The sequence below is a fragment of the Methylotuvimicrobium sp. KM2 genome (genome assembly GCF_038051925.1).
Lineage (GTDB): Bacteria > Pseudomonadota > Gammaproteobacteria > Methylococcales > Methylomonadaceae > Methylotuvimicrobium.
Genome location: NZ_CP150634.1, coordinates 4,497,713 through 4,613,055 on the forward strand (window position 1 = coordinate 4,497,713; position 115,343 = coordinate 4,613,055).

Annotated in this window: 112 protein-coding genes and 1 pseudogene (2 of these 113 running past the window's edge); 45 read left to right on the forward strand and 68 right to left on the reverse strand. The window is 49.3% G+C overall.

All coding sequences use genetic code 11. From position 1 onward, the window contains the following. The 10 genes from WJM45_RS18940 to WJM45_RS18985 all read right to left on the reverse strand — a co-directional run. On the reverse strand, nt 1-617 hold the start of the coding sequence (locus WJM45_RS18940) for an aromatic amino acid ammonia-lyase (RefSeq protein ID WP_341326577.1). It extends 913 nt beyond the left edge of the window; 617 of the gene's 1,530 nt are visible here — the first part of the coding sequence; it begins with the start codon at nt 615-617; its stop codon lies off the left edge, out of view. After that, entirely contained in the window at nt 617-1,219 is a 603-nt protein-coding gene (locus WJM45_RS18945; RefSeq protein ID WP_341326578.1) for a Uma2 family endonuclease, read from the reverse strand. The genes WJM45_RS18940 and WJM45_RS18945 overlap by 1 nt, the downstream gene beginning before the upstream one ends. 70 nt (nt 1,220-1,289) lie before the next feature. Beyond that, nucleotides 1,290-2,213, reverse strand: a complete 924-nt coding sequence (locus tag WJM45_RS18950; RefSeq protein ID WP_341326579.1) for a hypothetical protein — start codon at nt 2,211-2,213, stop codon at nt 1,290-1,292. Continuing rightward, a complete protein-coding gene (locus WJM45_RS18955) occupies nt 2,210-2,944 on the reverse strand; it encodes a glycosyltransferase family 2 protein (protein ID WP_341326580.1) in 735 nt (244 codons plus the stop codon). The genes WJM45_RS18950 and WJM45_RS18955 overlap by 4 nt, the downstream gene beginning before the upstream one ends. Next, nucleotides 2,941-4,635, reverse strand: coding sequence for an AMP-binding protein (locus tag WJM45_RS18960; RefSeq protein WP_341326581.1), 1,695 nt, complete (start codon nt 4,633-4,635; stop codon nt 2,941-2,943). Before WJM45_RS18960 ends, WJM45_RS18955 begins: the two co-directional genes overlap by 4 nt. Further along, the gene (locus WJM45_RS18965; protein WP_341326582.1) at nt 4,625-5,176 is read right to left on the reverse strand and encodes a hypothetical protein; all 552 of its coding nucleotides are present in this window, start codon (nt 5,174-5,176) and stop codon (nt 4,625-4,627) included. The genes WJM45_RS18960 and WJM45_RS18965 overlap by 11 nt, the downstream gene beginning before the upstream one ends. After that, nucleotides 5,176-5,424 (reverse strand): acyl carrier protein, encoded by a 249-nt coding sequence (locus tag WJM45_RS18970; protein WP_341326583.1) that lies wholly within the window; start codon nt 5,422-5,424, stop codon nt 5,176-5,178. Before WJM45_RS18970 ends, WJM45_RS18965 begins: the two co-directional genes overlap by 1 nt. Continuing rightward, the gene (locus WJM45_RS18975) at nt 5,421-5,684 is read right to left on the reverse strand and encodes a phosphopantetheine-binding protein (protein ID WP_341326584.1); all 264 of its coding nucleotides are present in this window, start codon (nt 5,682-5,684) and stop codon (nt 5,421-5,423) included. Before WJM45_RS18975 ends, WJM45_RS18970 begins: the two co-directional genes overlap by 4 nt. A 54-nt stretch (nt 5,685-5,738) precedes the next feature. Next, nucleotides 5,739-6,431, reverse strand: a complete 693-nt coding sequence (locus WJM45_RS18980) for a beta-ketoacyl synthase chain length factor (protein WP_341326585.1) — start codon at nt 6,429-6,431, stop codon at nt 5,739-5,741. 17 nt (nt 6,432-6,448) lie between these two features. Continuing rightward, nucleotides 6,449-7,306 (reverse strand): YicC/YloC family endoribonuclease, encoded by an 858-nt coding sequence (locus WJM45_RS18985; protein ID WP_341326586.1) that lies wholly within the window; start codon nt 7,304-7,306, stop codon nt 6,449-6,451. Between the two features lie 54 nt (nt 7,307-7,360). Between WJM45_RS18985 and WJM45_RS18990 the strand changes: the two genes are divergently transcribed. From WJM45_RS18990 to rdgB, 3 genes are all read left to right on the forward strand, one after another. Continuing rightward, nucleotides 7,361-8,260 carry a serine/threonine-protein kinase gene (locus WJM45_RS18990; RefSeq protein WP_341326587.1) on the forward strand — a complete coding sequence of 300 codons (900 nt, stop codon included), beginning with the start codon at nt 7,361-7,363 and terminating at the stop codon, nt 8,258-8,260. A 70-nt stretch (nt 8,261-8,330) separates the two neighbouring features. Next, nucleotides 8,331-9,050 carry a ribonuclease PH gene (rph, locus tag WJM45_RS18995; RefSeq protein WP_341326588.1) on the forward strand — a complete coding sequence of 240 codons (720 nt, stop codon included), beginning with the start codon at nt 8,331-8,333 and terminating at the stop codon, nt 9,048-9,050. Beyond that, nucleotides 9,051-9,644 carry an RdgB/HAM1 family non-canonical purine NTP pyrophosphatase gene (gene rdgB, locus WJM45_RS19000; protein WP_341326589.1) on the forward strand — a complete coding sequence of 198 codons (594 nt, stop codon included), beginning with the start codon at nt 9,051-9,053 and terminating at the stop codon, nt 9,642-9,644. Between the two features lie 213 nt (nt 9,645-9,857). On the opposite strand, the gene WJM45_RS19005 is transcribed toward rdgB, so the two are convergent. Continuing rightward, complete coding sequence (locus WJM45_RS19005; RefSeq protein ID WP_341326590.1) at nt 9,858-11,162, reverse strand: hypothetical protein; 1,305 nt, start codon at nt 11,160-11,162, stop codon at nt 9,858-9,860. 417 nt (nt 11,163-11,579) lie between these two features. Between WJM45_RS19005 and WJM45_RS19010 the strand changes: the two genes are divergently transcribed. From WJM45_RS19010 to WJM45_RS19025, 4 genes are all read left to right on the forward strand, one after another. Beyond that, a complete protein-coding gene (locus WJM45_RS19010) occupies nt 11,580-12,359 on the forward strand; it encodes a pentapeptide repeat-containing protein (RefSeq protein WP_341326591.1) in 780 nt (259 codons plus the stop codon). A 185-nt stretch (nt 12,360-12,544) separates the two neighbouring features. Further along, entirely contained in the window at nt 12,545-13,624 is a 1,080-nt protein-coding gene (gene hemH, locus WJM45_RS19015) for a ferrochelatase (RefSeq protein ID WP_341326592.1), read from the forward strand. Nucleotides 13,625-13,876: 252 nt separating this feature from the next. Then, complete coding sequence (locus WJM45_RS19020; RefSeq protein WP_341326593.1) at nt 13,877-16,075, forward strand: TonB-dependent siderophore receptor; 2,199 nt, start codon at nt 13,877-13,879, stop codon at nt 16,073-16,075. 294 nt (nt 16,076-16,369) lie between these two features. Beyond that, nucleotides 16,370-16,858, forward strand: a complete 489-nt coding sequence (locus tag WJM45_RS19025; RefSeq protein WP_341326594.1) for a PepSY domain-containing protein — start codon at nt 16,370-16,372, stop codon at nt 16,856-16,858. A 446-nt stretch (nt 16,859-17,304) separates the two neighbouring features. Here the strand turns inward: WJM45_RS19025 and WJM45_RS19030 are convergent, their stop codons facing one another. After that, nucleotides 17,305-18,675 (reverse strand): cation:proton antiporter, encoded by a 1,371-nt coding sequence (locus WJM45_RS19030; RefSeq protein WP_341326595.1) that lies wholly within the window; start codon nt 18,673-18,675, stop codon nt 17,305-17,307. Nucleotides 18,676-19,545: 870 nt separating this feature from the next. Here WJM45_RS19030 and WJM45_RS19035 point away from each other — a divergent pair. Then, complete coding sequence (locus WJM45_RS19035; RefSeq protein WP_341326596.1) at nt 19,546-20,364, forward strand: VacJ family lipoprotein; 819 nt, start codon at nt 19,546-19,548, stop codon at nt 20,362-20,364. Between the two features lie 355 nt (nt 20,365-20,719). On the opposite strand, the gene WJM45_RS19040 is transcribed toward WJM45_RS19035, so the two are convergent. The 16 genes and pseudogenes from WJM45_RS19040 to WJM45_RS19115 form a co-directional block, all read right to left on the reverse strand. Then, nucleotides 20,720-23,071 (reverse strand): type I restriction endonuclease subunit R, encoded by a 2,352-nt coding sequence (locus tag WJM45_RS19040; RefSeq protein WP_341328978.1) that lies wholly within the window; start codon nt 23,069-23,071, stop codon nt 20,720-20,722. Further along, nucleotides 23,029-23,910, reverse strand: coding sequence for a type I restriction endonuclease (locus WJM45_RS19045; RefSeq protein WP_341328979.1), 882 nt, complete (start codon nt 23,908-23,910; stop codon nt 23,029-23,031). The genes WJM45_RS19040 and WJM45_RS19045 overlap by 43 nt, the downstream gene beginning before the upstream one ends. Next, complete coding sequence (locus WJM45_RS19050; protein ID WP_341326597.1) at nt 23,793-24,371, reverse strand: putative toxin-antitoxin system toxin component, PIN family; 579 nt, start codon at nt 24,369-24,371, stop codon at nt 23,793-23,795. The genes WJM45_RS19045 and WJM45_RS19050 overlap by 118 nt, the downstream gene beginning before the upstream one ends. Beyond that, on the reverse strand, nt 24,353-24,565 hold the full coding sequence (locus WJM45_RS19055) for a hypothetical protein (protein WP_341326598.1): 213 nt from the start codon (nt 24,563-24,565) through the stop codon (nt 24,353-24,355). Before WJM45_RS19055 ends, WJM45_RS19050 begins: the two co-directional genes overlap by 19 nt. A gap of 116 nt (nt 24,566-24,681) precedes the next feature. After that, nucleotides 24,682-25,680, reverse strand: coding sequence for a virulence protein RhuM/Fic/DOC family protein (locus tag WJM45_RS19060; protein ID WP_341326599.1), 999 nt, complete (start codon nt 25,678-25,680; stop codon nt 24,682-24,684). Nucleotides 25,681-25,690: 10 nt separating this feature from the next. Then, on the reverse strand, nt 25,691-26,059 hold the full coding sequence (locus WJM45_RS19065; RefSeq protein ID WP_341326600.1) for a VapC toxin family PIN domain ribonuclease: 369 nt from the start codon (nt 26,057-26,059) through the stop codon (nt 25,691-25,693). A 2-nt stretch (nt 26,060-26,061) separates the two neighbouring features. Next, nucleotides 26,062-26,256 (reverse strand): type II toxin-antitoxin system VapB family antitoxin, encoded by a 195-nt coding sequence (locus tag WJM45_RS19070; protein WP_341326601.1) that lies wholly within the window; start codon nt 26,254-26,256, stop codon nt 26,062-26,064. Nucleotides 26,257-26,361: 105 nt separating this feature from the next. Then, nucleotides 26,362-26,604, reverse strand: coding sequence for a DUF2442 domain-containing protein (locus tag WJM45_RS19075; RefSeq protein ID WP_341326602.1), 243 nt, complete (start codon nt 26,602-26,604; stop codon nt 26,362-26,364). After that, nucleotides 26,604-26,819 (reverse strand): annotated as a pseudogene (locus WJM45_RS19080) (DUF4160 domain-containing protein). Before WJM45_RS19080 ends, WJM45_RS19075 begins: the two are co-directional and overlap by 1 nt. A gap of 77 nt (nt 26,820-26,896) precedes the next feature. Beyond that, nucleotides 26,897-28,126: a restriction endonuclease subunit S gene (locus WJM45_RS19085; protein ID WP_341326603.1), complete on the reverse strand. Its 1,230-nt coding sequence runs from the start codon at nt 28,124-28,126 to the stop codon at nt 26,897-26,899. Beyond that, nucleotides 28,123-29,055, reverse strand: a complete 933-nt coding sequence (locus WJM45_RS19090; protein ID WP_341326604.1) for an ORF6N domain-containing protein — start codon at nt 29,053-29,055, stop codon at nt 28,123-28,125. The genes WJM45_RS19085 and WJM45_RS19090 overlap by 4 nt, the downstream gene beginning before the upstream one ends. Beyond that, nucleotides 29,052-30,590, reverse strand: coding sequence for a class I SAM-dependent DNA methyltransferase (locus tag WJM45_RS19095; protein ID WP_341326605.1), 1,539 nt, complete (start codon nt 30,588-30,590; stop codon nt 29,052-29,054). The genes WJM45_RS19090 and WJM45_RS19095 overlap by 4 nt, the downstream gene beginning before the upstream one ends. A gap of 222 nt (nt 30,591-30,812) precedes the next feature. Next, nucleotides 30,813-31,070 (reverse strand): ribbon-helix-helix domain-containing protein, encoded by a 258-nt coding sequence (locus tag WJM45_RS19100; protein WP_341326606.1) that lies wholly within the window; start codon nt 31,068-31,070, stop codon nt 30,813-30,815. Between the two features lie 78 nt (nt 31,071-31,148). Then, complete coding sequence (locus WJM45_RS19105; protein ID WP_341326607.1) at nt 31,149-31,373, reverse strand: WGR domain-containing protein; 225 nt, start codon at nt 31,371-31,373, stop codon at nt 31,149-31,151. Between the two features lie 31 nt (nt 31,374-31,404). Beyond that, nucleotides 31,405-31,857: a hypothetical protein gene (locus WJM45_RS19110; protein WP_341326608.1), complete on the reverse strand. Its 453-nt coding sequence runs from the start codon at nt 31,855-31,857 to the stop codon at nt 31,405-31,407. 9 nt (nt 31,858-31,866) lie between these two features. Continuing rightward, nucleotides 31,867-32,799, reverse strand: a complete 933-nt coding sequence (locus tag WJM45_RS19115; RefSeq protein ID WP_341326609.1) for a tyrosine-type recombinase/integrase — start codon at nt 32,797-32,799, stop codon at nt 31,867-31,869. 375 nt (nt 32,800-33,174) lie between these two features. Here WJM45_RS19115 and WJM45_RS19120 point away from each other — a divergent pair, with 375 nt between their 5' ends. The 4 genes from WJM45_RS19120 (at nt 33,175) to WJM45_RS19135 (ending at nt 34,179) form a co-directional block, all read left to right on the forward strand. After that, nucleotides 33,175-33,456, forward strand: coding sequence for a hypothetical protein (locus WJM45_RS19120; protein WP_341326610.1), 282 nt, complete (start codon nt 33,175-33,177; stop codon nt 33,454-33,456). Continuing rightward, entirely contained in the window at nt 33,443-33,607 is a 165-nt protein-coding gene (locus WJM45_RS19125) for a hypothetical protein (protein WP_341326611.1), read from the forward strand. The genes WJM45_RS19120 and WJM45_RS19125 overlap by 14 nt, the downstream gene beginning before the upstream one ends. Before the next feature lie 3 nt (nt 33,608-33,610). Continuing rightward, entirely contained in the window at nt 33,611-33,949 is a 339-nt protein-coding gene (locus WJM45_RS19130; RefSeq protein ID WP_341326612.1) for a hypothetical protein, read from the forward strand. An 83-nt stretch (nt 33,950-34,032) separates the two neighbouring features. After that, nucleotides 34,033-34,179, forward strand: a complete 147-nt coding sequence (locus WJM45_RS19135) for a hypothetical protein (protein WP_341326613.1) — start codon at nt 34,033-34,035, stop codon at nt 34,177-34,179. Nucleotides 34,180-34,261: 82 nt separating this feature from the next. On the opposite strand, the gene zwf is transcribed toward WJM45_RS19135, so the two are convergent. Beyond that, complete coding sequence (gene zwf, locus WJM45_RS19140; protein WP_341326614.1) at nt 34,262-35,752, reverse strand: glucose-6-phosphate dehydrogenase; 1,491 nt, start codon at nt 35,750-35,752, stop codon at nt 34,262-34,264. A 27-nt stretch (nt 35,753-35,779) separates the two neighbouring features. Then, the gene (gene gnd / locus WJM45_RS19145; protein ID WP_341326615.1) at nt 35,780-37,225 is read right to left on the reverse strand and encodes a decarboxylating NADP(+)-dependent phosphogluconate dehydrogenase; all 1,446 of its coding nucleotides are present in this window, start codon (nt 37,223-37,225) and stop codon (nt 35,780-35,782) included. A gap of 503 nt (nt 37,226-37,728) precedes the next feature. Here gnd and WJM45_RS19150 point away from each other — a divergent pair. The 5 genes from WJM45_RS19150 to WJM45_RS19170 all read left to right on the forward strand — a co-directional run bounded on the left by WJM45_RS19150 (nt 37,729) and on the right by WJM45_RS19170 (nt 42,986). Next, a complete protein-coding gene (locus WJM45_RS19150) occupies nt 37,729-38,364 on the forward strand; it encodes a hypothetical protein (protein ID WP_341326616.1) in 636 nt (211 codons plus the stop codon). A 127-nt stretch (nt 38,365-38,491) separates the two neighbouring features. Next, the gene (locus WJM45_RS19155; RefSeq protein ID WP_341326617.1) at nt 38,492-39,856 is read left to right on the forward strand and encodes a hypothetical protein; all 1,365 of its coding nucleotides are present in this window, start codon (nt 38,492-38,494) and stop codon (nt 39,854-39,856) included. 269 nt (nt 39,857-40,125) lie between these two features. Continuing rightward, nucleotides 40,126-41,112, forward strand: coding sequence for a Tim44-like domain-containing protein (locus tag WJM45_RS19160; protein ID WP_341326618.1), 987 nt, complete (start codon nt 40,126-40,128; stop codon nt 41,110-41,112). A gap of 62 nt (nt 41,113-41,174) precedes the next feature. After that, a complete protein-coding gene (locus WJM45_RS19165) occupies nt 41,175-41,903 on the forward strand; it encodes a response regulator transcription factor (protein ID WP_341326619.1) in 729 nt (242 codons plus the stop codon). A 303-nt stretch (nt 41,904-42,206) separates the two neighbouring features. Continuing rightward, nucleotides 42,207-42,986: a methyltransferase domain-containing protein gene (locus WJM45_RS19170; RefSeq protein WP_341326620.1), complete on the forward strand. Its 780-nt coding sequence runs from the start codon at nt 42,207-42,209 to the stop codon at nt 42,984-42,986. On the opposite strand, the gene WJM45_RS19175 is transcribed toward WJM45_RS19170, so the two are convergent. Continuing rightward, entirely contained in the window at nt 42,983-44,227 is a 1,245-nt protein-coding gene (locus tag WJM45_RS19175; RefSeq protein WP_341326621.1) for a mechanosensitive ion channel family protein, read from the reverse strand. The two genes, WJM45_RS19170 and WJM45_RS19175, sit on opposite strands and share 4 nt — an antisense overlap. 849 nt (nt 44,228-45,076) lie before the next feature. Here WJM45_RS19175 and WJM45_RS19180 point away from each other — a divergent pair. Further along, nucleotides 45,077-46,171 (forward strand): hypothetical protein, encoded by a 1,095-nt coding sequence (locus WJM45_RS19180; RefSeq protein WP_341326622.1) that lies wholly within the window; start codon nt 45,077-45,079, stop codon nt 46,169-46,171. A gap of 836 nt (nt 46,172-47,007) precedes the next feature. Further along, a complete protein-coding gene (locus WJM45_RS19185; RefSeq protein WP_341326623.1) occupies nt 47,008-48,468 on the forward strand; it encodes a hypothetical protein in 1,461 nt (486 codons plus the stop codon). A gap of 215 nt (nt 48,469-48,683) precedes the next feature. On the opposite strand, the gene WJM45_RS19190 is transcribed toward WJM45_RS19185, so the two are convergent. Together WJM45_RS19190 and WJM45_RS19195 are read right to left on the reverse strand one after the other, a co-directional pair. Then, the gene (locus WJM45_RS19190; RefSeq protein ID WP_341326624.1) at nt 48,684-49,238 is read right to left on the reverse strand and encodes a chalcone isomerase family protein; all 555 of its coding nucleotides are present in this window, start codon (nt 49,236-49,238) and stop codon (nt 48,684-48,686) included. Further along, nucleotides 49,211-49,759: a nuclear transport factor 2 family protein gene (locus WJM45_RS19195; RefSeq protein WP_341326625.1), complete on the reverse strand. Its 549-nt coding sequence runs from the start codon at nt 49,757-49,759 to the stop codon at nt 49,211-49,213. The genes WJM45_RS19190 and WJM45_RS19195 overlap by 28 nt, the downstream gene beginning before the upstream one ends. Before the next feature lie 160 nt (nt 49,760-49,919). Here WJM45_RS19195 and WJM45_RS19200 point away from each other — a divergent pair, with 160 nt between their 5' ends. From WJM45_RS19200 to WJM45_RS19240, 9 genes are all read left to right on the forward strand, one after another. After that, on the forward strand, nt 49,920-50,858 hold the full coding sequence (locus tag WJM45_RS19200; protein ID WP_341326626.1) for an acyl-CoA desaturase: 939 nt from the start codon (nt 49,920-49,922) through the stop codon (nt 50,856-50,858). Next, nucleotides 50,855-52,096 (forward strand): FAD-dependent oxidoreductase, encoded by a 1,242-nt coding sequence (locus WJM45_RS19205; protein ID WP_341326627.1) that lies wholly within the window; start codon nt 50,855-50,857, stop codon nt 52,094-52,096. The genes WJM45_RS19200 and WJM45_RS19205 overlap by 4 nt, the downstream gene beginning before the upstream one ends. After that, nucleotides 52,093-52,860: a DUF1365 domain-containing protein gene (locus tag WJM45_RS19210; RefSeq protein WP_341326628.1), complete on the forward strand. Its 768-nt coding sequence runs from the start codon at nt 52,093-52,095 to the stop codon at nt 52,858-52,860. Before WJM45_RS19205 ends, WJM45_RS19210 begins: the two co-directional genes overlap by 4 nt. 16 nt (nt 52,861-52,876) lie before the next feature. Then, nucleotides 52,877-54,142: a cyclopropane-fatty-acyl-phospholipid synthase family protein gene (locus tag WJM45_RS19215; protein ID WP_341326629.1), complete on the forward strand. Its 1,266-nt coding sequence runs from the start codon at nt 52,877-52,879 to the stop codon at nt 54,140-54,142. After that, a complete protein-coding gene (locus tag WJM45_RS19220) occupies nt 54,129-54,674 on the forward strand; it encodes a DUF2878 domain-containing protein (RefSeq protein WP_341326630.1) in 546 nt (181 codons plus the stop codon). Before WJM45_RS19215 ends, WJM45_RS19220 begins: the two co-directional genes overlap by 14 nt. Next, nucleotides 54,667-56,496, forward strand: coding sequence for a DUF1295 domain-containing protein (locus tag WJM45_RS19225; RefSeq protein ID WP_341326631.1), 1,830 nt, complete (start codon nt 54,667-54,669; stop codon nt 56,494-56,496). The genes WJM45_RS19220 and WJM45_RS19225 overlap by 8 nt, the downstream gene beginning before the upstream one ends. Continuing rightward, nucleotides 56,493-57,800: a HAMP domain-containing sensor histidine kinase gene (locus WJM45_RS19230; RefSeq protein WP_341326632.1), complete on the forward strand. Its 1,308-nt coding sequence runs from the start codon at nt 56,493-56,495 to the stop codon at nt 57,798-57,800. The genes WJM45_RS19225 and WJM45_RS19230 overlap by 4 nt, the downstream gene beginning before the upstream one ends. Nucleotides 57,801-58,229: 429 nt before the next feature. Beyond that, a complete protein-coding gene (locus WJM45_RS19235) occupies nt 58,230-58,397 on the forward strand; it encodes a hypothetical protein (protein WP_341326633.1) in 168 nt (55 codons plus the stop codon). A gap of 283 nt (nt 58,398-58,680) precedes the next feature. Beyond that, nucleotides 58,681-60,252 carry an FAD-binding protein gene (locus WJM45_RS19240; protein ID WP_341326634.1) on the forward strand — a complete coding sequence of 524 codons (1,572 nt, stop codon included), beginning with the start codon at nt 58,681-58,683 and terminating at the stop codon, nt 60,250-60,252. A gap of 463 nt (nt 60,253-60,715) precedes the next feature. Here the strand turns inward: WJM45_RS19240 and WJM45_RS19245 are convergent, their stop codons facing one another. The 10 genes from WJM45_RS19245 to WJM45_RS19290 all read right to left on the reverse strand — a co-directional run bounded on the left by WJM45_RS19245 (nt 60,716) and on the right by WJM45_RS19290 (nt 68,207). Next, a complete protein-coding gene (locus WJM45_RS19245; RefSeq protein WP_341326635.1) occupies nt 60,716-61,444 on the reverse strand; it encodes a TIGR00730 family Rossman fold protein in 729 nt (242 codons plus the stop codon). 4 nt (nt 61,445-61,448) lie between these two features. Next, the gene (locus tag WJM45_RS19250; RefSeq protein WP_341326636.1) at nt 61,449-61,751 is read right to left on the reverse strand and encodes a cytochrome c; all 303 of its coding nucleotides are present in this window, start codon (nt 61,749-61,751) and stop codon (nt 61,449-61,451) included. Next, nucleotides 61,744-63,033: a dihydroorotase gene (locus WJM45_RS19255; RefSeq protein ID WP_341326637.1), complete on the reverse strand. Its 1,290-nt coding sequence runs from the start codon at nt 63,031-63,033 to the stop codon at nt 61,744-61,746. The genes WJM45_RS19250 and WJM45_RS19255 overlap by 8 nt, the downstream gene beginning before the upstream one ends. Continuing rightward, on the reverse strand, nt 63,033-63,998 hold the full coding sequence (locus WJM45_RS19260) for an aspartate carbamoyltransferase catalytic subunit (RefSeq protein WP_341326638.1): 966 nt from the start codon (nt 63,996-63,998) through the stop codon (nt 63,033-63,035). Before WJM45_RS19260 ends, WJM45_RS19255 begins: the two co-directional genes overlap by 1 nt. 3 nt (nt 63,999-64,001) lie before the next feature. Then, complete coding sequence (pyrR, locus tag WJM45_RS19265) at nt 64,002-64,520, reverse strand: bifunctional pyr operon transcriptional regulator/uracil phosphoribosyltransferase PyrR (protein WP_341326639.1); 519 nt, start codon at nt 64,518-64,520, stop codon at nt 64,002-64,004. A gap of 9 nt (nt 64,521-64,529) precedes the next feature. Continuing rightward, nucleotides 64,530-64,976, reverse strand: coding sequence for a Holliday junction resolvase RuvX (gene ruvX / locus WJM45_RS19270; RefSeq protein ID WP_341326640.1), 447 nt, complete (start codon nt 64,974-64,976; stop codon nt 64,530-64,532). Beyond that, on the reverse strand, nt 64,969-65,532 hold the full coding sequence (locus tag WJM45_RS19275; RefSeq protein ID WP_341328980.1) for a YqgE/AlgH family protein: 564 nt from the start codon (nt 65,530-65,532) through the stop codon (nt 64,969-64,971). Before WJM45_RS19275 ends, ruvX begins: the two co-directional genes overlap by 8 nt. Before the next feature lie 166 nt (nt 65,533-65,698). Then, nucleotides 65,699-66,580 carry a TonB family protein gene (locus tag WJM45_RS19280; protein ID WP_341326641.1) on the reverse strand — a complete coding sequence of 294 codons (882 nt, stop codon included), beginning with the start codon at nt 66,578-66,580 and terminating at the stop codon, nt 65,699-65,701. Nucleotides 66,581-66,981: 401 nt separating this feature from the next. Then, on the reverse strand, nt 66,982-67,929 hold the full coding sequence (gene gshB, locus WJM45_RS19285; protein WP_341326642.1) for a glutathione synthase: 948 nt from the start codon (nt 67,927-67,929) through the stop codon (nt 66,982-66,984). 143 nt (nt 67,930-68,072) lie between these two features. Next, entirely contained in the window at nt 68,073-68,207 is a 135-nt protein-coding gene (locus WJM45_RS19290; protein ID WP_341326643.1) for a hypothetical protein, read from the reverse strand. A gap of 703 nt (nt 68,208-68,910) precedes the next feature. Between WJM45_RS19290 and rpmB the strand changes: the two genes are divergently transcribed. After that, the gene (gene rpmB, locus WJM45_RS19295; protein ID WP_014150285.1) at nt 68,911-69,147 is read left to right on the forward strand and encodes a 50S ribosomal protein L28; all 237 of its coding nucleotides are present in this window, start codon (nt 68,911-68,913) and stop codon (nt 69,145-69,147) included. Between the two features lie 11 nt (nt 69,148-69,158). Then, nucleotides 69,159-69,314 (forward strand): 50S ribosomal protein L33, encoded by a 156-nt coding sequence (rpmG, locus tag WJM45_RS19300; protein ID WP_014150284.1) that lies wholly within the window; start codon nt 69,159-69,161, stop codon nt 69,312-69,314. An 80-nt stretch (nt 69,315-69,394) separates the two neighbouring features. Here the strand turns inward: rpmG and WJM45_RS19305 are convergent, their stop codons facing one another. Next, nucleotides 69,395-70,762: a cyclic nucleotide-binding domain-containing protein gene (locus WJM45_RS19305; RefSeq protein WP_341326644.1), complete on the reverse strand. Its 1,368-nt coding sequence runs from the start codon at nt 70,760-70,762 to the stop codon at nt 69,395-69,397. Nucleotides 70,763-71,029: 267 nt separating this feature from the next. Between WJM45_RS19305 and WJM45_RS19310 the strand changes: the two genes are divergently transcribed. The 5 genes from WJM45_RS19310 to WJM45_RS19330 all read left to right on the forward strand — a co-directional run bounded on the left by WJM45_RS19310 (nt 71,030) and on the right by WJM45_RS19330 (nt 78,977). Then, nucleotides 71,030-72,385, forward strand: coding sequence for a DegQ family serine endoprotease (locus tag WJM45_RS19310; RefSeq protein WP_341326645.1), 1,356 nt, complete (start codon nt 71,030-71,032; stop codon nt 72,383-72,385). Nucleotides 72,386-72,505: 120 nt separating this feature from the next. Beyond that, complete coding sequence (gene moaB, locus WJM45_RS19315; protein ID WP_341326646.1) at nt 72,506-73,024, forward strand: molybdenum cofactor biosynthesis protein B; 519 nt, start codon at nt 72,506-72,508, stop codon at nt 73,022-73,024. Nucleotide 73,025: 1 nt separating this feature from the next. Next, nucleotides 73,026-73,403, forward strand: a complete 378-nt coding sequence (locus tag WJM45_RS19320) for a DUF423 domain-containing protein (protein WP_341326647.1) — start codon at nt 73,026-73,028, stop codon at nt 73,401-73,403. 142 nt (nt 73,404-73,545) lie between these two features. Then, the gene (gene pepN, locus WJM45_RS19325; RefSeq protein ID WP_341326648.1) at nt 73,546-76,194 is read left to right on the forward strand and encodes an aminopeptidase N; all 2,649 of its coding nucleotides are present in this window, start codon (nt 73,546-73,548) and stop codon (nt 76,192-76,194) included. A 131-nt stretch (nt 76,195-76,325) separates the two neighbouring features. Further along, nucleotides 76,326-78,977, forward strand: coding sequence for a UPF0182 family protein (locus tag WJM45_RS19330; protein WP_341326649.1), 2,652 nt, complete (start codon nt 76,326-76,328; stop codon nt 78,975-78,977). A gap of 214 nt (nt 78,978-79,191) precedes the next feature. Here WJM45_RS19330 and WJM45_RS19335 read toward each other — a convergent pair whose 3' ends face one another. Then, nucleotides 79,192-79,638: a sigma D regulator gene (locus WJM45_RS19335; protein WP_341326650.1), complete on the reverse strand. Its 447-nt coding sequence runs from the start codon at nt 79,636-79,638 to the stop codon at nt 79,192-79,194. 117 nt (nt 79,639-79,755) lie between these two features. Here WJM45_RS19335 and WJM45_RS19340 point away from each other — a divergent pair, with 117 nt between their 5' ends. From WJM45_RS19340 to WJM45_RS19350, 3 genes are all read left to right on the forward strand, one after another. Next, nucleotides 79,756-80,610, forward strand: a complete 855-nt coding sequence (locus WJM45_RS19340) for a hypothetical protein (protein WP_341326651.1) — start codon at nt 79,756-79,758, stop codon at nt 80,608-80,610. Nucleotides 80,611-80,778: 168 nt separating this feature from the next. Then, nucleotides 80,779-81,519, forward strand: coding sequence for a methyltransferase domain-containing protein (locus WJM45_RS19345; protein WP_341326652.1), 741 nt, complete (start codon nt 80,779-80,781; stop codon nt 81,517-81,519). A 418-nt stretch (nt 81,520-81,937) separates the two neighbouring features. Then, nucleotides 81,938-83,011: an alpha/beta hydrolase gene (locus WJM45_RS19350; protein WP_341326653.1), complete on the forward strand. Its 1,074-nt coding sequence runs from the start codon at nt 81,938-81,940 to the stop codon at nt 83,009-83,011. Here WJM45_RS19350 and WJM45_RS19355 read toward each other — a convergent pair. Next, nucleotides 82,900-84,099 carry an ABC transporter permease gene (locus WJM45_RS19355; protein ID WP_341326654.1) on the reverse strand — a complete coding sequence of 400 codons (1,200 nt, stop codon included), beginning with the start codon at nt 84,097-84,099 and terminating at the stop codon, nt 82,900-82,902. The genes WJM45_RS19350 and WJM45_RS19355 overlap by 112 nt on opposite strands. A 7-nt stretch (nt 84,100-84,106) precedes the next feature. Then, a complete protein-coding gene (locus WJM45_RS19360) occupies nt 84,107-85,318 on the reverse strand; it encodes an ABC transporter permease (RefSeq protein WP_341326655.1) in 1,212 nt (403 codons plus the stop codon). Nucleotides 85,319-86,846: 1,528 nt separating this feature from the next. On the opposite strand from WJM45_RS19360, the gene WJM45_RS19365 reads away from it, so the two are divergent. Continuing rightward, a complete protein-coding gene (locus tag WJM45_RS19365) occupies nt 86,847-87,653 on the forward strand; it encodes a heme-binding protein (RefSeq protein WP_341326656.1) in 807 nt (268 codons plus the stop codon). Between the two features lie 38 nt (nt 87,654-87,691). On the opposite strand, the gene WJM45_RS19370 is transcribed toward WJM45_RS19365, so the two are convergent. Further along, complete coding sequence (locus WJM45_RS19370) at nt 87,692-87,817, reverse strand: hypothetical protein (protein WP_341326657.1); 126 nt, start codon at nt 87,815-87,817, stop codon at nt 87,692-87,694. A 93-nt stretch (nt 87,818-87,910) separates the two neighbouring features. On the opposite strand from WJM45_RS19370, the gene WJM45_RS19375 reads away from it, so the two are divergent. Further along, the gene (locus tag WJM45_RS19375; protein ID WP_341326658.1) at nt 87,911-88,564 is read left to right on the forward strand and encodes a HEAT repeat domain-containing protein; all 654 of its coding nucleotides are present in this window, start codon (nt 87,911-87,913) and stop codon (nt 88,562-88,564) included. A 598-nt stretch (nt 88,565-89,162) separates the two neighbouring features. Here WJM45_RS19375 and WJM45_RS19380 read toward each other — a convergent pair. From WJM45_RS19380 to WJM45_RS19400, 5 genes are all read right to left on the reverse strand, one after another. Further along, a complete protein-coding gene (locus WJM45_RS19380) occupies nt 89,163-89,711 on the reverse strand; it encodes a PqiC family protein (RefSeq protein ID WP_341326659.1) in 549 nt (182 codons plus the stop codon). Between the two features lie 73 nt (nt 89,712-89,784). Beyond that, nucleotides 89,785-90,798, reverse strand: a complete 1,014-nt coding sequence (locus WJM45_RS19385) for an MlaD family protein (protein WP_341326660.1) — start codon at nt 90,796-90,798, stop codon at nt 89,785-89,787. Between the two features lie 192 nt (nt 90,799-90,990). Then, a complete protein-coding gene (locus WJM45_RS19390) occupies nt 90,991-91,758 on the reverse strand; it encodes an ATP-binding cassette domain-containing protein (RefSeq protein ID WP_341326661.1) in 768 nt (255 codons plus the stop codon). 348 nt (nt 91,759-92,106) lie between these two features. Then, nucleotides 92,107-93,270, reverse strand: coding sequence for an ABC transporter permease (locus tag WJM45_RS19395; RefSeq protein ID WP_341326662.1), 1,164 nt, complete (start codon nt 93,268-93,270; stop codon nt 92,107-92,109). A gap of 628 nt (nt 93,271-93,898) precedes the next feature. Further along, complete coding sequence (locus WJM45_RS19400) at nt 93,899-95,218, reverse strand: EAL domain-containing protein (protein ID WP_341328981.1); 1,320 nt, start codon at nt 95,216-95,218, stop codon at nt 93,899-93,901. A gap of 51 nt (nt 95,219-95,269) precedes the next feature. On the opposite strand from WJM45_RS19400, the gene WJM45_RS19405 reads away from it, so the two are divergent. After that, nucleotides 95,270-96,601 carry an ISNCY family transposase gene (locus tag WJM45_RS19405; RefSeq protein ID WP_341325811.1) on the forward strand — a complete coding sequence of 444 codons (1,332 nt, stop codon included), beginning with the start codon at nt 95,270-95,272 and terminating at the stop codon, nt 96,599-96,601. Here WJM45_RS19405 and WJM45_RS19410 read toward each other — a convergent pair. The 3 genes from WJM45_RS19410 to WJM45_RS19420 all read right to left on the reverse strand — a co-directional run bounded on the left by WJM45_RS19410 (nt 96,564) and on the right by WJM45_RS19420 (nt 102,526). Next, on the reverse strand, nt 96,564-97,604 hold the full coding sequence (locus WJM45_RS19410) for a PAS domain-containing protein (RefSeq protein WP_341326663.1): 1,041 nt from the start codon (nt 97,602-97,604) through the stop codon (nt 96,564-96,566). The genes WJM45_RS19405 and WJM45_RS19410 overlap by 38 nt on opposite strands. A 13-nt stretch (nt 97,605-97,617) precedes the next feature. After that, nucleotides 97,618-100,893 (reverse strand): chemotaxis protein CheB, encoded by a 3,276-nt coding sequence (locus tag WJM45_RS19415; protein ID WP_341326664.1) that lies wholly within the window; start codon nt 100,891-100,893, stop codon nt 97,618-97,620. 595 nt (nt 100,894-101,488) lie between these two features. Continuing rightward, a complete protein-coding gene (locus WJM45_RS19420; protein WP_341326665.1) occupies nt 101,489-102,526 on the reverse strand; it encodes an asparaginase domain-containing protein in 1,038 nt (345 codons plus the stop codon). A 58-nt stretch (nt 102,527-102,584) separates the two neighbouring features. On the opposite strand from WJM45_RS19420, the gene WJM45_RS19425 reads away from it, so the two are divergent. From WJM45_RS19425 to WJM45_RS19435, 3 genes are all read left to right on the forward strand, one after another. Then, entirely contained in the window at nt 102,585-103,076 is a 492-nt protein-coding gene (locus WJM45_RS19425) for a dihydrofolate reductase (RefSeq protein ID WP_341326666.1), read from the forward strand. Nucleotides 103,077-103,221: 145 nt separating this feature from the next. Continuing rightward, entirely contained in the window at nt 103,222-105,192 is a 1,971-nt protein-coding gene (locus WJM45_RS19430; protein WP_341326667.1) for a multicopper oxidase domain-containing protein, read from the forward strand. Between the two features lie 171 nt (nt 105,193-105,363). Continuing rightward, nucleotides 105,364-106,185 carry an ATP-binding protein gene (locus WJM45_RS19435; protein WP_341326668.1) on the forward strand — a complete coding sequence of 274 codons (822 nt, stop codon included), beginning with the start codon at nt 105,364-105,366 and terminating at the stop codon, nt 106,183-106,185. 424 nt (nt 106,186-106,609) lie between these two features. Here WJM45_RS19435 and WJM45_RS19440 read toward each other — a convergent pair whose 3' ends face one another. Further along, nucleotides 106,610-107,485, reverse strand: coding sequence for an AraC family transcriptional regulator (locus tag WJM45_RS19440; protein ID WP_341326669.1), 876 nt, complete (start codon nt 107,483-107,485; stop codon nt 106,610-106,612). After that, a complete protein-coding gene (locus tag WJM45_RS19445; RefSeq protein ID WP_341326670.1) occupies nt 107,473-107,622 on the reverse strand; it encodes a hypothetical protein in 150 nt (49 codons plus the stop codon). The genes WJM45_RS19440 and WJM45_RS19445 overlap by 13 nt, the downstream gene beginning before the upstream one ends. Before the next feature lie 17 nt (nt 107,623-107,639). On the opposite strand from WJM45_RS19445, the gene WJM45_RS19450 reads away from it, so the two are divergent. Continuing rightward, a complete protein-coding gene (locus WJM45_RS19450; RefSeq protein WP_341326671.1) occupies nt 107,640-108,215 on the forward strand; it encodes a carboxymuconolactone decarboxylase family protein in 576 nt (191 codons plus the stop codon). A 306-nt stretch (nt 108,216-108,521) separates the two neighbouring features. On the opposite strand, the gene WJM45_RS19455 is transcribed toward WJM45_RS19450, so the two are convergent. The 10 genes from WJM45_RS19455 to WJM45_RS19500 form a co-directional block, all read right to left on the reverse strand. Then, entirely contained in the window at nt 108,522-108,935 is a 414-nt protein-coding gene (locus tag WJM45_RS19455) for a DoxX family protein (protein ID WP_341326672.1), read from the reverse strand. Nucleotides 108,936-108,952: 17 nt separating this feature from the next. Continuing rightward, the gene (locus WJM45_RS19460) at nt 108,953-109,705 is read right to left on the reverse strand and encodes a putative DNA-binding domain-containing protein (RefSeq protein WP_341326673.1); all 753 of its coding nucleotides are present in this window, start codon (nt 109,703-109,705) and stop codon (nt 108,953-108,955) included. Beyond that, nucleotides 109,702-110,574: a DUF692 domain-containing protein gene (locus WJM45_RS19465; RefSeq protein ID WP_341326674.1), complete on the reverse strand. Its 873-nt coding sequence runs from the start codon at nt 110,572-110,574 to the stop codon at nt 109,702-109,704. The genes WJM45_RS19460 and WJM45_RS19465 overlap by 4 nt, the downstream gene beginning before the upstream one ends. A gap of 16 nt (nt 110,575-110,590) precedes the next feature. After that, nucleotides 110,591-110,881, reverse strand: coding sequence for a hypothetical protein (locus WJM45_RS19470; protein ID WP_341326675.1), 291 nt, complete (start codon nt 110,879-110,881; stop codon nt 110,591-110,593). Nucleotides 110,882-111,352: 471 nt separating this feature from the next. Beyond that, nucleotides 111,353-111,553: a zf-HC2 domain-containing protein gene (locus WJM45_RS19475; protein ID WP_341326676.1), complete on the reverse strand. Its 201-nt coding sequence runs from the start codon at nt 111,551-111,553 to the stop codon at nt 111,353-111,355. Further along, the gene (locus tag WJM45_RS19480; RefSeq protein ID WP_341326677.1) at nt 111,546-112,169 is read right to left on the reverse strand and encodes a sigma-70 family RNA polymerase sigma factor; all 624 of its coding nucleotides are present in this window, start codon (nt 112,167-112,169) and stop codon (nt 111,546-111,548) included. The genes WJM45_RS19475 and WJM45_RS19480 overlap by 8 nt, the downstream gene beginning before the upstream one ends. A gap of 154 nt (nt 112,170-112,323) precedes the next feature. Next, entirely contained in the window at nt 112,324-112,797 is a 474-nt protein-coding gene (locus WJM45_RS19485; protein WP_341326678.1) for a nuclear transport factor 2 family protein, read from the reverse strand. Between the two features lie 31 nt (nt 112,798-112,828). Next, nucleotides 112,829-113,434: a glutathione S-transferase gene (locus tag WJM45_RS19490; RefSeq protein WP_341326679.1), complete on the reverse strand. Its 606-nt coding sequence runs from the start codon at nt 113,432-113,434 to the stop codon at nt 112,829-112,831. A gap of 15 nt (nt 113,435-113,449) precedes the next feature. Then, entirely contained in the window at nt 113,450-114,739 is a 1,290-nt protein-coding gene (locus WJM45_RS19495; RefSeq protein WP_341326680.1) for a pyridoxamine 5'-phosphate oxidase family protein, read from the reverse strand. Between the two features lie 151 nt (nt 114,740-114,890). Beyond that, nucleotides 114,891-115,343, reverse strand: the 3' portion of a protein-coding gene (locus WJM45_RS19500; RefSeq protein WP_341326681.1) for a peroxidase-related enzyme. 93 nt of this gene lie beyond the right edge of the window; 453 of the gene's 546 nt are visible here — the last part of the coding sequence; the start codon falls outside the window, past its right edge; it ends in the stop codon at nt 114,891-114,893.

Genomic DNA, 115,343 nt, shown 5'->3' on the forward strand with positions numbered 1-115,343 from the left:
GTCATCGCCGCCGTACCGTTCATGATCGCGAGGCCTTCCTTCGGTTTCAGCGTCAACGGAGCGATGCCCAATGTCGCCAGCACTTTCGCGGCTTCCTGCTTCTCGCCGCGAAAGATTACTTCGCGCTCACCGGCCAGAACCGCCGCTAGATAAGACAATGGCGTCAAGTCGCCGCTGGCGCCGACCGAACCTTCCTGCGGAATCAACGGCAGCACATCGTGTTTCAGTAATTCGGCGATCTGTTGCAGCAAGCGGTAACGTACGCCGGAAAAACCCCGTGCAAGGCTGTTCAAACGCACCGCCATGATCGCGCGGGTTTGTTGTTCGTCGAAATGCGCGCCGAGACCGCAGCCGTGGAAGGTATAAAGATGCCGCGACAAGTCGAAGGTCTTGTCCAGCGGGATCGACACAGTGCAAGAGTCTCCGTATCCGGTCGTGACGCCGTAGACGAAGCCTTCTTCGCGCAGCAGCGTTTCGATGAATTCGGCGCCCTTGTCGATGCGCGCGACGAAGGCCGGCTCATCGCTCAATTCGACCCGATGCGAGCGATCCGCAAGCGCAGTAATATCTTCGATCGTCAAGTCTTGTCCGTCGACGATTACGGTCCGTTTAGTCATTAGCGGCTAGCAAAAAGATCAATTAAATCAATTGATAAGTCGGGAAATAGATAAGATGATGCCGACTTATCGGCAAACATGGCCTTGAGCCGATACTGCCCTGCAGCATCGAGAACAAACTGGTGAATCGCTTGTTGTTCCGGGTAAACCAACCAATATTCTTGTACGCCGCATTCTTGATAAAGCTGATATTTGATTTGCATCTCCCGCTTGGAATTGCCTGGAGAAAGAATTTCGATAATCCAATCCGGCGCGCCGTTGCAGCCTTGTTTATCCAAAATTTCAGGATTACAAATGACGCATAAATCCGGTTGTACGACGGTAAAAATTTCCTGACTACTCAGCACGGATTTATTTCTATCGTATAAACGCACGTCGAAAGGTGCCGGAAAAATTTCGCATCGCTTATTTTTCAAATGGAGGTCGATGCCGACCAGTAGTTTTCTTTCAATACGTTGGTGCCGGACGCTCGGCGCGGGCGACATCAACATGACCTTGCCTTTGATCAATTCAATGGTTTCTTTGATTTGCCAGGTTAAATAATCGGCATAGCTATAGGTTTGCTCAGGGTCGAGTTGCGACAAATCGGTGATTTTAGGCATGATATTTAGCTTTGTATAATTGTAGCCGGGGGCGAAGTGCTAAGAGCATGACATCCTATCATATTGCCCCTTAGCCATTTCCATCCAGCCAAAAATCGTAAAAATTGAACCACTGTAGCGGTTCCAGCAGACAATAGTGCTGCAAGCGGTCGGCATAGTCCTGAGCATAACGCCCGGTACGCTCGTCGCGAAGTTTTCTCGGTAGATTCAGGCCGTCGCTGAAATGATCGAAATAAATCGCTTGCTTGCCCTGACGCTTCAAGCAAAACAAGGTATAGACCGGACATTTCAGCAGCGACGCCAAGATATACGGCCCTTGCGGAAACAGTGCCGTTGCGCCCAAAAAGCGCGCTTTGGCGATACGCCCTTGCCCTGTGACCGGAATTCTGTCGGCGGCGATCACGACCAGTTCGCCGGCTTCGATTTTGTCTTGCAGCAGCATTGCGGTCGCGGCGTTCATTTCAGTGACTTGAATCAGATTCATACGCCCGGATTCGGCATAACGGTTCAGCAGCGCATTGAATTTTTCGGCATGCTTGGTATGCACCAACACATTAACCGTGACGTTTTTGCGCAGCTTGGCGATGACTCGGCACACCTCCATGTTGCCCAGGTGCGAACCCAGGATCAAAACGCCTTGGCCGTGTTCGAGATGGCTGACGATGGCGTCTCGGCCGTGGTATTCGACATCATCCAACGAGATCGCGCCGCTCCAGGCCGCCAGTTTATCGATGATCGCATTCGCGAAAGCGATGAAATGTAAATAACTACCGTAGCGTCCGCCTCGTATCGTGTCTGCGGGCAGAAGGGCCGATACGCGCCGCAAATAATCGATGCTGGCAGTACGCGCTTTATCGTTGAGCAGCCAGTAATAACTGACCACCGGATACAAAAACACTTGCAGCACACGGCGTCCGAATAACAGATAGACCTTGAGCAGCAGCTGCATGCCCCAGATGACGCCGCGTTCCTCCATGTTGGCCCAATGTTTCATCGCCAATGCCTCATCAACAGGCGCGGCAGACGGATGAGCATGCCGAAGAACAATTGCGCATGCTTTCGCGAAATCAATAGGTTGTCGCGCAGCATGTCGAAATGCGAAACGCCGTCCAGCGGATACTGCACGTCCGTATCGATATTGACTACATCGACGCCCTGCCAATAAAGGCGCACGGCGATTTCGATGTCGAAGTCCATGCGCAGGCCCATGCGGGTCGATTTCAGCAAGGGTTCGACCGCCGCGAGTGGATAGCAGCGAAAACCGCACATGCCGTCGGCGATCGAAAGCGACAGCGTGTTGATCCAAATCCACAGGTTCGTGAATTGACGCCCGTACAAGCGCCCCTTAGGCACGGTGTCATCGAAACGAGGTTTGCCGAGAATCAGCCGGTTTGGGTGTCGTTCGGCCGCCTTAAGCAGACGTTCGATGTCCTCGAGCCGGTGTTGTCCGTCGGCATCGACCTGCAGCGCATGGCTAAAGCCATCGGAAATCGCCAGGCGCAAACCGTCGATGACCGCCGCGCCTTTGCCGCCGTTTTCTGGGCGTTCGAATAATACGACCCAATCCTGTTCACGTTCGGCCAATTGCTTCAACACCGAAGTGCAGGACGGCGTGCTGCCGTCGTTGATCAGATAGCAAGGCAGGCCGTAGGGTTTCAATTGTTCGACAACCATACCGACCGCGTCTTCGTGATTGTAAACCGGGACAATGACGCAAACTTTCATGAGCGTGCTCCGTATACCATACGGCCGGAACTGTGTGATTCGCTGATCGAACTCAGATCGAAATAGAGCTTGCCGCTTTCGGTTCGCCATTCCAGCGTCATCTTGATCAAGGCATCCGGTAGAATGATTTTTTTGAATTTAACCGCTTCCATTGTCAGAAAAGGTTGTTCGATCGAAAAAAACAGTTTGCCGTAATGTTCCGCCCAAGCCAATTGCGTCACGCCCGGCAGAATCGGCATGCCGGGGAAATGGCCGTCGAAATAGACCAGTTCGGGTTGAATGCGAAATTCCAGTACGGCGCGGTTGATCGCGATTCGGCAGTATAGCAATTGAGGATAGCGGGCCGAGTCCAACGAGAACAATTGCCGAAGTAAAGCATGATCAATTTTGCCTTGTCGTGTCATCGGCAAGGCGTCGAAGAACAACCATTTGCGCGGCAATACCACCGATTCGAAAGCCCGTTGCAATTGCCGCCGCAATGACTTGAATATAGCCGCTCGGCCTTGCTGGCGTAGAGCCTCCAAGCCGCTTTCGGTCAACACGATAGCGGCCGCAATACGGTCCCGCCTGTTGCTAAGGAGCAAACAGTGCGCTTGCTCGACCCAATCGGATTGAGTCAAGGCGTTTTCCAATGCATCCAACGACAAGCGTTTTTCCTCCACCTTGACGATGCGGTCGATCCGGCCCAGCAAGCTAAAGCGTCCGTCGTCGTGCAACACAATCCGGTCATCCATCGGGTAGGCGCTTGCGTCTGGCAAGTACGGCGATGTCAGCAAACAGCGGCCATTTTCGCTCCGGCTTAGTTCGATTCCGGCAAAGGGGGTCCATCGCGGATCTTGAACGGAGCAGCGCCACGCAATGCCGCCGGTTTCGGAACTGCCGTAGACTTCGATGACCCGCTGTCCGCAGTGCCGCTCGATTTGCGCTGCGGCGTCCGGCGGTAACGGCCCGCCCGAACTGAAAATAGCGCTGAACTCGGCTAATTGATCCCATGCGGTCAGCTCATCGAGTCTTTTCAATTGCGCGGGGCTCGCGGCCCAATAGGCGGGTTGGCCTGCCAAGGCTTTCAACATCGGCTCGGGACTCAAAAATAGCTGGCTATGAAAACAGCGCCCCGACGCCAGCGGCCATAGCAGCCTGAACAACAATCCGTAAATATGCTGATGACTGACGGTCGCGGCCGCCGCCGACTCTCCCAACAGTCGGCCCCACTGGGCTTCCAAGGCATCGATCTCGCGTTGCAATTGCAGCAAGGTCTTGACGATGACCTTAGGTCTGCCGTTCGAACCGGAGGTAAAAAGCGTCAATTGCGTATCGGCCGGGCTCAGTGCATGCCATTCGATGTTTGCTTCGGAAGGGCTCGGCAATGGCGATTCGCGCCCTTGCCAGGCACCGATCAACACGTAGCCTTGCTCGGCCAGCTCGTCGGCGGTCGCTGGGCAGTTATTGCCGGGAATGATGACTTTTTTGTCTGAATGCCACAAGGCAAACAGCAGCACCGCGAATAAATAGGCATCTTCATGATAGAGAGCATAGTAAGCCTGCGTCCGGCATTGTAATGCCGAGGCGGCGGCCGCGACATCGGCGCAAAAGCGTCTCCGGTCCAATATTTGACCTGCATGCACGGCGAGAGTCCGTTCGGGATGCGCGGGTAATGCGCAGCGGCTCAGCGGAGTCGGTTCAGCGCACATGACCCTGCGTCCTGATTCGCACCCAATATTCGATCGCCATCAATAATCCCATCAACACATAAGCCAGCAGGCCATTATACAGGCTCCAGCAGGTAAAACTGCACCAGACCGCGGTCGCGGCGGCAATGAGGCCGTTCAGCAAAAAAAACACGCACCAGACTTGGGTAACCCTTCTGGTGTATAGCACGCCTTGCGGAGGCAAATCGGGATGTTGAAGACGCGCCAATCGTTCGATCATCGGCGGCGGAAAATACAGGCTCGAAGCAAACACCAATAGCAAGCTCAGATTCATTAAGGCGGGATAAAACCGTAGCGTGATCTCGTCATTATTCCAGACAGCCACGCCGCAAAACAGTAACGCGGCGATGATTAAGACTTGATTGGCCGCGCCGTTAGTCCGGCCGCAAACCAGGCGCACGAGCAACAACGCGGCCAAGGCCATGGCAATCTGCCAGGGCTGCACCGATTGAATGCCGTAATAAACGGCCAGCGGATATAACAGCATCAAGACACCGATGGCGCCGTTAAGCCATTTGCGCATCAGCTATGGATCAGTTTATCGACGGCTTCGACGACATCGCCTACGGTGCGTGCGTTCTTAAAATCTTCCGGCTTCACGGCCTTGCCGGTCAATTCCTTGAGTTTGACGATCATGTCGACCGCATCGATACTGTCGAAATCGAGGTCTTCATAAAGACGGGCTTCCGGCGTCACATCGTCCGCGTCTATCTCGAACATCTCCTGCATGATGTCCCTGATCATTTGCAGAATGTCATCGCGATTGTTCATGCTGCCCTCTGCTCGGAATCAATGAATTCAGCCAGCGCGGCGACTGAGGCGAAAATATTTACCACGTCGTCTTTTTCCGAATCGATCCGGATATTGTATTTTTTTCGGATCGCGAGGCCCAGTTCCAAGGCGTCGATCGAATCCAGCCCCAAACCGTCGTTAAACAAGGCTTCGTGACTATCGATATCGTCAACGCCGATATCCTCCAAATCGAGCGACTCGATAATCAATTTTTTTAATTCATTTTCCAAACTGCTCATACATTTCTCTAAAAATTATATCAATAGCGGTCGCCGCTGAAATTCAGGCTTCGCTTAGTCGGAACGTTTTTCCCAACTCCAATTCCGGCGCGGCGTGCAGAAGGTCAGCCGAGTCTGCGGCTCGGTCAAAAAGCGAATAAAGGCCGGCAATTGTACCGGTTGTTCGCCGTCATTTCCGGTTGATGCTGAAGAAAACATTGTCAGCGCTTGTCCCGCGCCGCCTTTTGCAATCAACAATGCCAACGCGCAGCTAGTATCCGAAAACAAGCAATAAGGGGAAGACGGATAAAAGGCTGGCAACGGTTCGTCGTAAAACACCAGCAACACCTGTTCCGCGCCTTCGTGAAGCAAACCTAATCCTTCAATAAATGCCGGCGCCATGCCTTCCTCGCCGGGGGCGAGCACGGTACATTGCAGCTTGTTTTTCCAGGCCATCGAAAATAAACCGGCAATGGCATTGTGAACCGACAGGCTAAACCCGGTCGGTGAAATTTCTTCGCCGGCCTCGAGCATTTCCATCATCGCCAAGGATTTGGTCAATTCGCCGTGAGCGGAACTGAATACCGCAGGCACCACAACGTCTTCGTCAAGACATTGATCAACGGCACAGAATACGGTCTTGGCCAGCGGTGTCAAGCGCCTTTTCAGCATCGGCGGAACGTTGGCAAGCCATTGGGCGGGATTGGCCGGTTGGAGAGGCAAAGGCGGCCAAACCGACCATTTGGCTAAGATAAAATCCGATTGCATTCGAGCTGTCTTTAGAGTCACTCGATATTTTGAATTTGTTCGCGCATTTGTTCAATCAAGACTTTCAAATCTATCGCAATGCCGGTCATGTCCTTGTCGGCGGACTTAGAGCCCAAGGTATTGGCTTCGCGGTTCATTTCCTGCATTAGAAAATCCAGCCTGCGGCCGACCGGCTCTTGGTCTTTTAGGGTTCGTAACACCTCGGTGACATGGGTTTCGAGACGATCTAACTCTTCTTCGACATCCAGTTTTTGGGTCAAAAAAACCAATTCCTGTTCCAGTCGGTCGAAATCGGGTTCAATCACTAAATCGTGAATTCGAAGTTTCAGTTTTTCCCGCAGATGTGTCAATACTTCGGGCATTCTGCTGCGCGCTGCAACGACTAATTCGCGCATCTTTTGACAACGTTCATCGATAAGGCTTGCTAATTGCTCGCCTTCCCGATTTCTGACCTCGAGCATTTGATCGAGAGTTCGGTCGACTAAATCAAAAATGCCTTGGCCAAGAACTGCGTTATCTGTGCCGATTTCCTGTTGAATACCCGGGTAAGTCAAAATGTCGAGAGCCGAAAAAGTTCGATGCTCGGGCATTAGCGATTCGATAGTGCGGGCTGCGTTTAAAAGAGCTTCAACAGCCTGTAGATCGACGTTAAAGTTTTGCGGAAGCTTTTTATAATTTAATGCGCATTCGACTTTACCGCGTTTGATTTTTGCGGCAATGGCGCTACGTATCGGCGCTTCGGCAAAGCGGAGACGCTCGGGTAGTTTGACAGTGATGTCGCAATAACGATGATTAACCGAACGTAGTTCGCAAAGAACGGTTAAATTTTCGATAACTGCCTCATCTCCGGCAAATGCCGTCATACTTCTGATCATTTTTCACCTATAATTGTCGTGTTTTTACACGAATTAACCCAATGATGCGACTCAGTGGCTGAATACTACGATCCGGATAACTATCCTAAGCAATGGAATTATCTTCAATCCGGCACCATTATAGACGACTATATGATCGAGCGGGAATTGGCGCGCGGCGGATTTAGTTCCGTTTACTTGGCCCGCAGGCGACTGGATCAGGTTCAAGTCGCGATCAAGGAGTATCTACCTAGAAAACTAGCCCATAGAACTTGGAACAATCAAGTCGTGGCTAACAGCGAGGAAACCAAAGCGTTGTTCAAGCGAGGTAGGGCGCTATTTTTCGAAGAAGCGATGGTATTGGCGAAGTTAAAACACCCGAATATTGTTGAAGTCATCAATTTTTTTCAAGAAAATTCGACAGTGTATATGGTGATGACTTACGACTACGGGCTTACGTTGGAAAAAATCCTGCAAAAAAGATTGCTGGAAATAAGCGAGGAGTTTTTAGTACAAGTATTCGTTGCACTATTAGATGGCGTTGGGTTTATTCATCAACATAATCTCGTTCATCTGGACATCAAGCCGGCCAATATTTTAATTCGCCCCGGAAACGATCCTGTATTGCTCGATTTCGGCGCGATTCAAACTTTTCCTAATCCGGCTCGACACAAACAAAGCAAAGTACTGACCAACGGGTTTTCTCCGGTCGAACAATATTTGAGCAATAAACCGCTAGGGCCTTGGACCGATCTTTATGCGATCGGCGCGAGCATGCGGGCCTGCCTCGACTATAAATCGCCGCCTCAAGCAACCGAGCGCGCTCAGAATGACTCGCTGATCCCTGCGGTGAAGGCTCACAAAAAAAAATATTCACAAAAACTGTTGGCGGCTATCGATTGGGCGATGGCGGTTAAGCCGTCCGATCGCCCGCAATCTGTGGCCGATTATCTAAAAGAGTTGACTGCTAATTGAATGCTCAAAAGCCCTCTTTAAATGAAAGCTTTCGGTTATACTATCGCGTTATTTAATCATGAGTGACACTATGAGACCAAGCGGACGCAACCCCGAGCAATTGAGAGAAATTAAATTTACCTGCGGGTACACCAAGCATGCGGAAGGTTCTGTGCTGGTAGAATTTGGCGACACGCGTGTGTTATGCACGGCCAGTGTCGAAACTAACGTGCCGCGATTTCTCAAAGGTAAGGGCGAAGGCTGGATTACCGCCGAATACGGGATGTTGCCGAGATCGACACACGACCGAATGGGGCGTGAAGCGAGTCGCGGCAAACAAGGCGGACGTACTCAGGAAATTCAACGCTTGATCGGTCGCTCGCTGAGAGCCGCGGTCGATATGAAGGCGCTGGGTGAAAATACCATTACGATCGATTGCGATGTGCTACAAGCCGATGGCGGAACGCGAACGGCATCGATTACCGGCGGTTTCGTTGCCTTGTCATTGGCGGTGCAGAAAATGCTCGCTAAAAAGCAAATCAAGAAAAACCCGCTGCACGGACAAGTCGCATCGGTATCGGTCGGTATTTTCAAAGGCGTTCCGGTTTTGGACTTGGATTATGCCGAAGACAGCAATGCCGAGACCGACATGAATGTCGTCATGAATGACGCTTCGGCATTCATTGAAGTACAAGGTACTGCCGAAGGCCACGCGTTCCGTAAGGACGAGCTTGATGCGATGCTGAGCTTGGCCGAGCATGGCATCAAACAATTGTTGGAAAAACAAGCCGAAGCTCTGGAAAACTTTTAAATGTTATCGAATCCTTCCCAGCCGGTCGTTCTGGCCAGCGGTAATCCCGGTAAGATCCGGGAAATTCAGGCGATTTTGGCCGGCCATCCGATTGTGCCGCAGTCGCAATTTCAAATCGAGGAAGCCGATGAAACCGGCAAGACCTTCGTCGAAAACGCGCTCTTGAAAGCCCGTAATGCGGCATTTCATTCGGGACTGCCTGCAATCGCCGACGATTCCGGGTTGGCGGTGGATTATTTGCACGGCGCTCCGGGAGTGATCTCTGCGCGTTATGCGGGTTCGAATGCCAGCGATCAAGATAATGTCGATAAGTTGTTGAAGGAATTGGCCGGCGTGCCGTTCGAACAGCGAACCGCGCGCTTCATCTGCGTGATCGTGTTCATCGAGCATGCCGAAGATCCTTGTCCCGTCATCGCGCAAGGGATTTGGGAAGGCCGTATCTTGGATGAACCGGTCGGAGACAAGGGTTTCGGTTACGATCCTGTATTTTGGGTGCCCGAGTATGAATGCGCTTCGGCGCAGTTGGCGCCTGAAGTCAAAAATGCGATCAGTCATAGGGGCAAGGCGTTAAGCATTTTGGCATCGGCTCTTTAACCTAAAAAAGCATTTCACCATGAAGATAATGAGGAATATGAAGTTAGTTCAATAACTTGGCATACGTTTGTATAGAGTTTTCGCTCACCAAAAAGGTTAGCAAGAATGTTTGGGTAATTTATTGAAATCCTTCATGAACTTCATGTGTTTCATGGTTAAACTGCCGAATTTAGCACCCTATACCTGGCGCTTAATAGCATATGAAGCCTAGCGCTATCCGCCAGCATCGACGACGACAACCTGCGCGAATCCTCCGCCGGGTGTACGGAAATTGGTCGTTTGGCCTTGATACAGTCTTGCGCTGACTAACTGCACTTGACCGTTGTAAACATAATTACGCAAGTCCAATTTAAACCCCATCACAGCGTCATCGACTTCCAAGTGCCTTTCGCTTGGCGCTACCCATCGTTGCGCGACATAATCGCCTTGCAAGATTTCCCCAAATACTCGCCGAGTGAGTTTATCGCCGCGATAAGCCGCCTTACTGCCGTAGCCTTTGGCCGGTTTGAAAAATAAACGCTTCCGGTCGGCCCAAAGTTTTTCCGCTTCCTGCTCTCGCACAACGACGGTTTGTGCGATTCCGGATAATAAAATCTCGCGAGTGGCGGCATCCACGCCGATTTCTTTTAAAACCGCAGTGTCGGTCAGCACGGCCAAATTGCGCTTGTCGGCATACAATGCGTGATTTCTGGGATAAGGCGTCACGACCACGACATTGCCTAAATAGGCATTGCGCAATGCTTGCGAGGCTATATCTTCCAAACCGAAATCAGTCAGACGGTTATAAACGAGGTCGATGTGAAGCTCTCGATATAACAGCTTGCCGTTGCTGAAGGCCAACTCCGACGGATCGCAAATTACCGCTTCGATACCGTGCCGCTCGAAGAGCTTTTCGAATAGTAAAAACTCCGGATACATATATTGCTCAGCCGGTTTTGCATCGACGATGGCGACTGTGCGCAGTGCTTGCTCGCCCCGCTCCTGCCGCCATTCTTCGAGGAACATATCGATGAAAACTTGCTCGAGCGATTGTTTTAATTCCATCCCGGGCAATTGACCCGGACGCCTGTCGCCTGCCTGCTCGCAACAAGCGATTTGGGCGCGCGCCAGGATCGCATTGACCAAGGCGCCGCCGGCATTCGTATTGACTTCGATTAATTGCGGTCCGCTGGGCCCGATATGAAAATCATAACCTAAAAAAACGCCCCGGACTTTCGGCGTAAAAAGGGCGGTTTCAGGCGCATAAGCCAATACCCGCTGTTGATAAGCCGGTAAATCGATGACTTTTTCCAGTGCCGCGATAATTTCCCATTGCCGCCGTAAGCAGGATTCATCGACGAATACGGCCGATTCTGCGAATAAATAAGGACGCTCTTCGGTGAGCATGCGGAATAGATTGAGATCGTTAAGAGCCAGCAATTCATCGCGCAAAGCATGGCGGTCGAGCGACACGCAGCGGCATTCGCTATTTAATAATTCGACTTTTTTGGCGCATGCCGGATCGTTACAAGAAGTCATGAATGCGTTTTGAGACTAATACAGGGAAAATAGGAAAGGAGATTAGTTTAACTCAGAAATATCGGAACGTCAGGAACAAAGCATTTCTACCTGTCGTAGATCGAAATTCGGCGCCTGGGTGTCCGCTAAAGGACGCCGTGAACCCAGCACCTAAATCCAGCACCTAAATTCCATAGGCCTTTGGCAATGATTTAAAATCATGGCTTATTTAGGTGCTGGGTGAATACGTCCATGTAGGCTCTATGCCAGCTCCATGCTGGCAAAGCCTTTGCGAGCGCCATGGATGGCGTGAATGTCGATTTTGCAGGAGCAAAAATCGACCTAGCACCCCGGCGCCTCCTTAGGCAATGCCGAAATTTCAAGTGCGAAAGGTATATAATGAGTTTTGATCAAGCCAACGCATTAGGAGATGTTACGATGAAAATACCTACCCTATTTACCTCGTTGTTTTTATTGGCACTGAATACTTCCTCGGCATTTGCGGCCGATCTCGACCGTGCGCAAATCGAACAATTGCTAAGCACGGCCACAAAAGAGAAACCGGCCGATTTGCGCCGGAAGGACTTACGCGGTGTCGACTTATCAGGCTTGGATTTTCGCCATGCCGATTTATGGGGCGCCGATTTGAGAAAGGCCGACTTTAGCAAGAGTAATTTGTCCGGTTTGGTATTGGATTTGACCGTGATGACCGGCATCAATTTATCCGGCGCCGATCTTTCGAATAGCAGCGTGTTCGGCGTCAGTTTAGTCAAAGCCAATTTGAGCAAGGCTAATCTAAGAGGCAGTCGCTTCATTGCCGTGATGGACGGTGCTAATTTAAAGGGAGCCGATTTGAGAGACGCCAATTGGGGCGCGGATATGAAAAATCAGCCGATGGGTTTGATGCGCGCAAATTTAAAAGGCGCCGATTTAACCGGAGCCAATTTGGCTGGGGCTAATTTGAGTCGGGCCATGTTGCGTTTGGCCAAATTGAACGGCGCCAATCTGCAAAACGCTAATTTAATGGTCGCCGACATGGCTGGTGCAGACCTCTCCGGTGCCGATTTATCGGGCGCCGATCTTTCCCAAGCCAAACTGCTGGATGCCGATTTTTCACAAGCCAACCTTGCCGGCACGAAATTTCATGGCATAAAAGATAAGGCCGAGCTCAAGGGTTTGGGAAATAGTAAAAACTTAGATCAGGCGATTTTCGATTAAGTCGTTCGCTCGAGTATTTTAATGCATTTTATATCGCGTAGGTCGGGTTAGCGGAGCGTAACCCGACAGGGAACCCAGCGACCTGTCGGGTTACGGCTGTCGCCTAACCCGACCTACGCGCTCTGCGCGATAATAATTTACCCGTTCCAAAATAATAATATTTAATCGATCCAAGGCGAAAACGCATGAAATTTAAAGGCAGTCCCGTATTCACGCATCAACAAAACGATAAAATCGGTGTTTTGATTACCAATCTCGGTACGCCGAAAGCACCAACCGCGAAGGAATTGCGCGTTTATCTTAAGGAGTTCTTGTCCGACCCGCGTGTCGTCGAGGTTCCTCGATTCATCTGGTGGTTCGTCTTGAATTTCATCATTCTGCGAATTCGCCCCCGGCGTTCGGCAAAATCCTACAAATCGGTATGGACCGAAAAAGGATCGCCGTTGATGTTTCATACCCGGCATCAAGCCGAAGCCTTGCAAAAAAATCTACAGGCGGATTGGGGCGACGATCTGGTGCTCGATTTCGCGATGCGCTACGGTACTCCGTCGATCGCATCGGTATTGGATAGACTATTGCAACAAGGCGTCCGAAAATTATTGGTGCTACCGCTATACCCGCAATATTCGGCGTCGACGACCGCCTCGACTTTCGATGCCTTGGCGGATCAATTTAAAAAGCGCCGCTGGCTGCCGGAATTGCGCTTCATCACTCACTATCATGATTTCGACCCGTTCATTCAAGCAGCTGCCGAGCATATCCGGCATCATTGGCATGCGCATGGCCGTGCCGATAAATTGATTTTTTCTTATCACGGCATTCCGCTGCGCTACCTACATAACGGCGATCCATATCACTGCGAGTGCTACAAAACGTCTCGATTGATCGCCGAAGCGCTAAAGCTAGCTCCAGACGAATACATGACGACGTTTCAGTCTCGTTTCGGTCGGGAGGAATGGCTTAAGCCTTATACCGACGAGACGCTGAAAGCCTTGCCAGGACAAGGCTACAAGTCGGTACAAATATTTTGCCCGGGATTTGCCGCCGATTGTCTCGAAACGATCGAAGAAATCGGCGTCGAAAACCGTGCTTATTTTTTAAGCAGCGGCGGCGACCGTTATGAATACATCGATGCGCTCAACGCCGCCCCCGGACATATCGACGCGCTAGGTCAATTGATTCGGCAAAACCTGCAAGGCTGGGAAGTCGAAAACGATACAGGGAAGCGCGACCGTTTGGCGAAAGCGTTGGGGGCGAAGGTTTAGAGAGGTGGTAAGCAGTGAACAGTGCAATGATGAGACAATTCAACAACTTGTCAAGCCCTAATTTCCTCTTTCCTCTTTCCTCTTTCCTCTTTCCTCTTTCCTCTTTCCTCTTTCCTCTTTCCTCTTTCTGCTTACCGCTCACCGCTAAAAAGTTCCTCAACAAAAAATTTCGGGAGTTTTTCCTATAGGTAAAAGAAACATCGCTCACTAAAATGGCTTCTCTTAAAAAAGTGGCTTATGAGTGGTAACGCAATGTCTTTAATTTCTATAATAAAAATCGAATCTAATCAGAATACGATGGGTAGCGGGCAGGGCCAAGTAGCACCTTTCCGCATGAGTTTAATGACGGTCGCAGTGTTGGCCGCCGTGAATGCTAATGCCGCTAAAGTGGATGACCGACCACCGGCCGTAAAATTACCTCCTCTGGAAATCATCGGTGAGGAACCTTCGCAATTAGCGCATATTCCTGGCTCCGGTTTTGTCATCGATAAAACGACACTCGACCGGCAAGGCCCATTGTCGACGAAAGATGCCATGCGCACCATTCCGGGTATTCACATCGTTGACGAAGACGTGTTGGGACGGCGGTTTAATTTAGGCATACGAGGGTTGGATCCAAGGCGATCGGTTCGCACGCAATTATTGGAAGATGGCGCGCCGATACAATTGGCGCCTTACAGCGACCCGAGCAATCACTACATTCCAACAAATAAACGTATCGACCGTATCGAAGTTTTGAAGGGTTCCGGGCAAATCATGTACGGACCGCAAACCGTTGGCGGCGCAGTCAATTTTGTCAGTGCGCCTATTCCGGAGGAATTCGGCGGGTCGATTTCGGCGGCCGGCGGCAATAACGGCTATTACGATACCCATTTAAGATTGGGCGGTACGCTCGAAAATGTCGGCTTGTCCTTGGATTATATTCGGCAAGAATCGGACGGCAATCGTAGCGGCCAGCATCAAGAAGTGGACGATTTGGCACTCAAAGCCTTAATTAAAATCGATGACCGTCAACGCCTCATGCTAAAAGGGATATTGACCCATGAAGATGCGGATATGGGTGAGGCCGGCATAACCAGCGAAATGTACCGCCGCAGTCAACGAACCAACTACTTACGTAACGATAGCTTCGAGGTGCGTCGTTATGCAGGGCAAGCGCTCTATGAATTCGATATTTCCGATACGATGCAGTTCAGTACCAATATCTACGGCAACCATATGTTCCGGGAGTCGATTCGGCAGGCTAACGATTCCTCGCAAATGAATAACTGTGCTAATCGACGCGAACCGATTTCCACCGATGTAGCCCCAACATGCGGGAATGAACAGCGGCCCAGGACCTACAATGTGTTTGGCATAGAACCCAAGCTGGTGTTCATGCATGACGCATTCGGCGTACAGAGCGAAACCACGCTGGGTATACGCGGGCATTTTGAATGGGCCGACCGCGAACGCTATGTCGGTAATGCCGGGCCGAGAGATACCACTCAAGGCAGGGGAGACAACAATCACGGACGGAATCGCTACCAAGACAATTCATTAGAAACCCAAGCCTTATCGTTTTTCGCTCAAAACCGCTTTTTTCTCGGCGACTTTACCGTGACGCCGGGAGTTCGCGTCGAGCATTATCATCAAGACAATATCAACAATATTGACAAAGCCACGGAAAACCTAGTCCGAACGGAAGCATTACCGGGCGTCGGCGTGACCTATAACGGCATAGATAACACTACGCTATTCGCCGGCGTTCATAGAGGTTTTGCGCCAGGCAGAATCGGTGATTTTGTCGACCCGACGAAAAACATCTTAAGCCAAGTAGAACCCGAATTAAGTCTGAATTACGAAGCCGGTGTTCGAACCTCACCCACGCCGGGCGTCAATCTTGAAATGACTTATTTCAGAATCGATTTTGAAAACCAAATTGTGGAAGACATAACGGTCCCCGATACTCGGTTTATCAACGTCGGCGAAACAGTACACCAAGGGGTGGAAACCGGTTTTCGTTTGGACTCCAATCAACTATTCGGTACCGATTATAATTATTATTTAACAACGTCTTACACCTATCTCGATGCTTATTTCGCTAGCACCGAAACCAGAGCCGGAATCGTTAAAGATAATCGATTACCGTATACCCCGGAGCATTTAATCAACGCCAATGTCGGTGTCGAAACGCCTTGGGGCCTGGATATTCGTTTTGGCATTCAAAGTGTCAGTCAGCAATATGTCGACATTGAAAATACCCGAGAAGAGGATGCGAGTGGACAAGAAGGCATTATTCCCGGCTATACGGTTTTCAATGTCTCGGCTAATTATCAAGTCGTCAAAAACGTCAATGTGTTTATGAACGGTTATAATCTGAGCGACAAAAAATACATAGCCAGCCGTGTCGACGGTATCCATCCGGGGCAGGGTTTCCAAATGATGGGCGGTGTTAAATGGACTTTCTGATAATGATTCTTTAAAGTTGCGGCAGCTAAGATTGGCTGTGTAAGATAAAGACGGTCGAAAAGATCGCCTAACTAATGCCGAAAACATGCCTCGTTCTCACCGCTCTAGCGTGAGAATGTATACCGATCTTACCTAAGCAGCCAAGGTATGGGTTCTCACGGAGGACCGTGGGAACCAGAAATAGGAAATACTTTCATATTTTTGTTCCCTTCAACCGATGTCCCCCGGGCTCGAAAGGGCTTGTCGGCATCGGCAATGAATGCCCTTATTAACTTTTCACTGAGGCTTATCATCATGAATCATAAATATAAAACTCTTTTTTTGAGCTCCTTACTGGGTTTATTCGGCACGGTCGCTGTAGCTCAAGACAATACGGCCTTCGACGCCTGTCGCAAAGCGGTCGGCGAAGTGACGCAAGACTCGATTGTCAAAATGAAGTTGAAAAACAAAAAAGGCGTCGAATATTACAAGATCAAAGCAAAATCCGCTGACGGCGCTAAATGGGAATTTAAATGCGATAAAACCGGCAATATTTTCGAAAAAGAACAAGAATTACCGAGCGCCGATCATCCGGCTTTTGCAGCTTTAAAAAAGATCGACGAAGCACAGGCCCGAAAAATAGCGCTTGAAGCCTATCCGGGGACGATCAGCGAAGTGGAATATGAAATCAACACCGACGGCTTTGCGGTCTATGAATTTGAAATAAAAATGGCGGATGGACGCGAAATGGAGGTCGAAGTCGACGCCGGAACCGGTAAAATCATCAAGGCCGAGGAAGATTGACTTATATAGATAGCTCCAGGGCGCCAAGCAATGAATGAAAAGCAATATCGCGCTGGGGCGCGGAGAAATGATATAGTGTTCGCACATCAAATTTCGGTTTTTTAAAACCCTCACCCCAGCCCGCTCCCACTGTGGGCGAGGGAGTCGAATGCCGAAATTTCATGTGCGATAGGTATAACAAACGTTCGCAATGCAGCTTTCAATGAGTGACAACCACTATAAAGCGAAAACATTCCGCAGCAGCGTAGCCCGGATGAAGCGCAGCGCAATCCGGGAAGTTAGAATCCACGCCATTCCCGTATTTCGCTAGGCTGTATATGGACTACGTGCTTTAACACCAAATGCGGCACCCTAAGTTGGAGCTTGAGAAAGATCGGACATCAAACGGGCATTGCAAACGAGACGCTCGCGCTCCTGCTTTCTTTTATCTTTCCGCCCCTGCGCGATCAATTAGTATCAACGTGTTTTTTCAGTAAATAAGACAACAACGGCGGCGTCATCAGTGTAGTGATGATCACCATTAACACGATTACCGAAAAGACTTCGGCAGGTAAGATGCCGGCGGTGTGACCGGCCATAGCAAATACCAAGCCGACCTCGCCGCGCGGCACCATGCCAATGCCAACGACCATTTTTTTTGCGGCGCCTGCCCCCAAGCCCGCAACCAGTTTACCGCCGACCGCGACTACGGTCAAAATCAAAGCCGTCAATAATGTTTGGCTATCGAACAACGTATCGAGTTTTACGCTCATGCCGGTCAACACGAAGAAAATCGGCGTGAAAAAGTGATATAGCGGATTCATCAAATCCTCGACATGCTTTTCGGCATGCATGTCGACAACTTTCATGACATTGTCTCTAATTTCACCAGTTTCGTGTTGCACGCAAGCTTTTAAATCGGTGACGATTTCAGGATCATGGAAAAATCGAAAATGCACTTGATCAAGCACTAAGCCGGCAGCAAATGCACCGATAATCGGCGAAAGTCCGGCAACGTGGGCGAAATAAGCGAAACATAAGCAAAAAGTCACTGCCAAGCCGAATTTCATGCCGACGCCGGAACTGATTTTTGACAGCGCATGCCCGATCGGTGCCGCTGTATAGTGACCGAGAATCACAGCACCGAATAAAAACAGGAAGGACTCGCCGAAAATGCCGGCAATTTCGCCCGAGCTGATGCTGCCGACCGTACCGATCGCCATGACGATCGAAAACGCGATCAAGGCCAAGACATCGTCGAATACCGCCGCACCCAAAATAATTTTGGCTTCCTGAGAGTCGAGCAGCTTCATGTCTCGAAAAATACTCGCTGCGATAGCCACCGACGTTGCCGTCAGAGCGCCGCCGATCATCAAATAAACATGACGTTCAAGCCCCGGCATCAGCAAAGGGCCCGCGACGAAGGCGCCCAAAACAAACGGAACGACAACACCGATCAACGCTACCAGCAAAGCGCGGGGACCGACTTTCATCATCTCGCTGATATTGGATTCCAAGCCGATTTGAAACAAGAGAATGACCACACCTAGCTCGGCGAAAAATAAGATATGTTGATCGAGCTTTACCGCTTCGAAAAAATCGATGCCGATGAGCCCCAAATTACCGAGCACAAGACCTAAAAGCAATTCACCCAAAATTGCCGGCTGACCGACTTTTTCAATTAGGCTGCAGGTTTTTGCGCCTATTAGTAAGATAGCAATGAATAAAAAACTGCGGGCATCGATTGGGTCGCTGCCGTCGATCGACGGCGATGCGCCAAAAGCCGGGCCAGCAACCAGTACAAAAACGGTAAAAAGCCAAAACCATTGTCGATTCATTCGCGCATCTCCTAATTTAGGTGATTTTATTTTTAAACCTTATGCCCATAACGCTTAATAGAGTCAAATAATTGAATAGAATAGTTGTATTGCTTTTTGATTAACGTTTTAACCTAAATTCGGCAGCTTAACCATGTAACACATGAATTTAATGAATTCTTTCAACGGCTTGTCCTAAATTTTTGAATAACCTTTTAGGGAAGCGGAAGTGATTTGCATAGGTAGAACAAGCCATTGAATTAACTTCTTATTCTTCATGATCTTCATGGTGAAATGCTTTTTCTAGGTTTAACCAAGTGATGTGCGCGAGTGGCGTGCGCTAAAAAACCGATAATGTGACCGTGCGAAGTACAAATTATTTTAAGTTGTCGTTTAGATTACGATTTTAAGACGAGGGCGAATATTGACCTTTGTTAACTTGAAAGCTCATAGTAAGTTCAGTCTGCTATGCTAATGCCCATCGATTTGGGATTAACTCGTTTTTGATCGAAAAACCTTCTAAGAATAAAAGGTGTGAGTATGTCCATCTATCGAAGATCGCCCCATTGGCGACATTATTGCCAGGCCCCCTCCGCGCGTTCTAAAGTTGTAAGTTTTTGATTATTGAGAGAATGGTGGCTTATGTTGAGTCAGTTCAGACACGGAGCGGCACTGAATATCGATTACGTAACAGTATGTTCGACGATTAACGTCGCTGTTTTATTGGGAGCTTGATTTACAATGTTTACTTGACAAACTGAAGAGATACCTCAGGATTTATTCTTTTTTATCGCCAGCTGTTGGCAGAATCAGCAATAAGAACTCATAACAATCAGTAATTACTGCTAAAATGACGCCGTTTTATTTAATGATTAACTAAATAAGAAGACTATGCGCCTTAAATTACTTGCCTCCGGGCCTCATGCTTTTACAACAGTAGGCTTGTTATGTACAGTCCTGTTGAGCGGCTGCGCCGCGACTCCCGCTAACCCAGACGATCCGTGGGAGGGCTGGAATCGTAGCGTACATTCCTTTAATGAAGATCTCGATCATTACATCATGAAGCCAATCGCCAAGGGCTATGATTACGTGACTCCTGAGCCGGTCAGTCAAGGGATCACTAATTTCTTTAGCAATATCGACGATATTGGCGTAATTCTCAACGATATCTTCCAATTGAAATTGGCTCAGGCCGGGAAAGATACCGGTCGTTTTTTTCTTAATTCAACCTTAGGCTTGGGAGGCTTTTTCGACGTAGCAAGCGAAGTCGATTTGCCCAAGAATATTGAAGATTTTGATCAGACTCTTGGCTATTGGGGGGTTCCAACCGGCCCATATTTGGTGTTGCCGCTCATCGGCCCCGGTTCTCCGCGAGGCGTAGTCGGTCTGGTTGGAGACGCTCTCATGGACCCTTTAACTTATACGATGTTTGCCGGAGCAGCGGTTAGCGCAGCAAGTACTGCCGCCAATGCGGTAGAGGGTGTTGATAAGCGTGCTGGTTTGTTGTCATCGGAGAAGATTTTAGATGAAGCCGCGGTCGATCGTTACGAATTCATCAAGACCGCTTATTTCCAGCGTCGTGAATATTTGATTAATGACGGAGTCATGTCGCCGGACGTTCATGATGATTTGTTCGATGATCTGGATGGCTACTTTGACGATGAAGACACGAGTCATCACTTGCAATTGGATAGTCCCGCCGATCAATAATAATAGCGCGACAGTCGGATAAAAGTCACTTGCTACTCCCTTTTGATTGAAAACCGTCTAAGAATAAAAAGGCATGGGATATGTCTATCGGGGACCGCCGTAAACCCAGCACCTAAATTATCCTAGGTAGTTAGTCATAGCCAATGAACTATGGAATTTAGGTGCTGGGTAAACCCATCCATGGGAGCTTGGCGGCAGCTCCCTGCTGCCGACATCCTCGCTAGCCACACCCCATACCTTCATAAAGTTAACCATTTTTTGAGTATAAAGGGAGTAGAACAATCCTGCGGCTTTGAGATTCTGCCGTTTTAACAGCGGCCTGGGCAACAAAATGGGTAGATTCCATTCTATCAACTCAAGCCTCGCACAACTCACTCGCAATCATCTCCGCCTGTTTCAACACGGTTTCGGTCGCCAAGAGTTGCATATCCGGCGGATAACCGTATTGCCGCAAAAGCCGTTTGACGATCACTTTTAATTTAGCACGGACACTTTCCTTGATCGTCCAGTCAATCGACGCGTTTTCCTTCACTTTTTGCGTCAATACGACTGCGAGTTCCCGCAGCTTGTCATGTTGCATCAATTCTTTAGCGCTCTCATTGTTGGCCACGGCGGTATAAAACGCATATTCAAAATCGCTCAAGCCCAGTTGTTTGGCTTCACTATCGGACGCGACAATTTCCTTGCTGATTTTAATCAGCTCATCCATCACTTCGGCAGCGGTCAGGATTTTGTTCTGGTATTTCTTGATGGCCGCTTCCAGCATCTCCATCAAGGATCTGCTTTGTACCAGGTTCTTTTTCGCCCTCGTTTTCAACTCGTCATTGAGCAGCTTTTTCAAAACTTCCAACGCGACGTTTTTATGCTCCATGCCTTTGAGTTCGAGCAAGAATTCTTCGGACAGGATGGAAATATCGGGTTTCTTGATGCCGGCCGCATCGAATACATCAATGACTTGTTCGGAGATTAAGGCCTTGTCGATGACTTGCCGGATCGTGGTTTCGATTTCCTCATCGGTTTTTCCGGAGCCGGTGCCGTCAAACTTGGCCAGCCGCGCTTTGACCGCCTGAAAGAACGCCACTTCATCCTTGGCTGCCATCGCCTGTTCATGCGGAATGGCAATGGCGAAGGCTTGCGAGAGCGCCGTCACTTCATTGATATATCGCTTTTTGCCGTCTTTCAGCCCCAAAATATGCTCTTCGGCGGCCAGAATAATGGAGAGTTTCTGACGGGTATCCGCCGCGAAATAATCCTCGTAGGCAAAGTCGTGGTACATGGCGGAAACGACTTCGAGCTTTTCCAGCATCAGATACACGGCCTGCTCTTGGGCCAAAGTCGGATCGCCTCTGCCGCCCGAATCCGAATAAAACGATAGAGCTTCTTTCAGGTCCGAAGCGATACCCAAATAATCGACGATCAAGCCGCCCGGTTTGTCGAGATAGACGCGGTTGACTCGTGCAATCGCTTGCATCAGATTATGGCCTTTCATCGGCTTGTCGATATACAGCGTATGCAAGGAGGGCGCATCGAAGCCGGTCAGCCACATATCGCGAACGATAACGAGCTTGAGTTCATCATTGTTATCCTTCATCCGTTCGGCCAAGGCTTTGCGTTGTTGCTTGGTGGTGTGATGTTTGGCCAGCTCGGAACCGTCCGACGAGGCCGCCGTCATCACGACTTTGATCACGCCTTTGTTCGGATCGCCCGAATGCCATTCCGGTTTGAGTTTGATGATTTCATCGTACAGGGCCACCGCGATTCGGCGAGACATCGTGACAATCATGCCTTTGCCGTCAAAGACCTCCTGCCGGGCTTCAAAATGAGTGACGATATCTTTAGCGATATTCTTGACCCGCTCATGGCTGCCGATCAGGGCTTCGACTTGTGTCCATTTGGCCTTGGCTTTCTGGGTGTCGGTCAGGTCTTCTTGATCCAGTTCCTTATCGAGTTCGCCAATCAGTTTTTTGCCTTCGGCACTCAAGCCGACTTTAGCTAACCGGCTCTCATAGAAAATTCGCACCGTGGCGCCATCTTCGACCGCTTGGGCAATATCGTAAATATCCACGTAATTGCCGAATACGGCGGGCGTGTTGACATCGGTTTTTTCAATCGGCGTGCCGGTAAAGCCGAGATAAGTGGCATTCGGCAAGGCATCGCGTAGGTATTTGGCAAAACCGTACACGACTTTTTTGCCGATGACATTGCCGTTCTCGTCTTTTTCATCGACCGTTTTGGCTTGAAAACCGTATTGAGTCCGGTGCGCTTCATCGGCAATCACCACGATATTGCGCCGGTCGGAGAGCTGTTCGTAAACATTGCCCTCTTCCGGCTGGAATTTTTGGATCGTGGAAAAAATCACACCGCCGGAACCGACCCGCAACAGGTCTTTAAGTTGTTGCCGGTCTTCGACTTGCTTGGGCTCCTGCCTCAATAATTGGGCGGAAGCGGCAAAGGTATCGAACAATTGATCATCGAGATCGTTGCGGTCGGTAATCACTAATACAGTCGGATTATCCAAGGCCAGCACGATCTTGCCGGTGTAAAACACCATCGACAGCGATTTGCCGGAACCTTGCGTATGCCAGACCACACCGGCTTTTTGATCGCCTTTCGGTTGTTGTCTGACATCCGGTAAACCGTAACTCGCCGGCGGTTCAGTGAGCGTCATTGCTGAGTCAAAACCCGCTGCGCGTAGCGTCGAAGCAATGGCGGCATTGACCGCGTAATACTGATGATAGGCGGCGCGAGTTTCTTAACCGTGCTGATGCTGATCACGCCGGTTTTTGGATCTTCTTTCTTGGCTTTCTCGAATACGATGAAATGCCGAACCAAATCCAACAGCGTGGCTTTGTTCAACATGCCGTTAATCAGGGTTTCCAGTTGACTGACCAAATGCGAGGCTTCGGTTTTGCCATCGACGGATTTCCACGCCATGAATCGGCTAAACCCGGCCGATAAAGACCCGGCTTTGGCCTCCAGCCCATCGGAGATCACCAAAATGGCGTTGGTGGTAAACAAGCTTGGAATAGTGTGCTTGTAAGTGTCGAGTTGCTTATAGGCCGATTTAATCGTGGCGTTTTCATCGGTGGCGTTTTTCAGCTCGATGACCACGAGCGGCAAGCCGTTGACGAACAACACCAGATCGGGGCGTTTGTTCTGGTTGTTCTCAATCACCGTGAACTGATTGGCCACCACGAATTCATTGTTTTCCGGGTTGGCAAAATCAATCAGCCAGACCAGATCGCCGCGATCCTGTCCGTCTTGGTTATAACTGACTTTCACGCCTTCGGTCAGCATTCGGTGGAAGGCTTCATTATTGGCCAATAAGTCGGGCGAATGGATGCGCTCAACGTCTTTCAGTGCTTCTTGCAAGGCATGGCGCGGCACAGACGGATTGATGCGCAGCACGGCAGACCAGAGGCGGTCTTTCAGGATGACTTCGTCATAGCGGCTGCGTTCCGGATTGTTGCCGTCGGGGGAAATGTCAGGCGCATAAACATAGTGATAGCCAAGCTGTTCAAATAGCTTGATAGCGAAGTCTTCAATCGCGCTTTCGGTGAGTTGGGGCATGGCGTGTATTTGTGACCAGGGAGCGTTAAATAATCCGCCGGAGTGATGATTTCAAATGGTGTTTGTGTTCTCAATACCAACAAATCCTCATCGCCGGTAACTAAAAAATCAGCCTGTCCATTAAAAGCTAATTCCAAAAATATTTGGTCTTTATTATCTCTGCATTTTGGCAAATGGTTTTTATTGGCTTCTGAAATCGTCACTGTTTCGGTATAAGGCAAGTAATGAGAAGCCAATATGTCTACTTGCTCGACATTTAACTTGAATTTTGGATAGACTAAAACCCGTAAAAATTCGGTACGGGTTTCCTCACAAATCAACGGCGTTATATTTTCTTGTCGCCAATGTTGGACCAAAACCGACAGCTTGCCGCGAAATAACAAGGCTGAAATAATCGTGTTGGTATCAAAAACAACCCTCATTTTTCCCGCGCCCAATGAATCGCGTCGCTTATATCGGTTTCACTGATATTTTGCGCGGCGACATGGTCGCGGATGGCGTCCAGTTCGTCATTTTCATCATCTGCCAAAATCAATACTTCGATTTTTTGCCCTTTTTTTAACGCTAATGGGCGTTTTAAGGTGATATGCTGCAAGTCCTCTAGCGTGATTATTTCTTTGTAGGCATACATTAGTTTTCCTCAAAAGGCATGGGTAGTTAAGAATTGTAGTTTACCCTGACTTCACTGCTCATAAACTTGAGGAGGATGTGTCGCCAAGTCTTCAATCGCGGATTCGGTCAGTTGGGTCATCCATTTTTACCATTGATTAAATTGATAATGACCTTGACGATGGTATCTTTTTCTTCCGGCTTGCTTTCGGCGATCAGCAAAGTAAAGGCAACCAAGGCGTTATCGGCAATGCGTTTTTCGCCGTCTTGGTTGTACAGATAATCGTGTCGCTGTAAAAACCAGGCAAAAATCGCCGCCGCGATGCGTTTATTGCCGTCGCTGAAAGAATGGTTTTTGACGATGAAATACAACAGATTCGCCGCTTTTTCCTCGATGCTCGGGTACAGTTCTTCACCGCCGAAGGTTTGATAAATCGTGGACAGAGAACTTTTGAACGAGTCGTCCTTTTCGTTACCGAACAATTGACCCAGCCCTTCCTGTTGTCGCCATAGCCGGATTTGAGCGATGGCTTCGGCATAGCGAATCGGCGTCTGCGTGGCTTTTTGCGTACCCGCGATGACCAAGCGTTGATGGTCGTAATCATCCAGCACCGTCAAGGCGTGGCTGTATTGTTCCAGAATCGTCAGAATGCCTTGCGATTCGTTAGCCGACAGTGACTTGTTATGCACCAAGCGCGACGATAACGCGATGGCGCGTTGCAAATCGGCAAGTTTTTCCTGGCTGGCACGCAGTTTTTGTTCGTTCAGGGCGTAGCCTTGCAGCAGGTATTGCTTCAGGATAGTGTTGGCCCAGATGCGGAATTGGGTGCCGCGTTGTGATTTAACCCGATAACCCACTGAGATGATCACGTCGAGGTTATATTGATTGACTTCATATGTTTTGCCATCGGATGCAGTTGTCCGGAATTTCCGGACAACTGCAATTTCTTGTAACTCGCCTTCCTTGAAAATATTACGGATATGTTCGGAAATGGTGCGCTTGTTTTTGTCGAATAATTCGCACATTTGCGCTTGACTGAGCCAAACGGTGTCTTGTTCCAAGTGGACATCAATGCGAATACTGCCGTCTTCATTTTGATAGATGGCGATTTGTTGGGGCGGGTTCGTTAAAGTCATGCGGTGATTCTCAGGGTCGATAGCTCATAATGAGCCGCGTAGCAACGGCCAGTAAGCGTTTATCGCGTGTCCATAAGGTTGCGTTAAGCGCCAATTTTGCAGCGGCTAACAAATGCACATCGACAAAACCGATGCCTAAACCAAACAAGGCATTCGCTTCGATAAACCGGTTGATTTCCTCACCAAACGCAACCGGCGCTTGCGGCAAGTTATCCAACAGCCCTAAAAGGGTATGCCGTTGCGGTAAATTATCTAACGCGAGTTCGCCCCGGACAAACGGATGGCCTAACACTTGACCGTTTTCCAATAAACCGACTAACGCCGGTTCTTTTTTGCGTAAGTGGTCGATCCATACCGAGGTATCCACTAAGACCGGCATTGTTACAACTCGGATTGCCGGCGCGGGATGGGCTGCAAATCGGGGGCAATACCGCCCAGGCTGGCTAGGCACTTGGCGCTCTCGCGTTCAATCAGGGCCTTCAAGGCTTCTTTGATGAGGCTGGATTTTTCTTTAAGGTTGGTTAAGGCTTGGGCTTTTTCGAGTAATTCATCATCTAAAACAACCGTGGTGCGCATAATGTCCTCCGTACTATGTCATCGAATGATGCGCTTTTTTGTGCAGTTAGGTAATTTTACTCGCACTTCACCGTTTATCCGTCTGGGGAGGGAGGGTATTTTCGTTTATGCCGCTTCAGCTTCATTTTGTTTAGCGTAGCTATACAGAGTTTTAGGCTCTATATCAACCATTGCATTGTTAAACTCTAAACAACCCCATTCAGAGTCAATATGTGCCGTCTTAATCTCCTCTTGATTGACATGGCTGGCAATTAAATTACTCAAATCAACCCGTTTTTGTTCGCCATTTTCAAAATCCAAAACAAACCAATAATCGTGCAGATGCGTAAAATTAACTAATTTCATCATTACTCCAAAGGTTCTACTTTATGAAAGTTTTGACTATCCCACATTTCAATCAATTCGTCTTGATGAATTTCTGTCCATTCCCGAACGAGTTGACGGCATTTTTTGGGAATATGCCCCTCGATGATATTGAGGTTCATTCATTCCATGACCGCCTCATAATCTCCGTATTTGATATGAATAGGCCGTGGCGGATGCTCCTTATCAATCAAGTACATCCGAATAATAATCCCATAAAACGGCAAATTTCAGGCATAGTATTGTCTACGGTACATTTTGTTGTTTCTGATAGTTCTCATACGGTCACCCGAACTTCACCGCTCATCAGCTTGGGTAGCAGGGTGTCGCGGAGTTTTTCGAGGGTGTGGATTTGAACAATATTTTGTTTAATTTTATTTATTGAAGGCATAACCAAATTATTAAACTCGTGTAACTTCATATCATCCGGCACGGCCATAGGATACTGACTTAGAGTTTCCCAATTCGTCCTTGGCATTCGTGTCCCGCCCGATCCAAGGTTTGCATACTCAACAACATCACTCTGATAGAAAGCAAATAAACAATAAGAAAAGTAGTCTGTCTTTTTGGGTCGTATTACCAAAATGTCTGTTGAACACACACCACCATAAGGTGCAAAACAGACTTTGTGAAAATACGGGCGCAGCTTTCCAAAAAGAATGTCATTTTCAGAAAATCGAAACTTATTGCTTGTGACATCACTTGTATTGCCCGATTGAATAAGGGCGATGTTTCGGCGGTCGATATGTTCCAATCCGACGTATTTTGTTTCTGAATCTATGTCGCTTGGCTTTACGCCGTTTTTGGGATTTACTGCGAAGTGGCCGAGAGTGCCATCTTCCCAATCCTCCCCCGCCTCCTCAACAAACCACTGCCGGAACAGCGATTCAGCCATGGCTTCGAGGGTCTTGTTCTGGCGGTGCAGCAGGTCGATTTTGTCGTCCAGGCTGGACAGCATGGCGGCAATGGCTTTTTGTTCGATAAGGGCAGGCGCAGGTACTTCTATTTCTTTTAACGAAGTTAACGGATTGCTAATTGACGGAACCCCGACTTGCGATTCATATTTTAGAATTTGATACTGCCCAAAGTCTGACTTGAAGAAATAAAACAAGAAGTCGCTGTCGATCAAATCTGAATTTACAGTCAACTTCATTCCAGACTGAGAAATTACATAACGAGGATATTTACCATAAGGTATTAATCCAACTTGCCCGATGGTTCCTCTATGGGTAAAGACTAGATCACCTGCTTTGCAATTACTTCCTAGCAATTCATCAGCTTTTTCCTCAGTTAAATATACGAAATCGCCATCAACATACTTTGCAAAGTTGAGGTTTGTTCCTCTAATCACTGGTACGCCAAACGCGACGAAATTTTCAGCCTTAATATTAGAGCCAAATGGCCCCATGGCAATCGCGCGATTATCTTCACTTTTAATGTCAGAAATTTTCCTTAAACCCCACTCTTTTGGAATACTTCCAAAATCGGTTTCCTGCCACTCACTCATAGCTGCACCCTCCCCAACATCTCAATCGCCCGCATCTGCATCTTTGAAAACGCAAACCACTTCTTGCCCAAATCCTTGAGCGATGCGCCGATGTGGCAGATGTCGTCGTCGATGATCAGGAAACGGTCGTGGGCGAGCTTGAATTCCTGCACCTCAATAGCCGGGTATTGCGCGTTGAATTTGGCGATGTCCTGGGCAAGCTGACGGCTGATGTTTTTGGTCAGCAGTTGCACGCTCACCCCGGCCTTGCGCTTGGCGAGCAGCAGTAAGACGCTTTCATCCAGATAGTTGTCGATGAGGATAATCCGTTGCTTGGCGGAGCGGATCAAATCGCAGACAAAGGCGTAGGCATCAAAAATTTGACCATCGAAGAAAATGCCTTGCTCGGGCTTGACGCTTTTGTCCTCCAGCGCTCGGAAAATCTGTTCAAATTTTTGCTCCGTTTCCGCTTTATGTTCTATTTGTCGCTTTTCAACCGTATCCAAACGCTGAAAAATCTGAGCGTTTGCCAGTAAGAATCTGCGCGTAATGACAAAAGCCCGCATAATATGAATATTCACTTCAATGGCTCTATCACTGGTTAGCACAGATGAAATAGCCGCAACTCCCTGCTCGGTAAAAACATAAGGCAGCGAACCGCCAAGGTGTTGTTTTGAAGGTATCGCATTTTGCGATACCATGAACTCAACCTCTTCTCCAGTGAGCTGAAACATAAAATCGGATGGAAAGCGTTTGATGTTTCTTTTTACCTGTTCTCTCAGCCTGATAGGTTTTACCTCGTAAAAAGTGGCCAAATCCTTATCCAACATGACTTGAACGCCGCGAACCGTGTAGATGCGATTTTTTATTTCCTCAATTTTTATGAGTTCATATTCGCTCATGTCAATTGCGCCCTTTGCAGATGCTCCAATATCAGTGGGGTTGGTCATACTTTCACCTTTGCCAAATTCTCGGCGATGGCTTGATTCAGCGCCGCTTCTTCCACTAACTGCGCTTCAAACTCGGCTTTCAATGCGGTAAAGCGTTCTTTGAAATCGAAATCGTCGGCTTCATCGGGCAGACCGACATACCGACCGGGGGTTAAGACGTAATCCAGTTCCTTGACGCGCTCAATCGGCGTGGAAGCGCAAAAACCCTTGATGTCTTCATAGCTGCCTTCGCCGGTGCGCCAAGCGTGGTAGGTATCGGCGATCTTTTGAATGTCTTCGTGCGAGAGTTCCCGGGTGCGGCGATTGATTAGGTGCCCCATGTTGCGGGCATCGATGAACAAAATTTCGGATTTACGCGGGTGGCCGTTGTTCCTTGCGCGATTCATGAACCACAGCGCCGCCGGTATTTGCGTATTCAAAAACAGCTTGGCGGGCAGGTTGACGATGCAGTCGATCAGATTGCCTTGTTCAATCAGCGCTTTTCTTATCTCGCCTTCGCCGCTGGTTTTACTGGTTAGCGCACCTTTGGCCAGAACGATCCCCGCTTTGCCGGTCGGCGATAGGTGATAAACAAAATGCTGGAGCCAGGCGAAATTGGCGTTACCGGCAGGCGGCGTACCGAATTGCCAGCGCCCATCGTTACGCAGCAAATCGCCGCTCCAATCGCTGTCATTAAACGGCGGATTGGCGATGATGAAATCGGCTTTCAGGTCTTTATGAGCATCGTTTAAGAACGAGCCTTCGTTGTTCCATTTGACTTGCGAGCTATCAATGCCGCGTATCGCCAGATTCATCTTGGCCAGCCGCCAAGTGGTTTGGTTGCTTTCCTGCCCGTAAATCGAAATGTCGTTGATCTTGCCCTGATGTTCTTCGACAAACTTTTCCGATTGCACAAACATGCCGCCCGAGCCGCAACACGGATCGAGTACCCGGCCTTTATACGGTTCGAGCATTTTGACCAATAATTCAACGATACTGCGCGGCGTGTAGAACTGGCCGCCTTGCTTGCCTTCAGCCAAGGCAAATTCACCGAGAAAATACTCGAACACATGCCCCAAGACATCGGCGCTCCGGGCTTTGGCGTCGCCCAGCGCGATATTGCCGACCAGATCGATCAAGCCGCCCAAATTGGTCGGATCGAGGTTTTGCCGGGCATAGACTTTCGGCAATACGCCTTTTAATGATGGGTTTTCTTTTTCGATGGCATCCATCGCAGCATCGATGAATTTACCAATATCCGGTTGCTTGGCCTTGGCCAGCAAGAACGACCAACGGGCTTCGGGCGGTACAAAAAAGACGTTTTCGGCTTGGTATTCGTCCTTGTCTTCGGGATCGGCACCGGCATATTCGCCTTTGCCGGCTTGAAGTTTGGCGAAATGCTCTTCGAACGAATCCGAAATATATTTGAGAAAGATCAGTCCGAGAACGACGTGTTTATATTCGGCGGCATCAATGTTCTTGCGGAGTTTATCAGCCGTTTTCCAAAGTTGTTTTTCTAACGGTTCTCGTTTGGTTTCTTTTGTTTTTTTTGCCATGTCATTCCGTGCATGATTAAAATTTTTTCAGGCCACTGTCTCGCCGTATGAAAGACCGCAAAAACCTGAATTGGTTGCCCTGGTGCCCGATACGGCAAAATGTATTGGGTCCCGGTCAAAAACAACTCGTGCGTTCTTTCAACCCTGCCGGAACGACCTAACTGCGGTTGATCGACCAACACGCCAACACGATCTTTTATTTAGACCCACAAAAAATGAGTGTCATGCTTGTTCTCGTTTTTTCCGTTCAATCACATCTTCTATTTTCCTTATAATCTCTTCGTCACTGAGCTGCAGAAGACGATCAAGGCTTCTGTTTTGATCGGTTTTTTCGATCTTGTCAGCGTGACGCCGTAGGTATTCTCTCAACGCTTGATTGACGATGTAATTACGCGACCGGTCCAGCGATTCGGCCAGCTGGTCGAGCTGGTGGATAATGTCCGGTTCGGTTCTGACGGTGAATGCTTCGGTTGTGGCCATAGTTAATAATTCAATGCGGTTTGATTCGGTTCGAATCTTACCCGATCGCTTGAACGGGTTCTATCAAATTCTGAATGATCACCCGATAGCCTTTTTTCTTCTTGGCATCGAAACTTTCCCTGCGGCTTCCAATGCTTCCGGTTCGTTGTCGAACCAATCGCGGCGCACTTGTCCCGGTGAGCCCACCCCGCCCCATTCCCGAACCAACGACCAATCGCCGAACAGGCCGGGCGTGACGAACAGTTGATAAAACCGGTGCCGGTTCTTGTCTGGATCGTGGTGTTCGAGGTAGATGTGGGGCATGGCTCGTATTGATTTAGTTCAGACTACCCATTTACGGTAGCGCTGATGACACCGTAATATTGCGCTCTGTGCCCGTCTCGGTTATCGCATAATCGACAACCACCCTATTATCGTTGGGGTATAACTCATCTTTGCGTTGAATTAACCAAATCAACAAATTAAAGTAAACAACTGAACTTGGCATATTTTCTGGATTTGAATTGCTTATATACTCACTTAGATCATCTGCAAATTTATTTTGAGCTGAAGGCAAGTTATTCAGTGCGTCCAATAACATCTCATGCCGTTTTTCCTTCGGTTGAAGCGCGATATTCCAAGCCACCGCCGCCGCTGCCATCAGATTTTTGTATCCATGCAACGGCAAATCGTGATCGTAAGGCTCGCATAGATTGATCAAGGCTTCGGACAATTTAACCCCACCGTATTGCTGAAGTACGGCTGCTTTTTGTCGTTTTAAGTGTTTTGTACGGCTCGCTTTGCCCATAGTTCTTTCCTAAATATCCGCCACCAATTTACTCAACCGCTCCTGCCCCGCATGCGTATAAATCTGCGTCGTTGCGATACTTTCATGGCCCAGCAGCGCCTGGATGTCGACCAATTGCACGTCCTTTTCCAATAGCCTCGTGGCGTAAGTATGCCGGAGCTTGTGCGGTGTGACTTTTTTGTCGATGCCGGCCTTGTCGATCATCTTCTTGAGATAAGCCCTAGCCGCATGCGCGCTGGCCGGCCTAGCACCGGGCTTTTTAGCGAATAGGTATTCGTCCGGCGTTTTGCCGACGATCGACAACGCCAGCACCCGACCGAAACTTTCCGGCAACGGTACTTGCCGTTCCTTGTTGCCCCTCCCTATGACCCGCACCGACTTGGCCACGCCGTCGACCACGCGAATCTGATGCACTTGCAGGCTCAGCGCTTCACTGATGCGCAAGCCCGACTTTTGGATCAGTTCGAACAGCAATTCGTAGCGCTGCCGTACATTGATCGCCGAAGCCCGACTGCGGCCGAATATCGTTTCGGGAATGTCGTCGTAATTGCGGGTGGCCCGGTTGAAGGTGTCCTGCTCTTCCGGTTCCAGCCAAACCGGTATTCGTTTCGGGCGTTTCGGTTTCTCGATTTGGTAGATGGGATCGTCTTCCACCAGGTCGTTGCGTTTGGCCCATTTATAAAAGGTGGCCAAGCAGGAAATCTTTCGTGCAATCGCATGAGGGCCGACTTTGTTTTTGGCCAAGTGCTGAACAAAGTTTTCCGCCGCCGACGGTTTGCATCGCCGCCAATCCAAATGTTCGTTTTCCAGCCACCGCTCCCAAATACTTAAATCCGAATTGTAGTTGTAACAAGTCGTGTCGGAGTGGCCCTTGGTATATTTCAGATAGGTCAAAAACTCTTTTCGGATTTGCCCGAACGTTTTTTCATTTTGATCTTCCATCTCTCCTCCATGCCGCGTTTCGAAACCTGTTCGAAAAATTTGGGCTTTTTTTTGGGGCCATCGGCGATTTGCGATTTTTTAAAATGTCTATTTTAGTTTATGGAACTTAAAATGCCAAAACGTAAAAATCTAGGTTTCAAGCAAAAAATTGCCTATTAGGAACCGCAAAAACACACAAAACCAAGTCCCGGCAACTATAAATTTACCGAAGCGAATGTTTTAGTAACTTTTAATCATATCCGACCGGAAATTAACGCTTAAACTCATTCAAAATGACAAAAACTGACTCTTTCGCTATCATTGGTTTTTAAATTAAGCCTAGTTAGAATTAACCAAAAATGGTTAGTTCTAACCGAAAAATCGGTGAGTAATTGAATGGCCATTTCAAATACAGAAAAACAAAACCGCTTTTACGCTTCAAAAATAGCTGCGGGCGAATCCAAAATATCCTGCTGGCTAACAAAAGAAGATCAACAACGTCTGAGCCGGTTAATGAAAAACCTCGGTGAAGAAAGAGGCAGTAAAGCCGGCTATGCCGATGTGATCAGCGAAGCGTTAAAGCGCTTGGAAATCGACATGGCGCCGCCCGGGGCGAAAAACATGGTCCGGTATGGCCTACTCTACTTAAACAACGAGGGTGAAAATGAACGACGATAAGCGCGAAGTCGTGGTAACCGACATCCAGATGCCGTTTAACTCGATGGTGTTTTTCATGGTTAAATGGGCGATTGCCTCAATACCGGCAATCAGCATCTTGATGATTGCCGGATTATTTGCTTCAACATTTTTCGCCGCATTGATGCGCTGACCGATGCTAACCCCACAGGAGCGGGATTTTCTCGAAAAACGACGACGCCTTACCCGATACTGGCCAATTGGCGCCGGCTTGCTGTTGGCGTCTTTGGCGACCCTAACCGTTTGGCTATGGAACTACTCGCCTTATCTGGTCAACCCTTATTACGTCATTGATCGCCTGGAGTCGGGCAAGACCGATGCCGGCATAATGGAAATATCGACTTTGCTGCTGCCGATGATGACGCTGACTGTTATTGTTTTGCTCGGGCTTGCGGTCGTGATGGGCTTCGCCAGTTTCGCCAACGAAAAGAAATACCAGGTTATCATTAATAAACTGCTGAACGACAACGACTAATCCAGTTATCCCCAAAACCTGTGGATAACCTCGTCTATGTGAGAGGATGCCTTATAATTTGCAAGATTCAAGACTTGCCCCCCATGGTTGCTAACAAAAATATAAACGCGGACGGCAAAAAGCTTCGCGATGCTCAGCTTTTGCCACCGGTTATATCGGTCGTTATGCAGGCCGTAGCCTGGATAGAGCAGCGCGACATTCGGGGCTTCGAAGCCGTGCTCTTCATGTAACAGCTTGCGCTGCATACGGGCTACATTCAACTTCCACTACTGAATTTAAAAATGCGAAAGGAATAAACTGCCGAATTTAGGCTTACTGGCACCACTCCGGCGTCAACGAGGTGCGCCAGAATTGATCTTCTTTTTCGAATAGGCGGCGGCTTTCGGTGGGACCCCAACTACCAGCCGGATAAGTCGGAATGAAGTCGCGCTCGACGGCCCAGGTTTGCAAAATCGGATCGACGATACGCCAAGCATATTCGACTTCGTCGAAACGCAGAAATAACGAGCGGTCGCCTTTCATGACATCCAGCAATAAATCCTCATAGGCATCGATCGCTTTTTCATCGCTGTTTCGAAAACCGGCGTCCAAGCTGCTGGTGCGTGTGCGCATTTCCAATCCAGGTTCCTTGACGGTCATTTCCATGCGAATGCGTTCTTCGGGTTGAATGCTCAACAGGACCCAATTCGGATTCATGCACTGCACATGCGTATCGCGGAAAAACTGCAGCGGCGGATGGCGAAAGCAAATCGAGACGACCGATTGACCTTTGGCCAGTCGTTTGCCGGTCTGTAGATAAAACGGCACGCCACGCCAGCGCCAATTATCAATGAATAATTTTACGGCGGCATAGGTTTCGGTAATGCTGGTTGGCGGAATGTTGTCTTCCTCCAGATAGCCTTTGACCTTTTCCTTGCCGACCGTGCCTTTGGCGTATTGGCCGCGATAGGCATGCGCGTGTACCGCCGATTTGGGTATTGGGCGAATCGATTTTAAGACCTTGACCTTCTCGTCGCGCAGCGATTCCGCTTCCATTGATGCGGGCGGTTCCATTGCAACCAGCGTCATCAGTTGTAGCAAATGGCTTTGCAGCATGTCGCGCAAAGCTCCGGCCCCATCGTAGTAGCCGCCGCGCGTGTCGATACCGATATCCTCGGCATGGGTAATTTGAACATGGTCGATGTAGTTGCGGTTCCACAGCGGCTCTAGCATGACATTCGCGAAGCGGAAGACCAATACATTCTGCACCATGCCTTTGCCTAGATAATGATCGATCCGGTAGATCTGTTCTTCGCTTAAAAAACGACCGATCCGTTTTTGCAACGATTGCGCGCTGTCCAAATCATAACCGAAAGGCTTTTCGATGATAACGCGTTTCCAGCCGTATTCTTCATTCAACAATTCGACTTTGCTAAGCGATTCGATGACATTACCGAAATCCTCGGGACTGATCGCGAGATAAAATGCGATGTTTTTGGAAAAATCTTCATCCTTACCCAAGGTAACGGCCAGTTCGCTATAGCATTCCGCTTCACCGAGATCGCCGCGATGATAGGAAAGCCGATCGCTGAACCGGGCGAATACAGTTTCGTCGATACCTTCCCTGACCTTTGCGCCGATCATTTCCCGAACTTCCTCAAGCCATTTTTTTTGGTCCCAAGGCCGTCGGCCAATGCCCACGATACGACTGCCTTCCGGCAGTTTGTTTTCGAGATCCAAATGATAAAGCGCCGGCATCAGTTTAATTCGTGACAAATTGCCGGTTGCGCCGAAAATGACGTAGGTACAGGGTTCAGCGGACATAGAATCGACTCGTGGTATGCGTATGATTTAAACGTTGTAAGTAGACGATGCGGTTTTACCGCCGTGTCCGGTCCAGTCGGTATGAAAAAACTCGCCGCGCGGACGGTCGGTGCGCTCGTAACTGTGCGCGCCAAAATAATCGCGTTGAGCCTGCAACAGGTTGGCGGGCAAGCGCTCCGTCCGGTAGCCATCGTAAAACGCTAGCGCACTGGAAAACGCAGGGGCCGGAATACCGAGTTCGATACTGAGTATAACGGCTTTACGCCAGCCGGGTTCGGCCTGCCGCATAGCATCGACGAAGAAATCGGCCAGTAGCAAATTTTCCAAATCGGGATTACTGTCGTATGCTTGTTTGATATCGTTTAAAAATGCGCTGCGGATAATACAACCGCCCCGCCACATCAGCGCGATTTCGCCGTAGTTCAACGACCAGCCGTATTCTTTCGCCGCTTCGCGCATGAGCCGGAAACCCTGCGCGTAAGAAATGATTTTCGATGCATACAAGGCATTGCGGATGGTTTCGATGGCTTCTTGCCGGTTTCCCTCAAAACGGTTGACCGGTTTAGGTAGCTTTTGCGAGGCATTGATGCGTTCGTCTTTCATCGCCGACAGGCAGCGCGCGAAGACTGATTCGCCGATTAGCGTCAGCGGAATGCCTAAATCCAGCGCATTAATGCCGGTCCATTTACCGGTGCCTTTTTGGCCGGCCGTGTCGAGGATCTTGTCGAGCAGCGGACTGCCGTCTTCGTCTTTATAGGCAAGAATATTGGCCGTGATTTCGACGAGATAGGAACTGAGTTCCGCGCCGTTCCATTCGGCGAAAATAGTGGAAATCTCATCGGCAGAAAGGCCGAGTCCTTCGGACATCAGTTGATAAGCTTCGCAAATGATTTGCATGTCGCCGTATTCAATGCCGTTATGGATCATTTTGACATAGTGGCCCGCGCCGCCATCGCCGACCCATTCACAGCAAGGCTGGCCGTCGACTTTTGCGCTGATCGCCTGCAATACCGGTTTAACGCGGTTCCAAGCATCCGGGTGACCGCCGGGCATAATCGAAGGCCCGTGCCTTGCACCTTCCTCGCCGCCCGAAACGCCGGTGCCGATATAAAGCAAGCCTTTATCTTTTAGCACCTTGGTGCGCCGGTCGGTGTCGGTAAATAGCGAATTGCCGCCGTCGATGATGATGTCGCCGGCATCGAGTAGCGGGGCTAGTTGTTCTATATAATGATCGACCACTGTTCCGGCTTTCACCATTAACATCACGATGCGCGGCTTTTCCAGTTTCTGCACGAGATCTTCGAGCGAGTCAGTTCCGACGATTTGGGTGCCCTTGGCCGGCCCCGTGAGGAACTCGTCGGTCTTTTCTGTCGTGCGGTTGTAGACGGCTACCTTAAAACCATGATCATTGATGTTGAGAACTAAATTCTGGCCCATGACCGCCAGGCCGATTAAACCGATATTCGCTTTCATATTACGTGCTCCCAAAACCTGTTCTAAGTTTCATAGTAGCACGGGCGCGTTTTTTTGCACGGCTACATTTAATGCTGACGAACCTTTTTATTAAACGGAGTCTGCCGAATTTGGACCGATTCCGGGTTGTCGGTATACTGAAACGCAAAGCCTTTGTTTTCATGAACCATCATTTCAAATCTATACGCATCGTAGATCAAAATTCGGCAGTCTAACCATGAATTTTACAAGATTGGCTAAACATTCCCGCTAACCTCTTGGGCGAATGAAATCTCTATACAAACGCTCACAAATTATTGAATTAACTTCTTATGATTCATGATCTTCATGTTGAAATACTTTTTCTAAGATGATGGAATTTAGGCGCTGGGCAGAAAAACCGAACACCCGGAACTTCCTAAGCACTGCCGAAATTTGAAGTGTGAAAGGTATACGAAAGGTATGATTGATTGAATCGACTTAAAATAGATGTCGATCGACAATAATAATTCTAGGAGAGCGCGATGGAAAATACAGGTTATACAATGAAAGACGGGCGGCAGTGGTTTGTCGATGGTTGGAAGCTGTTTACTAAAAGCCCGCTGTTGCTGATTCTCGGCACCGTGATCTGGATTCTGCTGGAAGTCCTGCTAGCACTACTTCCAGTAATCGGTGAGATATTGGACGGTTTGATCTTTCCGGTGATGTATGGCGGATTTTTGTATGCCATTCGAGAAGCCGACGAACAGCGAAAGATGAAAATCAGCCATTTTTTCCAAGGCTTCATCGATTCGGCCAAGCTAAAACCTTTGTTGATTCTCGGTTTGTTAATGGTATTCTTCGAAATTATTGAAGCGGGATTAACGGTTACACTGGGACCTTTTACGGCACTGATACTAGCCGCGCCATTGGGTATCTTGGTCATTTCAGCGTTATTGTATTCAGTACCCCAAGTGATGTTCAGCGATAGCAAGCCAGTCGATGCCATTAAAAGTAGTTATCTCAACTGCGGACGTCATATTTCGGCGATGATCACGGTTTATCTGTTCTTGATACTCTTTGCCCTGCTGTCTGTCGTTACGATTGGTTTGGCGATGATTTTAATTATACCGGTAACGTTCTGCGCGCTTTATATCAGCTATAAAGCGATTTATCGATAGCATAAAACCAGGTGTGTTTTTCGGCAATTCCCGGCGGAATATTGAGTCATGTTTCTGTTGGATATGGGCTAACCTTTATATCCTAAATTTCTGTACGAACTAGTGCGTGTTTTTTGGAGTATATGAAATGACTAGCTATGACCTGATCACTCGGCAACTCTACTCACTATCCATCACCCTGTTCGGATTGTTGTGCTTTAGTTCATCGGCTATGGCGCAGCAATATGAAGCAGTCGCGTCAGATGCCGCTATTCAATCCGCTATTGAACAAGAACTCCCCCATCTGGACCGGGATTCGAAAAACTATAAAACTCCATTGGCCGGGGAAGGCTTCAAAACCGAGTTTCTCGGCGAAGAAATTATTGTCGATCCGCGTGACAGAACATCGGTCAATGCCTGGATGCTGGGTCTTCAATACAACACGCCGGGCCCCGACGATCGGGACATTTTTCCGATTGGCAGCCTGTATTTTTGGCGACAGCCCGAACAAAGCAAGTTATTTTATGCGAACATTGCCGGGGCATATAACGATTTGTTCTACGGCGAACAATTGCCCGATTGGGGCGAGTTTCAATATGCATTAGCATTTAGGAATTTTACGCCGCCGAGTGCGATGAGCGAAGTCGTCGACGGACGAAGCGTGCTCGATGAAGAAATGTATTGGGGCCGCTTGCAATGGGATATCGGTCTTGGCTATCGAACTCAAGTCGACCCCGGTTATAACGACAATATCTTCATGGCCAATCTGTATTTCGAGCCGGGTTTTTTATATTTCAGCAAGGGCAGCGAAGCCGCCGATAATCTGTTCGCGCCCCGCGATACCGTTGAGCTCGGCTCACGCCTGGAAGTGAAATACGACGGGTTAAAACGGAATATATTGTGGCTGGCTCACGAAGGTTTTGCCGCCGGTGGAAACCTGGTCTACGGCCACCGCGTGAATTGGCACGATTGGGGGCTTAACGGCAATCAATACCGCGCTAGCGATTCTCGGGATCATTTGAGATTCGACGCCTATGCGTTAGGCGCCACCGGCGTTCCGTTCATTGATAGCGATAGACACCGGCTATTAGGCTCCATCCATGGCGGTACGGGCGCCAATCTGGACCGATTTTCGGCGCAACGCATCGGAGGCGGTGTCAACCCAATGGGTTGGGATTTTGCCTCGACTGCCATGCCCGTGCTCCCTGGCGCTTCGGTATGGGAATATTATCCCGAACACTATTTGATCGGTAATGCCGAATACCGCTGGGAGCCGATTTTTTTCAGTTATTTGAGCTTGCACGGAACTGCGGGCTGGTTGAATCCGGTACGCAATATCGGCGGCGAATTTAAGAGAGAAGAAACGTTTTATAGCGCGGTGGGCGGTCGGCTCGCGACCGGTTTTCTCGGTGAATCGATGTTGGTCGTAGATGTTACCCATAATTTTAACGTACTAAGGGATGACGAACGTGGCGGAAGCGACATTACTTTCTTTGTGGTGAAGGAGTTTTAATTTGCCGTTACCTGAAAAATTGAGGCGCGGCGGCGGGTTTTTCAACCCGCCCAGCATGATTTTAACCCCATTTGCTTAATTCACTTCATACGAAGAAAGATGGGATTTTGACTGCTTGCCGACAGTCTATCGATGGAACTCAATCAGGTCTCGCCGTGTCGTAAACGAGAATCTTTAATGCGTAGTTAATAGGGCGAAAAACTGCGTAACACAATGAATAGCCCAATTTTTTATCTAGCCTTCATCAACAAAACTGAAAAAACTTACCCATGAATAAATTAACCAGCATAGTGACAACCTTAATCATCGGACTGTCCCTCGGATTGGGCAGCGTCTCGGATGCCGAAGCCAAGCGGTTCGGCGGAGGCGGCTCGTTCGGCGGCAAATCCTCGTTCAGTAAACCGTATCAACGCTCTGCCTCACCGGCAAAAGCCGCACCAACACGGCAACAGCAACAAGCCCAGGCTCAAAACCAAGCAGCCAAGCAAAGACTCGCCAGTCGCGGCGGCTTGATGGGCATGCTCGGCGGCCTGGCTTTGGGCGGGTTGCTTGGCGCCATGTTGTTCGGCGGCGCCTTCGAAAACTTCAATTTCATGGATATTTTAGTCTTCGGCGGTATCGCGTTTTTACTCTATAAACTATTTGCCGCCCGAGCCAAAAATGCCGCGCGCCCGGTACCGGCTTATAGCCGCGACAGCTATGAACCGCAACAGCGCTCAACTTCCGCCTATAGCGATTATGAAGCGCCGCAAGCTCAAACGCCATCGCGCGCCTCGATCGGTAATGCGGGTTTCAACACTGATCTCTTGTTTAAGAAAGGCCCTCAAGCCAATAAAGATTCGGAGTTCGAGCCGGCTATCGAAAATCGCGAACTCATCTTGCCGGAAGGTTTCGATGAACATGCTTTCTTGAACGGCGCCGAAAATGCGTTTAGAGCTTTGCAAGCCGCTTGGGACGATCGCGATCTAGCCGAAATCAGAGGCTTGACTACCGACCGCGTGTTCGCCGAAATACAAGATCAACTCAAGGCCTCGACCGATGACAACCGAACCGAGGTCATCAGTGTTCAAGCCGAGTTGCTCGATGTGCGCGAATCCGGCAGCGAATTGGAAGCGACCGTATTGTTCGATTCCTTACTTCGCGAAGACATTTACGGACCGGAGCAAGCTGTACGCGAGGTCTGGCATTTCGTTAAGCCGAGAAATAGCCTGCAGCCGAAATGGTATTTGGACGGCATTCAGCAAGTCGAAGAATAACCTTAAATCCAGCGATACAAGGTTCGGCGGGGTCTCCGCCGAACCTTCGCACTTTCCAAAATATGGACATTTCTCCAGCCAATCCTCAATATCAGCCGAGCCCGCGGAATGCCTCATTGCTGCTGGTCGAAGATCATAAGAACCTGGCTCAAGCGGTCGGGGCTTATCTTGAAAGCAGCGGCTTTACGATGGATTATGCCTACGACGGATTGTGCGCACTGCATCTTGCCGCAACGCAACGCTATGATGCAATCATTCTCGATATCACGCTACCCGGCGGCATCGACGGCTTAGAAATATGCCGGAGACTGCGTAAAGACGCGCGTTTGTCTACGCCGATATTAATATTGACGGCTCGCGATCAATTGCAAGACAAGCTGGAAGGATTTCAACGCGGCGCCGACGATTATTTGGTGAAACCGTTCGAAATGCCGGAGCTCGAAGCCCGCATCAATGCCTTGATCCGCCGCGAACGGGGCGAATTGGACGAGTCCGTTTATCAAATTCACGACTTGACGTTCAATACCAACACGATGCAGGTCATACGCCAGGGCCGTATTATTCAATTGTCGCCGACATGTTTGCGAATACTGCGCATCTTGATGCGTGAATCGCCCAACCTCGTGACCCGCGAGCAATTGGAACAAGAACTCTGGGGAGAGCTGATTCCTGATAGCGACACGCTCCGAAGCCATTTATACAAACTCCGCAAAAAAATCGACAAGCCGTTCGATGTGCCCTTGCTCGAAACCCAATCGGGGATCGGTTATCGGTTGATCGCTCCGAATTAACCTAGAAAAAGCATTTCACCATGAAGGGCATGAAGATAATGAAGGGAAGAGAATTGAGTGCAGGCTTCGCCTGCACTCCAGCGGCAATAATGATGACATAGGCTGTTAATGGTTAGTGACTCATTTAAATTGAAAACGCTGTATCTTCAAGACCTTCATGCTCTTCATGGTAAAAAAATAAATGACATTTTTTGGAATCAGCACCCCGAGAAAGTTTAGATATTTTCTTGAAATACTTCATGCGCTTCATGGTTAAACTGCCTAATTTAGGAATAAGCGCTTTTGGAACGAACCCCCTGCTCGATGAAACCACTGAAAGACCGCAATTTTGACCCGTTTGTCGAAAAATTCGAACAAAAAGTCTATGCCACGCCCAAAGGCGATTGGCGGCTCAAGCTATTGAAGGAAGACCTCGACGAGTTTTACCGGGCAGTCGAGCCACTGACGATATGGGATGCCGGGTGCGGCTTTGCGCAAATAAGCCAATGGCTTGCCGGGCAAGGTCATCGACTGACGCTATGCGACGTCTCGGAAAAAATGTTGGCACGGGCGCGGCAGCACTTTTCCGAAGCCGGCCTGATCGCCGAATTTCATCATGAACCCGCGCAAACGCTCGCGGCCAAACTGCCCCCATTCGATTTGGTTTTATTTCATGCGGTAATCGAATGGCTCGGCGACCCGCTGCCGGTCTTGCAAATCATCATGGATAAGGTCAAGCCCGGCGGCTATTTGTCGCTGTTGTTCTATAACCGTAACGCGATGGTATATACCAATGCCTTGAAAGGCCATTGGCGCTGGAGAAACCTGCTTGACGATGCCTATCTCGGCAAAGGTAAAAAACTAACGCCGCCCAATCCTCAATATCCTCACGAAGTCATCGAGCGATTGCAAAGCCAGGGATTTAGCATTACGGCGCATACCGGCATTCGCGTGTTTCACGATTATGTAACAAAAGACACTATGAACGGTAGCGATTCGGCCGAATTGTTCGAATTGGAATACCGCTACTGCCGAATGCCGACCTACCGCGACATGGGGCGCTATATTCATCTATTGGCTCGTCGGCAAAGCGATAACGATTAATTCCCTGTCGCTTTCAACAGCGCTTGCAAATCCTGGCCGCTCGGCATTTGATGGACGCGCAGGCCGAATTCCGGCACTACCGCTAATACATGGTCGAAAATATCGGCTTGAATACTTTCGTAATTGACCCAGCGCGTATCGTTGCTGAACGCATAGACCTGAATCGGCAGTCCGTGCGCATCGGGTTCCAATTGGCGCACCATCAAAATCATCGCCTGATGAATACCGGGATGCGCCTTGAGATAGGCATTCAAATAGGCGCGGAACGTACCTAAATTAGTCAGCCGCCGGCCATTCGCAGGACAAGACAAATCGGCACGCTCCTCGGCATTGGCTTTGTCGATTTCGGCTAGTTTTCGTTCGATATAATCGGTCAGCAGCTTAGTTTTACGCAAACGAACGATATCTTCTTCGGATAAAAACGCAACACTAGCGACATCGATTCGAATACTGCGCATGATGCGCCGGCCGCCGGATTCTTGCATGCCGCGCCAGTTTTTAAACGAATCGGATATCAAGGCGTAAGTCGGGATCGTGGTAATCGTTCGGTCCCAATTCTGCACCTTGACGGTAGTCAAGCCGATATCGATCACATCGCCGTCAGCTCCGTATTTAGGCATTTCCAGCCAGTCGCCGACGCTCAACATTTTGTTGGCCGAGAGTTGAATGCCGGCAGCCAAGCCCAATAATGAATCCTTAAACACCAATAGCAGGACCGCCGTCATCGCGCCTAAACTGCTAAGCAAAATCACCGGCGATTTGTCGGTGATAATCGAAACAAATAAGATACAGGCAAAACCGGATGCAATCAGCTTTATACTTTGGAAGACGCCGCGCAAAGGCCAATGCCTTGCGACGCGGTATTGATGCGCCAAGTAAAGCAAGGTGTCGAGCAAGGAAAATAAGCTTAAGAGCAGATAAAACAAGATCCACAATTTAGCGGTTAATTCGATGCCGGATAAAAACAATGATTCTTGGGCCAGCCATAGCTGCGCTTGCCAGCGGACCAACATGGCCTGAAATACGAAAGCAATGCGATTGAATAAATTTTGCTCGAATAAGGCGCGCTTCCAAACCCATTTGCTGCGGTAGGCCAGTTTTTCGACTAAACGCAGAAATACATAATGCAAGATGAGGTGGGTTAATATTGCAATAACAACGATGGCCGCCAGTGCGATTGCCACTTTGGCGCTAGGTTCCAGATTTAAGTCTTGCAGCCATTGTGTAGCCGTATCAAACACGAATAACTCCTATAATAATTTCATAAAAAACATATTCATTTTCAATAACCATAAAGCCGGTTAAAAATAATTTTCAGACTCAATTTCATTGACAATAAATAATGGTAACCTAATACAGCTCCATTTTTATATTGGCAGGTCAGAATATAAAAAAATTGTTGGGCTATTCAAAAAACTTATCGATTCCATAACTCGTCAAAGCAAATTAGAGTAACTATTCAGTCCCCCATCAATTATCGTTCCCATGCTCTGCGTGGGAATGCCTGAGTACCGCTCCTGCGGTACGAGACGCTAGAGCGTCTCGTTCTGCATTCCCACGCCGGAGCGCTCTTCGTTATACATAAGTCAAAAATTACTCTTTTACAATCTTTCCTCGTTCCCACCGCTCCAGCGTGGGAATGCATACCGATCTTGCCCCGGCTGACAAGGTATGGGTTCCCACGGAGGACCGTGGGAACCAGAAAAAACTTGCTAAACAGAGGTTATCGTATACTTGAAAACGGTGCTGTTTGATAAATTTGCGGATATTGGATATCAGTGGCTCCGAGATCGCGATCTGGGGATCGCTCCCACAGAGCATCCAGCCCCTTGTGGGAGCGACGCCTTCGTCGCGATTTCGAAGCCGGTTACGTTAAGCAACAATAAAGGGTATCGAGGTCACATTCGCCAAGACTTCATGCCAAAGCAGAGTTTGCGAGACGGGTTTCTCAAACAGAGTTTGGGAAACAGCGTAAGATGTGTATAACGATGAGCGCCGGAGCGTGGGAACGTTAGGGGGGTGTGAATAATTACAAATTAGATGCTGTAGACTTGAGCCGCAGGGGCATAACCGATTGTATGAGTAATAAGATGAACAAAACTTTGCTAAGCGCTTATCTTGGAATCCTAATCGCCTATTCTGGAAGCCTTAGTGCAAGCCAGAAGACCATTCCGCTACCGATCGATTACCGCTTGATTCGAAATGTGCTGGTCGAACAGCTCTACACCGGCGCCAACCGGACTGCCCATTTATGGAAGGATAGAGGCGGCTGTAGTTTACTCGATATGTCCAACCCTAGAATCGACGGGCAACAAAACCTCGTTCGAATCGTCAATGATGTTCATGCCCGCATCGGCACCGCCATGGGCGGCCAATGTTTAACCGTGTTGGATTGGACAGGCAAGCTCGAGACCTTTCAACGCGCGGTACTGGAGACTGGCGGCACTGTTTTACGCTTTCCGATCGACAAGGCGGTTGCTTACGATCCGGGCGGACAAGCATTGAGAATCGATCAGTTGCAGGATTTACTCAAGCGTTTTGCCGAACCGAAATTGGCATCGGTTAAACTCGACTTGCGAGAAGTGCGCGGCGATATCGAAAAAACGCTGGTACCCGTCACGACTCCGGAAAATAAAGCGGCGCTGCAAGCCTTATTGAGCTCGCTCCGATTCAGCGAAGTCAAGGCAGGTGAAACCGGTTTGAGCGTAAAAGTCGCTTTTGAGGTTCCGCAGGCAAATGCAAGAACAAACAAGCAACCCGTGCCGATATTCAACGAAAGCGAAATACAAAAATGGAATGTAGCCTGGCAACGCTGGAACGCTTCATTATTTGAAGCGATCGATCGTGCCGCGGACGATAGGGTTTCCGAGGACGTTCGCGATACGCTTTTGGAGACTTTACTTGCGGCTAAATCGGCCTTCCACAAAGGCTTGACGAGCAACGACACAAGCGGCGGCGATCCGGTCCGGATATTTTTCAACGATTCATGGGATCGATTGGCGCCGGTGCTGCGAACGATAGCCAAAGACGTACCCGGTACAGAGGGCTTGCGCTTTCTGACGTTTATCACCGCAACGGATTTGCTGTACGAGCTTGAAGCCATCGGCTCACCGCTCGGCTTGGACATATCGTCCGACGGATTGCGCCGTTTGGGCCGTATGCTATTGGCTAAGGAACGAGCATGAAATAACTTCGACAACTATTAGAAGGGGTTCGGTGGCTCGATTGACAGGTGTCGGCGGCAGGGATAGCTGCCGTCAAGCCTACATGGACGTATTCACGGCGTCCTGTCAAGCGAGTTACCGAACCGCCCCAAAGCCTACTACTTGTATAAGTTATTTTGTGCATATTCCTAAGCAGGCCGTTACGAATTAAAGACTCTTCTCCCGACAACCTCGTCAAGCCCATATCTTTTCCTGATTAGCAAGATGCTTCAGCTTGCCGAAACCAAGTGTCCGAGTAGGGGCCAGTCATAGTCGCAAAAACTAAATATGCTGTTACCCAAGCTCCAGCTCTCGCCGTTATACACAAGTATCGGTAAACTTGCTAACAGAGATCATCGTATACCTGGAAACGGTGTTGTTTGATAAATCTGCGGATATTGAACATCAGTGGCTTCGAAATCGCGACGAAGGCATCGCTCCCACAAGGGGGGCCGGATGCTCTGTGGGAGCGATCCCCAGAACGTCCCTCACCTAACGCTAGGTGAGGGAAAGTCGGGAACGTGGGATGACAAAAAATGGTATCGAGGCCTCATTAGCTAAGATTGCAAAACAGTAATTCTTTTCTGGTTCCCACGGTCCTCCATGGGAACCCATACCTTGTCAGCCGAGGCAAGATCGGTATGCATTCCCACGCTGGAGCGGTGGGAACGAGGAAGACTCTTCTCCCGACAACCTCGTCAAGCCCATATCTGTTTAGAAACTCCACTACCGGAGTGCCGTTATTTTTATGTAATTGTCACAAAGTTGTCATAATTTTGTCATAATTCGCATTTCTTCTCGCGAAGTCAGTGCAATACATGAAAATGCCATCTCGTTACAGGCCCTTGTCACGCGCCATTCCGGCCGTGCTGTTCGGGTTATTTTTGTCCGGAGTCGTTCTCGCCGCTGAGCCCAAAGACCCGGAACGCTATATGCAGGAATTGCTGGCCGTTGAAAAGCGACTCGACGCGAAGCTGCTAGTTTTGGATGAAAAGCTAAAACGGCTCGAGCAATTAGAGGCAGCGCAAGCCGCCACGGCTAGTCAATCGAAGCATGCGCTACCGGAAAAAAACGTGCACACTGGGCTTGTCCAAGCCGATGTTGAGGTCACGTCGGATGAGCCGAAACCTAAAACCCAGAGCAACCTGCCCTCCGGCGTCAGTTACGGCAAGAACGGCTTTGAATTCAAGACCGATGACGGCAAATTCGCCTTGTCCATCCAAAACCGGATACAAGCACGCTATGCCAATCCTTTCGACAGCGATCCGCGCTCGATCGACGATCTCGAACGCGACCAAAGCACTTTCATGATCCGCCGTGCGCGGACCAAGCTCAGAGGTCATGCCTATTGGCCGTGGTTGAAATACTATTTGCAATACGACTGGTCACAGCCGGTTTTGCGCGATTTGAACTTGACCGTGGACAAATATCCATGGGCTAAATTATGGTTCGGCCGCGGTAAGGTTTTGTATAACGACGAACGGGTGACTTCCTCCGGCAATCAGCAATTCGTCAACCGGTCGATCGTCAACGACATCTTCACGGTAGACCGGCAACAAGGGGTACAGATCTTCGGCAATCTCTTTCCCGGCACCTGGCACGATATCAGTTATTATGCCGGCGTCTATACCGGACTCGGCGTCGGCGAGCGCAACAATGACGACAACAACATGATGTATTCCGGGCGTTTGCAGTGGAATGCCTTGGGTGGGGAGATGCCGTTTTCCCAATCCGATCTCGAATTTCATGAACATCCGGCTCTCAATTTCGCGTTCGCGGCGGCGACCAATCAAAGTCGATGCACCGCCTTCGAAACCGATAACCGAAGCTGTCGCGCACTGCCCGGCTATAGCGTAGGCGAAGACGGACAATACCGCATCAATCAAATGATGGAAGAAGTTCGTTTTAAATGGCAAGGCTTATCGATTCAACATGAAATGCACTGGAAGGAAGTTATCGATACGTTAAGAGCCCAAGGCGCCGGCGAGAGAGAAACGAATCTCATGGGCGGTTTGATACAAGCCGGCTATTTTCCGCATTACCTACTGGCGATCATCCCGAAAAATCTGGAATTTGCCGGACGTTATGCCTTTGTCGATCCCAATGTCGATGTTAATAACGACCGACAACAAGAATTCAGCGGCGTAATGACCTATTTCTTCAATGGTCATAACAATAAAGTGAATTTTCAAGTCAGTCATTTGATCGTGGAAGACCCGAGGCAGGGAATCAGCCAATCGGATCGGCGGTTTTGGTTGCAATGGGATTTATCGTTTTAACCTACTTCGCGCGGTCATGTTTTCGGCTTTGATAGCAATGCTATGTTGTTCGACGCATACTGCAGTAGCGTAGGTCGGGTTAGCGCTAGCGTAACCCGACATTTTATCTGCCGAATTTATGTTCATATGTCGGGTTACGGCTCCGCCTAACCCGACCTACCCGGCTATATGCAAGAACTGCTGGCTATCGAAAAACGTCTTCCGCCGGACGGGTTTTACATTTCCGGCGTCAGTAAAGCCTCTTTCAGCGCATTTGAGAACGGGTCTTTGCCGAACCAGATATTGAAATAAGCCAGCCCTTGTTCGGGATCGTCTAAGGTTCCGAGCAATTCATTATTCAGAAAAAGTCTCAAACCATTTTCGGCGTCATAAATCAAATCGTAAAAATCGCCTTTATCAATATCCTTATATTGACGGTTGAATCGATCGAAAGCGCTTCGCCAGGCCTGATATCGATCGCCCAAGTTCGCTTTTAGATATTCCTCGGAAGCCTCGCGGAAGGCCTTGGCCGGAATCGAGCGCTCGTAAATGAAGCGTAATTGTTTCGGAGAATCGTTGAAAACATCGATCGGGTTCTTGCAGTTATTTAGATAAAGTTCGGCATAACCGACGTGAATCCAGCGGAAAGCTTTCAATTCACCCTTACTGCAACGAGGTAGTTCGGCCTGCTGATTTTTGATGCTCGGAGGCGATAAATCTTCGGCGTATACATTGCCGAAAGACATTAAGCCTAACAAGATCGCTAGTCGTGTAAACCGTTTTTTATCCATTGTAATACTCCTCCGATAATCGGAACCTGTAGAAAAAAGCCTTGCGTGCTGTCCCAGTAGTCTTGATGCAAGACGATTTTGCCATGATCGTCGAAACGCAAATGGCTAAAGCCTATCGTCGTGACATCCTTGCTTCGACCCAATAGCGTGAACCGAGTTCGCATGTTCCAGCGCACAAACGCATCGTCGCCTTGTTCGAATACCGACATAACTTCAATACTAATCGAATCGAGGTTTTTCTGGGTTTGTTCTAGATAACTCTGTAGGGCTTGCCGGTCATGCAGCGTTACAAGCGTATCGTTAAAATACAGTTGTTCTGCATAGGTATTTTCAATCTTAGTCTTTATCGGCAATACTTCCAAGTTGTCGTATAACTCGACAAAATGCCTGATTTTAGGATGTTTTCCGGCGTTCTGTTCGGCCGGAGCCATCGCTAAATACTCGCGCATCGGATTCGGTTCGACGCTGCTGCAGCCGGTCAGCGCGAGTAATATTCCGAATAATGATGTCATTCTTTTCATCGTCCACTCCGTTATTCAATTTTCTGCAGAGTGTTACCGATCTCTATGCGCTATTGTGTGAACAAATCGCACGCAGGCGTTCACATATTTTTCACACGCTTAGTATTTTAATGCCCACCAAACTCTTAAATGAAAGAGTGAGTTTTATGAGATGACTAAGATGATTATACAAAACGCTTTAACAAAATTTTTCGCCTGGTTCGACAGTAGTAGCGTCGAAACCAGCAATGAAGCCAGCGAGGCAGTAGATTGGTTTCGCGTGATTCCGTTCATACTCATGCATGTCGCGTGCCTATTGGTATTCGTAGTGGGCTGGAGTCCTATCGTGATTGTCGTGGCGCTGTTTTCCTATTTTATTCGGATGTTCGCGATCACGGCATTCTATCATCGCTACTTCTCGCACAAGGCATTTCGAACCAGCCGCGTATGCCAGTTTCTTTTCGGTTTGCTCGGTTCGACCGCGACGCAACGCGGCCCAATCTGGTGGGCCTCGCATCATCGCCGTCATCACCGTTATTCCGACACCGATCGCGACATGCACAGCCCGCGCAAAGGTTTCTGGTGGAGCCACATGGGTTGGTTTATGAGCACCAAGCACTTTGTTACCCGCGAGCAATGGGTGCGCGATCTGATCAAGTTTCCCGAGCTGCGATTCCTGGATCGCTTCGACATCGTGATTCCGGTGCTCTATGCAGTCGCGTTGTGGGGTCTGGGTAAATGGCTGGAAATCGCTTTTCCGGAACTCGGTACGACCGGCTGGCAAATGTTGATTTGGGGTTATTTCGTGTCGACGATCGTGCTGATCCATTGCACGCTGTTCATCAATTCGCTGTCGCATGTCTGGGGCAACCAACGTTACAAAACCGGCGACGATAGCCGCAACAACGGTTTTCTGGCACTGATCACGCTCGGCGAAGGCTGGCACAACAATCATCACCATTATCCGGTCTCGGCTCGGCAAGGCTTTTATTGGTGGGAGGTCGATATTAGTTATTACTTGCTGAAACTGATGTCTTGGTGCGGTTTGATCTGGGACTTGCAACCGGTTCCGGCTTCACGCTTGAATTCGAATCGCTGGGATGAAGGAGACAAAACATGAACATCGCGATCGTAGGCAGCGGGATCTCCGGCATTTATGCGGCCCATTATCTGGCCAAGCAGCATGAAGTTACGCTGTATGAAGCCAATACTTATCTGGGCGGCCATACCGATACGCACAATATCGTCTTGGACGACCGCCAATTTTCGGTCGATACCGGCTTCATAGTATTCAACGAACACAACTACATCCATTTCTGCCGCTTTCTGAATGAATTGGGCGTGTCTTCGCAGCCTTCGGATATGAGCTTTAGCGTGGCCGATGCGAAAACCGGCCTCGAATACAATGCTACGACGGTCGACAAGTTATTCTGTCAACGCCGCAATCTGTTCAGTCCACGATTTTACCGGATGATCGCCGATATTTTCCGCTTTTACCGCGAAGCGTCGGCCTTATTGAAAAGCGGCGACGATGCGCTGACCTTGGGTGAGTACCTACAACAAAACCGTTACAGCGAAGCCTTCATCGACGACCATATTTTGCCGATGGCTTGCGCCTTATGGTCGGGGCCGCCTGAAAGCCTGAAAAATTTTCCGGCACGCTATTTCGTTGCATTCATGAACAATCACCGCATGCTGAAAATCGATGACCGACCGCTATGGCGCACGGTTAAAGGCGGCTCGTCGACCTATGTCGAAGCATTCAAGCAGCGCTTCGGCGGCGAACTGCGGCTAAATAGTCCGGTACGCTCGATCGCACGAGACAATAACGGCGTCACGATCATCGACGAGAGCGGCGAACGGCGTTTCGACCACGTCGTCATTGCTTGTCACGGCGATCAGACGCTTCGGCTCTTGTCCGATCCGAGTCCGGAAGAGACTGAAATACTCGGTGCGTTCTCATTTCAGGACAACGATACGGTACTACATACCGATGCCGGGTTGATGCCGAAACATCCGAAGGCCTGGGCGAGTTGGAATGCGTTGAAACCTGACGGGGCTCAAGCCAATTGCACTGTGACTTATTATATGAATTTGCTGCAAAATCTAGACGCGCCCGAGCCGTTACTGGTGTCGCTGAATTGCACGGACCGCATCGATCCGTCAAAAATTTTGATGCAGCGGCATTATCGACATCCGGTGTACACGCCGGAAAGCCTGGCCGCGCAAAAAAGACATGCCGATATCAATGGCCTTAACCGCACGTTTTATACAGGCGCCTATTGGGGTTGGGGCTTTCATGAAGACGGCGCGGCCAGTGCGCAATTGGCGATCGATAAACTGAACGCGCCGTCATGAACGCGCTGCACAGCCGCATCGGCAAAGGTTGGGTGCGCCACCGGCGCCACTTGCCGAAACCGCATGCTTTCCGTTATCCCTTGTTCATGTCGTGGCTCGATCTCGACGAATTAGATCAGGTCATCGATAAAAGCCGTTTTTGGTCGAAGCAACGCTTTAATCTGGTCGCCTATTATCGCGAAGACTATCTCGGCCCTACGGATTCGGATTTGCGAGACGCGGTAAAAGCCCGAATTGAACAACAAACCGGTGAAATGTTTGAAGGACGCATTTGCTTGCTGACACATCTGAGATACTTAGGCTTTGCATTCAATCCGGTCAGTTTTTATTATTGTTTTCCCAAAAGCGAGGACCAACCTCGTTTCATTCTCGCCGAAATCACCAACACACCCTGGGGCGAACGGTTTTGTTATGTCTTGGATACTCGGCAAAGCACGGCTCAAAACGGTAAATGGACCTTCGAGTTCGACAAAGCTTTCCATGTATCGCCGTTCATGCCGATGGACATCGATTACCGGTGGCGCTTCGCCTTTTCCGGCGATAAGTTGACGATACACATGCAATTGTATCGCCTGGCGCAATGCTGTTTCGATGCTACCCTGCAACTGAACATGCTCGACCCGTCCCCGAAAACGATGCGCTCGGTGCCGTTGCGATTTCCTTTCATCACTTGCGCCATCGTTTTTAGGATTTATTGGCATGCTTTCCGGCTTTGGCTGAAAGGCATTCCGTTTTATTCGCATCCCGATAAACAAACCGAATGACATCAAGGAGATAAGCATGAATGCCACAACCGCCGAAATAAGCAAGAACCCGGCTAGATTCGATTTGCTGCTGCGCAAAGCGCTGCTGAATAAACTCAGTCATTTGCAAGATGCCCAATTAACGGTGACCGACCCGCTCGGCAAAGTCGTGTTGGGTAGTCCCGGTCAGGATGGCCTCAGCGCTGAGATCGAAGTCTTCGATATGAGTTTTTACCGGCAGATATCGTTAGGCGGCTCGATCGGCGCCGCCGAATCCTATATGGACAAATTATGGCAAACCGACGATTTGACTTCGGTGATTCGTATTTTGGTGCGCAATCGAGACCTGCTGGACAGCATGGAAGGCGGGCTGGCAACTTTAACCAATACCCTGTTGAAATTCTGGCATTTCGCGCGCCGAAACTCCAAGCATGGCTCGCGCAAAAATATCGCCGCGCATTACGATTTGGGTAATGATTTATTTTCGTTGTTTTTAGACAAGCACGGGATGTATTCGTCGGCAACTTATCACGACTTGGAGCTAAGCCTCGAAGAAGCATCGACAGCCAAGTTGGAGCGTATTTGCCGAAAATTGGATTTAAAGCCCAACGATAATGTCCTCGAAATCGGCACAGGCTGGGGCGGCTTTGCCACTTATGCCGCCAAGCATTACGGCTGCACTATCACGACCACGACCATCTCGAAAGAACAGTTCGAGGCCGCACGACAACGCATTGACGATGAAGGAGTCGCCGATCGCGTGACAGTGCTGATGGAGGATTACCGGGATTTGACCGGAGTTTACGACAAACTGGTGTCGATCGAAATGATCGAAGCGGTCGGACATCATTATCTCGATACCTACCTCAAGCAGTGCGCGAACTTACTAAAACCGAACGGCCTGGCCTTGATTCAGGCGATTACGATCGAAGATCAGCGCTATAAACAGGCGCTGAAGAGTGTCGACTTTATCAAACGCTATATTTTTCCGGGCAGTTTCATTCCGTGCGTCAACGCGATTATCGCTAGCGCGTCGCGGAGCACCGATTTACGCTTGATCAATTTAGAAGATCAAGGCGAAAGTTATGCACTAACACTAAAAGCCTGGCGCGAACGTTTCATGGCTTCGCTTGATAAGGTTCGGGAACAAGGCTACGACGAACAATTCATCAGGATGTGGGAGTTTTATTTGTGTTATTGCGAAGGCGGCTTTTGGGAAAAATCGATTTCCAATGTGCAATTGCTGCTGGCCAAACCCGGCAATCGCCGCGAACAATGGCTGCCTCGTTATGAATCGCAATAACCTCATTAACATGGCTTGGATGCAAGGCTTGTGGTTTGCCGCGGTCTTATCGGCGGCGTCAAACCAGTATTGGCCGGCACCGGTTATTTTAGTGCTGTACGGGTTGTGGCATACCCGCCCTGCAATTCATGTCGCCGGCGATTTTCGTTTGGTGCCGGCTGCGTTGTTACTCGGCATGATTTTGGATAGCGCCTGGATTCGGCTCGGTTGGCTTCAATATGCTTCCCCTTGGCCGGATGCCGAATACGCGCCTTTATGGATTTTGCTGTTGTGGTTCGGCTTGGCGCTAACCTTGAATCATTCTTTGGCTTGGCTGCAGTCGCGTCTTTGGTTGGCCGGACTGCTCGGCGGTGTTACGTGTCCGTTTTCTTATTGGGCGGCGGCGAGACTCGGTGCGCTCACTATCACTGAGAACTCCGGAGTTTGGATCTTCGGCCTGGCTTTGAGTTGGGCGGCGGCGCTACCGCTTTTGTTATGGATGGCGCGTGTAATCAGACAAAAAAATCATCCACTGGAGGCGAAACATGTTTAGTTTAATCGTAATCGCGTTACTAAGTACCGTCGCGATGTTAATGGCCTGGGTGTGGCAGCAAAACCATAAGAACGCAGGCATCGTCGATGTGATTTGGTCATTCGGGATGATGTTGGCGGGGCCATGGTATGCTTTGACGGGAACCGCGCCTCTGTATTTACAGCTCAGCCTGGCTTTTCTGACGTTCGCCTGGTTTTTACGATTGGGAAGTCATTTGTCCGCACGGGTATTCGGAGAGCCGGAAGACGGCCGTTACCAAGCGATGCGGGCAGCGATGCAGGATAAGGCCGATAGCGGGTTTTTGCAGTTTTTTTTATTGCAAGCCGGTTTTATCTGGGTGTTGTCCCTCCCATTTTGGGCGGTCGCGCATACTCGCGCCCCTAATTCGCTCATGGTTTTTTTCGCATTAGTGGTTGCCTGTTTGGCCTTATGGGGCGAAACCACGGCAGACCGGCAGTTGGCCGAATTTCGGAAAAATCCCGATAATCGCGGACTGACTTGCCGAACCGGTTGGTGGCGTTATTCCCGGCATCCGAATTATTTTTTCGAATGGCTGCACTGGTTCGCTTACCCGTTAATGGGATGGGGCGGCGAATATCAATACTGGCTATGGCTTGCGCCGGCCGTGATGTTTTGCTTTTTGTATTTTTTGACCGGTATTCCCTATACCGAACAACAAGCCTTGCGTTCTCGCGGCGATGATTACCGCCGCTATCAACACACCACCAGCAAATTTTTGCCATGGTATCCGAAATCGACGTCTCCTTTGCAAAATCGATTTTCTATGTTGAATGCGATCGAGCTTGCCGAGCGAGGATTGATTCCCGATCCATTGATGCGAATCGGTATCCGAAATTTGTTGAGGCAACGTCTTAAAGACGAATGCGCGAATGATGTCGAAAAGCAAAGCTTGCGTTACCTATCGTTGCTACAGATGCTGAGAGAAAGCCCTATCGCGATAGAAACCGATGCGGCCAATCGCCAACATTACGAAGTTCCGGCAGCTTTTTATCGGCATGCACTCGGCAAGCATCTGAAATATTCGTCGTGTTACTGGGACGAAACGACTCAAACACTCGATGAAGCCGAAGCGCGTATGCTAAAGCTGACTTGCGAACGGGCGGAATTGGCGGCCGGCCAGCAAATACTTGAGTTGGGTTGCGGCTGGGGTTCGTTGACTTTATGGATGGCCGAGCATTATCCCGGTAGTACAGTCACGGCGGTATCGAACTCGAACAGTCAACGCGAATATATCCTCGAACAAGCGGAGCTAAGGGGCTTGCGTAATCTCGATGTAATCACCTGCGACGTGAATCGCTTGTCATTGACTGAGCGGTACGATCGCGTCGTTTCGGTGGAAATGTTCGAACATATGCGCAATTACGAGCATTTAATGAGCAATATCGCCGGCTGGTTGAAACCCGGCGGCAAGCTGTTCGTGCATATTTTTTGTCATCGTTATTTGGCCTATCCGTTCGAAACCGAGGGCGACGACAATTGGATGGGACGTTATTTTTTTACCGGCGGATTGATGCCGGCCCGGGACACGCTACTGCATTTTCAAGACCGGCTTAGGATAGAATGCCAATGGGACGTTTCAGGCCAACATTATCAAAAAACTTCCGAAGCCTGGCTGAGCAATATGGACCGGTACCCGCGCGAAATCGATCGGATTTTTGCGGAAACCTACGGGCCTGAACAAGCGGCCGTTTGGCGGCAACGTTGGCGGTTGTTTTTCATGGCCTGCGCCGAATTGTTCGGTTATCGGGGCGGGAACGAATGGTTGGTCACGCACTATCGTTTTATTAGGCCGAGTGAATGATGAGCAAGCAAGGTCTGCAATATAAACTGATTAAGGCTTTTTTACTGCAGATTCTGTTGATCAGTGTTGCGACGCTGATGGGTGTATTTGCCGCCGCTAAAATCGTCGAAGATGTTCTGGTTCGCGAAGCCTTGCAAGGCGAAGCCGATCATTTTTGGGAACGCTACCGGCAAAACCGAAATTTTCCCGCGCCCGATACACTGAACATGAGCGGTTATCTGGCTTCCAACGGCGATTTTTCTAAGGTTCCAGGAGCATTACGAGCGCTGCAGCCCGGCTTTGGTCGTGCTTTAATAGAGGGTAGGCAGCCGATCGTGTATATCGAGGATAATGACGATTCGCGGCTGTATTTAGTCTTCGATGAACAGCAAGTCGCAGCCTTGTCGTTTTATTTCGGCGTCGTGCCGCTGAGCTTAGTGTTGGTTCTGATTTACGTGTTCGCCTGGATGTCCTATCGCCAATCGAGGGACGCGATCTCACCGGTGATCTCACTCGCGCATATCGTCGAAAGTTTCGATTTCAAAAAACAAGGACTCGCGGAATTGGATTTAAGCGAGTTACGACAAACCACCGACAGCGATGTCGCCAAGCTGATCGATGCTTTAGACCACTTTACCGAGCGCTTGGAATTGTTCATAGAACGCGAACGAAATTTTACCCGCGACGCCAGCCACGAACTCAGAACGCCGCTGGCCGTCATCAAAAGCTCGTTAGCCTTGTTGCATAAGCGCTCGGATTACCAACCGAACGAACAACGATCGTTGCAAACGATAGAAAGCACATTGCGCGACATGGAAGGCCTGATCGATACGTTACTATTACTGGCCCGCGAGGAATCCTCTCCGCTGCCCGAAGACGACGTGTTGATCAATGATTTGCTCAGTAATCTGATCGAGCAAGTCGGCCGGGCGGTCACCAACGATAAAATCAGTGTCGAAATCGAACAGAATTGTTTGTTGTCGGTGCCGGCCGCTGAAAAAGTCTTGAGTATCTTACTGACCAATTTATTGCGCAACGCATTTAGCTATACACAAGCAGGCACGGTTTGCATTACGATCGACGAAAATCGCGTCACGATAGCGGACACCGGCATCGGCATGGAGCAAAAACAACTCAAACAGGTGTTCGAACCCTTCTATCGCGTTCAAGAAACCCAAAACGGCCACGGCTTAGGTTTGACGATAGTCAAGCGGCTCTGCAATCGTTTCGGCTGGAAACTCAAAATACGCAGCAAACCCGGCGAAGGCACGGCTATATCGGTGGTTTTTCCGAAAGCGCGCCGGGTCGGGGGAAAAAGAAATTAAACGTGTTTTCTGATTGTAAAGAGTCGCCGGATTAATAGAGGCGAGCGACGATCAAGAGCCCTTGGGGAAAGGTGCAACGCAGTACCCAAGTACAGTCGACCAATGTAACAAGATGCGTTAATGCAGATTTTGCATGGAGCAAAAATCTGCCCTGCTGCCGACATCCTCGCCAAGCAGGGTAGGCTGGAGGATGACCGCCAGCCCCATTGGCGCCAACTTAAGTAACGTTCATGAAGGCCCGGCAATCGCCAGGCAAATGAAAGTGCAAACTGTGGTGGATGCGGTCACTCGCCCGATAGGACGCCGTGAACCCAGCACCTAAATTACGCAAGATAGTTACCATAGCCAAAGGGCTATGGAATGTAGGTGCTGGGTGAATACGTCCATGTAGGCTCGGCGGCGGCTATCTGAACGCCAGGGATGGCGTGAATGCAGATTTTGCAGGAGCAAAAATCTGCCCTGCCGCCGACGCCTGTCGGTCGAGCAACCGCCTCCTCCTCGGAACCGGTGTTGTTTTTCATAAAGCGGCAAATGCACCATAGAATGAGCGCTAAGTTGACGCTTATGACCGCAGCCCCGTTGCCGCAAGAAGGTTGATTCCCTCCGCTCCTGCTTACTACCAAGGCGTATGGACAACTCCTTGGGCGGCACTTTAACCCGCTAGCTAAATTACTGTTACTGCGAACGCCTGCCCCCTATTGCTTCAGACCAGGCCCACTGACCGCGATAGTATCAAGCAGTTTCACCGAATGACGTTCGCTATTCGTGGTCAACAAAGCTAAAATTGAGGTTTTTGACTTGCTGTGCATGTCGCCGGATCGACGCAGAGTCAAGCGATGAACGCTGTGATATTTTTATATTTTGAATTCCATTTAACCCTATGATCAAAATCGATACCGTTTTCGAACACCTATTGACCCATTACCGGGGGCAATTCGCCACTGTTTTTTTGTTGCCGATTTCGGCTGTTTACGGCGCCTATTCCGGATTTCGCAATTGGTTGTCATTTCGCCTCAGCAGCGCTCCGGCAAAACACGATACCCGCGTTGCCGAGGTCATTCGGCAAATTGAATATTGGAAAGCGCAAGGAGCCGAGCAAAAATTGTGTACGGCGAGGTCGGGCTGGAAAACCATGAGCGAGCTGGTGCCCAAGTACAAATTGTCTCATCGTAAGATCGATATCGGGCTGTACGATGTGTTGGAAATCGACACGCGGCGCAGTATTGTCCGGGTAGAGCCGCTCGTTAGCATGGGTCAGCTCTCGCGAACGTTGATCTCGCAAGGCTGGACCCTACCGGTGGTGCCGGAATTGGACAGCCTAACGGTAGGCGGTTTGATCATGGGCTTCGGAGTCGAAACCAGCAGCCATAAATACGGCTTGTTTCAGCATATTTGCGAAGCCTTCGAAATCGTGACGGCGGAAGGCAAGTTGGTCAAATGCAGCGCATCCGAAAATCCCGAGCTGTTTTATCAAGTTCCGTGGAGTCATGGCACGCTGGGTTTTCTGGTGGCTGCCGAGTTGAAAATCATCCCGGTCAAAAAATTTGTCAGGGTTCATTACCAGCCTGTTCAAAGCTTGGCTCATCTAGTACGAGTGTTCGAGCAAGCCTCGCGCGATACCGAAAACAACGATTTCGTCGAGGCTCTGGTCTATGGGCGCGACCAGGCGGTTATCATGACCGGTAAATTCGCCGATTCTGTCGGACAAGACGGCCATTTGAATGCCATCGGAAAGTGGTATAAGCCTTGGTTTTTTAAGCATGTTCAAGGCTATCTACAGAGCAATAAGGAAGGCGTCGAATATCTGCCGGTGCGGGATTATTACCATCGCCACACGCGCAGTTATTTTTGGGCGATGGAGGAAATCATTCCCTTCGGCAATCATCCAATTTTCAGGGCTTTGTTGGGCTGGGCTTTGCCGCCCCGGATCGAGTTGTTGAAGTATACCGAAACGCGAACCACTCAGCGGCTAAGGGAAAAATATCATGTCGTTCAGGATATGCTGGTGCCGATGCGTTTTCTGGAAACGTCCATCGATTATTTCGATAAGCATTTCAATCTATACCCTTTGTGGCTATCGCCGATGGCGATCAAAGACAACGGCGGGCAAGGCGGATTTGTGCAGCCGTATCAGGCTGAAAATGGCGAAATCGACGAGCTCTATGTCGACATCGGCGCTTACGGTACGCCGGCGAAGAGCGATTTCGATAATGCCGAAGCCCTCCCGTTGTTGGAAAAATTCGTGATCGAACATCATGGTTATCAAGCACTCTATGCGAGAACCTTCATGAACCGGGAAGATTTTAGAAGCATGTTCGATCATAGCGGCTACGATCGGGTTCGGGAGCATTTGCCTCACTGCCGACAAGCCTTCGATGAAGTCTACGATAAAGTTTCATCGATAGGCAGGGTTGCCCCGGTCGAAATGAGGAAATTGGAAAATGCGAGTTAAGGATATGCAAACATGGCAGGCCGGACTTACACCCATGCGCGTCAAGCTAAAAACGGCCAACCCACATCAAGCTCTTTCCCAAGCTCCAGCTCTCATCGTTATACACAAATATCGGTAAACTTGCTAAACAGAGGTCATCGTATAACTGGAAACGGTGCTGTTTGATAAATCTGCGGATATTGGATATCAGTGGCTCCGAGATCGCGATCTGGGGATCGCTCCCACAGAGCATTCAGCCCCTTGTGGGAGCGACGCCTTCGTCGTCCCTCACCTAACGCTAGGTGAGGGAAAGCCGGGTACGTTAATCAACAATAAAGGGTATCGAGGTCACATTCGCCAAGCTGGCAAGACGGTATCTACGACTTATGTATAACGGCGAGGGCTCCAGCTTGGGAAAGCGCGTATGCGGGTTGAATAATCCGCCCCGCTGCTGCTAAACGCAAAGGGGATGCGCTTCGCGCGATCAACTGTACCTATAATCGATATTATTGGAGCCTAAGCTTTGTCTTCGCTGTTGATTTTTCCATTCGCGGTGCCTGACCATGATATCGACGACTTTCTGCGGATCGTCGGTGAGGGTGATGAAATTGAGGTCTTCTTCCGAAATCGTACCGTATTCGATCATCGTGGTCCGCACCCAATCCATTAAACCTTGCCAATAATCGCTGCCGAATAACACTAAAGGCAACGGATAAATTTTATGCGTCTGCATCAAGGTCAGCGATTCGAAAAACTCATCGAGCGTACCGAATCCGCCCGGCATGCAGACATAGCCCATCGAATGACGCACAAACATGACTTTTCTGACGAAGAAGTACCGAAAATTCAGCGAGATATCCTGATAAGGATTCGGGTGTTGCTCCATAGGCAATTCGATATTCAAGCCTACCGCAGGCGGTTTTTGGGATTTTGCGCCCTTGTTTGCTGCTTCCATGATTCCGGGACCGCCGCCGCTGATAACCGCGAAATTATGCTGGCCGAGTAATTCGGCAATTTCGACCGTTTTCAAATAATAATGATGATCCGGTTGTATGCGCGCGGAACCAAAAATAGAAATCGCATCGCTCAAACCGGATAACCGGTCGAAACCTTCGGTAAATTCGCTAATGATCCTAAATATACGCCAAGATTGATCGCCTTTGACATCATCGATGATGTTGGCGGTATCGTGTTGCTTGTTTGGGGTTTTCATCGCTTTATTTGGCTACGCTATGATTGAGCACGTAAGAACTGAGCGAGCGCATTTTGCTACCGGTGATATTCGGGAACTTGGGCATCATCAGCGAGCCGCCCTGCACTTTGTGAGTGATATACCTTTCATTAGCATTTTTCTCGTTGAGTGAAAAAACGACTTGCGGGACTGCCGGGTCTTTGGGTTGATGACATTCCGCGCAGGCTTCCTTGAAAATGGTTTCGCCGGTCGCCGAAGACCCCGGCGTATAGTCGCGCGAGCAAGCCGCTAATAAAAAAAAAGCGGAAACGAGCAGGATCTTAATCATGAAACACTCCTTGATAAATAATTTTACCGGATTGCAATGTAGCGCTGACGCGGCCGGTTAATGTTTCGCCCCAATAGGGCGTATTGATGCCTTTGCTATACCAAGTCGAACGGTCGATTTTCCATCGGCGCTCAGGGTCGAATATGCAAATATCGGCGGATTTCCCTGGCGTCATTGTGCCGCATTCTAAACTCAGTATCTTGGCGGGGGTTTGTGTTAACGCGGCAATGCCTTGAGAAAGTGTAATCAATTTTTCATCGACCAGTTTCAGCATTAACGGCAATAACGTTTCAAGCGCCGATATACCGGGTTCGGTTTCCGGAAACGCGCCTAATTTAGCATCGAGGTCGTGCGGTTGGTGATCCGAACACAGCGTGCCGATGGTGCCTTGCATCAGTGCCTTCCTTAGAAAATGTTTATCCTGCTCGCTCCGTAACGGGGGTAAAACATGGTAAGCGCTGTCGAAAGGCTTCATGTCGTTTTCGGTCAGATGCAACTGATGCGCCGCGATATCGGCACTGACAGATAATCCATACTTTTGGGCCTGCTGGATTTTGATCACCGAACGGCGGCAACTGATTTGTCCGAAATGCACGCGGCACCCGGTCAGCTCGGCCAGTTCGAGACATTGCGACAACGCGATCGTTTCGGCGGTTTCGGGTATGCCGGGCAAGCCGTAGCGGGTCGCGAACGCCCCTTCATGCGCGCAGCCTTCATTGCTCAGGCTGTGCTCATTGGGGCGGTAGATCAGCAATAAATCATGACTGGCGGCATATTCCATCGCGCGCCTCAATACGAGTAGATTGCTGATGGGTTTGCCTCCGTTGCCGACCGCTATGCAGCCCGCCTCCCGTAGCGCCAACATCGAACTGAGCTCTTGGCCTTCAAGATTTTGCGTTAGCGCGCCGATCGGCAGGATTTGCCGGTAATTGGAGTTTTCGGCCAATTCTTTGACCAACTCGGTAATTGCCGGCGTATCGATGACCGGCCGTGTATCGGGTTGTAAAATCAAGGTGGTAATGCCGCCGGCCGCGGCCGCCTTGGTTTCGGTTTGAAACGTGGCTTTATGACTTTGGCCCGGTTGACGCAAGCGAGTGCTAATATCGATAAAGCCGGGGCAGACGATTTGACCGGAAGCGTCGATGACGCTGTCGGCCTCAAAGCCGTCGGGGTTCTCGAATAAGGCAAGAATTTTGCCGTCGGCAACATAAACCGGACCGGTTCGATCGACCGAACGGGCCGGATCGATCACGCGCCCTTGTTCAATCAGAATTCTTTTCATCAGGCCGCTCCTTGAGTTTGCATCGCCATCGACATGACCGCCATACGTATTGCGATGCCGTTACTGACTTGCCGTAATATGACCGATTGCGGACCGTCGGCAACGCGCGTATCGATTTCGACGCCGCGATTGATCGGCCCCGGGTGCATCACGATCGCATCGGGCTTGGCGATTTCCAGTTTTTCAGGCGTCAAACCAAAACATTTGAAGTACTCGCTTTCGCTGGGCAACAAGGCCGAGGTCATGCGCTCTTTTTGTAAACGCAGCATGATGATGACATCGATGTCTTTGAGTCCCTCGGTCAAGTTATGACAGACCGTGACGCCGAGCGTTTCGACATAGGCGGGGAGCAAAGTTTTCGGTGCGATAACCCGAACTTCGGCCGCGCCCAAGGTATTGAGTGCCAGAATTTGCGAGCGCGCAACTCTGGAATGCAGGATGTCGCCGATGATCGCGACTCTCAACGCGCTGAAATCCGGCTTGAACTGCCGAATCGTGAACATATCCAGCATTGCCTGAGTCGGATGACTGTGCCGGCCATCGCCGGCATTGATCACGCTGATATGCGGCGCGGTATGTTCGGCGATAAAATGCGCGGCGCCGCTGGTCCCGTGACGTACGACAAACATATCGACAAACATCGCTTCCAGATTGCGAATCGTATCGAGCAGGCTTTCACCTTTCGAGGTGGCCGAAGTCGCGATATTCATACTGATGACATCGGCCGAGAGTCTTTTGGCCGCGAGTTCGAAGGTCGTTCGGGTACGCGTGCTGTTTTCGAAAAACAGATTAACGATGGTTTTACCCCGCAATAAGGGAACCTTTTTCACATGATGCCCCGACATTTCGGCAAACGATTCGGCAGTATCGAGAATTTCGGTCAACAGCGCTTTGTCGAGGCCGTCAATCGTCAAAAAGTGCTTCAATTTACCTTCTGCGTTTAATTGTAAATTGTTGTGACTCATGCCTTAGGCCGCTACGTCAAGAGTTTGAATATCGATACCCAAGGGGTCCGGGCCGGTTAATTTGATACGTTGATTGGCGTCAAGACGAATCGATGTGCCGATACAGTCCGGACGCAACGGAATTTGCCGCCCGTCGCGTTCGATCAATACCGCCAACACGACTTGATTAGGCCGGCCGTAATCGAAGATTTCGTTGAGCGCGGCACGAATCGTACGGCCGGTGTAAAAGACATCGTCGACCAGAATAATATCGCGGCCCTCAATCGTGTTCGGCAAGGCGCTCGGCTTGACATTCGGATGTACGCCGATTTGCGAAAAATCGTCGCGGTAAAACGTGATATCCAATAGCCCTAAAGGCTCTGTCAAACCCAAGCGTTGATGGAGGCGTTCGGCAATCCAGACGCCGCCGGTGCGAATGCCGATCATCACCGGATTTTCAAGCTTTCTGGTAGTGATTATATTGCCGATAGCCGACTCCAGCCGAGTCAATAATTCAGTAATATCGAGTTGTTGATGGGTCATATGTCGGGGTTATTGAGTGTTGAGCCATGTTTGTAATATGAGCTGGGCGGCAAGCCGATCTTGCACTTCCCATAGCTTGCCTGCGCTGACTCGCACGTCGTCGTACAGCATTTGTTTGGCTTCAAAAGTGGTCAGGGTTTCATCCTGCTGAAAAACCGGTAGTTGAAAGCGTCCTTCCAATTGCCGGCAAAATTTGAGCATACGCGGGGTAATCGGATTATCCTGGCCATCGCTCTGCCGGGAAATACCGACGACTAAGCCCGCCGGTTGCCATTCTTGAATAAGCCGACCGATAGCCGTCCAGTCCGGTACTTGATTAACCGAGCGTAAAGTCGATAAGGCATTGGCCGTCCCGGTCGTGGTTTGCCCAACCGCCACGCCGATTTTTTTATTACCGAAATCGAAACCGAGGTAGGTATCGTGATTGCGAGGAACTAGCGGGTCGTGTTTAGCCATGTCCTGCCGGCGCGGTTAATTGATTGATGTCGATGCCGATTTGATGAGCTGCGGCCTGCCAGCGTTGATTGACCGGCGTATTGAAGATGATGTCATTGCCGCTAGGCGTGTTCAGCCAAGCATTATTGACGATTTCTTGCTCCAATTGGCCCTCGCCCCAGCCGGCATAGCCCAAGGCAACTAGATATTGTTCGGGGCCTTTGCCGATCGCGATGGCTTCGAGAATATCGCGCGACGTGGTTAGCGAGATTTCATCCGATATCGAGATCGAGGAGTCCCATCTTCCGCATGGGTTGTGAATCACAAAACCGCGTTCCTGTTGTACCGGCCCGCCGAAAAATACCGGAGCTTCCGCAGCTGCCGGAAAGGTCACGTTGATTTGCATTTGTTTGAAGATGTCGCCCAGCTTCATGTCGATCTGCCGATTGATCACAATACCTAATGCGCCATCGGCGTTATGCTGACATAGGTAGGTCACGGTATGAAAAAAACCCGGATCGGTCAGATTGGGCATCGCTATCAGGAACTGATTATTTAAATAAGTCGTATCGGTCATATCGGTAAGTGTGTTCATGGCTGCGCGAGTTAATGAGTTAACCCAGCTTTAACAAATGTAGTGTCTACGGATTAAACTCTTAAGTCATAAGGATTAAAAAGCCTGCTGCATTCTTGGTTTTATCCTAATATTCAAAAGCGTATATTCAGTAAATGTTAAAGCTGTGTTAACGTGCTGACATTCCCGATTCGTCCGAAAACTTCCAAACCCGGGTAATCACTAATACATCCAATTCCTTGAGCAATTCTTGAGGCAATGGCGGAAACGGCGCGCTTAAACGAACGATCCTTTTGGCGGCTTCGTCTAGGGCTGCATTGCCTGAAGGACGTTTAATTCGTATATTATATATCGTACCGTCCGGATTGATGCCGACTTCCATCGTCAACGTGCCGAAAAAATTTTTTTTGCGTGCAACTTCGGGATAATTAAGGTTGCCGGTCGCTTCCACCTTTTTTTTCCAGTCCATCTCATATTGCGAAGCAACATATTTATGAGTGCTCACCGCATTGACATGCTTGATTTTGCTGATGTCGGCGCTGAGTTGCTGTTGCCGAACTTCGGTGCCCAGCTGCGCAATTTGTTGTTGCAAGGCTGCGGCGGTAATTTTCGGAACCGGTTTGCTTTGCGGTTGAACCGGGGATTTAACCGGTACGGGAGGTGCTTTTGTCTCGGCTGGGCGAATCGTGCTGATTATTTTTTTGGGGGCTGCGGCTTGACGTTGAACCGGTTTGCTTTGCGGTTGCTTGTTAGGCAAGGTCCCGCGGCTAGGCAGCTTTTGTTTAGGCGGGGTTGGTTTGGTTTTTTGTTTGCCGGCGCCGATTTGATTTTCCTGGGCTAGAAAACTCGCCTGTTTAGGGGCTTTTTGTGCCGGCGTCGTGGCTAACGTGATTTCAATTGCACGATGAGTCTCTTCTTGTTTAGGCATTGAAAAATTAATGCCTAGGATAACCATAATATGCAGTATAGCGGCAATAAATAGGGTGATCATTAAGGCATCGTTTTCCGATGTGCTGGAAACTCCGCCCAAGAAAGCTCTTGATGTTGTCATAATTTCTTGATTGCTAAAGACTAAACGGAAACTATACTTGTTTTCATTAAACTATAAACTTTAACTTAAAGGAAGTCTCTATGCAGGATGGGTTTACAACCTATACTCATCAAGCTACTTCATTTTGATCGAAAAACCGTCTAAGCAGCGTAGCCCGGATGGAGCGTAGCGCAATCCGGGAAGTTCGAAGCCACGCTAGCCCGTATTCCGCTACGCTTCATACGGGCTACATGCTTCGTGCTACAAACTTAATTTTAAAGGAAGTATCTATGCGGAACGGGGTTGGTCACCCTGTCTTGCACGTTTCGACCCTACCCAAAGCAAACCGAAACGTTCGGGGCGAGTTGAATAACCCGTCCCGCGCCAGCGCCCGAAATGAGTTCGATAAACTTTCGAGAAATTCAGCGAAGCTTTAATTCAATATGGTCCATCAACTGGCCGGCAATGTTCAATCCGAATTGTTTATCCAGTTCTTGTACGCAAGTCGGGCTAGTGACGTTGATTTCGGTGAGATAATCGCCGATGACGTCGAGGCCGACAAAAATTAAACCTTTTTCGCGTAAGGTCGGCCCGATTTGTTTGGCAATCCAAGAATCTCGAGCGGTTAGCACACGGCCTTCCGCATTGCCGCCGGCAGCCAGGTTGCCGCGAGTTTCTCCTTGAGCCGGAATTCTGGCCAACGCGTAAGGCACCGCCTCGCCGTCGACGATCAAAATACGTTTATCGCCGTTTTTAATCTCGGGTAGATATTTTTGCGCCATTACATAACGACAATTGTATTGCGTCATGGTTTCCAAAATGACACTTAAATTCGGATCGTCCTTGCGCAAATGAAAAATCGACGTACCGCCCATGCCGTCCAGCGGTTTTAAAATAATCTCGCCTTGTTCCGCCAAAAAATCGCGAATCCGTTTCGGATCGCGGGCCACCAAGGTTTCCGCGCAGCATTGAGGAAACCATGCGGTAAACAGTTTTTCATTGGCGTCACGCAAGGACTGAGGTTTATTGATGACATAAGCGCCTAAGGTTTCGGCCCGCTCGAGCAGATAAGTCGCATAAATGTATTCTTGATCGAAAGGAGGATCTTTGCGCATCATGATGACATCGAGTTGATCCAGCGCGATATCCTGTTCACTCGAAAATCGATGCCAACGCTCCGGGTTTCTTTGAACTTCCAATAAACGGGTACGCGCATAGGCGCGTCCGTTACGCATATAAAGATCGTTAAGCTCCATATAATGCAACTCCCATCCCCTGCTTTGAGCTTCAAGAAGCATTGCAAAGCTTGTATCTTTCTTGATGTTGATGCGATCGATCGGGTCCATGACCATGCCGAATTTTATAGACATAAAAACTCTCAATAATCCGAAATTAAAAAGGGGTGGCAACAAGGCGTCAACTATAGCGGTTTCAGAGGTCTTGGGAAAGAATGTTTTAGCGTGTCATGCGATGGCAATGAGGTTTCAAGGATCTATGCCGCATGAAAATCTATCTATTCTTTACTGAGAAAGTTCGCAGTTTTGCATTCCTTATCTATTTTTTCGATATGAAAAAACAATGTCGGTTCCGAAGAGGGTGCGGTTGCTCGATCGACAGGCGTCGGCGGCAGGGCAGATTTTTGCTCCATGCAAAATCTGCATTCACGCCGTCCTTGGCGTTCGAGCCGCCGTCGAGCCTACATGGACGTATTCACCCAGCACCTAAATTCCATAGTCCATTGGCTATGGTTAACTATCTTGGATAATTCATCCAGCACCTAAATAAGCCATGAATTTGAATCATTGCCAAAGACCTATGGAATTTAGGTGCTGGATTTACTCCCTTTATACTCAAAAAATGGTTAACTTTATGAAGGTATGGGGTGTGGCTAGCGAGGATGTCGGCAGCAGGGAGCTGCCGCCAAGCCTCCATGGATGGGTTTACGGCGTTCCTCGATAGACACATCCCATACCTTTTATTCTTAGACGGTTTTTCAATCAAAAGGGAGTAGGTGCTGGGTTCACGGCGTCCTGTCGGGCGAGTGACCGCACCTTCCGCCACCAGAGAACTTTCATTTGCCGGGGCGATGGCTAGGCCTTCATGAACGTTACTATTTACGAATACTCCATATAAACCTTCCGCAATCTAAAATTCGACAGCGCCCCAAGGAGGCGCCGGGGCCGAATTTTGATCTACGGGTACAGTCACGAAAAACCCGAAAGAAGTGAAATATCAGCTTTTATTGTTCAGACGTTTTTTCATTCAGATAGGAGTAAAAGGTTTACCTGACAACTAAAATTTGGTATAAAAGCGGGCTAATTTTTGAACAATGGCAAACAAAGAGGTTAATCATGTCCAGAGTCTGTCAGGTTACAGGAAAACGCCCCGTAACCGGTAATAATGTATCGCACGCAAACAATAAAACCAGAAGACGTTTTTGCCCCAATCTACAACACCATCGTTTTTGGGTGGAAAGCGAGAATCGCTGGGTTCGCCTGCGTGTTTCCACGAAAGGCATGCGCGTTATCGACAAAAGAGGCATTGATGCCGTTTTGGCCGATTTGCGTAAACAAGGCATTAAGGCATAAGGGGATCAACCATGCGCGATAAAATCAAACTCGTTTCATCCGAAGGCACCGGACATTTTTATACTACGACAAAAAACAAACGCACTATGCCTGAGAAAATGGAGATCAAAAAATTCGATCCTGTTGTTCGCAAGCATGTGATGTACAAAGAAGCTAAAATCAAATAATTTTTGACGACACTTCTTTCGTTGCCCGGAAAGCCGCGGTTACGCCTAAAGCGCCGCGGCTTTTTCGTCTATCGCCGCAATCATTGTTTTTTAAGTTTATCCAAAACTTCTTTTAGCTTTTCCGTTTGTTTGAATAATATTCGGTATTGCTTGATGGCATCTTCCTTGGCAGCTTCCAGTTGCTTGCATCTCTCAATAAGCTCCTGATTTTTATCCGATAAGGCCTCGTTTTGTGCTTTTAGTTGTTCGACCTGCTCGAGCAATCCCTTGTCAGCGGAATTCGCTTTATGCGTCGCGGTTGGAGCGTCTTCTTCCGAGTTTGTTTCCGAGCTTTCGGTATTGCGAAACGTGGTTTCGAAGCCGTCGTCGATCGTGAATAGAGCCGCCGTTTTTTTAAGTTCAGGCGAGACCTTTTGCATGCCGCCTTCCAAAATAAACGCTTTGAATTTATTGCGGAGCAACAAAAATGCAGCCGCCTCGCTGGTTTTGCCGTTAGCGCAAACAACCACGACGGTGCGGGCGCGATTGAGCGTTTTTAATTGCATTCGTAGAGTAAAGAACGGCGCGCTAATACTGTCGTCTAAATGAAATTGGTTATAGTCTTCGGTTGAGCGGACGTCCAATAAAATCGCTCCATTGGCTTGTTCTTGCCGCATTTGCTCGAAATCGATGTATTTCAGCGAGGGCTCTTTGATCAGTGTTATAAAATTCTGCCTGGAAAGACGTAACAAAGACAGCTTGCTGATGGCTGTAATCGTGACATTCCTGGGTTTATCCGATAAGAGAGAGTCTTCTCCGAAAGTATCGCTCGTTCTTAGGAGTGCTAGCTTGATCTCCTTGGCATTTTCGGAAGGTTTGCGAGTCAGCAAGCACTGGCCGGATTTGATCAAATAATAATAATCGCCCTGATCGCCTTGATGGAAAACGGCTTCGCCTTTCTCAAAGACGACCTCTTCGAGGCTTATTATTATTTTTTGTAGGTTGGCCGGCGGCAATCTTTGAAATATCGGAGACCTCAATAAAGTTGTCATCCAGTCATCAGAGTTGTCTTCCGGTTCGACTATAACCATGTAACTACTTTCCTCTTCATAACTTAGCGACGATAAATAATTCAGTGTTTCCGTAGGCAGCCTTAAAAATCGAATGCTACTGCATGCCACGGCGTCAATTTTTCTAGGTAGTTGGTGAGCTAAGGCGAAGCGGGCAGATTCGCCTTCTGCATCAATTATTTCGACCTTTAGGCCTTGAGCCTCCAAGGAAACTTGGCCGCTCAATAAATAAAATAAGTCCGCCTCCGTGTCCCCTTTTTTGAATAATACCGAATCGCGCTCTGCCGTTTCGATGGTGATTTCGGCGCACAATGCTTCGAAATGAGGTCCGGGCAGAGTGGATAGTGGAACAAGTTTACGAATTGCTTGTGCGTCTGCGGAGCTGATATTTACAGCCATTCAAATTCATTGGAAGGATTAAATTGACTAATATAGCTCATTATCCTAGATAAAGCATTTCACCATGAAGAATAAGGAACTTGCATTTTGTTAAGTTTGGCAAGCCGTTGAAAGGCTTAATGCACTTGAAGGTTAATACCGAATTTAGGATAACGAGAGCCTGATGATCATATGATTCGCGCGGCCATATTTTCGGTTTTTGACTTGTTTTAAACATTTTTTGCCTTATATTGTCTACGTTGATTTTAAAGCCTGTCGAGGACTTTCATGAAGAATCACTTATTCGGTCATTTGATATTGACCTTAGCATTCGGGTTTTTAGCCGTCACGCAAGTATCGGCAGGATTGCCGGTTGCGGTGGAGGGACAGCCCTTGCCGTCGCTGTCGCCCATTCTCGAACGCAGCATGCCGGCAGTCGTGAATATATCGACATCAACCAATATTCAGGTTAGAGAAAATCCGTTATTGCAAGATCCGTTTTTCCGGCATTTTTTTCAATTACCGGACCGGCCTCGCCGGCAACAACGCAACAGCTTGGGATCCGGAGTCATTATCGATAGTGAGAAAGGCTATGTGTTGACTAATAATCATGTCATCGACAAAGCCGATAAAATCATGGTGACACTGCATGATGGACGCCAACTCGATGCCAAATTGATCGGTACCGACCCTGAAGCCGATGTTGCGGTCGTACAAATTGCCGCCGATAACTTGGTTGCCTTGCCTATTTCCAACTCCGACGAATTGAGAGTCGGCGATTTCGTCATTGCGATCGGCAGCCCATTCGGACTGAGTCAGACAGTGACTTCGGGTATCGTCAGTGCGCTGGGTCGATCCGGTTTGGGCATCGAAGGCTATGAGGATTTCATTCAAACCGATGCGTCGATCAATCCGGGAAATTCCGGCGGAGCGTTGGTCAATTTGCGCGGCGAATTTGTCGGCATGAATACCGCGATATTGGCGCCGGGCGGCGGCAATGTCGGTATCGGCTTTGCGATTCCGGCCAATATGGCGATGACGATCAAGGAGTCTCTAGTCACTCATGGCGAAGTGCGGCGCGGCTTGCTGGGGGTCACGACTCAGGATTTGACTCCAGAACTGGTTAAAGCCTTCGGTTTAAAAACCAAACATGGCGCCGTAATCAGCAAAGTGGCCGGAAACTCTCCCGCGGCAAAAGCCGGACTTGAACCAGGCGATATTATCATTGAAGTCAATGGACAAAAAATCAAAGGCAGTCACGATATTCGCAATATGATCGGTTTAATGAAAATCGGCGCCAAAGTCGATATCGGCATTATGCGTGATGATAAAAAAATGCTGGTTCAGGCTGAAATCGGCAAGCCTCAGCGACCTCATTTAGCCGGTAAAACGATTCATCCTCGTCTTGACGGCACCGTGTTAAGTTCGACACAAAAAAATCAAATAGAAGGGGTTTTATTCGAACAGATAGCAACAAACTCCTACGCTTGGCGAGCCGGGTTACGACCGGGCGACATTATCGTTTCAGCCAATCGCTATCGGATTCGCACAATAGAAGAACTTGCTCAAGTCGCCAACCCCAACAACGCATTATTGATCAATATACAGCGCGGCGAAGAAGCCTTCTTCTTGGTTTTGAAATAACCTTTTGCGACTAATCAGCGCATGTGGTTGGGTGGTGTCAGGCATTGATTCCTAAGGATGCGGAATACATAACTTGTGCTGAATAATTACAACTTTTTTGTATCACTGATGACGAATTCAATGACCGAACGAACATTCATAGCACTCAATATTGCCGTATTGACGATATCCGATACCCGTAACGAAGCCGATGACGTTTCGGGTAAAATACTGGTCGACAAGGCGCTGGCATCGGGTCATCGCATTGCGGAAAAAAAAATCGTTCCGGATAATATTTATCGAATCAGAGCGGCGCTGTCGCAATGGATCGCCGATGACTCGGTCGATGCGGTTTTAACCACCGGCGGCACCGGCGTGACCGGTCGAGACGGAACGCCGGAAGCGGTAGAGCCGTTGCTCGATAAAACCTTAGACGGGTTCGGCGAAGTCTTCCGGATGATTTCCTATCAAACGATCAAAACATCGACGATACAGTCGCGCGCAGTCGCCGGCGTCGCGAACGGAACCTACATTTTTTGTTTGCCAGGCTCGTCGAATGCTTGCAAGACGGCTTGGGACCAATTAATCGAGGCTCAACTGGATTTTCGAACCAAGCCATGTAATCTTGTGCAGTTAATGCCGCGGTTAAAGGAGCGATAACATGCGTTGGGATTTTTTAGTCGTCGGCGCGCTATGTGCCGGCATTGGCGTCGGCTTGGGGGCATTCGGCGCGCACGGTTTAAAAGCGGTGCTAAGCCCCGATATGCTTGAAGTTTACAAAACCGGCGTGACCTACCATATGTGGCATGCGTTAGGTTTGTGCGCAATCGGCCTGCTGCATCGGCAAAATCCTCGGCAAGCGCTGTTGTCATGGTCGGCTTGGCTCATGTTTGCCGGCATCGTGCTCTTTTCGGGCAGCTTGTACCTTTTGACTTTGCTCGACCAAAAATGGCTGGGCATGATTACGCCATTCGGCGGTCTGGCATTCATCGCCGCTTGGATAACGTTGGCCTTATATGCCGCCAAAGAACAGCGGTAGAAGGCGAATAATAAAGCGCCGAGCATTCGATCGCTCCCTTAAGGTAATAAAAGCAAGCGACTAAACCGAACAAAGGATCAATTCGCTTTTTTACGGTACACTTTACCGAAACTCCCTTTCACAAAAAATATCGAATTAAATCATGCGTGACGCCTCTCCTCAAACGATCTATCTCAAAGACTACAAACCGCCGGAATATCTTATCCACGATACCGACTTGAATTTTATGCTGGATGACGAATGCACGCGAGTCGTTGCCACGTTGACGATGAGCAGAAATCCGGCCTCGAAAGCCGATGACAGTGCCTTAACATTGCTGGGCGAAAATCTGACCTTGCTCGGCGTTCAGTTGAATGGCGACACATTAAGCGCCGATCGCTATTTGCAAACGCCTGAAGCCTTAGTCATTCACGATGTGCCGCAGCACGAAAAATTCGTCGTCACGATTGAAAACACGATCAATCTCAAGGCAAATACGGCACTAGAAGGTTTGTATCTCTCCAAAAACATGCTGTGCACGCAATGCGAAGCGGAAGGCTTTCGCAAGATTACTTATTATCTCGACCGACCCGACGTGATGAGCCGCTTCACGACCACGCTAGTCGGCGACAAGGATAAATATCCGGTATTGCTGTCGAACGGCAACAAAAAGGCTCATGGCGAACTACCCGATAATAAACACTGGGTTACCTGGGAAGACCCGTTTAATAAGCCATGTTATTTGTTTGCGCTGGTGGCGGGGCAGTTGGAATGCGTCAGAGATAGTTTTACCACGCAATCGGGGCGAAGAATAGCGCTTGAAATCTTTGTCGAAGCCCACGATCTTGATAAGTGCGATCATGCGATGCAATCGCTAAAAAATGCAATGCGCTGGGACGAGAAGACTTACGGACTCGAATACGACCTGGATTTGTACATGATCGTCGCGGTCGGTCATTTCAACATGGGCGCAATGGAGAACAAAGGCCTGAACATATTCAACACCAAATTCGTCTTGGCGCGCCCGGATACAGCCACCGATAGCGATTACGAGCATATCGAAGGCGTGATCGGTCATGAATATTTTCATAACTGGAGCGGCAACCGCGTGACTTGCCGGGATTGGTTTCAGTTGAGTTTGAAAGAAGGCTTTACTGTATTCCGCGATCAGGAGTTCACCGGCGACCGGACCTCGAAAGCAGTCAAACGCATCGAAGACGTAAACGCATTGCGGACCCGGCAGTTTGCCGAGGACGCGGGACCGCTGGCACATCCGATCCGGCCCGACGCCTATATCGAGATTAATAACTTTTATACCTTGACAGTCTATGAAAAAGGCGCCGAAGTCGTCCGGATGCTACATACGCTGCTCGGCCCTCAAGGTTTTCGCAAGGGCTGCGATCTGTATTTTCAGCGTCACGACGGTCAGGCGGTTACTTGCGACGACTTCGTCAATGCGATGGAAGCGGCCAATGATGTCGACTTAACGCAATTTCGGCGTTGGTACTCGCAGGCGGGCACGCCGGTATTGACCGTTTCGGAACATTACGATAGCGACGCGCAAACATTATCACTGACCATTAAGCAAGACAACCCGCCGACACCCGGCCAGCCTCGCAAGGAACCGCTGCATATACCGATTAAAACCGGATTGATCCTGCCGGACGGTAATCTGGCGCAATGCCGATTGCAAGGTAGCGAACAAGTCAGTCATAAAATTGTGCTCGAATTGACCGAGACAGAGCAAACTTTTGTATTCGAGCAATTGCCGCAAAAGCCGGTGATTTCATTGTTGCGCGGTTTTTCAGCGCCGGTGAAACTTAAGATGCAACGCTCGCTTGAGGAGCTGGCTTTCTTGTTGAGCCATGATCCGGACACGTTCAATCGCTGGGAAGCTGGGCAGCAATTGGCCGGTCGCGTCATCGCCGAACTGATCGACGATTTGCAAAACGGTCGTTCGCTTGAGATTAATCCGGTCTTGATCGAAGCCTATCGAAAAATCGTTCAAAACTGCTGGCTGGATTTGTCGTATTTCGCCTTGTTGTTAAGTCTGCCTTCGGAAACTTATCTGGCCGAACAAATGCCGGTCATTGATGTTGAAGCGATTCATACGGCACGCGAATTTGTTGCCGGTCAAATTGCAAAGCACCTTGAAGACGATCTAAGAGGCTTATATCTGGATAATCACCGAGACGAATCGGGTTGTTTCGATGCCAAAGCTATCGGTCGACGCCGCGTTAAAAACGTGTGTCTCGGCTTTTTGAGTAAGCTGGACGATACCGAAATACAGCGTTGGTCGCTCAAGCAATTCGATACGGCCAAAAATATGACCGATCAAATCGCCGCATTGGGCGTCATCGTCAACACGCCGCATCCGGCCCGCGCAACTTGCTTGGATGCTTTCTACCGGCAATGGCGCGACGAAGCACTGGTCTTGGACAAGTGGTTTGCCTTGCAAGCAACGGCAACTCCGCCGGATACTTTTGAAGCGGTGCAACGCCTGTTGAAACACCCCGACTTCGATTTAAAAAATCCTAACCGCGTTCGTGCGTTGGTCGGTTCTTTTAGCCAGGCCAATCCATTGCATTTTCATGCAGCCAGCGGGCAAGGTTATCGATTTTTAGCCGATAGAATTATTGAATTGAATACGCTCAACCCTCAAGTCGCATCGAGGATGGTTGGCGCACTGACGCAATGGCGGCGTTATGACGAGGGTCGGCAAGCTTTGATGAAAGGCGAGCTCGAACGCATCATGTCGACCGAGGCGATTTCCAAAGATGTGTATGAAGTAGCAAGCAAAAGCTTGGCATGAAAGAAGGCGTAAAACGATGCAGAGATAACTATGGCCCTGGCTTGATAACGAGGCAAATTCGGTGATGGATGTTAGAATACGTGCAACTCGACAAGCACAACACGTAAAGCCATAGATTTAATGAGGAAACTATGCGGATTCCGAGACATTTAACCAAGATTATTGCGGCAACCCTCGGCATATTGCTTGTCGTTTATGTCGCATTCTATTTCGTATTTCTCGATCTGATCGTCGATTACTGGTGGTTTCAAGCAATAAAATACGAAGGCTATTTTTGGCTGAGATTGCTTTACCGCTTTTTTCTTTCGGGCGCGGTCACCGTAGTTTTCTTTTCGATTTTCTTTTTGCATTTTTGGTTGGCGGCCCGTTATCTGGGGTTCAATCCTAATCAAGATGCATTGCAGGATTCGGCCAAGCGCAAGCGCTTCGAGCGCCTAGCCGATCTATTCATGAGTTTGTCGATCAAGTTTTCGACACCGGTAGCATTAATATTAGCCATTGCGATTGCGATGCCCTTTTACCATCAATGGGAAATGGGACTACTGTATTTCTTCGGCGGATCATCCGGAGTCGTTGAGCCCGTTTACGGACAGGATATCGGCTTTTATTTGCTGTCTTATCCGATTTATTTACTCATCCAGGAAGAGCTACTGGCTACCGCGGTCATTATTTTCTTAATGGTCGCCTTTCAATACTGGGTGCAACATACGTTTATCCCAAGTCAAGCCAAAGAATTTCCGAAGGCCGCTAAAGTTCATCTGGCGGTATTATTCGGCTTTGTCGTGTTGTTCGTCGTTTGGGGCTTCATGCTGTACCGGTTTTCGCTGCTTTATATCGACCGCCACGAGCCGGTGTTTTCAGGGCCGGGCTTCGTCGAAATACGCTATCAACTACCGTTGATTTGGCTCTCGATTGTGGGATTTCTGGCGGCTGCGATTTCCTTGCTGTTTTATTATTTCTCCGAAACGACGCGGACCAAAGTCCCTTTTTTGATTTCATTGGGGATCTTTGTCAGCGCGTTAGGGCTGCAAGAAGTCAAATTCATACCTGAATTGATCGATAAATTTATCGTCAAGCCTAACCCGGTTAGGACGCAGCGCCCGTTTATCGATCACAATATTGTCGCGACGCTCGATGCTTATGATTTAAAAAATATCAATATCGTCGATTTTACGGTGACGCTCGACCCGACCAAGGATATCGAAGCATGGAGCACCCGAAGACGTTTCGAAAATATTCCGGTTTGGGATCGCGAATTTTTGAGCGATGTTTACAACCAAATTCAAAGCATCCGACCGTATTATCATTTTCTCGATGTCGACGAAGGCCGTTATTTCATCGACGGTTTCAAGCGTCAGGTCAATCTTGCCGCACGGGAAATGAATATCTCCAAGCTCCCCAAGGAAGCGCAAAATTGGGAAAACACGCATTTGCGTTTTACGCATGGTTTCGGCGCGGTAGTCACGCCGGCGGCGCAAGATGCAGGTCAACCGATACGTTGGTTTTTGCGAGACTTGAATTTAAGCTCTAATGTCGGACTGGATGTGAAGCACCCCGATATCTATTACGGAATGGAGGATTATAAGTACGCAATCGTACCCAATAAGCTCGACGTGGTCGCGCTTTCGGGAACCCAGCCGGACCCGGCGATCGACGCGGTTTATACCGGCAGCGGCGGAATCCCTATTCCATCGCTGTTTAGAAAAGCCTTGTTTTCGTTTTTTTTCAAAGACGAAAAAATATTTTTCTCGACCAATATATCTCGAGAGAGCCGCTTGTTGATTCGTCGGAATGTCGTCGACCGAATCAATCATCTGGCGCCATTTCTGCATTTAGACAAAGACCCTTATCTGGTTGTCACGAAAGACCGATTCTATTGGGTGCAAGACGCCTATACCTTGTCGAATTGGTACCCGGTATCGAAATCGGCCGAGGATGATTTTTTAGTCGGCAGTAAGGAATTCAATTATATCCGCAATTCGGTCAAGATCACCGTCGATGCTTACAGCGGTTTAACTCGTTTTTATGTTACCGATCCGTCGGATGTGATCATTCAGGCTTACGACAGAGCTTACCCCGGCGTATTCCGCGACATCGACGAAATGCCGGTCGAATTAAAGCGACAATTGCGTTTTCCGCGCGACCTGTTCTATTTGCAAATGAAAGTCTATGCCAAATATCATCAGCGTGACCCGGCATTATTTTATCAACAGGCCGAGACTTGGAATTTTGCGGAAGTCAGAGACCAAGAAGTTAGGCCTTATTACCAAACGGTAGACTTAGGCAATTGCGGCGGCAAGGAAGAATTCGTCATGATCAATCCGATGACGCCGATCAACAATCAGAACTTGAGCATGGTTGGCGTCGCCAGCGTGATGGATAGAGAAAAGTGCGGTGACGCCTTCAAAAAAAGCATCACGGTTTACCAATTCGCGAAGGAAGTTCAAGTCAACGGGCCGGCACAGGTCGAGGCCTTGATCGAGCAAGACCCGGACATCGCGGCTCAGCTTACGCTCTGGGACCAGCGCGGTTCTCGGGTGAGAATGGGGAGGATGATTATTTTGCCGATGGAACACTCGATTCTGTATGTCCAGCCGCTTTATTTGATCGCAAATAAAACGAGCATACCGGAATTGGCTAGAGTCATCGTGTCGATCGGCAATGAGGTCGTCATGGACACCACGCTATGGAGCGCATTTTCACGATTGAGAGAGCGCTTTATTAAGGTACAAGAGGACGACACGGGGACCACTTTCGATCCGGATAATGATAGGCCGAAATAAGAGGACAAAAAAGCCGCTATCGAATTACCCGATAACGGCTTTTTTTATAGCATAAATTGTTGTCATTTAACCCAGCCTTGACAAATCTAGCGCCTATAACCTAAATCATTAAAGTATAAAAATTAAAAAATTCACCCAAAATGGCCTTGTCACGCCATAATGTTTTTATTCTTTAATTTTAAATATCTTTTGTTCGACAAATGGTAAAGCTGGGTTAATTTAGCAGCATATTGCAAAGTTTGTCTTCCAATGTCATGCGGATAGCCAAATGCTCGCCTAGAATGGACAGGTCTTGCTCGAGAGCGCTGGGCGTTAGATGGTTTTTGGCGTGTTCATACTTATCGTTGAAAACGATTGCCGCATCGGTAGTTCTCGATAGCTCGGGATAGAGTTCGTTCGCAAAAGATAACAATGCTTGGCGTTTTTCGTTACCGGACAATAACCGCTCATAAATACCGAAGTGCCAAAGCGACACGTAATCGACAAGTAATTGCGAAAATTCAGAAAGCCGAGTTTGAACTTTTTTACCGGCAGAAAAAGGCTTCAACTCGGCGATACGGCAATACATTGCCCACACCTCATGCCGTTCTTTTCTTAATTCGTCGATTAAAGCTGCCGTACCCCGGCGTCTTTCTGGAAAGGTTTGCATAACAGCGCTCATCAGTCTGCCCTCGTTTTGTTGTTGTAATGCAAATCTAATCCAAAATTTAATATAATGCAACAATCTATTAATTATTATGAAACTTTCTTGTGAAATCGATCAAGATTTACAATTTAAATGTTGCATTTTTGCAACAAACTTAAGGGCGGATTGATTATTTTGGCAATGAATATTTTTCTTGCGGTGGCGCTGCCCTGCGAGGCGAAACCGCTGGTTGCGCACTTCGGTTTGAAAAAAGACACTACGGTGCGCGCTTTCGCTATGTATCGTAATGAAGCGGTTTATTTGACCGTTACAGGACCGGGAAAAAGCGCAATGGCGGCAGGTTTGGCCTACACGCAAGCCGTTAGTGCCGGCCTTGAAAATGCGCTATTCGTCAATGTTGGAGTTGCAGGCCACAGGACGCATGATATCGGTAGCGCTTGGACAATCAATAAAATCAGCGATGCCGATACCGGTAGAAATCACTATCCGATGCCTATCTATGGCTTGCCATGCGCCGCGACATCGCTTTTGACGAGCTCCAAACCTCAGTTCGACTACAATCACGAACATTTATGCGACATGGAAGCCTCGGCATTCTTTGAGACGGCGGCGCGGTTTTCGACTGGCGAATTGATCCAGTGCTTAAAAATTGTTTCGGACAACCGGTCGGAGCCGGGACACAATCTCGATCCGAAGGTTATCGAGAAATTGATAAGAGACAACATCGGACTTTTGGATCTCCTGCTCGATAAACTCAAAGAACGGGCCACGCTTGTTAACTCCCCCGAAGCGCCTAACTTCGAGTATTGGATTCGGCAATATCGTTTTACCGTAAGCGAACAAAACCGTCTGAAGAATTTGTTGTCACGATTCTCGGTATTAACCGGCAAAAGCCTAGAGTCGACCGGTTTGGAAATGGTCAAATCCGGAAAAGACTTGTTGGCGGCCTTGGAAGGCCAACTTGATAAAATAAAGTACGAGTTATAAATCGGGCAAACAAGGTCGACAATAAGCACGGACCGAGCGCTTTATCATTCGCGCATCTAATTTCGGAAGTGCTCGATGAGTTGCTGGTCCCTTGATGTGCATTCAATGCTGGATTTTGCTCTGCTATGGGTATAATTATCGATTTAAGCAAAAAATGGGGACTGCATTATGGCTGTACGATTAGATATCGAGTTAACTGATAGTGAGAAAGCCGCTATGGCCGCGATTCCATCTACATCATGGTTTACGCAATTTATATATCGAAACGCGGAGTCTCCTATCCACCCAAATCCAAAACTTGCCGAAAATAACGAAATGAAGCAAGCCATGGTTAGCGATTGGGTGACTGAGTCGGTTAAAGGCAAAAGAGTCTTAGATTTGTTTTCAGCCAATGGAGGGTTTTCTATCATGGCCGCTCTTGCAGGTGCTAAAGAAGTGGTTGGCGTGGAGTTCTCGGAAGAACGAATCAAATGCGCTCAGTTTATAGCGAGTACACTGAAATCTGATTGCAAAATCGAATTCATACATGGCGATGTCTATCAAATACAAAACTATTTCGATGAGCCGTTCGATGTCGTACTCTGTCTTGGTGGGCTATATCACATTGCAGACCCGGCGTTTGTATTGCGTCAGATTGGTGCTCTGACTAAGGAGCGCCTACTTATGCAGACATCTCAGGTGCTGCCTATTCCCGGTAACTGGGCTAAATTCATTGTGCGGCGCCAAGATAAAACTCAAGGTGGCATGACAAGTATTCGGGGAGGGTACGGAACCTGGTTCTATTCGCCCGGTTGTCTTCGAGAGCTGCTGCTGCACGGTGGCTTTAATATTGTTGAAGAACGGCAGCCATCGATACTTAAGCGTCAACGTTTTCCGTGGTTCTTTGCATCTTGTGAGCCCTTGAACTAAGCCGAGTAAACAAGAAGCAACCCGTTAAGGGTTTCGCGAACAACACCTTCCTGCAGTTATGAAATTTGCCCAGGGCAAACGTATTAAAAATACCTTTACTCATCGTAGATGAAAATTCGGCCTCGGGGTGCCCGTTAAAGGACGCCGTAAACCCAGCACCTAAATTAGCTATAATATTAAACATAGCTAAAGGGCTATGGAATTTAGGTGCTGGGTAAATACGTCCATGTAGGCTCTGTGCCAGCTCCATGCTGGCAAAGCCTTTATGAACGCTATGGATGGCGTGAATGTCGATTTTGCAGGAGCAAAAATCGACCTAGCACCCCGAGGCCTCCTCCGGCACTGCCGAAATTTGAAGTGCGAAAGGTATAAACATAGCGTTAAGAGACATCGTGTCGGCATTTTGCGAAAGGTTTATTTGACGTTTAAAAAACAGCATGACAAAGTCGAGCTAGGCTTTTTGATGGACCAATTCAGCCTTTGGCGATACGTCATTGGGGCAAGCAGCTTGGTTTTGCTCACCTTCCTGGTTGCGTCATGGCTAGTAGGCGGTGCGTTAGTCGCTCCGAATCAGCGTTATATAGGATCGGAAAATTTAGAATTTCCGGTAGACGAGGTTATGCTCGATAGCGAATCCGGTGCCTCAATAGCGACTTGGTATGCATCGAGTGATGATGCAAAAGCGACAATTATTTTGCTGCATCCGGTTCGCGCGAATCGCAAAGCCATGCTCGGGCGCGCCAAGTTGTTTCTCGATGCGGGATATGCCGTGATTTTGATCGATTTTCAAGCGCACGGTGAAAGTTTAGGTCGATATATCACATTCGGACATCTCGAGCGCCATGATGTGCGTGCGGCTGTGGCTTATGCCCGGAAGCTGAATCCTGGGCATCGAATCGGGGTTGTTGCGATTTCATTAGGCGCCGCCGCCGCATTATTGGCATCGCCGCTAGGTGTCGATGCATTGGTTTTGGAGTCGGTCTATAGCACAATAGCCGAAGCGGTCGACAACCGGGTTGCTATGCGTGTTGGGCCATTGAGCTATGCATTGACGCCATTATTGCTTTGGCAGCTTAAACCACGCTTGGGTTTTTCACCATCGGACCTTCGCCCTATCGATTATATCGCCAAGTCCCAAGCGCCTGTTCTAATCGCAAATGGCGAACTTGACCGGCATACGCCGATTACTCAAGCACGGCAGTTGTTCGATGCGGCGAACACGCCTAAACGGTGGGTCGTTTTCAAGGGGGCGGCCCATAACGACTTATTCGAATACAATGCCAAGCAATACAAAGACGAAGTATTAGCGTTTCTCGACCGATATTTAAAACCCGGAAATAGACCGAATGCAACGACCGACAGTTTACGTTTCAGTTCCGGCTATTCGGTCCGCAAGGCTTCCAGCGGATTCAACCGGGCGGCTTTGATCGCCGGCATTACACCGGCGGCCATGCCGATCGCCAGCGACAACAAAAAGGCGGCGGCCAAGTAACCCCATGCCAATTGCACCGGCAAAGCCGGAATAAACTCGACGATCAATTGCACGGTAAGCATGCCGACGGCAATACCGACCATTCCGCCGGCAAGACTGAGCGCCAAGGCTTCGGCTAAAAACAACTGAAAAACCACACGGCGTTCGGCGCCGAGCGCCCGCAATAGGCCGATTTCGGAGATACGTTCGGAAACGGCGATCGTCATGATCGTCAAAATGCCGACCGAACCGACCAATAACGAAATGCCGCCTAACGCGCCGATTCCCAGCGTCAGAATCGATAACACCGAATCCATGGTTTCGAGCATTTTATTTTGCGTGATGATCGTAAAATCCTCTAGACCGTGACGGCGAATCAATAACTCTTTGATGGCTTGTTCGACTATTTCGACCGAAATATCGGGATTGTAAATGACATCGATCTCCATCAGGCTTTGTCGGTTGAATAATTCCAAGGCCTTGTCCGCCGGGATATAGACCGTATCGTCCAGGTCAAATCCGAGCATTTGGCCTTTCGATTCCATCACGCCGATAATCCGGTAGCGGTCTCCGCCGATGCGAATACGCTCGCCCAGCGGATTAGTGCGACCAAATAGTTCGCTAGCCAATTTACTACCCAAAACGGCGAATGCTCGAGAAGCGCTCTGTTCATCCACCGGCAGAAAACGGCCGATGACGATATTGATTTTCCAAATTTCCGGTAATGCCGAACCCACGCCGAAAACATTGGCGCGCCGGTGACGGCCTATCGTTTCCACGCGCGCATTGCCTTGCACCATCGGCATTGCGGCGATGACATTCGGGAGCCTGCCGACACTCACGGCATCATCGATCGTCAAGGGCCTCACCGTGCTAATGGTGGCTCCCGATATGCCGAAGGTCGTGGTTTTGCCTGGGGTGATCGCGAGCAGATTCGTTCCGAATTGCGTGAATTCGTCCAACACGAAACGATGAATGCCTTGTCCGATCGATGTCAGAATCACGACGGCGGCAATGCCGATAATCAAGCCCAGCGCGGTCAACGAAGAACGCAGCTTTTGATTCAGTACAGTCCGTAGCGACAATCCGGCCAAATCGAAAATAGTCATCGCCAGCTTACCTTTTCGAAAGCGCGGAAACCGGGTCCATCTTCGCCGCCTTGCGCGCCGGCAACACCCCGAAAATCAAGCCTGTCGCCAGCGATACGGCTAGCGCGGCGGCAAGCGCCCAATTCGGAAGAATGAACGGAAACGCCGGATATAGCATTTGCAACACGAACAGAATCGACTGACCGGCGGCGAGTCCTAAAACCGCCCCGGCCAACGATAACAGCGCCGCCTCGGTCAAAAACAAACGCTGCAATTGGTTTTTGGTTGCGCCTAATGCCCGCAACAAGCCGATTTCGGAAGTTCGCTGTGTCACGCTGACCAACATCACATTCATGACCAGCACGCCCGCCACCGCAAGGCTGATTCCGGCAATGCCGGCTACAGTCAAGGTAAGCGCGGTCAATATTTTGTCGAAGGTTTGCACCACGCTGTCTTGCGTAATGATTGTCACATCGTCTTCACCTTCATGACGGGCCTTGATGATCTCGCGTATATCATCGACCGCTTTATACATCGCCGGTTTTGATTTGGCTTCGACCAACACTCGGAACAGCCCTTCCGTATCGAACAGTGCTTGTGCCGAGGCAACCGGAACGATCACGATTTCATCGAAACCGACGCCAATCGACTGGCCTTCGGTCGACAGCACGCCGACGACTCGAAAACGCCGGTCATGAATACGCAACCATTGGCCGATGGCCGGTCTCTTCGGAAATAATTCCTCGCGGATCGTTTGGCCGATGACGCAGACTTGTTGAGCACGCTTGACATCCGTATCCGGTAAAAAAAGGCCCTGAGCCATAGTCAATCGACGCACGCGCTGCAGCGCATGAGTCGAACCCAAAATATTCGCCTCGCGCTCGAGCGCTTGGCCGCGCACCGAAACCGGCGCGGACCCGACCGAAATCGGCGCGACTGCGGCGATATAATGACTCCTGAATAAGGCTTCGGCATCGTCGAGCGTTAAATCGCGCGGCGTTTCACCCATGACCGGCGGGTGCCCTCCGACGGTTTCCGTTCTGCCCGGCAAAATGATCACTAAATGCGTACCGAGCGCTTCGAATTCTTGGACTATGTAATTGCGAGCGCTTTCACCCAATGCAACCAATACAGTGACCGACGCTACGCCGATGCTCATCGCGAGAATAATCAAAGAAACTCGAAGCGGCTGTGTTTTGATCGCGCTTATGGCTTGATTTAGGGTGTCGGTTATTCTCATGAAAATTTAGGGCGCAGATACCGGCATGTTTTACATAGGCTGAAAGGAAATTAAGGCTTGGCAGATTTTTTGATTTCTTATATTAAGAAGGAATCATCGAGCATGTATTGTTCTTTTGTAACTATTCAGTCCCCCGGAAATTATCGTTCCCACGCTGGAGCGCTCGGCGTTATACATAAGTCATTTATCCTGAATTCGGCAGTTTAACCATGAAGCGCATGAAGTTCATGAAGGATTCCAAGAACTTAACAAATCCTTCTCGCTAACCTTTTTGGTGAGCGAAAGTTCTATACAAACACGTAATAAGCTATTGAATTAACTTCCTATTCTTCATGATCTTCATGGTGCATGGTGAAATGCTTTTTCTAGGTTTATTATCCTTTTGCAATTATAGCCAATGAGTCCTCGATACCATTTATTGCTGCTTAGCACTCTCGGCTCCGAAATCGCGATCTGGGGATCGCTCCCACATAGCGTCCGCCGCCACTCTCTCTGTGGGAGCGACGCCTTCGTCGCGACTATCGAAGCCGTTAACGCTCAAACTCCAATAGCCTTTTCGGACAACACAGCAATTTAGAACTCGGTCGCTACTTTTTGCACAATAGGTATATTTATACTTGTGTATAACGACGAGCTCTGGAGCGTGGGAACGATAGGGGGGGGTGAATAATTACGTTCTTTTATTTAAGGCAATGTTTATAAAGTACTTAATTTATAGCTATTTTAGATAAGTTGATTATAATCGACTTGTGTTCCCTTAGAGTCAATACTTCCTTCTTCGTTGTTTTAGTAATGCGCTTGAAGGTAAAACGAATTGACTAGCGTAAACATAACAGCTGTATTTACGGATTAGATGGTTTGGTTTGTGTTAGTTGCGACTACTTGACTGCTCGGAAACACTTTGTTTGAGTTAAGCTTAATTTAAAAAGGTAATTATTAAAAATAATAACGGTATGTCTGTTTTTCGCTTCGTTTTGATGCCGCGCAACTTTGAACATCAATGAGTTAAAAAACCGCCCTGGTTATCATGAAGAGTGTATTTATCGGAGATGCCGGCAGCAGATGGGGGCATAAAGTCTGCTTGGAAGGGTTTGTTCTGCATTTTCAATCACTGCGCTAAGCAAAAAAGTTTAATCATCTTTAAGGGTGCGATTTTAGTTTTATGGCGGCAATACCAGCAGGGGCTGTCGTTACTGCCTTTCGCACTTCAAATTTCGGCAGCACCTAAGGAAGCGCCGGGGGCTGGCATAGAGCCTAAAGGGGTATATTGACGGCGTCCTTTGACGGGCTCCCCTGTGCCGAATTTTGATCTACGGTGAGTATATCTTCATGGCTGGGCTTGTCAGATTGTTACCTGAAAAAGTTGAGACATTTTCATTGCGCATGAAATAGAAGGACGATTCATCTACATAAATTGTAAATGGCCTAATAATCTTTCCATCTTGTTTATTTTGGTAATTGCCGAACGACATCCTGTCAATATTTGAGCAGGGTTTTTAATGTGAAAACTGGTATAGGTGAAATAACGATGAAAACAATAAAAACAGTGTATTTGACTATAAGTTCGACAGTTTTACTATTCGGCAGTCAATCCTTAATGGCAGCGTGTAATGACGTTCCACGGCAAGTATTGGAAAATGCAATAGTCGCCGCTGAATCAGCTGGGACTGATACCGGCGGCTATGGCTTGCCGATGTGGGTGACGATGGTGGATGAAACGGGAAAAGTTTGTCATGTGGCGACTAGCGGGACGATAGGTGCGGGAGCGGGAAACACTCAATGGCTGGGAAGCCGGATTATTTCGGCTCAAAAAGCCAATACGGCCAATGCGTTCAGCTTGGATGGCTATGCCATATCGACAGCTAACTTATATAGCGCTGTGCAGCCGGGAGGAAGCTTATACGGCCTTCAACATAGCAACCCGGTTGATTCTACTCGGGCCTATGCGGGAAGCCCCAATGCTTACGGTACGAATCGCGACCCTTTGAGGAATCGACGGATTGGTGGTGTCAATGTATTTGGCGGCGGTTTGGCATTGTACTCAGGGGGCAAAAAAATCGGCGCTATCGGCGTTTCCGGAGATACCTCTTGCCGTGACCATGCCTATGCATGGCGAGTAAGAACAGCGCTCGACATGCATCCGGGTGGCACGGGGATAAGCACTGTTAACCTTAATGCCGACGGAGTTGTTCAAACGCCTATTGCAGGTGCAACCGTCGGAGACGAGATGATCTTGACCGGCAGCGGCGGTTACTGGGATGCTTGGTCGCAGCCGGCTTGCCCTAATTCGACCAATGCCGTAACGTCCGATAACGGAACTTTGCAGGCACCTTGATAAGGATTCGGTCATAAATAACTTCCCTATTTTTTAATTTACGGTAAGCAGGTTCGGTTGCTCGATTGATAGGTGTCGGCGGCAAGGAAAGCCGCCGTCAAGCCTACACGGACGTATTCACGGCGTCCTGTCAAGCGAGTTACCGAGCCCGCTACAAAACTCATAGCTCCAGGAAGTTATTTTTCACGAAATCCTAAAGACCTCGTGGAACACAGAGAGCAGGGATAGCTCTCTTGCTTTAAATTGAAATTTTTCCGATGAACAAATTTGCGTTGCTGTGTGTTTTGATAGTGCCTTATACAATGCTTGCGGTTTTACCGCTTTTGCAACCTTCAAGACCTGGCAGCTTTTGTAGTCAGAAGTCGAGTAAAGCAGACATTAAGCCAACGCTGACACAAATTCCGGACTTACGCGTTTTAGCCGCGACATCGGGTGGACAAGTCATACCGACTCCGGAGCAAATCGAAGAAGAGCGGCTCGTCGAGGATGAGCAAGTCGCCCTCGCCGGCGAATGGTTGAAGGATCAAGAACCAAGACAGCGCGTTATCGGAGCCGAGCAGCTTTCAGCCTACCCGACAACAGAAGCCAGAGATTACCTTTTGAACGCATTGAAAAATGATAGGTCTGCTGAAGTGCGTTCGGCAGCGGCGGAAAGTCTCGGTTATTTCGCATCTGCGGAAAAGAATATTCTCGATAGTTTAATCAGCGCGTTATCGGACAGCGATGCAACCGTGCGATCCAATGCATTCAGTTCATTGCAAGTGTTACTAAATCATAGCGAAGACAATCAGGAGATACAGAAGCACATCGAGAGTCAGCTTAAAGAATTGCTCGAAACCCGTCATCTTCCCAGCGAGATGCGCGACGCTATCCAAAGCTATTTACACGATAGCACGACTTTTTTGGAATGATCCTCATTCGAGCGCTACTCTCGTTTATCGAAACACTTACTCTTCATGCTATTTTACTTTTTATTAAAACTCTCTATAAATCAATAATATATTGATTTATAGAGAGTTTTAAAATGGCTATGTTCGCGTTAATAGTTGATGCTTTTGAACTTAAAGCCAACATGCCCCCCAGGTACAACTCTGAATAACTTTCCTTTTTTCAATATCGCGCTAATGGTTGAAAGGAGGGTACGGTTGCTCGATTGACAGGTGTCGGCGCCGTCAAGCCTACATGGATGTATTTACGGCGTCCTGTCAAGCGAGTAATCGTACCCTCATCCACGCTCAGTGTATTGGAAAGCAATCATTAACTCTTTCCTAAAGGGTTTATTTAGTAGGAAAGAGAACCGTTTCAACTGCTAACGCGAACATAGCCTTTAAAATTAGGTGGCAAAGATGGATTAGGGTTTCGTGACAAATAACATCCTGGTGTTATGAGCTTTGCTGCTCGCTTGTGACAGGACGCTGGTGCTGAATTTTGACCTAAGATGGATATACTTATCTGAGGCAAATTCTAAGCCGCCAACGCAGGAGTTTGGAAACACATCGATTGATTTGGCTAGCTTCTCATTTTTTGAAGCACTTGTTGAAGCGATGCGGACAAGTCCCGGCTCATTCGATTCAGGCATTCATTGAGCGCAGCCACGATGGTCGAATAATCATCGGTTGATCCCGGCAAACGATAAGAGACTTGACGGTTTTGTATGACATACTGACCGCGACGGATAAACCATTGTGCCGTTAAACCGGCTTGTCCCTTCTGATCGACATGAAACTCCAAAATAGTCAACGAGACGCGGAGCCTAGCCTGCCTGGCTAAGCTTGAAGATCTCGCATCTACGACCTCAGCCGGGACGAGCATTGAAAGATTTTGCATCAGTACCCGGCTTATATTGGCATCGAGCGATTCTGCCCAACGGTTGAATTCGTTCAAATGATAGGTATTTCCTCCGGTTCCGACGACGATTTGCGGCCTATCGACATAGCGAGGAATACGCACCCGACCCAGTGAGATAACGGGCTTGGCTCTCGTTTCGATAGCACTACTTTCGTTTCCGTTGAGCGGTTCGAGTAGATAGAATTGCGAAGGTGGAGTTGTCCCGCCCACGCACCCTGATATGAACAAACAGGTTAAGACTGGCAAACAAAAAGGCCGGATTGCATTCATAATTCAACATTCTCTAGTTATGTTTACCGGAAATCAACGATTCCGGATGCCGTTCCAAATAATCGGCCAGTTCTTTGATCGACCGCGATGCATCGTTAACCGATTCCAGCGTTTCGATTAAAACCGATTCCGGGCCAAAGGTATCGCCGACCATGGCTACCGAGTCCTGTGCCTTATTCAAGGCGGCGGTCGCTGCGGTCAAGGCGTTGTTAGCGGAAGCCAAAATAGGTTTGATATCCTGAACCATCGATCTGGAATCTTGGACCAATAAATTCGTGTTGTTAATAGCTGTATGCGTAGTATTGAGCATCGGTTCAAGGTTGCGGTTGAGCGTGCCGACCGCCTTTTCCATCCCCTCCATGGCCTGAGCGAGAGCAACCTGAGATTGCTTGAGTTCATCGGATGCCAACAGGTCTTTCATTTCTCTTAAACTGTCGGCAAAGTCGGTGACGATTTGTTCCAGCGGCAATTCGCGTAATTGATTGACAAATTCTTCCGCCGAATTCAGGATTTCGTCGCTGGTTGTCAGGATGCCCGGAAACTCAGGAATCCCTTTATAGTCCAGCTTAGCAAACACGGGAGGCTTATTGGGGTGCTTATCTACATCGACATAGAGAAGGCCGGTCAATAAGCTTTGTGTTTCCAAGCGAGCACGAAACCCGGCCTTAACCAATCTGTCCCGAAGGGCCAGTCGCTCTTCTTTCGTCATGGCTATATTGAAAGTCTTACCACTCGTGCCCATCATCTTTTGGCGATCGATCGCTACCACGACGGGTTTATAAACCTTAATTGAGGTTTTATCGAATTGTAATGCGATATCGGTGACTTCGCCGATTTGCACGCCCTGCATTTTTACCGGGGCTCCTACATTCAGACCGTTGAGAGAAGAGTCGAAGAACACCACAAAGTAAACTTTATCCGATTTAAAAAACTGGCCGCCGCCAAATATAAACAAGGCCACGATGACCAGTGCGACCGCGCCGACCGTAAAACTGCCTATCGCCAATGGGTTGATCGGTTTACTCATAGGACTGCTAACTCCCTATTAACGCAGCAATTCCCAGTTTGAGCATTCTCACTGGATTTAGAGTGAGGGGTATCCCTGTCGAGGAACGCCGTGAACCCATCCATGGGGGCTTGACGGCAGCTCCCTGCTGCCGACATCCTCGCCAAGCATACCCCACACCCTGTTTGATCCCCAAATTGGGAATTGCTGATATTAACGCGTTGTCTCGACATTGCCCTCGCCTCGAGTCAAGAATTGAATGATTTTGGAATCTTTGGATTCGGCCAGCAAGTGTTTGGGTGATCCGGTAGCCAGCATGGTTTTGGTTTCGGGGTCGAGAAACACCGCGTTCGTGCCAATGGCAAAGATACTGGCCAGTTCGTGGGTAACAACGACAATCGTCGTGCCTAAGGCATCGCTCAAATTGATGATCAGGTCGTCCAAAAGCCTTGCGCTGACAGGGTCGAGTCCGGCAGACGGTTCATCGAAAAACAGTATTTCCGGGTCGAGCGCCATCGCTCTGGCCAGCCCCGCCCGTTTTTGCATGCCGCCGCTGATTTCGGAAGGATAATAGTCTTCGAAACCTGCAAGACCTACCAATGCGAGTTTGTAAGAAACGATATCGGCGATTTCCGTGCGGCTGAAATCGGTAAATTCGCCGAGCGGCAAGGCAATATTTTCGGCCAAGGTTAGCGAGCTGAATAAGGCGCCGCTTTGATACAGCACGCCTATGCGCCGCAAGATTCGAATGCGTTCCGCATCGCTTGCGCGCCAAAAATTTTGCCGATCGTAAATGATATCGCCCTCTGCCGGTCGCTGAAGGCCGATTAAGTGTTTGAGCAGTGTGCTTTTGCCGCAACCGCTGCCGCCCATGATAACGAAAACATCGCCTCGGTTAATCGTAAAATTCAAATCGCGCTGAATCACGAATTCGCCGTAAGCCATCGTCAAGTCTTTTACCGTGATATGAGGTGTGTTCATGATGAGTTCCGAAATGGGGGGCGGATTCCAAAAAATGTCATGTATTTTTTACCATGAAGCGCATGAAGGACTTGAAGATACAGCATTTTCAATTTAAATGCGTTACTCACCCTTAACAGCCTATGTCATCAGCAATCTAGCCCCGCCATTGTTTTGATATTTTTAGTCATTAACGGGATTTGAAAACGCTGTATTACTACATTGAATTTATCTATTCAGTTCATCTGTGATATTGGGACAGTTCATAAAACACTCAATTTTCTTCCCTTCATTATCTTCATGCCCTTCATGGTAATAAAAAACAAGCTATAAACATTGTGCTGCTGCATCAGCACCCCCGAAATGTATTCAAATGCCCAGTCGATTGCAGATCAAGGTGATGATAGAGTCGGCTACGACGATATAGACGATGCTGTTGACGACGGCGGCCGTCGCGGCATCCCCGACCGCCGAGGCGCTGCGTCCGCATTGCATGCCTCGCATGCAGCCTGCAGTGGCGATCAGTACCGCAAAGACCAAGCTTTTGAATAAACCTATGCTGAAGTCGGTGAGATCGACGGCCTTGCTGAGTTGAGTAAAATATTGGATCAAGGAGACATCGAAGGCGTTGGTAGTAACGATGGCTCCGCCGAGTATACCCATAAAGTCGGCATAGATACACAGTAACGGCAGCATTAAGATTAACGCCAACATTCTCGGCAACACCAGAAATTCCATCGGCGATATACCCATGGTCTTGAGCGCGTCTATTTCGCTGTTGACATTCATCGTGCCCAACTGCGCGGCATAGGCTGCTCCCGTACGGCCGGACATAATGACCGCCGTCATCAACGCGCCCATTTCGCGTACCGTTCCCAAGCCAACCAGATCGGCAATGAAAATTTGCGCGCCGAACATCGCCAGTTGCACCGCGCCGACGAAAGCGAGAATCAGGCCGACCAATAAACTGATCAGCGTAACGATCGCCAAGGCTCCGGGGCCTGTCTCTTGTAGACACAAAAATAAATCGACGGCGCGAAATCGAGCCTTGCCTCGCATCAGCGAAATCCCGGCCTGTACCGTTTCACCGATAAATATAACGAGCCCTTTGGTGTCGGCGAGTCCGCTTAACACCATCTTGCCAATTTTAGCCAAGGCCGGTGTTTGTTGCGCCGAACGGCGATCGCCGGCTCGTTCCGGTACTGCACGAGCGAGTTTGAGTAGGCCTTGAACGCCTTCCGGAAGGCCCGATAAGTCGGCTTGAATGCGCTTGGCCTGGCAATAGTCCAGGATTGCGAGTAGATACGTCGGCAAGCGGCTGTCCCAACGCTCAAGATCGCCGGCTTGCAGCTTTAATCGCGCAGAGGGTGTGGCGGCGGCAAGTTGCGCCAACACTTGTTCGACAGGTTTTATATTAGCGCCTTGAATCCAACTGCCGGCCAAGCGAATTGACCAGGTATCCGCATCGATTTGCTCAAACTTGATATGGTCCGAGATATCTTTTATATCTGTCATGCCGGTAGTCGCTTTCATCAAAAGTTTATCCACAAATTTTTTGGCCGAAAAAACATAAGGACTTCATGACAAATAACTCCCGGGTGAGTATTCAGTCCCACGACCATTTACGTTCCCATGCTCTGCGCTCATCGTTATACATAAGTCAAAAATTACCGTTTTGCAATCTTAGCTAATGAGTCTTCGATACCATTTATTGTTACTTAACACTTTCGACCTCGAGATCGCGATCTGGGGATCGCTCCCACAGAGCATCCGCCCCCTTGTGGGAGCGACGCCTTCGTCGCGATTTCGAAGCCACTGATGTTCAATATCCGCAGATTTATCAAACAACACCGTTCTCAGGTATACGATGACCTCTGTTTAGCAAGTTTACCGATACTTGTGTATAACGATGAGTGCTCTGCGTGGGAATACCTGAGTACCGCTCCAGCGCTACGAGACGCTAGAGCGTCTGGGGCTGCATTCCCCACGCTGGAGCGTGGGAACGATAGGGGAGTGAATAATTACACTCCTGGAAGTTATTTCATCGTTCTCATGCTCTCTTGCCTTTATACGCAACGCGGATTCAACTAACAAGTGCAATTCATTTTGAGTGATAAATTACCAGCCGGTCGCGTCGCGCTCGAAAAAAGGATCGGGACGGTCAATAGTCGAGCAACGGAAATAAATCAATCAATCCATCGGCGGGAAGCGGCTTGGAATATAAAAAGCCTTGTCCGAAACGGCAACCCGCTTGCATCAAGTAGGTGGCTTGTTCGTTATTTTCAATGCCTTCGGCAATTATTTCCAGGCGCATCTGGCGAGCAATCAAAATAATCGAATGGACAATCACTTTATCGTCCGGGTCGTTCAAAATGTCCCGGACAAAGGAGCGGTCGATCTTGAGCGAATTGATCGGAAATTTTTTAAGATACGTTAACGAGGAATAACCGGTGCCGAAATCGTCCAACGATACGGTTACGCCCATTTGCATCAATTGCTGCAAAACTCGTATCACTTCCGACATATGTTGCATCATGACGGTTTCGGTGATTTCAATCTCCAAAAACCTGGCGTCAAGTCCGGTGCTATCCAGACACTGCCAGATCGAATGCGCTAAGTCATTTTGCAAAAATTGACGCGCCGATAGATTGACACAAATTTTTTTTAATTGCGGCTGGCCTTGATCGCGCCAAATCTTGAATTGCTTGCACGCAGTTTTTAAGACCCATTCGCCGATGGCAACGATCATACCGGTTTCTTCGGCAATCGGAATAAAGTCATCGGGTGAAATCAGTCCTTTTCTCGGGTGATTCCAACGTAATAAAGCTTCGAAACCGATAATTTGATTCGGTGTTGTTTGTAAGTCGATCAAAGGTTGATAATATACGACCAATTCTTGGTTGGGCAGGGCATGATGCAGATCGTTTTCCAGTGTGCTGCGAGTGAGCGCATCGGAGCGCATGCTGTCGGAGAAGTGTTGGTAATTATTGCGTCCCGAAGCTTTTGCTTGGTACATTGCGGTATCGGCGTTTTTGATCAGCTCATCGACCGATGAGCCGTCTTTCGGAAATAGCGTGAACCCGATACTGCCCGACGTGATGAACTGGTTGCCGGATAAATCGAAAGGTTGCGATAACACGTCGAGTATTTTTTTGGCGATTTCGGCGCTGTGCTGTGCCGCACTCTGTTCGTCGACGAAATCGGTCAATAAAATAACGAATTCGTCGCCGCCGAAACGCGCGACCGTGTCGCTTTCTCGCACGCAGCTTCTGAGGCGTTTGGCCACATTTTGCAACAATAAGTCGCCCGCAAAATGCCCGAGGGTATCGTTGAGTATTTTGAAACGATCCAGATCAAGAAAAAACACCGAAAGCCATAGTTTATGGCGTACCGCTTGAACGATGCCTTGCTTGAGCCGGTCGTTCAATAAAGCGCGATTCGGTAGTTCGGTCAATGTATCGAAATAACAGCAGTTCTCAATTTAGCCCATGCTGGTAAACTGGGCTGATTTTTTCATATCCGTACACGGACGATGGCTTACCCTTTTAAAGAAAAAGAACAATTCACGCAAGCTCGCTTGATCGAGCGAATCAGGCAAGTCTTCGAAACCTTGCCCGACGGTCGCAGTGGGACTGGTGTTTACCAGAAATACAGTATGGTCGATGCAGCACTGAGCGCCTTTTCGGTGTTTTTTATGCAATCACCCTCGTTTCTGGATCATCAGCGGACGATGCAAAAAGAGCGCGGCAAGAATAACGCACAGAGTTTGTTTGGAGTCTACCAAATTCCGAGTGACAACCAGATTCGGAATCTGCTGGATGCGGTGTCACCCGACGCCCTATGGCCACTGTACCGATGGGTGCTGCAGGCATTGGAAGCGCAAGGCAAACTCAAAGAGTTCCAAGTGCTGGGTGATAGCGTGCTGGTGGCCTTGGATGGGGTGGAGTATTTTAGTTCGCAGAAGATTCATTGCGCCTGCTGCTCAACGAAGACACTCAAGAACGGTGCTATCCACTATGCTCACAGCGCAGTTACCCCGGTAATCGTTTCGCCACATCAAGCGGATGTCATTCCGTTGGCACCCGAATTTATCGCACCGCAAGACGGAAGCGATAAGCAAGATTATGAACTGGCAGCCGCGCGGCGCTGGTTGGAGCGCGAAGGCGGCCACCTGCCGGCGAACGTGACGTTTTTAGGCGACGATTTATATTGCAAACAGCCTTTTTGCGAATACCTCAAGCAACAGGGTCGGCATTTCATTCTGGTGTGCAAACCGGAATCCCATAAAACCCTCTACGAGTGGGTGGAGGATTTTCAGCGGCTCGGGCAGGTTGAAGTGATCGAAAAACGCCGCTGGACAGGCAAGCAACGACTGACCGAGCGTTACCGCATCGCTCAGCAAGTGCCGTTGCGCGACAGCGACGATGCCCTATTGGTGAATTGGTGCGAAATTGAGGTCATCGATGAACAAGGTCATATCGTTTACCGCAATGCGTTCGCCACGGATTACGCATTAGGCGCGCATAATGTGGCCGATATCGTCAGCGCCGGTCGTACGCGCTGGAAGATCGAAAACGAAAATAACAACACATTGAAAACCAAGGGATATAACTTCGCGCATAACTTCGGGCACGGTAAAAAGCACCTCGCGGCCTTGTTAGCCAGCCTGATCATTCTAGCTTTTCTGGTTCATACGTTGTTGCAATGGTTCGATCAATGCTATCGCTTGCTGCGTGAAGAATTGTCCAGCCGCAAGACGTTTTTTAACGATTTAAGGGCGCTCACCCGCTATTTTTGTTTTGATAGCTGGCAACATTTGATGGAATTTATGCTTGATGGCTTGAATATCCCCATTCCACACTGAGAGCTCTTATGGTTATCTGCTTAAATTGAGAATTGCTGTCGAAATAAGCCAATTGTTCGATTTGCTTCTCATTGAGTTTGCGCAGCGTGAAGTCGGAGAAGATACCGATATAATGACTGACGCGACCGAATTTATCATTGATGCGGCAAATACTTAGCCATTCGGCGTATAAATCTCCATTTTTTCTACGGTTCCAGATTTCGCCTTGCCAGCAGCCTTCCTTGTTGATTTTTTGCCACATATCGCGGTAAAACGCCGGACCTTGTCGTCCCGAGGAGAGGGTTTTGGGCGTTCGACCGATGACTTCGGCCGGTTTGTAGCCCGTTACCGCAGTAAAAGCGAGATTTATCTTAAGAATGGTCGTATCGGGTGCGGTAATCATGATGCCTTCCTGGCTATGCTCGAATACTTTCGCGGCAAGTTCTAATTGCGCTTCCATTTTTTTGCGTTCGCCGATCGCAATGATATTGACTAGTAAACAATCTTGGTTGAAATCGGCGCTCGCGCCGGCTTGGTTTTTTATCAGGCGTCCGCTGAGTTCAACGTAAATGGGCTTTTTGTGCATATCGAGCAACCTCACCTCGATGTGCTTTCCGTCCGGTTTTTTATAAAACGCGCTGTAACGTGCGTTAAAAATACTCAAATCGTCGGCATGAATAAAAGCGGCTAGAAATTTATCGCGTAATTCGCTATGGTTTTTACCGAGCATTTCTTGCACGGTCCGATTCGACTGCAAAATGCGTCCTTTTTCATCCAGTCTTAAATAACCTACCGGCGCTAGGTCGAACAGTTTAATGAAGTCGTTTCTCGACGCAATGAGTTGTTGCTGCGCTTCTACAAGCTGCTCGTTCTGCATGCGCAGTTCGATTTGATGCACGTTCAGTTCGTGAAATAGCGTCTGCAGATCATGCGGCGAAACCGCATCGAGATTGACCGGCTCGAAATTGATTAAGGATTCCGCTTCATGTCTTAAATTGTCGATATCCGCTGGTTTTTTCTTCATCTTGCGTGCCGGTTTAGTGTCGTTGTTCGCTGACCGCAATCAAAAGCGCTTCTCCGGCGTGATCTCCGAGAACCGATGCGCTTATTTTGATGGCTAATTCTAGATGATCTTTGGTGACTCTTCGGGTCAATAGGGTTTGCGGGGCCGAGCAACCCAGAGTCAATCCGGCGATAAAATGCTGTATTTGCGTTCTGCCGGATTCGGGCGTTAGGTCTGCGATATTACGGCCTATGGCTTCTTGTTTTTGCCATCCGTATAAATTCTCGGCGCCTTTGTTCCATGCGGTTATTTTTCCTTGTGGGTCCAGTAGAAGCAATGCTTCCTCGGTATCCATCACGAGCGAAGCAAGGCGTTGAAGGCAACTTACGCAATCGTTTTTGACCGCCGTCAGATGTGCGCTGATATCGCGTTCGGTCAAGGCGATCAATTCGTTGCCTTGGCTTTCGGAATAGAGCAGCGAAGCCGTGACGGAAACATCGATCAACTTGCCGCTTTTGGTAATACGCCGAGCTTCGAATTGCGACACGGCTTCGCCTAGATGATTTTTTTGCTGCAGCTTAGCGGCGATCGAAATGTCGGCAGACGGCATAAGCGATTGAAACTTCATTTCCAGCGCTTCCCGTTCAGTCCACCCGTACAGTTTTTCGGCGCCGCGGTTCCAGGTGACGATGTTGCCTTCCAAGTCTTGCAGCGTGATCGCGTCGTCGGAATAAAGCGCGAAATTGGCCAAGCGTTCCCGTTCCATTTTTTCGCGTATCTTAAGCTCGGTTTCGGTGCGTTTTAGCCGGTCGATATCGATGAAGGTCAGAATGATGCCGGCATAGACATTGTCGGATATGGCATAGGGCAAAACGCGCAATAGATACCAATCGCCGTTGGCGGTTTGCAATTCTTGTTCGAACGGCGTTTGATTTTCGGACACCTCATTGACGATTGCATCCAGGTTGAAGTCGAGAACAGAATGCGACAAATGAAAAAAGGGCCGGCCGAGATCGTTTTCTCGGATATGGAATATCGATTCGAGTTGGTGGGTGAAGCGCCTGACTTCGAGATTTTCATCGAGAAAAAGCGTCGCGATATTGGTGCTATTGAACAAATTATCCAAGTCGTTATTAAGCAGCGTTAATTCGGTGATCTTGCCTTGATACTCGGCGTTGACGGTGTACAGCTCTTCATTGACCGATTGCAGTTCCTCATTAGTGCTTTGCAGTTCTTCGTTGCTGGCTAGCAGTTCTTCATTGGTGGCTTGCAGCTCTTCGTTGGATGTTTCCAGCTCCTCTACCGTCGTTTGTAGATTTTCTCGCGTGAATTGTAATTCCTGCTCTAAATCGTTGATGCGTTGCCGGGCATCCATGTCGGCGTCGTAGGTGAGTGGTTCGATCGAGTTTGGCTTATTGGGCTCGGTCGTTTCGCTGATCATGACCGCGAGCAATTTTTCCTGGCTTTTCTTGCCGGGCAAGTTTTTGACGGTCAGCGTAACCGTTCTTAATTGATCATGGCCGTGAATGCGTATATTGGATAAGACGATTTCATTCGTGCCTTTTAACGCTTTATTGATACCGGTTGCAATGGGTATGGCCAGGTCCTTGATAACGATTTTCGTGACGTCGCTGCTGATCTTACCGCTGGGATAGGATAAATAGTCTCTGGCTTCACCGAAGGTATGCGAGATTTCCATGTTTTCGTTGACAAGCATCGTAAACGGCAAAATATCACCTGCAATGCCGTTGACGAAACGCTCCAACGTTCGATCTTCGGAAAAACGATTGATGGATGGACGGTTGAAAGTCGTTGTGAAAGAAGGCTGAAAGATAGAGCCTGAAATTGGGCGTGGCTCCAAAGGTGTCAGCCCGGTTGCTTTGTATTTACCTTTGGAGCGGTATAGTTTGGTTTTGGGACTGACAAAGTCGAAATAATCGACCATATCGCCGATCGTTTCGCTGGTGCCGAGTAGTAGCAAACCGTCCTTGGTCAGCGAAAAATTGAATAACTCCAGGATCTTTTTCTGTAAAACGGGCTGCAGATAAATCAGCACGTTTCTACAACTGATCATATGGATATTTGTGAATGGCGGGTCCTTGATCAGGTTATGTTGGGCGAAAACCACCATTTCCCTAATTTTTTGCGTGACTTGAAAATTGTCTTCCTTTCGTGAAAAGTATTTGCTCAACAGTTCCGGAGGCACATCGGCGGCAATGCTTTCAGGATACAAACCGGCGCTCGCTTTCTCGATAGCGCTTTGATCGATATCGGTCGCGAATATTTTGATGCGAAAGTAATGGTCGGATTGTTCACGATATTCGGCGAGTAACATCGCCAGCGAATAAGCCTCTTCGCCAGTCGAGCAAGCGGTTACCCACAAACGCAAGTCTTCGCCTTGCAGTCGACCGATCGATTCAGGCAGCCATTTTTCATTGAACTCTTGAAAAACGAATTCGTCCCGGAAAAAACAGGTCACGCCGATCAAAAGCTCTTGATAGAGCGTATTGATTTCTTGCTGGTTCGTTTCCATGAACCGGACATAGTCGGTCAAGTCGGCAAGTTGATTGATGCTGACCCGCCTCTCGATACGGCGCATCACGGTACTGGGTTTGTAATAGGTAAAATCGATTTTGCATTTTTCGCGAAGCAACGCGAAGATGCGGGTAATGCTGGTTCCGCCTTGTGGAATGATGTCCGTTTCCAAGCTGCCGGAATAAGGATGTTTGATGAAGGATAATAACTGCGTCGGCATTTCGTCCGGCGCCAGAATAAAATCGGCCAGTCCGGTTCCGGTTGCGTTGTTCGGCATGCCGGTGAATTTGGCGGATTCTTCGTCTTGCACCATCACCATGCCGCCGTGTTCCTTGATTGCGCGAATGCCGCGCGTGCCGTCGCTGCCCGTTCCGGACAAAATAATCGCAATCGCGTGGCTACCCGCGTCTTCGGCTAGAGACCGCAAGAAGATATCAACCGGCAAATTAAGACCTTCGCTTCGAACTTGTTCTTTGAGCAACAGCTTGCCGTGAAAAATGGTTAGGTTTTGACGCGGGGGTATCAGGTAAATATGGTTCTGGTTGACTGCCATGCCATCCTCGATCCGATGTACGGGCATTTCGGTATGCTTGGACAGTAATTCGGCCATCAGGCTTTTATAATCGGGAGAGAGATGTTGGACGACGACAAATGCGAGTCCTGAATTGATCGGCATTTTCTTGAAGAATGACTCGATAGCCTCAAGGCCGCCGGCCGAGGCGCCGATGCCGACGATATAAGGCGCCGTAGATTCGAAGGAAGTGCCGTTTTCCATTATTGTATTATTGTTGTTAGGGTTAATCGGTCGGCTAAGACTAACATTTTAAGCATACAAATGTTGAAATAAAAATACGGATTTTTGCAACCTGAAAATCATGTCTGTATCTATATGGGAACCTTTGCAAACCAACAAAACGACTACGGCACAGTTTTTTGGGCGAGTATTTAACCCCGGCATTCTCACTTACAGTAGATAATTAGAGCACTTCTTCGGGGTCAAAAGTTCTTTAACTTTGAAAGCTCGTAGATTTGGACTCTTTATCTAAATTTTCGATATACGGCGCTGAACAGCGCAAATGCCGGTTCCGAAGAGGGGGCGGTTGCTCGATCGACAGGCGTCGGCGGCAAGGACAGCCGACGTCGAGCCTTTACCGAGCACCTCAAGGCCTCCTCCGGCACTGCCGAAATTTGAAGTGTGAAAGGTATATCTTGGATAATTTAGGTGCTGGGTTCACGGCGTCCTGTCGGGCGAGTGACCGCGCTCCGTCAAAGCCACGCGCTTTCATTTGCCGGGGCGATGGTCAGGCCTTCATGAACCTTAGGTTTAAGGTTTTGCGGGATTGAAATTTTAATGTGAGAAATAAATAGGGTCATACGGAATTGCTTTTTGCATAGGCAAAGTGTTCTCCGGCAATATCCCTTTCGATAAACCCCGTAATTTCGTCTTCGCTAAAATTACCGTAAGCCATCAATAGTTTCACATAGGCGCATTCGAGCGACAGATTCCAGAGCATTTCGGCGCCTCGTTCGAGTAATTGGCGCGTACTCTCGTAGGCGCTATCGGATCGTATCGACGGTGCTAGATAAACCGGAATGCCCTGTTCCCGGCAACGTTCGATAAACGGCAGCAATGACCAATCAGCACCCCACTGCATCGAAGCGCAGGCGGTGCCGGAATGATAGAGGTCGTGCAATACTGCGTCGATGCCATCCAAATTAAACAGCGTGTAATTCAACCCCGGATAAGGCCTGATTAATGCGATGCGCCTCGAGAAATCCGGCTTTAAATCGAAAGCCGCGCCGGCTTTGTTTTGAAGCATGAAGAGCGGCTCGGAAAAAACGCCGTTTTCGAAACGGCAATAGCATTTGTTTTGCACGCTGATAAAATCGCCGCTGAGTTGCAGCGAAGAAGCCAGCCGGCTGCCTAAATGAATTTGCGTGTATTCGCCCGGGTTTCGATAAGGGACGAAAACGCCCGTTTCGCGGCGCTGACGGATGAATTCGACCGCGGCGATAAAATTGTTCAAGCCGTTGGCCTCGGGATGATCAAGGGGACGGTCGCTCGATACCAGCAGCATCGGTTTGTTTAGCGCATGGAAATAAAGACTTAACGCGGCGGCGGTATAGGCTAAGGTATCGGTGCCGTGCGTGACGATGACGCCGTCGTAGCGTTCGGGTTGCTCTGCCTCGATGGTTTTAATCAGTGTTTCCCAGAAGGTAGGTGTAATATTTTCGCTTAAAATTTGAACCGGTCGTATCGTTGTGAAGTCGATTTGTGAATGTTCCGGATACTGTCGTTCAAATAGCTGCAGTAAACGGTAAGGCGCGTTGACGGAAGTTGCGATCGTGCCGCAGGAAGCCTCCGATCCGATCGTGCCGCCGGTAAATACAAGCAAAACGTTTTTCATAGTATGATGAATTCCGAAACAAATCTTCCAAGAATAGCAAAGACCTTTTTTTAACAAAATGAAAATATCTCTAATCGTCGCCATGTCTAGTAATCGCGCGATCGGTATCGATAACCGCTTGCCGTGGCATTTATCCGCGGACCTGAAAAAATTCAAGTCCATCACGATGGGATCGCCGATATTGATGGGCCGTAAAACGTACGAGTCGATCGGCAGGCCGTTGCCGGGACGGATCAATATCGTTATTACGCGTAATCCCGATTACCGTCCTTCGGGCTGCGAGGTATATAACGATATCGAAAGCGCGATGGAAAGTTGCCGTAATCATAACGAAATTTTCGTGATCGGCGGAGCGACATTTTACGAGGCCATGCTGCCGGTTGCCGATTACCTATACCTAACCGAGGTTAGGCGTGCGTTCGAAGGCGATACTTTTTTTCCGGAAATCGACAATAATCATTGGTTGGAAACGCATCGTGAGGATATTCACAATGACCCGGACGTTTCCTTCGGGTACAGTTTTGTGAAGTTGGAAAGAATAAAAAAATAGGCGGATTCAACCGGTCATCAGTTCCCTCATGATCGGATTTTAAATCACAACGAACACGACGGTGGCGACAAGACCATGCTGTTTAGAGAAATTGTAATCATGCATTCGTTCGGCAAAATATAATTACAAAAAAGAGGAAGGAACAATGACAAAACTAATCAATCAACAAAGACGTCAGTTTTTACAATATTCGTTTTTCGGCGTGGCCGCAGCTTCCTTGCCCGGCATTAGCGCCGCGGCGATGAAACAAATCAAGAGCGAGCCCTCCCCCGACTTCAACCCCGATGTCGAAATCGAATTTACCTCGCGTAACGCTTTCGTGCCTATTCTAAGCAATGGGGAGAAGTCAAAAGTACAAAAATATTATGGCAAGCTATTGAAAGGCCCTAAGGATACCTTGCAGGACCTCGGCGATAATTTTTTGGGGCCTGTGATGAATCTGGTCAAAGGCCAAAAAGTCAGGGTTTATTATCGTAACCGGCTAAGCGAACCATCGATCATTCATTGGCACGGACTGCATGTACCGCAAGCCAGCGACGGGCATCCGATGTATACGATAGGTCCTGGCGAGCAATATGTGTATGAATTCGAAGTCTTGAACCCTGCCGGAACCAGTTTTTATCATTCGCATGCGCATGAAGTCACTGGCGATCAAGTCTATTTCGGCTTAGCTGGGTTGATTAAAGTCACCGACAATACTGAAAAAGCCTTGGGACTGCCCAGCGGCGAATACGATGTTCCGTTAGTGCTGCAAGACAGGCGCTTCGATGCCAATAACCAACTACGGTATGTGCATGGCATGCACGACAAAATGATGGGTTTTCTCGGCGATAAAATTATCGTTAACGGCAAGGAGGATACCGAGTTCTCGGTCAAGACGCGGGCTTACCGGTTTAGGGCCTTAAACGGTTCCAATTCCAGAATCTATAAATTAGGTTGGGATGACGGTACGCCGTTGACTGCGATCGGCACCGACGCCCATTTACTGGAAAAGCCGGAAACGCGCCCTTACATCATGCTGGCGCCTGGCGAGAGGATCGATCTTTGGCTCGACTTTAGCGGGCGCGAAGTCGGGTCGAAGCTCGTTATGTATAGTTTGCCGTATACCGGTGCGATGCCGCCGATGTATGAACGCATGCACGGCATGCAAAGCGATCATGGCGGCATGGAGGAGAATGACCCGGCAAACGAAACCCGCGGCATGGGCATGATGGGCGGCGGAATGATGTCGGGCGGCTTGGCGCAGGGCGCTAAATTTGCCGTCGCGACCTTCAATGTCACCGCAACAGCCGAAGACTCGCCCAAGCTACCGGCCAAATTGGTCGCCTTCGAACGTTTGACCGAACAACACGTCGATAATGCCGCTAAACCGATTCCGATCGGGATCTCTGAAAAACCGATGCGGCCGCAACTGAACGGCAAATCGTTTACGATGGATCATGTGTTCGATTTTGAAAAGGTTAAATTGGGTTCGATCAAAAAAATCAAAATCTTTCATGATCATGGCCCCGGAGGCGGTCGGCACGGCGATGCCAAAATGGAGCACGATGCTAAACCGAAAGCAGATTCGGCAATGCAGATGGAGCATGGCGCCGATAAACAAGAAGGAGAGTCGATGCAAGGCGGTCATGGCCGCGGCGGCATGGGTAAGATGGGAGGCATGCGCCATGGCGGCGGTATGGGCATGATGGGCGGTATGCAACATGACGGCGATGCACAACAAGCCGATCATGAAGGCGGAATGGGCATGGGTCGCGGTATGCGTGGGATGCAGCACGGTGGCGATACCGACATGCAAATGGGCGGTGGTATGGAAGAGGGAGAAGGTATGGGTATGATGGGCGGCATGAATCTATCGATGGCGCATCCGATTCATTTACACGGTCAACAATACCAAATTCTATCGAGAAAAATCGGTCCGATGGGTTCGAAGGGTTATGAGACCGTCAAAGACGGTTTCATCGATAGCGGTTGGAAGGATACCGTCTTGGTCATGCCCGGCGAAGAAGTGGAAATTGCCAAGCCCTTCCAAGATTTTAAAGGCCTGTTCTTATACCACTGTCATAATCTGGAGCATGAAAACTTGGGCATGATGCGGCAGTTCTTGGTTGAATAGACTGGGCTGCCGGATTAACCAAGATCCGGCATGATTTTTTGGTACTCATCTTCCCCTTGTCGAAGACGCTTACATGGATGTAAGCGGTAGACTGCGCCGGGAACCGGCAGTCGAGGTGGCGTATTAACTCGAAGGGCTAACGAATTTATACAATTCCAATTTAATTCCACTATGCAGTTTCTGACCAGTTTAGTTTTATTTCGTACCCGGCATTGGGTTGTTTTATATTTTACGGCTGCCTTGCTCGGTGCCCTGATTGGCTTTTTCTTTTTATACCCGATCAACGAATTCGTTTATTACTTCGAACATGAACGCTACCGGCCCGATGCAGCGAATGTGATTCGATATGTGACCGGTGAATTGATGAATTCGCTGGGGGGCAAGACTCCGATGAAAACAACTTTTTATGCATTCGTCGGAGCTAGTTTAGGCTGTATTACCGCGTTACTTTACAATGTCATGCATCGTCGTTGGCTGCAAATTCAACAGCTTACCCATGAGCTGGACAAGGATTTAGAAGCGCTGATCAAGCAGGGAGAAAATCCGTATTTGGAATTTAAATCGTCACTGCGTTGGGACATCGTTGAAAATCGAGTTAATCGTGCGCTCGAAGGCGTCGTGATCAAGACCTTGGCCGGCTTTATGAACGGACAAGGCGGTACACTATTGATCGGGGTATCCGACGAGGGCGAAATCCTGGGTTTAGACCAGGATTATCAAACGTTGAAAAAACCCGGCCGTGATGGATATGAGCAACTGATTATGACCATGATCGCGTCGAATATCGGCGCCGATATCTGTCAATTCGTTCGGGTTGTCTATCATGAACTCGAAGGACTGGATATTTGCCGATTGATCGTGCTGCCGTCAACACGCCCTGTCTTCATTCAACAAGGTAACAACCCGAAGCTTTATTTGAGAACCGGCGGCGGTACTCGAGAGCTCAATGTGCAGGAAGCAATGGACTACATGAAGGCCCGGTGGCATAAATAGCCGTTATATCGGGTTCCCAAAATCCCGTTTTCAATATCCGTTACTCTCGAAGATTGATGCGGAAAACGGCGTTCACATTTTTCAGTAGCCGCGGCCTATGGTATGGTCGGTTCTTAGCAATACCGGCTTAAAAAATTGGGGTATTCTGAATCCGGTGTTGAAAAGTTAACGTTTGGCCGTGTCAAAAATTTCATTGATTGTTGACGCCAATAAAAACCAATTTTTAACCGAACCTTGTCGAAGGTTGAAGTACTGTATAGCTGACATTCGAACCGACAATTTTTCGAGAATATCACAGGCGACATCCGGCCAAAAGCGGACATTCACTATAACGGTGAATCAATCTTTTGAATAGCCGCTTTCGATATAATCCCTGACCTTTAGAAAATAACACTATCCGTTTCGAATAAGCATTTTAAGGTTTCTATCCGCGTCTAAAGGAGCCAGGCGCAACGCCAAAATGGCGCTTAAAGGCTTTACTAAAGGCTGGCACCGATTCGTAACCGCTTCTTTCCGCCACATGTTCCACACTCATGTCCGGTTCCATCAGCCAGTGAGCGGCGATTTGCAAGCGCCAAATCGTCAGATATTCAATCGGCGAGTGACCAATCAGCGCGCTGAATTTCTCCGACAATACCGATTTGGAAATACCGGCACGGGTGCACAGCTTGTTGAGCGTCCAAGCATGCCAAGGCTGCTGATGAATCAAGCTCAACGCTGTCGCTAACCGCTTGTCCCGCATGGCCGCAAAAACGCCTTCTTGCACAAGGCCTTCCTCTATACAGTGACGGATCACTAACACGAATATGCCGTCGCACAAACGTTCGACAACCGACTCACAACCGAAGCGTTGCGCCGAAGTTTCGCCGATGATCAATTCAATCAAGCGGGGCAGAATGCTTCCAGCCTGGTTCTGCCGGATCACTACTTCGGCGGGCAAGGCCTGCCATAAAGCCGATTTGGGGGCAGCCAGCTCGATTTCGCCGCAAACAAAAGCCGCTTCGCCTTCCAGCCAGGATGTCAAGTGGGTGTCTTGAGCATTGTCCGGTAAATGCTCCGGACTGTACGACAAAAAATGTCGGTCAGCGTGAGGCAGAAACAATATCAGATCACCGGTATTCAACGCCAATGGGAATCGCCAACGCGGCGAATACACGAAGCCCTGTCCCTTACTGACCAGATGAAACCACACCGATGTCTCGGAATTGTGATCCATCAACCAGTGTCCGCACACGCCACCGGAATAAACCAGTTTTGCATGCAGATTCAAACCCTTGATCAACGGGGTTAATGCATCCATTGCGCGTTCCCGGAAAATCGGACAAGGATGCCGGAATGACAAGCATGGGATGTCTCATACGATTGGTTTAATCTGTTCTTGTCGTAACGATAACCGACAGGATCGGCATCGCCGGCAAACCCTTTGTAATTTTTCAACGTCATAGGAATTCGCAATGTCCCATTTCAAAATTCATTCTATCCAGACGGCGCCTGCCATTGCACAACCCCTGCTGGAAGGATCGTTAAAAAAATACGGTTTCATACCTAATCTACACGGTGGTTTGGCGGAAGCTCCGGCAGCATTGAAAGCCTATATCGAGCTAACGGCATTGTTTGATCAAACGTCATTGAGCCCCACGGAAAGACAAGTCGTACTGCTGATCGCCAGTGCTGAAAACCAGTGCACTTATTGTGTCGCAGCGCATTCAATGATTGCCAAACAGATGGTCAAGACCGATCCAGCTATTGTTGATGCCATCAGAAACTTGCAGCCATTGCCGGATAGCAAGTTGGAGGCTTTGGCAAGTTTTACGCGTACCGTGGTAAAAAATCGCGGCTTTGTTAGCGGCAAAGCGCTCGATGATTTTATCGCTGCCGGTTACAGTCGAGCCCAAGTGTTGGAAGTGGTGTTGGGCGTGACCTTTAAAACCCTCAGCAACTACAGTAATCATATCATCGAAACGCCGTTGGATGCCGCATTCGAGGCCGAAGCCTGGCAAGAGCCGGTGCCATGCAGCAGCCAACAATAGGCTGGATAACTCGATAACTAATGAGGCCAAGGACGGTCGCGAAATAACATAGCATGGGCAGGTTCGGAACGATCCGCGTCTACCTATTAAAATGATTCGTGCTCAGGTTTTTATTGCGGCTGAAGCCTGTACCAAATTCGGAAATTATTGCCGGCCGCATTCCAATTTTGAACATGTCCGGTTTTTTAGCCAAGCATCGATTCCCATTCGCCCGCTGCCGCTAAACACCAATGCACCCAGCATGAATAGATACATCAGCGGCAATTTGTAATTACCATAGCCTCGATCGGTGATGGCATAGCCTTGTCATAGCTCGGCCAAGCTATGCCATTCGGCGGGCCAATGCACGGCGGCGATGGCAACCACGGTCAACATCATCAATGCCGCACTGAAAAAGCGGATCATGAATCCCAGAATCAGGGCGATGGGTGCGATGATTTCCAGGCCGGTGGACAAGGACCAATTCAGATCGGCGGGCAATAAGCAGAACGGAAACGGAAAGTTCAAATCGGAGAACCAGTTTTCGCCGTGGAGCTTTTCCAGGCCGGCTTCGCCAAATTCGTAGGCCAGCAACAGGCGAAGAAAGATCGGCGCCAAGTCATGCAAATGATGATCAAACCAGCGCGAAAGCCGGTCGGTTAGAGCGCATAGATGCTTGCTAAGGGCGGAAATCGGGCAGATTGTGCAAGTGTTTTCGGCAGATTTTATGAGGTCGGTCATGGTCAAAAATCCAAAGGTCAAATCGGTTGGATGTCGACAATCACATCCTGTTCGTGCAAGTCGATCAGCATGCGCCGACCGAATTCCAGAAATTGCGTGTCCTTGCATGCGCTGCCGTTCATGGCTTGCAGGGCTTGTTGTCCGGTCAATCCGTCATTTAACAGCAGGATTAGCTGCGCAGAGGCCGGGCTCAGGCTGACAAATCGCACCTGATCATGACTATCGCGATACCCCAGGATGGGATTGACCGTTTCGGGCGGACGGCTCGGCAAGCAGTCTGGGCCGATGTCCTGTACCGGCCAGCGGTAATGCAGCAACTGCATGACCGGCGCCAATACCGGGACATGGTCGAGCAAATCGGCGGCAGGCAGCGTCTTTCGGGTTACCGACTCCGACTCGGCGATCGACAACTGCAACTCGACCCATTCGAAATGGGCTAGATCCGCTAAAAACGGCCAATCGTGGGGTTGTCGGCGCTCGTGTTGCAAATAGCGCACAAATTCGTCGGGAATTTGCCGGTAATACGGCGTCAGGCAGCGATGTTCGGCGATGAAGTCCTGCAGCAATGCTTGCCAGTTTTCATTTGACAGCAAACTGTGAATGACCGGAAAACAGGCACTCAGGCTTTCATCGAACTTGTTGTAGAGCAGATCGACGTAGATCGCCGCCCGCTCGGCATCAAAGCCGGTCGGGAGTTGAGCGTTTTGCGGCCTGCGTAAAAAATTCAGAAACTGCCGTTGCTGTTGTTGAAATGTCGGTGCCGTGTTCATGCCACCACCTCACTAAGGTCAGGCGTGCTAAGGTAAAGCCGATGACTGTTTTGCAAATCACGAATTCGTTCGACTTCGATCAATAAATCAGCCATTGGCGGAATATTGCTGTCCCGTTCTACCAAGGTGGGAAACACGCCAAAACGTCGATAGGCTTCGGCCAGCAAGTTCCAAACCGGTTCGATGGTGTTCTGGCCGTGGGTGTCGATGATCAGGCCCGAAGGCTGCAAGTCGTGACCGGCGACATGGCCGTAAACCACGCGTTCGCCCGGCAAGCCCCGCAAAAATTCGAACGGGTCGTAGCCGTGATTGACGCTGTTGACATATATATTGTTCACATCCAGATGCAGGTAACAGTCGGCCTCGGCCAATACCGCATTGATGAAAGTCAGTTCGTCCATCTCCGCCTGCGGCGGCTGCACATAGTAAGAGGCATTTTCCAAAGCAATCGGCCTCTCCAGAATCTCCTGAGTCTGGCGAATCCGGCGCGCGACATGCTTGACCGCCTTTTCGGTAAACGGGATCGGGTATAAATCATAAAAATGCCCTTCGTCGCTGCAAAAACTCAAATGCTCGGTGTACAAAGCAAAAGCATGATGATCGAGAAATTGCTTCAGCTCGCTTAAAAAAATGGTATCGAGCGGCGCTGGTCCTCCCAACGACAAGGCCAAACCGTGCGCCACGAAACGGTGACGCTCGGTCAGGCTGCGAAACTGTTTGCCGAGATGACCGCCAACGCCCACCCAGTTTTCCGGCGAAACTTCGAAAAAGGCAATGCTGTCCGGAATATTGTTTTTCAGGGCGGGCAACAGTGCTCGTCGCAAACCCAAACCGGAACCCGCAAGACCGAAAGGATTAGAAAGGGTCATTGGCGGTTCCTCCGGTTTATTTCGTAGTTTTACCGCTGCAACCGCCTTCCGGCATTTTGGCACTGCACCCGCCTTCGGCGCCTTTCATCTTGTTGGCGCCGCACTTGCCTTCCCCGCATTTACCTTCCTTCATTTTGGCGCTGCAACCTGCTTCGGTGCTTTTGCCGTCTGCTGCCGCCAATTGTTGCGCAGGATTGATGCTGGACATCGCAAACGGATTTTCGCCGGCTTGAATCGCGGGTGCCGCGCTCAGCAAGGTGGAAGCCAACGCGCTGCTTAAAGTCAATGACAAGGTTTTTTTGTTCATGGTGTTATCTCCGAATAGGTTAATGGATCAGGACAAGCAACAATGCTTTCCTGCCCCATCAGTCGGAGTCCATTTGAATTCCTTACAAATTTATTGACCTTCCGACACATGAAGTCAGCGTTAAAAAAACTTCAAAGTGTGCTGTAAGGAAAGGCGGTTAAGTTACGACTTAATCAATGGTCAAGCTCCAATCCATTCAGATTGATTTATCGTACAAGGGCAAGCTATGAAAAATACCCATACTCAGTATTTACTGCGAACGCTCTACAGCATGGCCTTTCTGGTTGAAGCCCGCGATCCTTATACCGGCGGGCATTAATCTCCGGGCTTGGGTTTTAACAGGAAATGGCAGTTTTGACATTCGAAAAAAACCACTGGCAGGGGTGGGCATAGTCTCGGTTTCGCGGCGCCTACAGTTTGGTCAGATCATAGTAGACTCCAAAATGATTGGGCTGTTATCCATGATGTGTCCTATGATTTCTCATCCAAGCGCTTTTGCAATTGCTCGGTATAACAATGCGCGGCTATGCGGATGAATTGGGATTGGCTCTGAAAATTACGGCAGCCGGAACACATCATCACATGCAATCCTATCGCCAGGCGTTCGCCTAAACTCAGTTTTTTATCCAGGCCCTGTGACATCAAGCCGGTAATATCGCGACAACTACGCATGATGATTCTCCTTTTTTGTTTTCGGTTGATTGAACCAGCGAATTTCCAAACATTCGCGTAATCGCAAGCGGGCACGGTGCATGATGACCCAATAATTGGCGTCACTGATGCCAACTTCCTGGCAGACTTCTTCTGCTTCGAGACCAACCAGCTCCCTCAGCATGAACACCTGAGCCATTTTGGCGGGCAAATTGTTCTGACAGGTTTCGTAAATGACCCAAAACTCCTGTTGTTTGAGCGCCGCTTCCGGATCGTTCCAGAGCGAGGGGCCGCCAATCCAATGGCCATTGTTCATAAAAAACGCGTCTTCGTCTGATTCGTTCTCATCATTATCGATTTGATCGAACTCGGCAGTAACAACGTCACGCGCACTGCGCCGCCAGTGATCGGCAATTTTGTGTTTTAGAATGCCGACGAGCCAGGTACGTAAACCGGCCTTGCCTTCAAAGTGTGCGAAGGATTGCCAAGCGGCCAGTAATGTTTCCTGCACGGCGTCGTCGGCCAGTTCGTTATCCTTCAATTGCAGTAAGGCGTAACGAAACAAGACTGGGCGATGCTCGGTTAGTAGAGCTTCGTTCAGTTGATCGGGTGGGTTCATCTCTGCGCTCAGCAACATGTAGTAATCTCCTTTTAGTCGGACCGACTAGAGACTGTGTCGTTTGTGGAGGCACATTCCTTACAAAAAAATTGTCGATGAATTAAAAAATCAGGATTGTGACTCAGGCATCGCGTAACCTCGTCGGGATTTTTATAGGGATACCAAGATCGAGTTATAAACCCAAATCGCTTAATCCGGGATGGTCGTCGGGTCTGCGGCCCAGCGACCAGTGGAACAAACGCTGTTCTTCCTTGATCGGCAAATCGTTGATGCTGGCGAAGCGCCGCTGCATGAAACCTTGCGGGTTGAATTCCCAGTTCTCGTTGCCGTAACTGCGATACCATTGGCCGGAATCGTCGTGCCATTCGTAGGCAAAGCGCACGGCGATGCGGTTGTCGGTAAACGCCCACAATTCCTTGATCAAACGGTAATCCAGCTCCTTAGCCCATTTGCGTTGCAAAAATTCGCGGACTTGGTTGCGGCCCTTTGGAAATTCGGCTCGGTTGCGCCAAAGGGTGTCTTCGGTATAGACCAAGGGGACACGGTCCGGGTCGCGCGAGTTCCAGGCGTCTTCGGCCATGCGCACTTTTTGCGCGGCGGTATCCAAGGTAAAGGGTGGGGCGGGGGCTTTGATTTCTTGAGCCATACTATTTCTCCGAGATGAAAGGATGATGAATTTAATCTTGCCACATACCGGGCATCGCCACATAACCAGGCAATGCCCGAATGCGTTGGAACCAGGCGATGATGTTGGCGTATTCGCCAATGTCCAAATCGCCTTCCGGCGCCAATGCCAAGTAAGGATAGACGGCAACATCGGCAATAGATACCGAATTGCCGACCAGCCAAGCCTGGCTTTGTAGATGGCGGTCGATAATGCCCAGTACTTTGTCGGCGGTTTGCCCGGCCGCTGCCGTATCGATAAGACTACCGAATTTATGGTGTACACGCAGTTTGGCCGGACCGTGGAAGATTTCATTGGCGGCGGTCGATAGCCAGGCGGCGATTTGCGCGAGCTGATAGGCGTCATCGGGCCACCAATTTTCTCCGCCATAGCGTTTGGCCAGATACACCAAAATGGCCTGGCTGTCGCGCACGATCAGGCCGTCGTCTTCCAATACCGGCACTTGGCCGAACGGATTGCGTTGCAAATGGCCGGGGCCGCGTTGTTCGCCGCCGCGCAAATCCACAGGTTTGGTTTGATAGTCCAAGGCCAGCAAACTGAGCAATAAGCGAACTTTGTGGCAGTTGCCGGATAGCGACATATCGTACAGGGTAATCATGTTGAACTCCTTCGGTTAATTGAAACTTTCAAATTGCACCCGTTCGTCGGCAATGCCGAGCTGGCGGGCGGTTTGGCGTACGCTGTCGATCAGGCGAGTTGGGCCGCAGACGTAAATGACGGTATCGGCCGTTGCATTTCCCAGTAAAACCGGAACGTCCAATCGGCTCGGGTTTTGCACTTGGCTGAAATAAAATTGGCATCGATCGGGAAACTGCCGTTGCAAGTCTTTGATAAATGCCATGTCCTGCCACCTACGGCCGGTGTAATGCAGTTGAAAGGCCGTATCCCTCGCGGCCAAGGTTTCGACCATGGCTTTGATAGATGTGATGCCGATGCCGCCAGCGATCAACAAGGCCGGCTGGTCGCTTTCGTGCAGTGGAAAATAGTTTTCCGGAAGCTCGATGTTGATTCGAGTTCCAAGTTGCCAACCATCGTGCAATTCGAGAGAGCCGCCGTCGCCGTCTTCCACCCTCAGCACCGCGATACGATAGCAATCCCGTTCGTCCGGTGCATCGGTCAGCGAATAGGCCCGGCTGGTTACCGTACCGTTAGGCAGCGCGATCGGCACACGCAGATGCGCTCCGGATTGGTAAGCGGGCAATTGCTCACCATCGGCATGGCATAATTCGTAAGCGCGAATACGCTGCGTCAATTGGCGAATCCCGCTGATGGTCAAGGGCAATGCGCCATTTCCCAAAACTACGGTTGTTGACGATGCTACCGTATTGGCTTGTTGCTGACGCCGAGTTTGCTCCAACAGTGCTTCGACTTCGCGTTGGCTATAGCGAGGCATGATGTATTTCGGGCAATTCCAGTCGAAGGCTTCGACGCGAATGACGATGCCGCGCTCGACTGGGGCGCGAAAGTCCGGCAATTCCAGTCTTGCCAGCAATTCCGGCGCGTCTCGTTCATTCACCACCCGCGCTCGCCCCCAGATTTTCAAGCGTTGCCGTCCCGGATAGTCCATCAGCAGCAAGCTGACCCGATCGTCGCCGCGTAAATTGCCGACCGAAAGGTACTGACGGTTGCCGCTGAAATCGGCATAGCCGAGGGTTTGCTCATCCAATACTTTCAAGAAACCTGTCGGTCCGCCGCGGTGCTGGACATAGGGCCAACCGGATTGGCTCACGGTGGCTTGATAAAAGCTATCGCGTTCGGCAATAAAGGTTTGTTCGAACTCGCCCAACGCTACCGTTTCGGCATCGCCGAGTTCGGCCGTCCGATACGCCGAGCGGCTACCCATTTCGGCTTGTACTGCCTTGACATCGGGGGTGAAACTGATTTTGGCAAAAGCACGGGCCATGATTGAATACCTCCTGCAGAGGATTGATATTATTGCGGGCTACTCTGGCACAGTCGTCAGCCGCGATGAATAGTCATAATTTGCAATACCTTATTCCGTTTAGCGCAATAAACCGGGTGAAGCGTCATCCTTGCGCTTCCCCGATTAGGGTTTAGGCGGCTTGTTTTAACGCGACCTTCGGGAAATCAATATCGACCCGGCTGGCTTTACCCAAAATATTGGTCAGAATATTCATGCCGACATGGGTGATCACCTCGACGATTTCGGCCTCGCTGAAACCGGCGTCACGCATGGATTGCAATTCCGTATTAGTGACCTCGCCTTTGTGTTCGACCAGGTCTCGAGCGAATTTAACTGCCACCGCCGCTTTGGCATCCTGACTGGAACCGGCGCGGTTGGCTTCGATTTCAGCGCCGTTCAAACCGGCTTTGCGGCCGATGGCGGTATGAGCGGACAGACAGTATTCGCACTCGTTCTTCTGGGCCAACGCCAATGCGATACGTTCGCGGGTGCTAGCGTCCAGCGAGCCATGACCCGCGATGTGATGCAAACCGAGGAAGGCTTTCAAAGCATCAGGCGAGTGGGCGAATACGCGTAGAAAGTT

Bases quoted from the DNA above. Each gene is read 5' to 3' on its own strand.
- WJM45_RS18945 (WP_341326578.1), bottom strand. From the start codon at position 1,219: ATGCCTAAAATCACCGATTTGTCGCAACTCGACCCTGAGCAAACCTAT.
- WJM45_RS19065 (WP_341326600.1), bottom strand. From the start codon at position 26,059: ATGCCGGTCTTAGTGGATACCTCGGTATGGATCGACCACTTACGCAAA.
- WJM45_RS19240 (WP_341326634.1), top strand. From the start codon at position 58,681: ATGATCAAAATCGATACCGTTTTCGAACACCTATTGACCCATTACCGG.
- pyrR (WP_341326639.1), bottom strand. From the start codon at position 64,520: ATGACCCATCAACAACTCGATATTACTGAATTATTGACTCGGCTGGAG.
- WJM45_RS19355 (WP_341326654.1), bottom strand. From the start codon at position 84,099: ATGACTATTTTCGATTTGGCCGGATTGTCGCTACGGACTGTACTGAAT.
- WJM45_RS19205 (WP_341326627.1), top strand. From the start codon at position 50,855: ATGAACATCGCGATCGTAGGCAGCGGGATCTCCGGCATTTATGCGGCC.
- WJM45_RS19470 (WP_341326675.1), bottom strand. From the start codon at position 110,881: ATGAACAAAAAAACCTTGTCATTGACTTTAAGCAGCGCGTTGGCTTCC.
- WJM45_RS19025 (WP_341326594.1), top strand. From the start codon at position 16,370: ATGAATCATAAATATAAAACTCTTTTTTTGAGCTCCTTACTGGGTTTA.
- WJM45_RS19335 (WP_341326650.1), bottom strand. From the start codon at position 79,638: ATGAGCGCTGTTATGCAAACCTTTCCAGAAAGACGCCGGGGTACGGCA.
- WJM45_RS19375 (WP_341326658.1), top strand. From the start codon at position 87,911: ATGAACAAATTTGCGTTGCTGTGTGTTTTGATAGTGCCTTATACAATG.
- WJM45_RS19150 (WP_341326616.1), top strand. From the start codon at position 37,729: ATGGAAAATACAGGTTATACAATGAAAGACGGGCGGCAGTGGTTTGTC.
- WJM45_RS19035 (WP_341326596.1), top strand. From the start codon at position 19,546: ATGCGCCTTAAATTACTTGCCTCCGGGCCTCATGCTTTTACAACAGTA.
- WJM45_RS19060 (WP_341326599.1), bottom strand. From the start codon at position 25,680: ATGACTTTAACGAACCCGCCCCAACAAATCGCCATCTATCAAAATGAA.
- WJM45_RS19420 (WP_341326665.1), bottom strand. From the start codon at position 102,526: ATGAAAAACGTTTTGCTTGTATTTACCGGCGGCACGATCGGATCGGAG.
- WJM45_RS19320 (WP_341326647.1), top strand. From the start codon at position 73,026: ATGCGTTGGGATTTTTTAGTCGTCGGCGCGCTATGTGCCGGCATTGGC.
- WJM45_RS19235 (WP_341326633.1), top strand. From the start codon at position 58,230: ATGCAGATTTTGCAGGAGCAAAAATCTGCCCTGCCGCCGACGCCTGTC.
- WJM45_RS19130 (WP_341326612.1), top strand. From the start codon at position 33,611: ATGCTAACCCCACAGGAGCGGGATTTTCTCGAAAAACGACGACGCCTT.
- rpmG (WP_014150284.1), top strand. From the start codon at position 69,159: ATGCGCGATAAAATCAAACTCGTTTCATCCGAAGGCACCGGACATTTT.
- WJM45_RS19485 (WP_341326678.1), bottom strand. From the start codon at position 112,797: ATGGCTCAAGAAATCAAAGCCCCCGCCCCACCCTTTACCTTGGATACC.
- WJM45_RS19435 (WP_341326668.1), top strand. From the start codon at position 105,364: ATGCAGTTTCTGACCAGTTTAGTTTTATTTCGTACCCGGCATTGGGTT.
- WJM45_RS19115 (WP_341326609.1), bottom strand. From the start codon at position 32,799: ATGGAAGATCAAAATGAAAAAACGTTCGGGCAAATCCGAAAAGAGTTT.
- WJM45_RS19195 (WP_341326625.1), bottom strand. From the start codon at position 49,759: ATGAAAAGAATGACATCATTATTCGGAATATTACTCGCGCTGACCGGC.
- WJM45_RS19480 (WP_341326677.1), bottom strand. From the start codon at position 112,169: ATGTTGCTGAGCGCAGAGATGAACCCACCCGATCAACTGAACGAAGCT.
- WJM45_RS19340 (WP_341326651.1), top strand. From the start codon at position 79,756: ATGTTGCATTTTTGCAACAAACTTAAGGGCGGATTGATTATTTTGGCA.
- WJM45_RS19095 (WP_341326605.1), bottom strand. From the start codon at position 30,590: ATGGCAAAAAAAACAAAAGAAACCAAACGAGAACCGTTAGAAAAACAA.
- WJM45_RS19430 (WP_341326667.1), top strand. From the start codon at position 103,222: ATGACAAAACTAATCAATCAACAAAGACGTCAGTTTTTACAATATTCG.
- WJM45_RS19365 (WP_341326656.1), top strand. From the start codon at position 86,847: ATGAAAACAATAAAAACAGTGTATTTGACTATAAGTTCGACAGTTTTA.
- WJM45_RS19415 (WP_341326664.1), bottom strand. From the start codon at position 100,893: ATGGAAAACGGCACTTCCTTCGAATCTACGGCGCCTTATATCGTCGGC.
- WJM45_RS19100 (WP_341326606.1), bottom strand. From the start codon at position 31,070: ATGGCCACAACCGAAGCATTCACCGTCAGAACCGAACCGGACATTATC.
- WJM45_RS19275 (WP_341328980.1), bottom strand. From the start codon at position 65,532: ATGACCGATACGACTTATTTAAATAATCAGTTCCTGATAGCGATGCCC.
- WJM45_RS19310 (WP_341326645.1), top strand. From the start codon at position 71,030: ATGAAGAATCACTTATTCGGTCATTTGATATTGACCTTAGCATTCGGG.
- WJM45_RS18960 (WP_341326581.1), bottom strand. From the start codon at position 4,635: ATGTGCGCTGAACCGACTCCGCTGAGCCGCTGCGCATTACCCGCGCAT.
- WJM45_RS19165 (WP_341326619.1), top strand. From the start codon at position 41,175: ATGGACATTTCTCCAGCCAATCCTCAATATCAGCCGAGCCCGCGGAAT.
- WJM45_RS18950 (WP_341326579.1), bottom strand. From the start codon at position 2,213: ATGAAACATTGGGCCAACATGGAGGAACGCGGCGTCATCTGGGGCATG.
- WJM45_RS18965 (WP_341326582.1), bottom strand. From the start codon at position 5,176: ATGCGCAAATGGCTTAACGGCGCCATCGGTGTCTTGATGCTGTTATAT.
- WJM45_RS19135 (WP_341326613.1), top strand. From the start codon at position 34,033: ATGGTTGCTAACAAAAATATAAACGCGGACGGCAAAAAGCTTCGCGAT.
- WJM45_RS19390 (WP_341326661.1), bottom strand. From the start codon at position 91,758: ATGAACACACCTCATATCACGGTAAAAGACTTGACGATGGCTTACGGC.
- rph (WP_341326588.1), top strand. From the start codon at position 8,331: ATGAGACCAAGCGGACGCAACCCCGAGCAATTGAGAGAAATTAAATTT.
- WJM45_RS19370 (WP_341326657.1), bottom strand. From the start codon at position 87,817: ATGAGTTTTGTAGCGGGCTCGGTAACTCGCTTGACAGGACGCCGTGAA.
- WJM45_RS18980 (WP_341326585.1), bottom strand. From the start codon at position 6,431: ATGCAATCGGATTTTATCTTAGCCAAATGGTCGGTTTGGCCGCCTTTG.
- WJM45_RS19010 (WP_341326591.1), top strand. From the start codon at position 11,580: ATGAAAATACCTACCCTATTTACCTCGTTGTTTTTATTGGCACTGAAT.
- WJM45_RS19120 (WP_341326610.1), top strand. From the start codon at position 33,175: ATGGCCATTTCAAATACAGAAAAACAAAACCGCTTTTACGCTTCAAAA.
- WJM45_RS19345 (WP_341326652.1), top strand. From the start codon at position 80,779: ATGGCTGTACGATTAGATATCGAGTTAACTGATAGTGAGAAAGCCGCT.
- WJM45_RS19290 (WP_341326643.1), bottom strand. From the start codon at position 68,207: ATGGAGCAAAAATCTGCCCTGCCGCCGACGCCTGTCGATCGAGCAACC.
- WJM45_RS19160 (WP_341326618.1), top strand. From the start codon at position 40,126: ATGAATAAATTAACCAGCATAGTGACAACCTTAATCATCGGACTGTCC.
- WJM45_RS19185 (WP_341326623.1), top strand. From the start codon at position 47,008: ATGAAAATGCCATCTCGTTACAGGCCCTTGTCACGCGCCATTCCGGCC.
- WJM45_RS18970 (WP_341326583.1), bottom strand. From the start codon at position 5,424: ATGAACAATCGCGATGACATTCTGCAAATGATCAGGGACATCATGCAG.
- WJM45_RS19070 (WP_341326601.1), bottom strand. From the start codon at position 26,256: ATGCGCACCACGGTTGTTTTAGATGATGAATTACTCGAAAAAGCCCAA.
- WJM45_RS19250 (WP_341326636.1), bottom strand. From the start codon at position 61,751: ATGATTAAGATCCTGCTCGTTTCCGCTTTTTTTTTATTAGCGGCTTGC.
- WJM45_RS19425 (WP_341326666.1), top strand. From the start codon at position 102,585: ATGAAAATATCTCTAATCGTCGCCATGTCTAGTAATCGCGCGATCGGT.
- WJM45_RS19125 (WP_341326611.1), top strand. From the start codon at position 33,443: ATGAACGACGATAAGCGCGAAGTCGTGGTAACCGACATCCAGATGCCG.
- gshB (WP_341326642.1), bottom strand. From the start codon at position 67,929: ATGTCTATAAAATTCGGCATGGTCATGGACCCGATCGATCGCATCAAC.
- rdgB (WP_341326589.1), top strand. From the start codon at position 9,051: ATGTTATCGAATCCTTCCCAGCCGGTCGTTCTGGCCAGCGGTAATCCC.
- WJM45_RS19440 (WP_341326669.1), bottom strand. From the start codon at position 107,485: ATGGATGCATTAACCCCGTTGATCAAGGGTTTGAATCTGCATGCAAAA.
- WJM45_RS19395 (WP_341326662.1), bottom strand. From the start codon at position 93,270: ATGAAAGCGACTACCGGCATGACAGATATAAAAGATATCTCGGACCAT.
- WJM45_RS18975 (WP_341326584.1), bottom strand. From the start codon at position 5,684: ATGAGCAGTTTGGAAAATGAATTAAAAAAATTGATTATCGAGTCGCTC.
- WJM45_RS19450 (WP_341326671.1), top strand. From the start codon at position 107,640: ATGTCCCATTTCAAAATTCATTCTATCCAGACGGCGCCTGCCATTGCA.
- WJM45_RS19460 (WP_341326673.1), bottom strand. From the start codon at position 109,705: ATGAACACGGCACCGACATTTCAACAACAGCAACGGCAGTTTCTGAAT.
- WJM45_RS19215 (WP_341326629.1), top strand. From the start codon at position 52,877: ATGAATGCCACAACCGCCGAAATAAGCAAGAACCCGGCTAGATTCGAT.
- WJM45_RS19180 (WP_341326622.1), top strand. From the start codon at position 45,077: ATGAACAAAACTTTGCTAAGCGCTTATCTTGGAATCCTAATCGCCTAT.
- WJM45_RS19455 (WP_341326672.1), bottom strand. From the start codon at position 108,935: ATGACCGACCTCATAAAATCTGCCGAAAACACTTGCACAATCTGCCCG.
- WJM45_RS19220 (WP_341326630.1), top strand. From the start codon at position 54,129: ATGAATCGCAATAACCTCATTAACATGGCTTGGATGCAAGGCTTGTGG.
- WJM45_RS19475 (WP_341326676.1), bottom strand. From the start codon at position 111,553: ATGCGTAGTTGTCGCGATATTACCGGCTTGATGTCACAGGGCCTGGAT.
- WJM45_RS19020 (WP_341326593.1), top strand. From the start codon at position 13,877: ATGTCTTTAATTTCTATAATAAAAATCGAATCTAATCAGAATACGATG.
- WJM45_RS19280 (WP_341326641.1), bottom strand. From the start codon at position 66,580: ATGACAACATCAAGAGCTTTCTTGGGCGGAGTTTCCAGCACATCGGAA.
- WJM45_RS19490 (WP_341326679.1), bottom strand. From the start codon at position 113,434: ATGATTACCCTGTACGATATGTCGCTATCCGGCAACTGCCACAAAGTT.
- WJM45_RS19190 (WP_341326624.1), bottom strand. From the start codon at position 49,238: ATGGATAAAAAACGGTTTACACGACTAGCGATCTTGTTAGGCTTAATG.
- WJM45_RS19210 (WP_341326628.1), top strand. From the start codon at position 52,093: ATGAACGCGCTGCACAGCCGCATCGGCAAAGGTTGGGTGCGCCACCGG.
- WJM45_RS19225 (WP_341326631.1), top strand. From the start codon at position 54,667: ATGTTTAGTTTAATCGTAATCGCGTTACTAAGTACCGTCGCGATGTTA.
- WJM45_RS19405 (WP_341325811.1), top strand. From the start codon at position 95,270: ATGGCTTACCCTTTTAAAGAAAAAGAACAATTCACGCAAGCTCGCTTG.
- WJM45_RS19075 (WP_341326602.1), bottom strand. From the start codon at position 26,604: ATGATGAAATTAGTTAATTTTACGCATCTGCACGATTATTGGTTTGTT.
- WJM45_RS19410 (WP_341326663.1), bottom strand. From the start codon at position 97,604: ATGAAGAAAAAACCAGCGGATATCGACAATTTAAGACATGAAGCGGAA.
- WJM45_RS19090 (WP_341326604.1), bottom strand. From the start codon at position 29,055: ATGACCAACCCCACTGATATTGGAGCATCTGCAAAGGGCGCAATTGAC.
- WJM45_RS19105 (WP_341326607.1), bottom strand. From the start codon at position 31,373: ATGCCCCACATCTACCTCGAACACCACGATCCAGACAAGAACCGGCAC.
- WJM45_RS19360 (WP_341326655.1), bottom strand. From the start codon at position 85,318: ATGAGAATAACCGACACCCTAAATCAAGCCATAAGCGCGATCAAAACA.
- WJM45_RS19245 (WP_341326635.1), bottom strand. From the start codon at position 61,444: ATGAAAACCCCAAACAAGCAACACGATACCGCCAACATCATCGATGAT.
- WJM45_RS19085 (WP_341326603.1), bottom strand. From the start codon at position 28,126: ATGAGTGAGTGGCAGGAAACCGATTTTGGAAGTATTCCAAAAGAGTGG.
- zwf (WP_341326614.1), bottom strand. From the start codon at position 35,752: ATGTCCGCTGAACCCTGTACCTACGTCATTTTCGGCGCAACCGGCAAT.
- WJM45_RS19155 (WP_341326617.1), top strand. From the start codon at position 38,492: ATGACTAGCTATGACCTGATCACTCGGCAACTCTACTCACTATCCATC.
- WJM45_RS19465 (WP_341326674.1), bottom strand. From the start codon at position 110,574: ATGACCCTTTCTAATCCTTTCGGTCTTGCGGGTTCCGGTTTGGGTTTG.
- WJM45_RS19495 (WP_341326680.1), bottom strand. From the start codon at position 114,739: ATGGCCCGTGCTTTTGCCAAAATCAGTTTCACCCCCGATGTCAAGGCA.
- WJM45_RS18955 (WP_341326580.1), bottom strand. From the start codon at position 2,944: ATGAAAGTTTGCGTCATTGTCCCGGTTTACAATCACGAAGACGCGGTC.
- WJM45_RS19110 (WP_341326608.1), bottom strand. From the start codon at position 31,857: ATGGGCAAAGCGAGCCGTACAAAACACTTAAAACGACAAAAAGCAGCC.
- WJM45_RS19200 (WP_341326626.1), top strand. From the start codon at position 49,920: ATGATTATACAAAACGCTTTAACAAAATTTTTCGCCTGGTTCGACAGT.
- ruvX (WP_341326640.1), bottom strand. From the start codon at position 64,976: ATGGCTAAACACGACCCGCTAGTTCCTCGCAATCACGATACCTACCTC.
- pepN (WP_341326648.1), top strand. From the start codon at position 73,546: ATGCGTGACGCCTCTCCTCAAACGATCTATCTCAAAGACTACAAACCG.
- WJM45_RS19260 (WP_341326638.1), bottom strand. From the start codon at position 63,998: ATGAGTCACAACAATTTACAATTAAACGCAGAAGGTAAATTGAAGCAC.
- gnd (WP_341326615.1), bottom strand. From the start codon at position 37,225: ATGAAAGCGAATATCGGTTTAATCGGCCTGGCGGTCATGGGCCAGAAT.
- rpmB (WP_014150285.1), top strand. From the start codon at position 68,911: ATGTCCAGAGTCTGTCAGGTTACAGGAAAACGCCCCGTAACCGGTAAT.
- WJM45_RS19230 (WP_341326632.1), top strand. From the start codon at position 56,493: ATGATGAGCAAGCAAGGTCTGCAATATAAACTGATTAAGGCTTTTTTA.
- WJM45_RS19005 (WP_341326590.1), bottom strand. From the start codon at position 11,162: ATGACTTCTTGTAACGATCCGGCATGCGCCAAAAAAGTCGAATTATTA.
- WJM45_RS19385 (WP_341326660.1), bottom strand. From the start codon at position 90,798: ATGAGTAAACCGATCAACCCATTGGCGATAGGCAGTTTTACGGTCGGC.
- moaB (WP_341326646.1), top strand. From the start codon at position 72,506: ATGACCGAACGAACATTCATAGCACTCAATATTGCCGTATTGACGATA.
- WJM45_RS19255 (WP_341326637.1), bottom strand. From the start codon at position 63,033: ATGAAAAGAATTCTGATTGAACAAGGGCGCGTGATCGATCCGGCCCGT.
- WJM45_RS19170 (WP_341326620.1), top strand. From the start codon at position 42,207: ATGAAACCACTGAAAGACCGCAATTTTGACCCGTTTGTCGAAAAATTC.
- WJM45_RS19305 (WP_341326644.1), bottom strand. From the start codon at position 70,762: ATGGCTGTAAATATCAGCTCCGCAGACGCACAAGCAATTCGTAAACTT.
- hemH (WP_341326592.1), top strand. From the start codon at position 12,545: ATGAAATTTAAAGGCAGTCCCGTATTCACGCATCAACAAAACGATAAA.
- WJM45_RS19055 (WP_341326598.1), bottom strand. From the start codon at position 24,565: ATGTATGCCTACAAAGAAATAATCACGCTAGAGGACTTGCAGCATATC.
- WJM45_RS19330 (WP_341326649.1), top strand. From the start codon at position 76,326: ATGCGGATTCCGAGACATTTAACCAAGATTATTGCGGCAACCCTCGGC.
- WJM45_RS19030 (WP_341326595.1), bottom strand. From the start codon at position 18,675: ATGAATCGACAATGGTTTTGGCTTTTTACCGTTTTTGTACTGGTTGCT.
- WJM45_RS18985 (WP_341326586.1), bottom strand. From the start codon at position 7,306: ATGATCAGAAGTATGACGGCATTTGCCGGAGATGAGGCAGTTATCGAA.